Below are 115,343 nucleotides of genomic sequence, written 5' to 3' on the forward strand. Positions count from 1 at the left end.
TTAGTTTAAAAAAAGCATGGTTTACACCATGCTTTTTTATGCTAATTGAATAATACAGGGTTATTTCACTCCTTTGATAGTTTCTAAAGTAGAAGCCACCAATTGCTGTAACCCATCGTAATCTTTATTTTCCAAAATGGTTTTAGAGATGAGTTTAGACCCCATACCTACGCAGGTTACTCCAGCATCAAACCAACCTTTTAGATTGTCTTTATCTGTACTTACCCCGCCTGTTGGCATTACACTTGTCCAAGGTTGTGGGCCTTTAATGGCCTTTACAAATCCAGGACCGTAAGTAGAGCCCGGGAATAGCTTTACCAGCTCGCACCCCAACTCTTCTGCAGCATTAATCTCTGTTAAGCTACCGCAGCCTGGAGACCATAACACTTTTCTTCGGTTACAAACTTTTGCGATATCTTCTCTTAAAGATGGTGTTACTATAAAGTTAGCTCCCATTTGCATAAACAAGCTAGCAGCTGCTGCATCTGTGATGGAACCAACGCCCATGATCATCCCTGGAAGCTCTTTAATTGCATATTTGTTGAGCTCTAAAAATACTTCATAAGCAAAATCACCTCGTGCAGTGAATTCCATCAAACGTGCACCACCATCATAACAGGCTTTTAATACATTTTTACCCAATTCTACATCTGGGTGATAGAATAAAGGCACCATTCCGGTGTCCTTCATTGCTTGTATTACTTCTATTCTTGTATACTGTGCCATGCCATTTTTATCTAGTCACCCTTCCGGATGCATCACCACTCATTAATTTTTCTACTTCATCTACCGTAGCCAAATTAGCATCACCTTTAATAGTGTGCTTTAAGCAAGAAGCAGCAACTGCAAAATTCAAGGCGTTTTGGTCGTCTTCTGGGTATTTTAATAATCCGTAGATTAAACCACCCATGAAAGAGTCGCCCCCACCTACACGGTCTACAATGTGTGTAATCTGGTATTCTGGAGATTTGTACATGGTTGTACCATCATACAATACCCCTGCCCATGTGTTATGGCTTGCAGAAAGGGAACCTCTTAAGGTGGTAATTACTTTCTTAGCCCGTGGAAAACGTTTCATCATTTGCTCACAAACCGATAAAAATGCTTCGGCCTTTACGTGTTCTCCTTGGGTAGTAATATCTAAACCTTCTGGTTTAATACCAAAATGCTTTTCTGCATCTTCTTCATTCCCCAAAACAATATCGCAATAGGATGTAAGCTCCGCCATTATTTCTTCGCGCTTAGCATCATCACAATACTTCCAAAGTTTAGCTCTATAATTTAAATCGGTAGAAATGGTAACACCCATATCACTAGCTGCTTTAACTGCCTCTAAACACGCATCTGCGGCACCTTGGGAAATGGCAGGGGTAATCCCTGTCCAGTGGAACCATTCTACACCTTCAAAAACAGATTTCCAGTCTACCATGCCTTTTTCAATCTCTGCCATAGCAGAATGTGCACGGTCATACACCACTTTACTACCTCTAGAAACCGCACCAGTTTCTAAAAAATAGATGCCTAAACGGTCACCGCCATAAACAATTTTATCTGTACCCACACCACGCTTACGCATTTCCATAAGGGCACATTGGCCAATATCATTTTTAGGTAAACGCGTTACAAAATCTACGGGTACACCATAATTGGCTAAGGATACAGCAACGTTACTCTCGCCACCACCATAGACCACATCAAAACTATTGGCTTGTGAAAATCTTAAAAACCCTTGAGGGGCCAATCGGAGCATAATTTCTCCAAAGGTTACCACTCTTTTCATAAAGTATAATGTTTAGTTATTAGAAATATTAGAGGCGAAAGCTAAGTATTATTATTAGGGTTGATTTAAAAGCTATCTCGACAAAAACTCTACACAAATGATTAGGGTAATGTTAGTGATGTATACGCCAACAATTGTATAACATTTTTATGTACTATAACGTTTTCAATTTGGATTTTGTATGATATGTATTTTTATAGTTTGTCTAGTATGTGTACAGTTAATTGTATAGGTTAAAATATGGTATTAGGGTAAATTTGTTTTGTTGCTATTCTGGTAGGTTCTTATAAAAAGGTAGAGCTTTTGAACCTTTATTAGTAGTATAGAATTACAATTCAGTTTTTAGTTTAGTTTGCCTAATGATTTGAACCTTCAAATCATTAGGCTTTTTTTTAACCCTAAAGTAAAAATAAATCTGGCTTGTTTTGATGCTAATTTTCTAATCTGTCTAGTTATATATATTTTTATTTTATACTCAATCTTGTTGTATATTTAAGGAATTGTTAATTTAATATTTGTTCAGTTTTGTTTTTAGTCGATTTATTAACCAAAAGGAGCTTTAATCTTCTATTGGTGTTATTTTCTTTTATATCTCTTGGACTAGTAGGGCAAGAGGTTGATACGTTACAACAGAATATGAAACGTTTCTTTTCTGATACTGCCGCCATTCAATACGAAAATTCATCAGAAGCAATTTCGGTTTTAGAGGAAACTCATAAAGCTTATTTACAGAAAGGCGATACGTTAAAAGGTATTGGAGCGTTGCTGCAGATGGCAGATGTTTATGGACACCGTGCGGATTATGCCAATTCTTACGATGTTTTTTGGAAATCTCTCTTTTTGGCAGAAAAAGTAAAAAACGATTCTTTAGATGCGGTGATTGCTTTTAGGTTAGGCCGTTTCTACAGTTTTTATAAAAGAGAAAAAGAATCTTTAAAATACTTGTCTGAGTCCTTGAATATAAGAAAAAAGATGGTGGAAGAAGGTAAAAGCGACCCTGCTTATTTGGTATATAATTATTTTGCTTTTGTAAGTACGTATCGTGAATTAGACCGGCCAAAATTGGCGAATACGTATTTGGATAGTTGTTTGTTGTACTATAAGAATGTTCCTAACCAAGTGCCCATGGCACAACTAAAATTTGAGCGTGCTTTTATTTTATCTAAAATGGAGAAGGAGCAGGAGGCTTTAGATATATTCCAGAATTTAGAATCTTGGTTTTTAGAGAAAAGACCTTCTTATATGGTTTTGGTTTATACGTATTGGGGAGATGTTTATGAACAAATGGGTCGCTTACAAGAGAGTGAACAGAAATATTTACAGGCGATTAAAATGTCTGAAAAATATAAAGGACATATAGATTTTACACCGCTAATCTATGAGCGCTTGGCAGACCACTATATTAAACAGGGTAATTATAAAAAGGCATTTGAAAATCAGAAAACAGCTAAGGCGTTAGATGCTTTGTTTTTTGATGGGCGTAGTGCTAAAAATCAGTCGATGTTAGAAATACGTGACGAATTTAGATTAGAAAAGCAACGCCAACAAGATTTGATACAAAAACAACGGTTAGAAAAATTAGAGCAAGATGAGAAAATATCGTTTTTACAACGCACCATTCTGCTAGGAGCTATAGTTACTCTTTTGGTCTTAGCATATTTGTTTTTTAGACATTTACGTAATAAACATAAAATGGAAAAGGCTTTGATAAGACGAAATAAAGAACTAGAGATACAAAAAGCAAACGAGCTTTTGGAGCTCAAAAACAAGGAATTAGCTGCTTCTGTTTTACAATTGGTTGAAAAAGACGAATTTTTAAAAGAACTGAAGGAAAAACTGCGAACCAATAAAGACAATTTAAAACAAACCGAAGTCAATAAACTCTTGCGTTCAATTTCTGTTAGCAACAGTAACAATTGGGAGGAATTTAGGTTGCGTTTTACGGCGGTAAATGAAAAGTTTTATAAAAAACTCACCGAGAAATACCCGAATCTTACACAAAGTGACCATAAGATTTGTGCTTTAATTAAATTAAATTTTAGCAGTAAAGATATGGCTAGGTTATTAGGTATAAGTGTCGAGTCTGTACACACAACCCGTTACAGATTACGAAAAAAGCTAAACTTAGAACGGAAAGAAAACTTAGAAGATTTTATTGCACAGTTATAGCTTTTGTTATATTGTATAAAATAAAAAGGTCGGGAAATAAAACCCGACCTTTTTTTGGTGATAGTGCAAGTGTTTACGGCCTTAACACCGCTTCTGATATAGAAATGCTGTCCATATAGAATCTAGTTACGGTAGAGTTATCTTGATTGTATCCTCTAATAGCTAGCGTTAAATCACCACCAACGCCACCAAAATCCGTCAAGAACGATGTGTAAACCCATTGATTAAGGGCAAAATCACTCGTAAATGCAGGGTTTGGACCTACACCCCAATCGGTATTTGGAAACCAATAAAAACGCAAGTCTGGTGCAAAAAAGTTACCTGTATCGGGCGCTTCTAAAGCTTCTACATAAACCCAAACACCAACTTCATAGGTTTTACCCGCCTCTACAGTGAAAGGTATAGCAGCATTAGTATCATCATGGTGGCCAATAATCATTCCGCCATTAGCGTTGTATTCAATATACGCGCTACTTTCCCCATCTTGAGCCTGGTTTTGAGAAATTTCTAAGGAATAGGCATCCCAAGGGGCACCCCACCATTGGTAAGGCCAATTGGCTGCAGTAGAATTTTCAAAGCTATAATCAAAAGTGCCATTATTAAGAATATTAGCACCCTTAAATACAACAGGTACATCTGTAAAGCTTTCCGCAGGGAAGGCATCTGTGGTGGTTAGTGTGCCTGCTGTATAGCTTACCAGTGCAACATCATCATTATAGACTCTGTCATTTTCTAATTCAATAATGACTAGGTTGCCTTCATTAGGGTCTACAGAAACATTCGCAATGCTTGCGGCTAAATCAGTATCACCGTTGGTAAGGACAACGCTAAATTGAGAAGCATCAATAGTAGACGGTTCCATTTCTCTGCTGTAATTAAGTGCAATATTTCCTTCAGCTGTGGCTTCAACTGCATCTAAGGTAACAGGTTCTGTAGACGGAATTACACTTATTAAATTACCGTACAAAACTTCTGTGCCTCCTTGTGGTCTTTCTCTATTTGCAGCAAAACCAAAACCATAGTCGCCGAGTTTTTTGTATTTTACGTCTATTTCTGAAACCACATCAGAAGAAGTGGCAGGGTCAGCACCTTCAAAAGACCACGCAAAATTTTCTGGCTCACCTACTGTAGTCACTGCATATCTTACCGTACTACCAGCCATAATCTCATTGCGAGCATTATCACCAATGGTAAGCGCACTACCTAAGGTGCCATCATTATTTAAAATATTGGCAGTAACAGTAGCACCTACACTACCTAAAACACGAACAACAATGGTGGTATCTAGCTGTTTTCCTTTTTGAGTTGTGCCTACGTAAGCATCGCTTTGAAAGGTTTGCGAAAGCTTAATTTCATGGTCACCAACTTGTTTAAAAATGGCTTCTACTACCTGGTTATTTGATGTAGCGTTATTGGATTGCCCCTTTAAATCTGCCACTCCATCTGGAAAAGTCCATGTTCTAGAAACCACGCCGGTGGAAATATCTCCAAAGGTAATTTCGCCATTAACTTCTACCTTATTGTCAAAGTCCATTTCTGATGTCATAATCACACGGTGACTAGAATCATTCAATGGCACATCATTGTCTTCTTCGCAGGATAACGCTAAAAAAGATAGCGCTACCGCAGCAAGACTTAATTTTGATATATTTTTAAATTTCATCATTAATTTTTTGAGATTAAAGACCCTCATTGGTTTGTAATTCCTGAGCTGGGATAGGGAAATAATTATGTACTGCCGGATCATAGTTGTCTGAGCACAAGAAAAAATCTGGGCGTACACGTTCTACAATACGTAAAGGAAATTGGTCAAAAATGGCTTCTTTGTTCGCCTCTCTCCAAACTTCATCCGCTCTTAGTTCTGTAAAAACTTCTTGTACCATTCCCCATCGTACCAAATCTTTCCAACGGTGACCTTCAAAACACAGTTCTATAGGTCTTTCTACTCGTTTTAAATGGGTCATTACATTTTCTCTTGTAGGAGCAACCATTGGCTGTGCACCATGTACCTGTATGCTTACATGCAATTGAGGAAAGGTATTGCCGTTATCTGCCAAGTACTGTCTAAGCGTTTTTACGCCGGCTCGGCTACGAATTAAATCTATATAATCAATAGCTTCATCCACTGAACCACCACTATTTAGAATAGCTTCTGCATACATTAAGTACACATCTGCCAAGCGTATGTGTCTAAAGTTAATACCAGAACGGCTTAAACCATCTTCATTAGGTAAGTGGTACCAATTGGTGTGTTTTTTTACATAAGCACTTTGACCAAAAGCCCAACCACCTTTTTCACCGTATTCTAAACCGTAGTACAACCCTTCTCCATTTAACGGAGCAATAGAGGCAAACATACGTTTAGATTGCTGGTTTCCATCATTTATCGGGTTGTCTGGGTCTACTTCATCATTAATAAAAAGCTCGTGCAAATAATACGTTGGTAACAGCGTATTAAAAGCACCAAAATTTAATTGCCCAATTGCTCTTGCCATACCAGAGGCCTCTGCTCCAGTTTCAAATTGATTATCATCTACAGCACCACCAGGAGCTCCAGGATTGACATCTGCATTGTAAGCTACTTCAAAAATAGACTCGGAGTTGAACTCGGTATCATGCCTAATATTGTCCATAGGATCTTCTGTAAGGCTGTAAATACCACTATCTATTACCGTCTTAAATAGGCTTGCCGCTTGGGTCCAATCTTCTTGGTATAAATAAACTTTACCTAATAAACTAGTTGCTGCACCCCATGTTATACGACCAAGGTCTTTGCCGTCCCATACTTGTGGTAGATTAGCCTGTGCGTATTCCAAATCTGGAATTATCATGGTATTTGTTACCTTTTCTATAGAACTAAAAGCACCTTCTAAATCGTCTAAGCCAGTAGGGACATCTGTTCTAATTACAGCTCCGCCATAGGTATGTGCTAATTGGAAATAAAAGAAGGCTCGTAAAAACTTTGCTTGTGCTTCTATACTTTCTTTAGCTCCCTCTTGAAATACTGAAGGGTCTGCATCTGCCAAGTTTTGAATTACTTGATTTGCACGGTAGATACCAACATACAGTTCATTCCATTTGTCTACTACGTAAATAGAAGCATCTGTATACGTTAGATTTCTAAAAGCAAAAGGTCTGTACCATGATTCTGTACCAGCGATATCGCCAAGAATCATTTCATGCTGTAATAACTCACCACTAATAGATTGAAATTGCGTAGCTCCGTAAACGGTAACCAGAGCAGATTCAAATTGTTTTTGTGATTCCCAGAAAGTTTCTGTTGTAATCGTATTAGGGTTTACTTCGTCTAAAAATTCGTTCTCATTACAACTCATGGCTAGCGTTAAGGCTGCCATAGGTAATAATTTGAGCAGTTTGTTTCTGTTTCTTTTCATCTCTTTGCAATTGTTTTAGTTAGAATTTAGCTTGTAGTCCAAGTAAAAATCTTCTTGCTACGGGGTAATTGCCTATATCCACACCTCTGGTACTAAGACCATTACCTCCAACTTCTGGGTCAAATCCAGTATAATCTGTAATTGTGATTGGGTTCATGGCAGATACGTAGAAACGCAATTTTTTCATGCCAATGGTATTTACAGCATCTTCTGGTAATGAATATCCTAAAGTGATATTTCTTAACCTGTAGTATGTACCATCCTCTAAAAAGTAGTCAGAACGTGCTCTTACGTTATTTCCGTAAGCATTTTGTCTGTCTGCCGGTACATCAGAATCAGGATTCTGAGGAGTCCACATGTTGTATTGTTCTAAATGTCTTCCTCTGGTGTATGCATGGTATCTAGAACCATTAAATATTTCACCACCATAAGACAAATAGTTTTGTAAGAACAAATCAAAATTCTTGTAGGTGAAGTTAAAATTTAGACCCGCTTCAAATTCGGGTTGTCCAGAACCGGAATATACACGGTCATCTTCATTAATTTGACCATCACCATTCTCATCTACGTACATCATATCTCCTAATTGCGCACTAGGGTCTAATGCTTTGTAAGCGTCTAACTGTTCTTGATTTTTTATTACACCATCATGCTGCACTAAGAAAAAAGCTCCAGCTTCATAACCGACAGCATTAAAGGTGGTAAAGTCAATACTGTTCCCTAGCGATTGTGCAGGCCTACCACCACCAAAACCACGCTCTATACCGTTAAGGCTAGTAATTTCATTTACATTTTTGGTAAAGGTTGCAGCAACATCCCATTGTAAGGCAGATTCATAGTTACTTTTGTAAGATGCAGCAACTTCTATCCCTTTATTCACCATATCCCCAGCATTAACAAAGATTGGGTTAAAAATGCTTTCAGCTCTAGGTTGCGTAGTACCCAAAGATGCAGGGGTAGCTTGGGGTAAAAGCATATCTAAACGTTCATTCTCGTATAAATCTACAGTTAGATTAAAACGATTTTGGAACATGGCTAAGTCTACCCCAATATTCTTAGAAATCTTAGTTTCCCATTTTAAATCGCTATTAGCAATACGCCTTTGTATAAAACCAGGAGTAACAGTTTCATCTGTGCCAAAAAGATAGTTAACACCAGACTCAATTTGAGAAGATATAGCATACGCAGGAATACTTTGGTTCCCAACTTCTGCCCAACTTAAACGTAGTTTTAAATTGTCTATAGGACTGTTGGTTGCGTTTTTAATAAAACCTTCATCACTAATATTCCAACCTAGAGAAACCCCTGGAAATACACCATAACGATTTTCTTCTGTAAAATTAGATGAACCATCTCTTCTTAAACTTGCAGAAATTAAGTACTTACCATCATAATTGTATTGTACTCTCCCTAAAAGACCACTAATAGTCTGGTTAAAATCAAAACTGGAGGGTTTGGTACCTTCTTGCCCTGCGCCTAAGGTCTGTGTGTCATTACTTTGTAAACCTATAACTCCAGTACTTAATTGCTTAGAATTAAATTCTTCATAAGAAGAAACTGCAGTCAGGTTTAGATTGTGTTTACCAAAACTAGTGCTATAGTTAAGGATGTTTTCTATAGTATTACGTTCTGTAAAGGTAAATTCTTCCTCTAAAATAGCATCTTCTCTAGAAGCTGTTGGGTTAAACGTACCGTCCCTATCTGTTACTAAGTATTGAGGTTGAAAGAACTTTCTTCTGTAATTCCAGTTATTTCTACCTAAACTAACCTTATAGCTTAAACCTTTAGCAATTTCATATTCTAAATTAGCCGCAATATTAGTGCTAGACGTTTTACGCTTGTCACTATTGTCTAATTGGCTCGATAAAAAGCTGTAAAGAATGGCATTTCTTACAGGAATTTGTACGTTGTTTTCACCTACAGATTCTAGCGCATCCAATGGTGGTTGCCAAGGTCTTTGAGCTACTGCATATTCATAAAGGGACCAAGGTTCTTGTGCAGTGTTCTCATACGTAAGACCAATAGAAGCGAATGCTTTAAATCTTCCTTTATTGAATGAGGTTGTTAAACGCGTACTTAAACGATCAAACCCAGAGTTTACTAAAACCCCTTCTTGGTCAAAAAAGTTGGTGCTAAAGTTCAAAGACATATCTTCTGAACCTCCATTAACGTTTAATGCATAATTACGTATTAATGCATTGTTATTTTGAACGTCGCCTACAAAGTCACTGTCATAATCCAAAGCATTTGGATTAAAAAAGAAGATAAGCGGGTCTCTACCCAAAGCTTCTAAGGTAACTTCTTCTGCATACATTTGTTGTAAAGTGTTCATTAATGGAACACCAGACGTAATATTCTGTACAGCAGTATAAGTGGTAAAATCTACATCTAGGCGTCCCTTTTTACCTTGTTTGGTGGTAATTAAGATTACCCCATTAGATGCTCTTGTACCATAGATTGCCGCAGAGGCACCATCTTTTAATACATCTATAGACTCAATCTGTTCTGGCGGAATATTTGGTGTTCCTTGAAAAGGAATGCCGTCTATGATGTAGAGTGGAGTAAGATTCCCTAATAAAGAACCCACACCCCTAATTTGGATGTTTGCATTAGCACCTGGTCTACCACTGGCGGCTTGTACGTTTACCCCAGCAATTTGTCCTTGTATGGATTCACCTAAATCAGATACCGGAGCCTTAGCAATAGTCTCAGATTTTAAGCCTACTACCGCACCGGTAACTTCCTTTTTCTTTTGTGTTCCATAACCTACAATGACTACCTCTTCTAATTGTTGGGTGTCTTCCTCTAGCGTAACATTAATGTTTTGGCTAGCAGCAGTAATGCTTCTTTTAATGTCTTTAAAACCTATGTAGGTAAAGACAAGGGTTTCTCCCTGGGATGCTGCAATGGTATACTTACCATCCATATCCGTGGTTACCCCTCGGCTGGTTCCGTCTACTAGAATGGCCACCCCTGGTAAGGGAATACCATCCACGTCGGTAACCGTTCCCGATACATTGTTTTGGGCTGTTGCAGTACCAAGCCCAAACATGATCAGCAGTAACGTGGTCACTACGCAGTTAATTTTCAGTTTGTGTCCTTTCATAATGATGAATTAGGTTTGTTAAAAAATTCGGTTTGGTTGTTGATTTAATACCTAACCGAGTTAAAAATTGAGTTTTTCAAAATCATGACCAGTCAAATTTATCTAATTGTAAATACGGTTAAGAAAATGTTAACTCAACAAAAACTAGACAGTAAAAGAAATGTCTAGACTCTATTTCACCTGTCTATTTATAATGTTCAGATTGTTGCGTAGTGATTATCGAGTTATAAAAACTAACAATTAAGGCGCATTTTATAAAAATTTCCGTTTTGATCATATGTGGTAGATATTAGGAAGGCTGCAGTATTACCGCATTATTTTATGGCTATACCTTTAGGTTTTAATAACTAGATTAGGTGTAGTGTGCTAAAAGAAATGTCTAGTGTTCAGTTTTTGTTGAGTTAGTGGCTTACAGTTGGTTTTTAGTTATGTGTACCTTGGCTTTTATTGTCAAATTGATAATCGTCTATTTAAAAAATTGTGAATTTCAAATTTTTGTTAAGGGACTTTTAAGGTATTAGAAAAGAATACGCGATACCAATGAAGTAACTTTTTAGGAATAACTTTTACAATCAAAATCATGACCCAAATAGGCGATTTATCAAATTTTTAAATTGGAAAATAATCCATGCAAACTGAGAACATTAAAGAAGAAACTCTTGATAAAGTCACCGATGCTGAGTTGGATAGACTAGGTATAACCCACCGGACTCATTTAAGTGCAGCGAGTAAACGGGCACTTCAATGGCCAAAAATTGGAAACGATTGGTTTATTGAATTTAATGATTTAGAGCCCTTGAAAGGAGATTTAGCTTATGAAGAAGGTGTTTGTAGAAGAGATCCTAGCGCAGTTATAAAAGTAGACGACACTTATTATGTGTGGTATAGCAAAAGTGTGGGGCCTACCCAAGGTTTTGCAGGTAATATAGATGAAGAAAAAGTGTTTCCATGGGACCGCTGCGACGTGTGGTATGCAACCTCTAAAGACGGGTATATTTGGAAGGAACAAGGAATAGCTGTTGCTAGAGGGGAACAAGGTGCATATGATGACCGTTCTGTTTTTACTGCGGAGATAATGGTTTATGAAGGGAAGTATTACTTGTCTTATCAGACGGTGAAATCTCCTTACACGGTGCGTGTAAAAAATCAGGTGGGTTTGGCATGGGCAGAGCGTCCAGAAGGGCCATGGACCAAATTACCTGAGCCTATTTTGTCTCCAGCAGACAATGGTATATGGAAGGGAGAAGAAGATAACCGTTTTGCGGTAGAAAAGAAAGGTGATTTTGATAGTCATAAAGTACATGATCCGTGTATACTTCCTTTTAAAGGTAAATTTTACCTCTACTATAAAGGAGAGCAAATGGGCGAAGAAATTACTTTTGGTGGTAGACAAATACGGCATGGCGTTGCTATAGCCGAACATCCCTTAGGACCGTATGTAAAATCGCCCTACAACCCTATTAGCAATAGTGGTCATGAAATATGCGTGTGGCCTTATAATGGAGGTATAGCATCACTCATTACTACAGATGGACCAGAGAAAAATACGATACAATGGGCTCCAGATGGTATCAATTTTGAAATTGTAGCCAGCATTCAAAACCCGCCGCATGCTATAGGTCTTAATCGCACAGTAGATACGGAGAAAAATCCAACAGAAATATTAAGATGGGGACTTACCCATATATACAATAATGATGACTACCAAAGTATACTTAGGTTTTCATCTTATCATAAAACAGCTCATACAGCAATAGGAGAAAAAGCAATTTAACCAATGTTAGCAACGGAATATACAGGAAATCAAACCTTTTCAGTTTTAGAGAAGGAGATGAAAGCCCCAGCGGCTGGAGAAGTAAGAATAAAAGTAGCCTATGTAGGTGTCTGTGGAACAGATGTACATATTTATCATGGGATGATGGATAAACGTGTACAGATTCCCGTAACTATAGGACACGAGATGTCTGGGACTATAGATGCTATAGGGGAGGGAGTTACAGATTTTGCCGTAGGCGATAAAATAGTAGTAAGACCACTAGATGATAGAAAAGTAAAGCCTAGTGATAAAGGCTTTAACCACATTTGTGAGGAATTGAAGTTCATAGGGATAGACAGTCCGGGTGCCATGCAACAATATTGGAATGTACCCGCTTTTACCTTGCATAAATTAAAACAAGAGACTGATTTAAAACTGGCAGCCTTAGTAGAACCATTGTCTGTTGCAGTGCATGATGTACGCATGGGCGAATTGCAAGAAGGAGAAACAGCAGTGGTATTAGGCGGCGGCCCTATTGGGCTACTGGTAGCCCTTGTAGCTAAAGAAAAAGGAGCACAAGTAATCATTTCTGAAGTAAATGAAACCCGAATTGCTAAAGCAAAGGAATTGGGGTTAGACGCTGTGAATCCTACTAAATTAGACCTTGTAGATTACGTAAAGAGCAAAACAGAAAACAGACGTGCGGATGTTGTTTTTGAGGTGGCTGGTGTACAACCTGCCTTGGATGTAATGACAGAGGTTGCTGGGATTAGAGGTAGAATTGTAATGGTGGCTATACATGGGCAAAAAAAAGAGGTAGACCTTTTTAAATTCTTTTGGAAAGAACTTAAACTCATAGGAGCTCGGGTTTATGAAAGAGAGGATTATGAAAAAGCCATCGAGCTAATTACCGCCAATGAATTGCCCTTTGAGCAGATGATAACAGATGTACAGCCCTTGGCAAACATACAGACTGTATTTGAAAATATTGATAAAAATCCTGACGGATTGAAAGTTTTAATGGACTGCCAATCTTAAATAGAATATAACACAGATGAGTATACTTAATAAATTTAGTTTAGAGGGTAAAACTGCTTTAGTTACCGGATGTAAAAGAGGTATTGGTAAGGCAATGGCCATTGGTTTGGCAGAAGCAGGAGCTGATATTATAGGTGTAAGTGCTACTTTAGAAACAGAGGGTAGCGAGGTAGAAAAAGAAGTGCAATCAGTTGGTAAAAAATTTAAAGGCTATGCCTGTGATTTTAGCGATAGAAAAGCTTTGTATGCTTTTATTGAGCAAGTAAAAGCAGATTTTCCTGTAATAGATATCTTGGTAAATAATGCGGGTACTATTTTAAGAGCTCCCGCCGCAGAACACTCGGATGAATACTGGGACAAGGTGATAGAAGTAAACCAAAACGCACAATTTATTTTAACTAGAGAAATAGGGAAAGAAATGGTTGCCAGAGGTTCTGGTAAAGTTATTTTTACCGCATCTTTATTAACCTTTCAAGGAGGTATTACGGTGCCAGGATATGCGGCCAGTAAAGGAGCTATAGGGCAAATGACCATGGCCTTTGCTAATGAGTGGGCTGGTAGTGGTGTAAATGTAAATGCTATTGCTCCTGGGTATATTAGCACCGATAATACAGAAGCACTACGCAACAATCCAGATAGAGCCAATTCTATATTAGCAAGAATCCCAGCTGGTAGATGGGGTGAGCCAGAAGATTTTGCTGGTCCTGTGGTATTCTTAGCATCAGAAGCAGCGGCATATATGAGTGGAAGTATAACACTAGTCGATGGCGGCTGGATGGGTAGATAATCATCAAAAAACAAGAACAATGGCATCAGTAAAAGAATATCAAATGTTTATAGATGGTAAGTGGGTAACCTCTACCTCTGGAGAAACCATCAATATTATAAATCCATCTACAGAAGAAGTGTTTGCTACCGTCCAAAATGGAACGGTTGCAGAAGCAGAACAAGCTTTAGCTGCAGCAGACAAAGCGCAGAAGGAATGGAAAAAAGTACCCGCTAGAACACGAGCGGAATTGCTTTACAAATTTGCAGCAGAGATTAAGGCTAATGCAGATAACTTAGCGACTTTACTAGTAAAAGAACAAGGTAAGCTTTTAAAAGTAGCTCAAATGGAAGTTGCGGTTACCGCTTCTTTTATAGAATATGCGTGCGAGGGTGCACGTAGAATAGAAGGTGACATTATTCCTTCTGATAATCCTAATGAGCAAATTTGGATACAAAAAATACCAAGAGGGGTAGTGGTTGCCATAACAGCATGGAACTTTCCGCTTGCCTTGGCCGGGAGAAAAATAGGTCCAGCTTTAGTGGCTGGGAATGCAGTGGTTGTTAAACCAACTTCAGAAACGCCTTTAGCAACATTAGAACTTGGACATTTAGCTAAGAAAGTAGGGCTGCCAGATGGCCTGTTAAATATTATTACTGGACCAGGACGTGCCATGGGTACGGCTTTAGTAGAAAGCCCTATTACCAAAATGGTAACCATGACGGGTTCTACGCCAGTTGGGCAACAAATTGCTAAAATGGCAGCACAAAATTTAACCCATGTACAACTAGAATTAGGTGGTAAAGCGCCATTTATTGTTTTTGAAGATGCAGACATTGAAGCTGCTGTGGATGCTGCATTGCATTCTAGATTTGATAATTGCGGACAAGTATGCACCTGCAACGAGCGTATGTACGTTCATGAGGCGGTTTATGATACGTTCATGGAAAAATTCATTGCCAAAACCAAAGCACTGAAAGTGGGCGACCCAATGTTAGAAGATACAGATATGGGGCCTAAAGTAAATAAGAACGAACTTGAGCATATGGAACACTTAGTAAAAGTGAGCATAGAAGAAGGCGCAACTGTGGCTACAGGCGGTAAACGTTTACAAGGAGAAGGTTTTGAAAAAGGATATTGGTTTGAGCCTACCGTGCTTACCAATGTTACTCAAGAAATGACTATTGTACATGAGGAATCTTTTGGTCCAATTTTGCCAGTATTAAAATTTAGTTCTTTTGATGAGGTTATTGGCTATGCTAACGACTGTGAATATGGCCTAGCAGCCATGGTTTTTACCAATGATATGAACAAGATTATGCGTTGTAATGACGAGTTGGAATATGGTGAAATTTATGTGAATAGAGGCCACGGAGAGCAACACCAAGGATTCCATAATGGATATAAACTAAGTGGTTCTGGCGGTGAAGATGGCAAATACGGATTTGAACAATATATGGAGAAGAAAACCTTCTACGTAAGACACAAAGCATAGCATGAGCACTACAATAACCAACATAAACTGCCAACTCTTTAAAGTGCCTTTACCAGAGGTTTTAAATGATGCTAAACACGGAGACCATACTCATTTTGAGTTGGTTACCACAACTATAACCCTTGCAGATGGCTCGGAGGGTACTGGATATACGTATACAGGTGGTAAGGGTGGCCACGCCATTAAAGCCATGGTGGAGCATGATTTTGCTTCGTTTTTAATGGGTAAAGATGGTACACAAATAGAAGAGTTGTATGAAGAAATGGAATGGCATATCCATTATGTGGGTAGAGGAGGTATTGCTTCGTTTGCCATTTCTACCATAGACATTGCGCTTTGGGATATCCGTTGTAAAAAAGAAGGTAAACCCTTATACCAATTAGCAGGTGGTGCGGATAATACTTGTAAAGCCTATTGTGGCGGTATCGATTTGCAGTTTCCTATTCCTAAACTTTTGAAGAATATGGAAACGTATTTGGCTAGCGGATTTAATGCTGTAAAGATTAAAATTGGCCGTAAAAATTTGGAAGAGGATTTAGAGCGAATTAAAGCCGTGCGAGAATTTATAGGTCCAGACATTACTTTTATGGTAGATGCTAATTATTCTATGGATGTAGAGAAAGCTGTTAAGGCTATAGAAGGATTTAAACAGTATGATATTACTTGGTTTGAGGAGCCTATTATACCAGATAATTACCAAGGCTATGCAGCGATTGTAGCCGAAACCAATTTTCCATTAGCCATGGGAGAAAATTTGCATACAATTCATGAGTTCGAGTACGCTTTTGCACAGTCAAAATTAAGTTTTATTCAGCCAGATGCCTCTAACTGCGGGGGTGTAACTGGCTGGCTACGTGTGGCTAGGTTGGCTCATGAGCACAATATTCCTGTTTGTAGTCATGGTATGCAAGAATTGCATGTAAGTTTGGTTTCTTCCCAGCCCAATGCTGGTTGGTTAGAGGTACATAGTTTTCCTATAGACCAATATACTACAAGACCTCTTGTAGTAGAAAATCATAGAGCTGTAGCACCAGAAATAGCAGGCACAGGGGTGGTGTTTAATTGGAGCAAATTAGCACCTTATAAACAATAACAGCATTAAAAAGTACTACCTAAATGCGCTTTTGCAGAGCTAAATAACATTTTAGGCAACCTTTAATAGATTTTAGAATGAATGATAAAGTAAGCAAGCACTACATTATTCGTATTGCGGCTATTGTGGCACTTGGTGGATTTATACTTGGGTTTGATGCCTCGGTAATATCGGGTACCCTAAAATTCGTAGGAACAGAATTCAATTTAAATGATATTCAGCTAGGCTGGCTGGTGAGTTCTATTACCTTAACCGCCGCACTGGGTACCTTTATTGCAGGTCCATTAAGTGATAAAGTAGGGCGTAGAACAGTGTTAAAATATGCGGCAATCCTTTTTGCTATATCTGCATTGTGTTCTGCTTTGGCCCCCACATTTACTATTTTAATTGTTGGTAGACTTATTGGCGGTTTCTCTGTAGGAGCAGCTCTGATTATTGCGCCTATGTACATTGCGGAAGTGAGCCCTGCTGAAAAGCGAGGGCAAATGGTGTCTTTTAATCAACTCAATATTGTTATTGGTATTTCTGCAGCATTTTTTACCAATTATCTCATTTTAAAATTAGGAGAGTCTGGTTTGGATTGGGTGTCTAACCTAAATATAGATAGATGGAACTGGCGATGGATGTTAGGTTTGGAAACCATACCAGCCTTAATGTATTATTTAGGTTTGTTCTTTGTTCCACAAAGCCCTAGATGGTTAACCATGCATGGTTATCCAGAAAAGGCGCTCTCAACATTAGAAAAATTTGCTGGGGTAAGTGAGGCTGGAATTCAAATGCGTGCTATAGAAAAAAGTATTCAGCAAGAACAAGAAAAAGAAAAGGTCCATATAAAAGAAATTTTTAAAAAGAATATGCGTCTGGTTATTGTGGTTGGTATTATTGTCGCAATTTTTCAGCAGTTGGTGGGTATTAATAGCGTGATGTTCTATGCTCCTATGATTTTTGAACAAACCGGTATAGGTACAGATGCTTCTTTTTTACAAGCTATTTTAGTAGGCTTAGTTAATCTTGTATTTACGGTTTTAGCCATGTTTATCATCGATAGGTTAGGTAGAAAACCTATGCTGATATATGGAATGATAGGTATGGGAATATCTATGCTATTACTTACCTACGGATTTAAAACAGCAAGTTATACTCTAGATAACAAGGCTTTAGAACAATTGCCCTCTGCTATACAAAACACTAAATTAGCACCCATTATAGGCCAAACTTTTGATAACGACTTGGATTTTAAAACGGCTTTAGCACAACATTTAGGAACGGAAACAGCCAAGCAGTACGAAACTAATTTGGTTACGGCTGCAGCTTCTATGAATACCTCTTTAATTCTTATAGGTATTTTACTATTCGTTTCTTTTTATGCAGTTTCTATAGGTCCAGTAATGTGGGTTTTGTTTTCAGAATTGTTTCCTAACCGTATACGTGGTTTAGCCATATCCTTTGTAGGCTTAGTAAATCTCACCTTCGCCTTCTTAGTACAATTAGTGTTTCCATGGCAGTTATCTAATTTTGGTAATGCACTTACCTTTCTATTGTATGCTATATTTGCCGTAATAGGGCTTCTATTTATTATCGCTAAAGTACCAGAAACTAAAGGTAAATCTTTAGAAGAGTTAGAGGCAAAGTTGGTAAATTATACTAACGGATAATAGTTTTTCGGTTGGTTTACTCAATTTAATAGTGGAATAGGAGTTAACATTATCAGTAGACAAACAATTACCTTGGTATAAAAACTATCAATTTCAAATTATACTGCTTTTGGTGGTTATTAGTACTATTCTAGTTCTATTCTGGTAAACTAGGGCCAGTTGAAGCAGACTTTTTTTAATTCGTAATAAATGTAGTATATACACTTAAAATATTTTCTATATTTGTTCAAACAGTAGTAATGCTGTGTAAAGTTTAAGAAAATAACCCATGAATACTACAGAAATACATTTAACCTCTCCTGGTAGAATTAATTTGATTGGGGAACATATAGATTATAATGATGGATTTGTACTGCCTGCAGCCATAGATAAAACCATACATTTAAAGTTTACAAAAAATGGTACTCAGCACGATGCTTCTGTGCGGAGTAAAGGGTTTGATGGTGTTTTACGCATCAATTTAGACAACGTGCAAAAAAGTACAACAGGTTGGGAGAATTATTTGTTGGGTGTTTTGCATGAAATTCAGCAGCTAAAAGAAGGCTTGGCGGGTTTTGATTGTGAGATAGAAAGCTTTTTACCTATTGGTTCTGGTGTTAGTTCTTCCGCAGCTTTAGAATGTGGCTTTGCTTATGGTCTTAATGCGCTATTTAAATTGGGACTTTCTAAATGGGATATTGTAAAGTTAGCACAACGGGCAGAACACAATTTTGTAGGAACTAAATGCGGAATCATGGATCAGTTTGCGTCCGTCATGGGCAAAGAAAAACATGCCATGTTACTCGATTGTAATTCTCTGGAATTTGAGTATATCCCCACCAATTTTAAACCTTATAAACTCTTACTTTTAAATACTAATGTAACCCATAACTTAAGCAGTGGAGAATATAACGTTAGAAGACAACAATGCGAGGACGCGTTGGCTGTAGTTCAACAAAAGTTCAAAACGGTCAAAAATTATAGAGATGTTACGCTTGCGATGCTACAAGAAGTAAAGGACGACTTGTCTCCTGTACTATATGACAGAAGCTCTTACGTAGTAGAAGAAACAGAGCGAGTTGTACAAGCTGTAAAAGCTTTGAAACAGGGAGATTTATCACAGTTTGGAGCATATATGTACCAAACGCATCAAGGATTGAGCAAAAAATATGAAGTAAGTTGTCCAGAACTAGACTATCTGGTTGCCCTCACACAAGATGAACCTAGCGTATTAGGAGCTAGGATGATGGGGGGCGGCTTTGGTGGCTGTACCTTAAATATAATTCATGAAGATGCCATTGCCGACTTTGTATCTAAAGCTGCCACTGCTTATAAATCAAAGTTTGGTATAGAACTTTCCCAATTCACTACTTTACCTAGTAATGGTACAACGCTTATAAACTCATAACTATGGCACTAGATTTTAACGAACATCCACATAGAAGATACAATATTTTAACTGGGGAATGGGTTTTGGTATCGCCACATAGAACCAAAAGACCCTGGCAAGGCAAACAAGAAAAGCCGCCTGTAGCGGAAAGACCTACGTACGACCCAAATTGTTATTTGTGTCCTGGAAATACTAGAGCCGGCGGGCAACAAACCCCAAATTACGATAGTGTTTACAGTTTTACTAACGATTTTTCTGCATTGCTTGCAGATACGCCAAATGATGAGGTCGTAGACGGCCTATTGCGTGCCAATGGAGAAACGGGGCTGTGTAAAGTAATTTGCTTTTCTCCTGACCACTCTAAAACCTTACCTGTTATGTCTTTAGAAGAGATAGAAAAGGTCATAGAACTTTGGCAAAAAGAATACCAAGAACTTGGTGCTAAAGAAGGCATCAACCATGTGCAAATATTTGAAAATAAAGGAGATATGATGGGGTGTAGTAATCCGCATCCTCATGGTCAAATTTGGGCACAATATTCTGTTCCGCAAGAGGTAGAAAAGAAAAGTATTAAACAAAAGGAATATTGGCAAGCCAATGCAAAAGGTTTGTTGTTAGCTTACATTGAGCAAGAAATGGAACAACGAGAGCGTATCATTTTTGAGAACGATACTTTTATTGCTTTAGTTCCTTATTGGGCAGTATGGCCATATGAGGTGATGATTGCTCCCAAAAGACAAGTACAGCATATTTTGCAATTAACAGTAGCAGAGAAAAAAGATTATGCAGAAGCCATTAAAGTAGTGACTACAAAATTTGATAATTTATTTGAGGTTTCTTTTCCTTATTCCAGTGGAATACACCAAGCTCCAACTGATGGGGATTTGCATGAAGAATGGCATTTTCATATGAGTTTTTATCCTCCTTTATTACGTTCTGCAACTGTGAAAAAATTTATGGTAGGGTATGAGATGTTTGCAAACCCGCAAAGAGATATTACTGCAGAACAAGCTGCAGATAAATTAAATGCTCTTTCTACCGTACATTATTCTCAGCAATAATCAAGAAATTTATGTAAAAAAGCGTGTCTAGGCTAGCCTAGACAAGCTTTTTGTTTTAATAAAAATATTGTAAATCAATGGTTTATACTTATTTTGGGATAAAAAGCAAAAAAAATATTTAAAAAGTTTGCAGCATTGATTTTTTATCTATGTTTGCCCCGTTAAATGAGTCCAACTAATTAACCGGACGCATTGCCTTTTTATTGAAAACTTTTTTCATGTTCGGGCCTTTGGGGATAAGGAAGTCTACCCAAAAAGCTGTTCTAAGATTAGGACTCCGGATACTAGGGCTGACTTCTAAGGACCGCTTGTTGTCAGGACGTGCAACTATTTTAAACCGCACGTTTAAACCATACACCGTTTTTGAATTTCGTATCTGATATTCTTGTTATTCTCTCGTGTTTTTTAGAAATTTAGAATTAACAGATGCATAAACAAAAATGAAAACGAAATATTTTGATCTAATTGATCAAACCTATGACTTTCCACAAGAGGAATTTCAACTTAAAGACAACAATTTAGAATTTCATGGTATCGATTTAAAAGGATTAATCGCTGAGTATGGCGCACCTTTAAAATTCACGTACCTGCCAAAAATATCAGGCAACATTCATCGTGCCCAAAAGTGGTTTGCCAAATCCATTAAAAAGCATGGGTATAAGGGTAAATACCATTATTGCTATTGTACCAAAAGCTCGCACTTTCAGCATGTGTTGAATGAGGCCTTGAAGAATAACATTCATATCGAAACGTCTTCGGCTTTTGATATTGATATTGTAAATCACCTAAAATCTAAAGGAAAAATAAGCCAAGATACCTTTGTACTTTGCAATGGGTTTAAGCGCGATAAATACATTAACAATATTGCAGACCTTATCAATAATGGACACGAAAATTGTATTCCTATTATTGATAATTATGAGGAGCTCAACTTGTTGCAGTCCAACATTAACGGAACGTTTAATGTGGGTATTCGTATCGCATCAGAAGAAGAACCAAAATTTGAGTTCTATACTTCAAGATTGGGTATTGGCTATAAAAATATAGTTCCTTTTTACAATCAATCTGTTAAAGAAAATGAGCAAGTGAATCTTAAAATGCTTCACTTTTTCATCAACACCGGTATTAGGGATACCGCTTATTATTGGAACGAACTATTAAAATGTTTAAAGGTGTATATTAACCTTAAACGCGTTTGCCCAACTTTGGATAGCCTAAATATAGGAGGTGGTTTTCCTATCAAAAATTCGTTGGCGTTTGAATATGATTATGCTTATATGATAGATGAAATCATCAATCAGATAAACCAGGCATGCCAAGAAGCAAAAGTAGATGTACCCCATATTTTCACTGAATTTGGAAGTTTTACCGTAGGCGAAAGTGGCGGTGCCATTTATGAGGTATTGTACCAAAAACAACAAAATGATAGGGAAAAATGGAATATGATCAACTCATCTTTCATAACAACCTTGCCAGATTCTTGGGCTATAAATAAGCGCTTTATTTTACTGGCTATAAACCGTTGGAATGAGGAGTATGAGCGTGTTCTGCTTGGTGGATTAACATGTGACAGTGATGATTACTACAACTCTGAGCAACACATGAACGCTATTTATTTGCCAAAATACAAAAAGGATAAACCCTTGTACATTGGTTTCTTTAATACAGGAGCATACCAAGAGTCTATAGGGGGTTATGGCGGATTGCAACACTGTTTAATACCAGCACCAAAACACATTCTCATAGATAGAGATGAAAATGGTGAGCTAACTACAAAAGTTTTTGCAGAACAACAAACATCAGCCAAATTTATGGATATCTTAGGGTATACCAAGTAATTGAGCATTTTCGTAAAAAATAAAACAACAAATAATTTATTAGTACCCTTTTAAAATGAAAAAAAATAGGACCTATGCTGGCATTCCAGACCAATATGCCGCTATGGATAAGTCTAAAGTAGTTTTATTGCCCGTAGCTTATGATGGTACAAGCACATGGGGCAAAGGAGCAGACAAGGGACCAGAAGCTTTTTTAGAGGCTTCTGAGAATATGGAACTCTATGATATAGAGACCGATAGTGAAGTGTATAAAGAAGGCATTTACCTAGCAGACACCATGGAAGGATTTAACTCTCCTGAAGCTATGGTTGCCGCGGTTCACGATAAAGTAAAAGAACTGGTTAAGCGTAACAAACTAGTAACCATGTTTGGTGGTGAACATTCGGTTTCTATAGGCGCAATACGTGCTTTTTCTGAATATCACCAAGATTTAACCGTAGTACAGATAGATGCACACGCAGATTTGCGTAAGGAATACGAAGGTACCAAATACAACCATGCATGTGCGTTGTATGAGGCCAATGAGACCACCAATTTAATACAAGTAGGTATCCGTAGTATGGACCATGCAGAAACTTTGGTTATGGATTATAATAAAGTGTTTTTTGCGCATGAGATGATTACGGACGATTTTTGGATGGATAACGCCATAGAATTAATGACAGACAACGTGTACATTACGTTTGATTTGGATGCGTTTGATCCTTCTATTTGTCCATCTACGGGAACACCGGAGCCAGGTGGCTTATTGTGGTATGAAACCTTAGAGTTTTTAAGCAAAATTTTTGAAAGCAAAAACGTGGTAGGTTTTGATATCGTGGAGCTTTGCCCAAATAAGATAGACCGCTCGTCTGACTTTTTAGCTGCAAAACTATATTACAAAATGTTGAGCTATAAATTTAGAAAAGACGAAATTGAAACAGAGGAATTAGATGGAGCTGAACCATTACACAAGAGAAATTTAAACGCAGAAGATTTTTACGATGAGCAATAAAGGACCTATATCTAATTTTATAGAAAAACACTACCTACACTTTAACGCAGCTGCCTTGGTAGATGCCGCAAAAGGGTACGAGGCTCAGCTGAACAATGGCGCTAAAATGTTGGTGTCTTTAGCTGGGGCAATGAGTACCGCAGAATTGGGTAAAAGTTTTGCAGAGATGATTCGCCAAGACAAAGTGCAAATTATTTCTTGTACGGGTGCAAACTTGGAAGAAGATATTATGAACCTTGTAGCACATTCGCACTACAAAAGGGTGCCAAATTATAGAGATTTAACGCCACAAGACGAGTGGGACTTACTAGAAAACGGCCTAAATAGGGTAACAGATACCTGTATTCCAGAAGAGGAAGCGTTTAGAAGGTTGCAAAAACACGTTCATAAGATTTGGAAGGATGCAGATGATAAAGGAGAACGTTACTTTCCGCACGAGTACATGTACAAAATGTTACTTTCTGGCGTTTTAGAAGAATATTATGAGATAGATTTAAAAGATTCTTGGATGTATGCTGCGGCAGAAAAAAACTTGCCTATTGTTGTCCCCGGTTGGGAAGACAGCACCATGGGTAACATCTTTGCTAGCTATGTACTAAAGGGAGAGTTAAAAGCGAGTACCGTAAAATCGGGGATAGAGTATATGACCTTTTTGGCGGGTTGGTATAGAGACAACAGCCAAAACGGAATTGGATTTTTCCAGATAGGTGGTGGTATTGCAGGGGATTTTCCTATCTGCGTAGTACCCATGCTATATCAGGATATGGAAGAAACAGAAACGCCATTCTGGAGCTACTTTTGCCAGATAAGTGATTCTACTACTAGTTATGGGTCGTACTCCGGTGCGGTGCCAAATGAGAAGATTACTTGGGGTAAGCTAGATATAGATACACCTAAGTTTATTGTTGAATCAGATGCTACTATAGTGGCACCCTTGATTTTCGCTTATTTATTAGATTTATAATTCACTATTCTAAGAATGAAATTAACTGCAATTATTTTTGCTTTCTTCATGGTTGCACTACAAGGATTAGACGTGCAAGACCAGACCGTAGCAGCTACGTATGACGGCTACGTTAATGAGATGTATTCTTTTATGGGGGACGATGGTACCTCCTATGATTTCTCTGACGTACCTGCAGAAGTACTAGAAAACTACGACCTTACATCAGAAGAGTGGGTGGGTAAACCATTTAAGGTAACCTTTTCCATAGAAACTGATATTGATGAGGAAGACCAAGAATTTGAGGTGTACATCTTAAAAAAATTGGTGCCCATACAATAAAAAACAATGGGCAAGCTTTATCTTGCTTGCCCATATTAAGCTTATTTGTATGAAAAAGATTTTTAAATCCAGATTGGTTGCGATAAAAGACCAGAAAGTCTTAGTGATGAGAAAGGTGGGAAAACGCAAACAATACACCCTTCCTGGTGGGATTAGAAAAAAAAATGAAACGTACATAGAAGCACTGATGCGTGAGACAGCAGAAGAAATAGCTCTACAATTACAAGAAGATGCATTAGAGCTCTTTTTTACTTTTATAGAGAAATCTAAAGAAGTTACCTACTCTAAAAAATACTATTACAGTAAAATAGAAGAAAAACCAATTGCTGTTATAGAAACGCACAAGTTTACGGAAACTTTGTGGCTAGATTATAAAGAGGCCATAGAATATATGGATAAAACAGACCGTAAGGCCATTAAAACTTACTTTAAAAATAAAGGGGCCAAAGAAGAAACCACTTATGTAGAGACTTACGCACTACAACAATCTTCTCCCATACAACGTACTTCATAGCAGTAAATAAGTAATGGAAAATAAAGCTGTTGCAATGCATATAGCAGGTGCTATAGATATTGCAAAGTGTAGAGACTTGCAGTTAGGTAGTCTCATTTTTGGTGATAGGGACGAACTTTTTTTTAAAGACCAAGATGCCTATATATACCTGTTTAAATACGGAATGATATCTTATTATGGATATACTTCCGAACGTGTGGCTACACTCCTAAATCAATTACAACCCCATACGGACCAATGGCAAGTAGAATGCCTGATGGATGATATTACTTTAAAGTTTGTAGCAGAAACACCGTGGGTTAGAGTGACCAATAATAAGGTAACGCTAAAAAATGATAATGTAGAAGGCATTAGATTAACGTTAATGCATTTGGCACAATCCGTTGCCTTAGATTACTTTTCTAGATTATCAGAGCAAATTATTAAAGAGACCAGAAAGCACACTACTTTTTTAGAGATGCACGGTAAATTAGATATTGGTGGTAAAAAATTAAAGCGGCACATTGGCAAAGTCCTAAATATTAACAATCAAATATCAGAGAATCTTTACATTTTTGATTCGCATGAAGTAACTTGGGAAGATGAAAATTTAGATAAGTTAGATAAGGATTTAAAAAGAATTTTTGATTTAAAGGAACGTTACCGCACTATTAAGGAGCAGGGAAACATTATCAAAGAAAACCTTAGCTTATTTAAAGACATCATGGACCATAAGGAAAGTAGCCGTTTAGAATGGATAATTATTATTCTAATCTTGGTAGAAATCCTTGATATGTTCATATTGCGAATGTTTAAATAAAAGGATAACATGAATAAAGCATTAGTAGCAAGCGAGGAATGGTGTAAACTAGAAGAACTGGGTATTCCTGCCATTAAGGCGCGAGTAGATTCTGGAGCTAAAACCTCTTCTTTGCAAGCCACAAAGGTTAAAATATTTACAAAAGGATTAGAAGAATGGGTGCGGTTTGAGGTGAACCCCATTCAAGATAACAGAAGTATATCTATTCTTTGCCAAGCTAGATTGGTAGGGCTCAGAACTGTAAAAAGCTCTCAAGGGATAGCAGAAGAACGTCCTGTGATTAAAACACAAGTTGGCATTGGTGACCAAACCTTTGACATAGAGGTAACCCTGGCTAATAGAGATACTATGGAGTATCGAATGCTCTTAGGTAGAGAAGCTTTAAACGACCGCTTTTTAGTAGACCCTTCGGAAAGTTTTTTAATGGGCGATATTTCTGATGATGAAATGAATGGGCTCTATAAACCTTATATGCGTAAAAAAGATGGTCTAACCATAGGTTTATTAGCAAGTAATCCTAATTTATATAGTAATAAGCGTATTGTAGAGGCAGGACAAGCAAGAGGGCACGAAGTAGTTTTTCTGAACGTAGAAAGTGCGTACATGAAATTAGATGCCATAGCGCCACAAGTACGGTACAGAGGTGGTAATGTTTTGGATAAAATGGACGCGGTAATACCCCGTATAAAACCATCAGTTACCTTTTATGGTTGTGCTTTACTGAGGCAATTTCATACCCTTGGCGTATACTGTCTTAATTCTGCCGATGCTATTTCTAAATCTAGAGATAAACTGTACGCTTCACAAGTTTTTTCTAAAAACGATATACATATTCCAGTAACCGGTTTTGCTAAATCACCACAAGATACCAAGGACCTTATCCGGATGGTAGATGGGGCACCTTTAATTATAAAATTACTAGAAAGTACACAAGGTAGAGGTGTAGTTTTGGCAGAAACCAATAAGGCTGCAGAAAGTGTTATTAATGCCTTTAAGAGTGTGCAAACCAATATCTTGGTGCAAGAATTTATCAAAGAAGCCAATGGGCAAGATATCCGTTGTTTTGTGGTTAATGGTAAGGTAGTAGCCTCCATGCAAAGGCAAGCACAGAAGGGCGAATTCCGGGCTAACATTCATCAAGGTGGTAAAGCCTCTCTAATAAAGATAACTTCAGAAGAACGCAAACTGGCAGTAAAATCAGCTAAAGCGTTGAATTTAGATGTTGCAGGGGTCGATTTAATTCGCAGTAATCGCGGACCATTATTGTTAGAAGTTAACTCTTCCCCAGGCTTAGAAGGCATAGAAAACGCAACAGGCTTAGATATTGCCAATATTATGATAGAGACTATTGAGCGTAAGTTAAAATATACCTCGCATTAAGGACAATCAATACATTTAATATTTAGGGCGATGGGTTTTTCTCATCGCTTTTTTTTTGCTTCTCATCTAAATATAAAGAAGAAAACAGTGTACATTTTTATAGCGGTAATCTATCCGTATTTTATCCTTTAGCTTTACAGAATTGGCTCGTGTGTAGTCAAAATATGGAAGGCAGTTTATTTGATAGGTTTAAATAGTTCCCCTAAAGCACAGCATATGAGTTTTGTGGTATTGTGTAGCTATCCTAGTAGTACTTTAGCAGTAATTTTTAGAACAATTCTTCTTCGGAATTGATTATCTGTACGTTACATCTAAGTTTTTGCCCTACATTTTAAAGTTGAAGCCTTCTTCTGCTACCTTTTTCTCGTACTTTTCTTTATCAAAAACGTATAGATAAGACCCTTTTTTAGAATCTGTTTTATCTTTTTCATCCAAACGAATGAGCACGTCTAGGGAGTTAATTTTACTGATGAAATTGCGCTTGTCTAACTCTTTATCCAAAATGCATTCATACAAGGTTTGCAATTGCCTCATTGTAAATTTTTCAGGAAGCAGTTCAAACCCAATGGGGCGTGTCATGGCTCTTCTACGCAATCTAGAAATTGCTTTTTCTACCATTTCTGCATGGTCAAAAATAAGTTCTGGTGTTTCCTTAAAATCAAACCATTTGGCAGATTCTAACGGAATATCTTTAACCTCATGCGTGGCTACGTCTATTAGTGCATAATAGGCAACAGAAATGGTACGTTTTCCAGGGTCACGCACTACGTTGCTAAAGGTATAAAGCTGTTCCATGTACACATTATCTAAACCAGTATTCAATTGTAAAACGCGTTCTGTTGTAGTATCTAGATTTTCGTTTTGTTTCATAAAGCCACCAATTAAAGACCATTTGCCTTTTTCTGGCTCCACGTTTCGCTTTACTAATAAAATTTTAAGCTGTTTTTTATCAAACCCAAATATAATACAGTCAACAGCCAATAATACTTGGTCCTCGTTAGCATAGTAATTGGTATTAATCGTATTTTTTTCAGGTAGTTTAGCTTCCATCCAGTAGGTTTCTTTGTGCTTTTAGTATGTTGGTGTATCCCAACAAAAATAAAGGACTTTTTTCTTTTAAGCAGAATTTTACTGTTTACTACTTTTTAGACTACCAGCTACTTTTATTTTTTATTTCAGAATTATGCTTTTATTTAGGACAATTTGTACCAACTTTTTCATACGCAATCGTTATAGTTAGTATCTTCTAAAAGCTTTACCAACTATTGTCTTTAAAGCATCTTATCTTTCAGCATTAATAGGACTACAAAGCACACTCATGAGCCACTTAGCAATTACAAACACTCCTTTTGGCTGTTTACCTAATGGTACATCAATAGAAAAATTTATATTGACCAATACCAATGGGGTAAAGGCCCACATAATTACTTTAGGGGGGCGTTTAACAGAACTATATATACCAGACCAAAAGGGTAAACATGCCAATATTACCATGGGGTTTGATAGTCTAGAAGGATATTTACAAAACGACCCCTATTTTGGAGCTATTGTAGGGCGGTATGGTAACCGTATTGCCAATGCGTCATTTAAACTGGATGGCCAAATCTATAAATTGGCAGCCAATAACGGTCCAAATAATTTACATGGAGGGGAAGAAGGTTTTGAAAGTAAAGTTTGGGATGCTACTACAAGAAAAGACCAAGATGCAGTGTATTTGGAATTAACGTATTTAAGTGCCGATGGAGAAGAAGGATTTCCCGGGAATTTACAGGTGAAGGTGACGTACACCTTAACAGAGACTAATGAGTTGAAGGTAGTGTACCATGCCATTACAGATAAAGCAACTGTAGTCAATCTAACTCATCACGGTTATTTTAATTTAAGTGGTGATTTAAATACAGAGGTGTTAGACCACCATTTGCAATTAAACGCAAAGTCCTACTTACCGGTAGATATACACAGTATCCCTACAGGAGAATTACGCTCTGTTGTAGATACACCTTTTGATTTTACAAGGATGAAGCCAATTGGCGAAGCCATAGATGCAACTAATGACCAACTAGAAATAGGGAATGGCTACGATCATTGTTGGGTTGTAGACGGATTAAAAGGAGATTTACGCCAGGCGGCCACGGTACAGGAACTATCTAGTGGTAGAACAATGGAAGTTTGGACCACAGAGCCCGGGGTACAGCTCTATACAGCCAATTGGTTAGACGGTTCTTTGGAAAATCCTGCAGGGGGTACTTTTAACCGTCGTTGTGCATTTTGTTTAGAAACGCAGCATTTTCCAGATAGTCCTAACAAACCAGATTTTCCTTCGGTACGTTTAAATCCAGGAGAAGTGTACAACAGTACCACTGTATTTAAGTTTGGAATTGTTTAAAGCATGGGGCTGAGCAGCTTTGCTGCTCCTTCTAATAATTTACGTCGTTTACCTCTTTTATGGTAAGCATCAAAATCTGTTAAGCGCACCGCGTTTTTACAATCGTTTAAGAAGTTTTCCTTTACTTCTTTGCAAAGCGCAGCGTCATAAATAATAGCATTGTTCTCATAGTTCTGATGCAGACTGCGATTATCTAAGTTGGCTGTCCCAATACTTGCAATTTCATCATCAGAAATCATGATTTTACTATGGATAAATCCTTCGGGTTGTAAGTGCACTTTAATACCAGCCTTTAAATAACTTTCAAAGTAGGAGCGCACTGCCCAATCTACCACAGTGTAATCCGTAGTACTACTCATCAATAAACGAACATCTACGCCGCTTAAGGCAGCTGTTTGCAGGCTTTGCAGCAAAGCGTGATTAGGAATAATATATGGATTTACAATGTAAACGTATTTTTTAGCTTTATTGATGATAGAAAAGTAAACCTGTTCCATAACTGCAAAATCGTCGTCTGGTCCACTAGGGACTATTTGTAACGGTACATTTCGTTCTATGGGTTTATCAATTTTACGTCCCGGAATAGCCACCTTTTTATTGGTAGCTAAATACCAATCTGTTAAGAAAATGCGGTTCAGAAGGTTGGTTCCATCACCTACAATTTTTAGATGTGTATCGTGCCAAGTACCCAGCATGTTATCTTCTTTCAAGTATTTGTCAGATACATTGATACCTCCGGTAAACCCTATAATATTGTCTATAACCACTATTTTACGATGATTACGATAATTAATGGACGCTAAAAATTTTCCAAACCGATACGGCAAAAATTGACCAACTTCTACACCGATATCCTCTAATCTTTTTTTATAACTACGGTCTAAAGAAAAGCTTCCTACACTATCATACATCAAGCGAACTTTTACACCCGCTTCGCACTTTGTTTTTAAGATATTAAAAAAGCGTTCTGCTAAAGTGCCATCTTCAAAAATATAATACTGAATATGGATGTGTTCTTCTGCTTGTTCTAGGGCATCAAAAATGCAATTAAAAGTATCTTGCCCATCGCGCAGCACCTTTACACTATTATCACAAGTAAGTGGGTAGCCGCAATTGCGATAAATAAGATTAATTAAGCTACGGTGTTTTTTTAAATCTTCCGTAGGCTTAGAACGGGGAGGCTCTGGTAGGTTTTTTGTAAAGTCGTCTTTAAGCGTAAACAGTTTGTTTCTGCGTCTGTTTCTACCCACCATCCAATACAACAACATACCCCCAATAGGGATGGTAAAAATGGCAAGCAACCATGCCAAACTTTTGGAAGGCCGCATCCCGTTAACAAGCAATTTTCCTACAATAAAGAAGGAAATAATAAGGTATACTATTATGATGATGGTCCAAAGCATAAGCTAAAGTATAATTTAGCTTAAGCATTATAGTGCTTAATCCAATATTTTGTTAACTGCCTAAAAGGAAAAGGGTTGCCCTGTACTTTGTAATACAGAAAACCAGAATTCGCTTTCCAAATCTACTTTTTTACGTTTACTGGTCACGGCAGCTATAGGTAGGTGTACAAACTTGTTATTTACTTTACCTACTACAAATTGGGTTTTACCGGCCATGGCACCATGTACTGCTTGGTATGCTAAACTGCTACAAAATATACTATCGCTACTGTTAGCAGGAGCACTACGCACAATATAACTGGGGTCTATATATTTTATGGTTACAGGAAAATGGTCTTTAAAATAAGCTTTAATCTTATCTTTTAAGAACAACCCAATATCTTCATGTTGTATGTTGCCAGAGGCATCTACTACCTCAGTTTCTTTTTCTATGAGATGTTGGCCAGCACCTTCTGCTACTACAATGACAGCATGTTTTTTGGCTTCTAAGCGCGATTTCAATAGTTCTAAAAAGCCTTTTTTACCGTAAAGGTTAAATGCCATTTCTGGAATGAGTACATAATTTACTTCTGGCATTGCTAAAGAGGCAGAAGCGGCTATAAAACCACTATCTCTACCCATAAGCTTTATAATGGCAATACCGTTCATGGCACCTGCCGCTTCATTGTGTGCATCTCTAATAATAGGGCTGGCAATGTCAAAAGACGTCTCGAAACCAAATGACTTATCAATGATGTCTATATCATTATCTATGGTTTTAGGGATGCCTACTACACTTATTTGCGCACCACGCTTGCCTATTTCTTCACCAATAGCATTGGCTCCTTTTAGAGTTCCGTCCCCGCCAATAGTAAAAAGAACGTTGATGTCATTAGCTATTAATGTATCTACCATAGTAGTTACTTCTTGTCCACCTCTAGAAGACCCTAAAATGGTACCACCATAATGGTGTATATTTTTAACCACTTCTGGCGTAAGCGGCATTAGGTCATGACCTACTTCCGGATTCAAACCTTCATACCCGTAGCGTACACCAACAATTTCTTTAACCCCATAAAAATAGTGTAGTGCCATAACAATACCCCTAATTACGTTGTTAAGACCAGGACATAAGCCGCCGCAAGTAACTATAGCCGCTTTGGTGGTTCTGGGGTCAAAAAAGAGGTGTTCTCTAGGCCCAGCCTTTTCTAGGCAAACAGGTGCAGAATTACTGCTTAAACAATTTTGGTAATTTTCTAATGAAAGGTCGTACACCAATTTATCTTCTTCTGTAATAAAGTTGAAGATATTATCCCCCTTGACAGTACTTAACTCCAAGGGGGATTTTATAGTTGGTGTTCCTAATTGTGCTATTTGGAACATATAGGTTTATTTTAAAGATGGTCTGCCAAACTATGGTGCGAATCAATTAGCGGCCCGCCATTCAAGATTTCTTCGGATGCTTCTGATGCAAACTTATCAAAGTTGATATGGAACGAGTGTGCTAACTGAATTGCTTTACTAATATAAGCACCTTTTTGCAACCACGTGTTCATTGGGTCTAACATTTCTGTAGGTACCCCAGGGCAATATTTTGGCATGAATAAACCAAAGATAGGATGTGTCTCAAACTCCACCTGCTCCAATTGCCTTTCTAATATGGCTGTAATCATAGCTCTAGTATATTTTAATTTTATTCTAGATCCCACGCCGTAAGGACCACCGCTCCATCCGGTATTGATTAGCCATACATTTACCCCTGCTTCTGTCATTTTTTTACTCAGCATTTCTGCATAAACGGTAGGGTGTAGTGGCATAAAAGGTTCTCCAAAACAAGCAGAAAAAGAGGGAACAGGTTCTGTAATACCAGCTTCTGTACCAGCTACTTTAGCAGTGTAACCAGAGATAAAATGGTATGCTGCCTGTCCTGGTGTAAGTTTTGATACGGGTGGTAATACCCCAAAAGCATCACAGGTTAAAAAGAAAATGTTTTTAGGATTACCGGCATAAGAAGGTTCTTTACTATTTTCTATGTGGTAAATAGGGTAGCTCACACGGGTATTCTGTGTTATGGAACTATCAAAAAAATCAACTTGTTTAGTACCCTCTTTAAACGTAATATTCTCTAATAAAGCGCCTGGTTTTATCGCTCTAAAAATCTCGGGTTCCTTTTCTTCTGTTAGGTCAATCACTTTTGCATAGCAACCCCCTTCAAAATTAAAAATGGTATTTTCTGGAGTCCATCCATGCTCATCATCCCCAATCAACTTACGGTTAGGGTCTGCAGAAAGCGTGGTTTTACCAGTACCAGACAATCCAAAGAAAATAGCCGTGTCACCAGCTTGGCCAACGTTAGCAGAGCAATGCATCGGTAACACATTTTTTTCTGTAGGTAATATTAAATTTAGGGCAGAGAATATTCCTTTTTTCATTTCACCTGTATAGGCAGAACCACCAACCAGAGCAATTTTTTTGGTAAAGTTAAGGATAGAGAAATTACCTGCTAAAATTCCATATTCTTGTGGATTTTTAGCCACATAACCAGGAGCACAAAGTACCAACCATTCTTCTTCAAAATTCTCTAATTCGCCCTCAGACAAACGCAAGAACATATTTTTAATGAAGAAATTGGACCACGGATATTCCGTTATGGTTCTCACATTCATTTGATATCTTGGATCAGCGCAAACTGCAGCATCTCTTACATAAACTTCTTTACCTGATAGATAGTTGATAATTTCTTCTTGTAATTGGTCAAAGTTCTCTGGAGAAATAGGTTTGTTTATGCGGCCCCACCACACTTTGTCTTTGGTATAATCATCTTTTACTAAAAAACGGTCTTTAGGAGACCTCCCTGTAAACTTACCCGTATTAATGGCTAGCGTGCCATTTTCAGTTTCTACCCCCAAACCCTTTTCTAGGGTATGGCGTTGTAAGGTTTCTCCGTCTAGGTTCCAATAGGCCGTAACATTCTTAAGCCCATACTTGTTTAAATCTCTTTTGTTTTCTACTACTAATTCCATGAGTGTTGTTTTTACAATGCTGTTATTAAAATTTCCATATAAGTGGTACCAGGACTAAGGTTGCTAAGAAAAAGAACAACAATAAAGGACCGCCAACCTTTACATAATCCTTAAATTGATATCCACCCGCAGTCATAACCATGGCGTTGGTTGTGGTGCCCACTGGGGTTAAAAACGCTGTAGATGCACTAATGGCAACGGTAATTAAGTAGGGTTTAGGAGAAACCCCTAAAGAGGTGGCCGCCAGCAAGGCTATGGGCGCCATTAGTACTGCGGTGGCCGAGTTATTTATTGTTTGGCTAAATGCTGTTGTGAGTAAAAATATACCTCCCAATAAGGCGGTAGGACTCCATGAGCCAAGCGTGTCTACTAAATTAGTTGCTGCCAATTGTGCAACACCTGTTTTTTGTAGTGCTACTCCCATAGGTATCATAGCGGCAATCATAATTACACTGGTCCACGAAATACCTTTGTACGCTTTATTAATAGGAACGCAACCCGTAATCATCACTAAACCTGCACAGAGTAATGCTGCTATGGCTCCAGGAACTACTTTAAAAACCAATAAGCCAATCATTAGCAGCAATGCTCCAAGAGCAATATAACTTTTAGGCGTTAATTGCGGAACGTTTTTGGCCATGGACTCTGGACTACCTACAATAACTAGATTTTCATATACGGATTTTAAACCATCTATTTCACTCCATGGGCCACGTATGATAAAAGCGTCACCTGCCTTTATAGTAATAGCTTTAGTTAAAGGTCTATCATCCCTAGAAGCGGCTAAAAGCTGTACACCAGATTTTTGCAGGTAAGAACCTAGATTTATAGTCTTGCCGACAAACACAGATTTTGGTGTAATAAGCATTTCTGCCATACCAATTTCTTGATTAATGAGCTCGTTTTTTAAGGTCTCTTTTTCTGGTGGAGTAGGGATAATCCCTAAACTGAATTTTAAGGTTAAAAAATTAATATGTTCTGCATCGCCCTTAACCGTTATAATATCATGGTAACGCATTTCTGTGTCTGGGTCTGGTAACTCTACAAAGGCGGGTGTTTTTTGCTGTAAAGGACTAGGGTGTCTACGTTTTAAGCGCATTACACATACTTTATATTTATCTTCAAAACCCCAATCGCCAATTTTAGTACCTATTAACGGGGACATGGAACGGATGCGTAAACGGTATAAATTGTCACCAATACTATATCCTTCTATCCATTTATTCATTTCTGCATCTATGTTAACAGGCTTGTTTTTGGTTTTATTACTAGGGAGCAAACGGTAGCCTATGTACCTAAAGTACAGGATGGCAATAAGGAGTAGCGGTAGCCCTATCAAACTAAATTCAAAGAAAGAGAATCCCTCAAACCCAGCTTCTACCATTGCATTACTAGCAATAATATTTGGTGGTGTACCCGTCAGCGTCAATAAACCTCCCGTATTAGAACCAAAAGCTACGGGCATTAATAGCTTAGAAGGAAGGGTGCCAGCATTCCAAGCGGCAGAAACGGTAACGGGCAACAAAGCAGCCACAGTACCGGTGTTACTAACAAAACCAGATAGAACACTTGCACCCAAGGTAACAATAACCAATAGTTTAGGAACACTCTTACCGGCCCAATTAACAAAACATTGACCAGCTAAGGCAGTCCACCCTGTTCTGGATAAGCCTTCTCCTATAATAAACAAAGCGGCAATCATAATCACGGTAGCATTGCTAAAGCCGCTTAATGCCTCTGTCATATCTAATACCCCAAAAAGATATAGTGATAGTAGGGACATTAATGCCACCACATCTGGCGGGTATTTTCCCCACACAAATAAGGCAATGGTTAGTATTAATATGATGATTAAGATGGTCATAATCGTGGTATAGAAGGTTAATCCAACGTAAGTACAGGTACCGTGGCGTGTAGGGTTAATAATTTGGTAAGCCTACCTTCTGATGGTTTTGTTTTCTCGGCATGGTTTCTAGGGATAATAGCTAAAAGGTCTATCTCTTTATCTGCCACATAGTCCATAATACCTTGCTCCACATCCTGATTTTTTTCAAAATCATGCGATGCATAAAAATGCTCCAAATAGTATTCTAAGGAGTCCTCATTAGACTCAACCACTACTTTTTCTTTATAAATACTCTCTTTGTAGATGGTTAGCACGTGTACTTTAGCATTAAAACTCCTTGCGATGTCTAATAAAAAGTTGAGGACGCTCTTGTGTTCAATCTCTTCATTGCCTAAAACCAAAGCAATGTGCTTAGGAGTATCTATAGTAGTTTCTAACGGAATAGACAGTACAGGGCAATCTGCTTCTAACACTACTTTAGACGTATTTGTTAGGTGGGTATCTGCACTACTATCGCCCATAGTGCCCATTAGAATAAGGTCTGCTTCTAAAAAGTTTTGTTCACTTAAGATTACGTTGGTAATTTCTCCTGTGACCATTTTTAGCTTGGGTACGTTCTTGGTTTTTTTATTTAATGAAGCAACCAAGGACACAAACTTAGCTTCAGAAGACACTTCTTCTAAACTGCTTATAGGGCAAGTACTAGCGTATACAGCTGTAATTTTAATATCGTTCTCAAAACCTACGAATGTTAAGGCGTAGTCTAATGCGTTGATGGCCGATTCTGTAAAATCAAATGGGACCAAAATGTGTTTAATGTGATTCATACCTGATGTTTTAGAGGTTAACTAATAACACTGTAAAAGTAGGGTGCCCCTAGCGGGCAAAATATGACAGATATCAGCTTTTGAATACTTTACATTCTCTTAACCTTAAAGTTTGATTACCTGATATTTATCATGAATTCCTAGCCTATTAGAGTAGACCTTTGGTGTATAAAATGGAATACCATGAAACCAGCTTCATATTTCTTCCGCCTTTGTTTTTTAGCACTAAGTTTTTATACGCTAGTGGGGTTTACACAAGAAGCTCCAAAAGACCAAGTAGGTACGTGGACACAACTGGTTGGCACCCATCAAATTGCTAATAATTGGAGCATCCCAACGGTAGGTATTCTAAGACAATACAACTATGCAGAAAGCGTGGAATTTGGATTTTTACGTGTTGGTGCCAATTATAAATTAAATTCCAATACATATATAGGTGCAGGGGTAGCATTCTTAGACCATCATCCTTTTGAGAAGGTAAACTCCTTAGAACAAAAAAGCCAATTCTGGTTGTACCAAGAAATGGGATGGAAGCATAGTAAAAAATTTGCACAGCGCTTTCGCTTGGAACACCGATGGAAACACAGTGGAACTACCCATACATTTGGACCACGCTTAAGACATCGCCTACAATTTACACAAGCTGTAGACGCATCAACCTACATAAAAGTTTCTAATGAGCATTTTTTGGAGTTGAACGAATTTAAAATAATGCAAAACCGTTTTTTCATTGGACTTGGTAAAAAAATAACGCCAAACCTGTGTTTAGAATTAGGCTATTTAAAAAATCACGTAGGCAAAGAAAATTACGACCGCCTTAGATTCAGCCTTTATTTTAAGACCAAACTATATAAGGATAAACAAAATAAGGTTGCTCAACAAGAAGAAAAAGCAACATCTCAATAAAAAAGGTAAGCATGATAATTGTCATGTTTTAAGACACTTAGCTAGATTACTTTTATACTATAAAATCGTAATACCCATGGAACTGAAGAAAAACCCACAAGTAGATTTAAGTAGAGATAGTGGTCTTTATTTTGTAATAGGATTAACTATTGTCTTGTTCGCTGTATGGAGAATGTTAGAACATAAAACCTATTCCACAGCAGAAGAATTTGTAACCATAATGCAAGTTATGGACGATATAGACGAAGAGGTACCAGTAACCCACATGCAAACCAATTTTACACCACCGCCACCACCTGCTGCTCCAGACGTTATTTCTATTGTAGAAGATATGGAAGAGGTAGAAGAGACTTTAATAGAAAGTACAGAAAGTAGCCAAGATATTTACGTGGATGATGCTGTTGTTACTGTAGATGAGGTAGAGGTAGTAGAAGAAGAAGAGGAGATTACCGTTCCCTTTGCTGTGATAGAAGAAGTGCCTATTTTCCCAGGATGCGAAGGATTAGCCGATAATGAGGCACGCAAAGCGTGTTTTAATCAGAAAATTCAGGAGCATATTAAAAACAACTTTAAGTATCCAAGTACGGCATTAGAATTAGGAATACAGGGTAAGGTTTATGTGCAGTTCGAGATTAATTCTAAGGGCAAGGTAGCCCATATAAATAAAAGAGGTCCGGATAAATTGTTAGAGGACGAAGCAGTAAGAATTATAGCAATGTTACCGAATATGACACCTGGTAATCAAAGAGGCAGACCAGCTACAGTACGATATGGTGTCCCAATAAATTTTGTGATGCAATAATGGGGTTTTCGTTTTTTTGTTGATGCCCTGCAGGCTACAAAGGCTGCAGGGCATTTCTTTTATAGCAACCTGATAAATATCATATTTTACAAAAACGCCTAACCTTAGCTTTGGAGTATAATTATTAGGTATGTGCAATTTAGTTCAGAAATACAATGTGGCAGGACCACGGTATACCAGTTACCCAACGGTTCCCTATTGGGATATTACCGAATTCTCTGGTAAAAAATGGAAAGATAGTGTGGTTAAAAGCTTTGAAGAAAGCAAAGAAGAAGGTATAAGTTTATATCTACACCTACCGTTTTGCGAAAGTATGTGTACGTTTTGTGGCTGCCATAAACGCATTACCAAAAGGCACGATGTAGAACTACCTTATGTAAAGGCATTACTGAAAGAGTGGCATTTGTATTTGGAGCTATTGCCAGAACGTCCGTTACTAAAAGAACTACATATTGGCGGAGGTACACCTACCTTCTTTTCTCCGCAAAATTTAGAAATGTTGCTTAGAGGTATTTTTAGGAAAGCTAGAGTAGCGACAGACGCGGAAATGAGCTTTGAAGGGCACCCCAATAATACATCAACAGCCCATTTGCAATTATTGTATGGGCTAGGTTTTAAGCGGGTGAGTTATGGTGTACAAGACTACAACTTAAAAGTGCAACAAGCCATTCATAGAGTACAACCGTTTGAGAATGTTAAGCAAGTAACGGAACAGGCCAGAGCTGTGGGTTACACTAGTGTGGGGCATGATATTATATACGGTTTACCCTTCCAAACACTAGAAGACGTTAAAAATACCATTACAAAAACCAGTGAACTACGCCCAGACCGTATTGCTTTTTACAGTTATGCACATGTACCGTGGTTAAAGGGCAACGGTCAGCGTGGTTTTAAAGATTCTGATTTACCTTCCGCAGCATTAAAACAATCACAATACGCTTTAGGTAAAAAAATGCTTACAGACATGGGGTACGTTGATATTGGTATGGACCATTTTGCCTTGGCTACAGATGCGTTAACCGCTGCTGCAGCAAACGGAAAGTTGCACCGCAATTTTATGGGGTACACACCTTCTAAAACCCAATTGATGATTGGCTTAGGTGCCAGCAGTATTAGTGATAGTTGGTATGGTTTTGCCCAGAATGTAAAAAATATAGAGGAATACCAAGATTTAGTAGCAAATAATGTTATCCCGGTCTTTAGAGGTCACATTCTTAACAATGAAGACATTTTAATAAGAAAACATATTCTTAATTTAATGTGCCGATTTAAAACAGCATGGAATACAGAGGACCACGGCGTTTTACCGCTGCAAGAGATACAAGAAAGATTACAAGAATTGGCCAAAGATGATTTAGTCTTGGTAGACGATAAAGGCATTACGGTGACCGAAAAAGGAAAGCCTTTTATCAGAAACATAAGCATGGCCTTAGATTTAAAATTACAGCGCAAAAAGCCTGATACCCAATTATTCTCAATGACCGTTTAACCTATTTAAAAGCAAAAAAAATGAAAAGTATTGTAGTACCCATCGATTTTTCTCAACAATCGGAAACAGCCTTAAAAGTAGCTGCAGACATAGCTAGAAAACATAATGCCACCTTGTATGTAATGCACATGCTAGAATTATCGCCCTCCGTAACGTCTAATACAGATTTAATTCCAGGAGAGCATATGGTACATCTGCTTAAAATAACAGAAGACCGCTTTGCTAAGTTTTTAGAAAAGCCCTACTTAAAAGGTATAGCTGTAACACCTATAATTAAGCATTACAAAGTGTTCTCAGAAGTAAATGAAGTAGCAGAAAAACATAAAGCAGACCTTATTGTTATGGGTTCTCATGGCGTAGATGGTTTAGAAGAACTATTTATTGGCAGCAATACAGAACGGGTGGTGCGTAGTGCTGAGGTTCCGGTTTTGGTCGTGAAAGGTGATATGACAAAATTTAATGCGGAACGTATAGTGTTTGCATCAGATTTTAAACTAGAAAGTGTAGACGTGGCCAAACGCGTGGTGGCATTTGCAGCGCTTATAGGCGCAGAATTACAAATGGTATACATCAACACTCCTGCAGATAACTTTTTGAGTACTGCAGATACCTACAGCCGTATTTCTAAATTTTTAGACCAAGCAAAACTAGGTAAGGAAGTGGTGATTTATAATGATTATACAGTAGAAAAAGGAATACTTGCTTTTGCAGATAGTAATGCTGCAGATATGATTGCCATTCCTACGCATGGTAGAAAAGGCATTACCCATTTTTTTATGGGCAGTATAGGAGAAGATGTAGCTAACCACAGTGAAATTCCTGTGGTGACTTTTAAAATATGATTTGTTTTACCAGTTCAGTTTGGTATTGTTTACAGTGAGTCCCGCTACGGCGGGACTTTTTTTATGGTGTAATCTGATAATTGTCATGTTTTTAGCACGTTAACCGTACTACCTTTAGGTATGTAAATTAAAAAACTAAACCCATGAAAAAGCGTGTTCCAGTTTCCGAAATAATGACCAGAAATGTCATCACTTTGTCTACACAAGATGATTTGGTTACCGCAGAAGAGTTATTTAAAAAACACCATATTAGACACATTCCTGTAACCGAAGGTGAAAAGGTTATTGGTATGATGAGCTATACAGACCTAATGCGCATCAGTTTTGCAGATGCGATAGATGAAGAAGAACAAGATGTAGATACTATGGTGTACAATATGTTTACTATAGAACAGGTCATGGTTAAAGATGTAATTTCTGTACAGCGTAGCACTACAATAAGAGATGTTGCTTTGTTTTTATCTCAAAAAGAATTTCATGCATTACCTGTTGTAGATGGTGATACCTTGGTGGGCATTGTTACCACTACCGATTTAATTAATTATCTATTAGAACAATATTAAAAAATAGGCTATTGGGGAATAGCCGCATTGTGTGTAGTTTGGAGGAGGTACTTATAGGCGAGGACCTCCTCTTTTTATATAGCTGGACTCATTTTTAAGGCAAAAAATAGTTTAGTGATGTAACAAATTTTAAAGTAATTCATCTTATACCTAGAGCAATCAATAACCTATCAAAAAAATGAAAATTACTACTTTATTTTGTTTATTACTCTTAACGAGTGTTACCTTCCTTAGCGCTCAACCTAAGACAACCTTGCAATCCAAGCCTAAAGAGGTACTTTTGTTGGGTACGTTTCACTACCATAACCCAGGTGCAGATGTAGCCAAAACCAAATCTTTTGACATCCTTAGTCCAAGTGCCCAGAAAGATTTGGATAAGATGACCAAACAACTGGTAAACTATAACCCTACAAAAATCTTTGTAGAATGGCCACATCACGAACAAAAAGAACTAGACTCACTTTACAACCTGTACAAGGCGGGCAACTATTTTAAACAAGAAAACCTATCTAATTTTTACAAAAAAAATGAGATTTTTCAACTAGCGTTTAGGGTAGCCAAGGCCAATAACCAAGAGCGGGTATATGCCATAGATTACACGGATACCAACTTTCCATATACAGAGGTGATGGAAGATATAGAAGCCAACCAACAAACCCAATTACAGCAAGAAATAGAAGAAAAACTAAAGTGGTTTAGTGCAGATTTGGATGCGCAAATAGATCAGGGAGTTTCCTTGATTGCCTTAACCTTGGGGATGAATACCGAAACCATGCGGTACGAGAGTAATAACTTGCACAACAACGTACTTTCCCTTGCCGGTAACACAGAACAATTTAATGGCGCGCTCTTAACTGCAGAATGGTACAAAAGAAACTTGTACATGTGGTCTTTGGTACGCAAGTATACAGAAGAAACCGACGAGCGGGTCATGGTTTTAGCGGGTTCTAGCCATACGGCTATGTTCGAGATTTTTGTTGATTATGATAAGAAATGGCAAATGATAGAAGTGTCTCAAGTTTTAAGAGAATAGAGGTTACTATCTATTTTGTTTTATTAGCAGCAATGTTTTGTGGTAGTGTTGCAGATTAATTAAAATATAGGTGTACACTAAAGTTACCTTAACTATGGTAATTGCCATTGCTATAGTAGGTAATATAACCATCACCGATTTAATAATTATTTACTAGAACACTAGCTTTTGGCGAAGAGCCACAAGGAGTGTAATTTATAGAAAGTTCTTAAAGTTAAGAACCTCCTCTTTTCACAATTTGGGAGTATCTTGCAGTGAATAAGCTCCTATGGAAGAACGCTATGAATTAGATATCATCCAAAGCCTGATAATAATCATGTTTATTTTAGGCTTGGTTTGTCCGCTATTATTGTGGATTGGGTACATTGCTATTAAATCAAAAACATATGTTCAATTAGCAGGCTGTTATGTGTATGCTGTCGCAGCAATGGTCATAATTCGTAAGTTGATAAGAGAACCAGATAAGCGCTTTTTTGTAGCAGCCCAGGCTAAGGAGTTTAAAGCAAAAGCCATTTTTAGGTATGAGCCGCAGGAGTGGCGTTCTGTGATAGAGGAGTGTATAGCGCAACAAAAAGCAAAGCATTTTAAAGCTATGGGGATTACTCTAGCAATTGCATTTACGGCATTAGTATTAGGGTTGTTTTTGGGTAAGGATAACGATGGTGAATTTGCTTTGGTTGTTGGTTTTACCTTAGTGTTGGGCGTAGCCGTTTGGGCCACGGGCTTTTATATATACATGGTAGAACCACTTAAAAAAGTAAAACTAAACCCAAACAGACAATGGCATCAATATCAATATGGTATGGTACACTTAGAGCAAAAATTTACACTTAAAAAGTTCGCTCACATTAAAACCGAAGGTAGAAAGATAAAGAATGCAAAAAATTACTTGTATATAGAAGACGAAACTCGGGGAACCAGTGTGGATGGGTATGATATGAATATCCTCCGTAAGTTTTATTTAAGGCTACCAGAAAATTTTAGTTTAAAACGCTATAAAGAACTATAACGTTAACGTAAAGAATTACAAGTATCGCAAGGTGTAAAATTTTTTAAATTTACAGGTACACCCGTATATTGCATCGCACTAAACTAAAACGTAAGAAAGGAATAATAATTCCTTTCAACTATTCTAATAATTCTAATTTTTAAAAAATGTTTACCAAAGCCGTACTAAGATGCACGCTAGTTACAGCCTTGTTTTTTGTAGCCTGTAAGCAGCAACCCAAAACAACAGAAAAACCACCAGAAACCAAAGCGTTACTCACAGATTGGCCTGTTTTTGAGCCTCAACCCTTAGATTCTACCATAGAGGCGCAAATAGATAGTTTGTTACCCCAACTCACCTTAGAACAAAAGGTAGGGCAAATAATACAAGCAGATAGTGAGTCTGTTACGCCAGAAGAAGTAAAACAATACCGTTTGGGTTCGGTTTTAAGTGGTGGTAATTCTGCTCCCGGAGATAAAGCCTACGCAGATGCTAAAACATGGTTGCAGATGGCAGACCAGTATTACAATGCATCTATGGATACGGATGGGGTAGAAGTAGCTATCCCTATTATTTGGGGTATAGATGCCGTACATGGACATGGCAATTTAGAAGGTGCCATTATTTTACCACATAATATTGGGCTAGGCGCTACCCATAACCCAGAGTTGATACAACAATTAGCATCTATTACAGCACATGAACTTACAGTTTCTGGGCACGATTGGACGTTTGCCCCAACCTTAGCCGTACCGCAAGATGTGCGCTGGGGCCGTAGTTACGAGGGGTTTTCTGAGGAGCCAGACCTTGCAAATAGGTATGCTGATAAAATTGTATTAGGCTTACAAGGCACTAAGGGCGATGCAGACTTTATGGGAGCTGGTCGCGTAATTTCTTGTGCTAAGCATTTTTTAGCAGATGGAGCCACAGAAAATGGTGTAGACCAAGGCGATGCTAAGATTGATGAATCCGAATTGCTCAATGTACACGCAGCAGGCTATTACAGTGCTATCCCTGCCGGAGTACAAACGGTAATGGCATCTTTTTCTAGCTACAATGGCAGAAAATTGCATGGCGATTATGAGTTACTGACAGAAGTTTTAAAAGGGAAACTGGGATTTAATGGCTTTGTTGTAGGGGATTGGAACGGTCATGGCCAAGTACCCGACTGTACTAATGAAGATTGCCCCAATGCTTTTAATGCAGGGGTAGATATGTTTATGGCACCAGACAGCTGGAAAGGGCTTTATGAAAGTACGCTGAAACACGTAAAAGCAGGAACCATAACTATGGAACGCCTAGATGATGCGGTCCGTAGAATTTTACGGGTGAAGCTGGCTTCTGGCATTTTTGATAAGGGAGCACCAAGCACGCGTAAATTTGCTGGAGACGAGCGTCAACTAGCATTACCAGAACATCGTGCATTGGCTCGCCAAGCCGTACGGGAGTCTATGGTTTTACTTAAAAATAACGAGCAGGTATTGCCTATAGATGCGAGTAAAACCATCTTGGTAGTAGGTGATGGTGCAGAACATATTATTAAAGCTGCTGGCGGATGGAGCTTGTCTTGGCAAGGCGAAGGCCATACTAATGCAGAGTTCCCTAATGGCGAATCTATATTAGAAGGTATAAAAGAAGCAGTTGCAGAAAAAGGAGGGAAGCTTATCTTTTCGCCAGAGGCGGATGCAAGCCTTACGGCAGATGTAGTAATAGCCGTTTACGGAGAAGACCCTTATGCTGAGTTCCAAGGAGACCGCAAACATTTAGATTTTGTACCCAATGCCTTTGATACTGCCAAACTTTCGGCTTATAAAGAAAAAGGGATTCCTGTAGTAAGTGTGTTCCTTTCTGGCCGCCCTATGTGGACTAATCCGGAGCTCAACCTTTCTGATGCTTTTGTGGCTGCCTGGCTACCAGGAAGTGAAGGTGGTGGGGTATCGGACTTGTTATTTAAGCGTGATGCAGCATACGATTTTACTGGAAAACTATCTTTTTCATGGCCTGCAACTGCTGTAGCACCACAAACCAAAGATGTGCTTTTTAAGCTAGGTTATGGTTTAAATTACAGCAGCAAAGAAACGGTTGAGGTATTACCAGAAAACTCAGATTTAGAAAATTTAGAGGTAGCCTCTACAGGTGTCTTTTTTGATAAAGGGCAGCCTACCGCGCCATGGCGTTTGCAATTACAGTCGGCCGATTTAGAAAAGCAAGTGGCCAGTTTCCCAACCTCTATTGGTGGGTTATTGGTAGGGAAAACAGACCATATGGCACAAGAAGATGCGTTAAAATTAGAGTGGACTTCTACAGAGCGTATACAAGCACAATTGATTGCGACCACGCCTGCAGATATGGCAAGGGAAAGCAATGGCGCCATGGAACTTGCGTTTTACGCACGTACTTTTGACCAAGAAACAGCAACAGTACAAATTGGAGTTTGCAGTGCCGCTGGGCTATGCAACCAACAACTAGAAGTAGTTATTTCTGGGCAAGCATGGAAAGAATACCGTTTGAGCCTTAGTTGTTTTGAAAAATTGGGGACTGATATGACTGCAGTAAACACTGCTTTTAGCATTAGCGCACCAAAGGGCACTACATTAGGACTGTCTGCCATACAACTGGCTACGGATGCCGATGCCAAACCGGGATGCGACGGTAAGTAAAGACCAACACATTCCAAGAATTGAAAGCGAGGGCACAGGCCCTCGTTTTTTTATGCTGTGATGTACAACGATTTCTAACTACAGAATGAAAATTGTTTTAAATGATTATTTTTACGCGTTAACGTTAAACCAACAAAGAACCACAGGCATGCAAGACCACCGTAATCAGGAAAAACAGACCATCATCATCAACCAACAAAACCAAAGCAATAGCATGGGATTGGCAGGTCTTATTCTGTCTATCTTAGCATGGTTTTCTAGCTGCCTACCTATTGCAGGTTCTATTATTTGGTTGCTAGGGCTTATCTTTTCTATTATAGGCCTATTTAAGCGTCCAAGAGGTACAGCTATAGCGGGCTTGGTTATTTCTTGTATAGGCTTAATTCTGTTGCTATTCTTTTTTGGTGCCTTGGCATTTCTTGGACTTACCGCGGCAGCTTTAGAAAGTTAAATGAAATCGCTATACGCATGTATTGCTTTGCTGCTTTGTACGCTGACTTAAGGGCTAACCGCATGGTTGGCATGGCAACAGACAGCTAACATACGTGTTGCACAGAATAAGACGGCGACATATCTAGATTTAGAAAAACAGCGAATAGCGGCACGTACAGATTTATCGCACTGCGAAAAAGAATTACTGAAAAATAGCTTAATCTTAGAAAATGCTAAGGCGACAGCGGTCTCCCATGTAGCTGTCCAAAATTTGAATATACTATTGGTACTACTCGGTGTATTGCTACTGTTATGGGGACTGCTTTTGTTTATCCTGCTAAAACAGCGCTCGTAGCCGCATTACAATTGCGGTGATTATCCGTTACAGTACTACAAAATTATGCTTCTTTTTAACGAGCTACTGCGATTAGTTCTTATACGTTATAAGTGCTTTTTGCGTATCTAAAGGTCTGTCTGTAGCAAAAACGTCAATACCTAGTTTGGCCCAGTCCCTGTAAAGATGGTCACCTCTTGCAGCTGCACGCTTATCTAAGTTTCCTAAAGTACCTAGCATGCAAATTACTCCTTTATCGTGCAGTTGGTCATATAAAGAAACATCTGATAATCTGGTGCCTGTAAATGCCACCATATTAGCCCATGGTATACCAGAGTCAGCAGCTCTGTTAAACTCTTCCATATTTCTGATACTTACAGAGAGCATAACGTTAGGATTATGTTGATACAATATTTGGGCGGTTTCTATAGCATAGGTTATTAAAATAGTTTGTTCTAAAGCATTGTTCTCTTCTATAAACTGAAGTACTTCTGTAGGGTCCACGCTACGTTTAATATCTACCGTGAGGATGGCATTTTCTTTTTTTGCCCAATCCAATACCTCTTTGAACAGTGGAATTTTAAAGGGTACAATCGAATCAAAATCGTCTTTAAGGGTGAGTTGAGACATGGTTTTCCAACTGTTTTGGTCTACGCTGCCAGAACCAGTTGTGGTGCGTTCTAAGGAATTATCGTGCATCAGCAATAGCACCCCATCTTTACTTTTTGCCACATCAATTTCAAATAATGCATTGGGTATATTTTTTTTGATGTACTGCATGGTTTCCAAACAATTTTCTGGATAGCCAGGGTAACCTTTGCCCCCGCGGTGTGCACTAATTAATACCTCACTATTTTCCGTGTAGGTAAATTTGGTTGGTGTGGTATCCTCTTGCTTGTAGTTTACTTTACACCCAACAAAAAGCAATGAAAGAAGTAAATAGGGCAGTAAAAGTTTTTTCATACTTTTAAATTTCTGGTGCGTTATAGCGATGTTGCCAAAGGTACTTGTTTTAGCAGTGGCTTACCCCCAAATAGGTTATTCATTTTTCTAGGATTAAATGATGAATTATTCTAGTTCGGTTTTATGGTTTTAGTGTTACGCGATATAATTTTTCATAATCTGTGAGGATAACAGTGTCTTTACTTTCATGTAGAATATGTACCCCATCCCCATTATGTGTGTTTTTTGCTTTGAATTTTGTTGTTTGCTTATCTAATGACAGTTCTATATAATTATAGCCATAAGGGGTATACCCCCCTACGTAATGATTCCCAGAGAAGGAATTACCTAGAACAACCTTGTCAAAAGATTTTGGGCTTTTTGTTACATCCCATATAAATTCTAATTCATTACTGCGTGTTTCTTCTAACATCGCTTTAAAATTCTGCGAATGGTCATTTCTTGTATACAAAGCGAGTTCTTTATTCTTAAACTTTAGCACACTCACGGAGTATGCTAGCGGATAAATCGACATTACATTTGGTTTTAATTCTTCTAATTTAGCAGCAATTACATCTTGTTCTTTTTGATAAATAATAGGGATTAAACTATCTATGTGCCTTTTACGTTCAATATTTTCTTTAGCATCCATATCCATGTTGTAAACTAGGTTTAATGAATCCCTGATGGCATAACCCTCTCTAGAATTTATGATTAAGTTTTCTATTTTTTCTTTTTTTAAATTATTTAGAACCGATATTTTGTAAACCTCTGTTAGTTCAGGATTTTCATTAAGTTCTATGGAATAAATATCTCCGTTTTTACTGATGTAAATGTTAGGTGCCTGTATTGTTTTTGTGGTATAAAGTTGTCTATCAATAATAACCAATTCACCATCGCTATTATGTGCAAATAGGTATTTCTCATTGCATTTAATACCATATAAATTAGGGGTTATTTGTTTTATGCATAATTGATCATTGGTATGCATTGGGAAAATTGGAATTTCGGGATGTTTATCCGCTTCAGGGGTTCGATACCCACAAAAAATAAACAGTAACATATAGATTAGAGCAATGGTTTTTAAAAGGTATTTCATTCAGAGTAGGTTTTTCGCATTGCAGGCAACTGTAACGTATAAGAATAGTTACGGATTTTAAAAAACTAAATTTTCCGTTTGGGACAATTTTTATTTTGAAATAAAGCGGTTTAGGTATGCACCCAAACCGCTATTACATTTATACCATGTTGTGGATTTATTTTTTTCTATTCTTTAGATACTTTCTAATATAATTTCCGATAGTATATCTGAAAGCAATTAATATTAAAATTCCTAAAATAAAACTTTTGAAAAATTCCATAACCTAAAATTTATAGTGCGTGACCAATTCCAACACAAATACCAAACTCTGCAACCATTAAAATAGTACCCCATCCTGTTGCGCCAGCAACAAATTTTTTGACAACTTTCTTTGCGGCTTTTTTAAAAGCAACTCCCGTTACTTTTTTGCCAGCTAGTGTATCTTTAAGAGTCCCTAATGAGTCCAAACCAATAGCACTAACAGCACAGCCTCCTATCAATCCCCAATCAATCCCTGGACCAGAATCATAATGAACTTCTTGTGCCATTGCACTGTACATTCCAAAAAGTTCCAAGTTTTTTAGACTATTTTGCTGATTTAAAACATAACCATTTGCTTCTGCTTCTACGTATAGAACGCTTTCTACTAAAGGAAGTAAAGAAGAGTCGTCAGAACCTTCTAATATTTCGTTTATGTCATTGTCATTTAAACCTCTGGAGTAAAGAAAATCGTTTGCAGATTTTATTGTTGGCTGCATATTTTGTTTCATTTGAGTGATACCAGATTAACTATAGCAAAAATTGACGTCTTGGCCATTGATTCAAATTATTACAAGAGTTCCCACCCTCCTTTGTACTCGTCTCCCGTTATTGAATTTAATTTATCACACATTTTATCCCATTTATCAAAAGCTCCTTCTCCACCTTTGATAGAAATGACATTTAATCTGTCAATGTACTCAAAGTCTTCAGCACCACTTTCGACACCATATCCCTTATCTTCAATTGTTAATGCAATGCTTGGGAAATATGATTTTGCCCATTCTGGATTTAGAACAGGTTCGAAAAAATCATTTATTAAAGTTCCTGCCTCGAATGCTGGTTTCCCCCAGAATTCTTTCGGATTTCCGATTATTTGTGCGTCAGTAAGTCCTTTTTCAATTTGTTCGGTCTTAACTTCTTCTACCTCTTCCTTAGGCCAAAATTTTAAAATGTAATCAGACATCGTTTATTTTTTTATTCTTTTATCGCTAACAATAGAATATCCGTCATTGCACAGATAACCATTTTTATACTAAATAAGGTAACACCCACGCCTAAACGCTTGGGTTGGGGGAAGTAACGCTTTTAAAGATAACTTTTATTTTCTTACGCTTGTTGGTTAGTAGCTTAAAGTTAAGAGTACGGCGCAATCAGTCGTAGGTATTAAGCAAAAACTATAAAAAGAGGAAGAAATTACTGCTTATATCCACAGTAGTAGATTGCCGTAAGAACTGGTTACTACGGTTATTTCTTTTTTGTGGTATTCATAAGAATAAACGGACTTTTTAAGAGGTATAAAAAGGACTGTTTTTTAGGGTCTTTAAATTCTACCAAACCATATTTAATTTTATGTACAGGGAGCAGTTTAAACGTACCAAAAATTCTATCCCACAAAATAAAAATATCGGCAAAATTAGAATCGGTGTAAAACTGCTCTTGGTGGTGGTGCACCCTATGGTGGTCTGGCATTACAAAAATTAGGCCTATAGTGGTGTTAAGCCATTTTGGATATTTTAGATTGGAATGTTCTAAAAAGAAGAAGATATAAACCATAAAATAATAGAGCGCCAAGGTAGTAACATCCAAACCAAAAATAGCCGCCGTAATTAAATTCCACGCTTGGTATACCAATGCTAGTTCTAGCGGATGAAACCTAAACGTGGTAGAAGAATCCATGGTGGTATCACTATGGTGTACCCGGTGCAACCGCCAGAGTAGGGGACTTTTATGAGAAGCACGGTGCAACCAATAAGTGGCAAAATCAAAAAGGACCACGCCTAAAAGTACTTGCACTACATACGGTAGAGACAGCAAGTAAAACAATCCAATTTCTTGGTTATTGAACCACTCTATCCCAAAAACCAGCAGTGCTAAAAAGAAGATATTTAAGAGTACAAAAACCACTTGCAATAATAGGTTTTGAAGCAGGTGTGCGCCTCTTTTTTTAAAGACAAACGGATTGTCTAAAATCTGTTCTAGCGTAAAGAAAACGGCTAATAACCCAATGATCCAATAATTGGGGTCAATACTTAGAATAGTCTCTATAAGTTCCATAATGTTTTTTTGTTCTTGGGGGAACAAAACCATGCTTGTACCGTAGCGGCATTAGTACAATTGGGGTGTGTGCAAGGTATTGATTATCAGTAGATATTTGAGGGAATTGGCCAATTTTTGTATGGATGGTAGGTTTTTGGCTGCTGATGGTGAAGGTAGTGATACTAGTGGGTAGAACGCCTACGGTAGTGAGCTACTAATTGGTTGTTTTCTTAGTTTGACGCTGTGGTGCTTTGTTGTAATGTTTTTAGTAATTCCATTCTTTTAAAAGAAAAAGTTTGGGTTACACTATCTACATAATCTAAAAGAGCCAATCCTTTGACTGCTAAGGACTGGTCAAAATCTTTTAATTCTTTTTGTACGATGACCGAAATTAATTCTGCCAGTTTTTCTAAATGCTCATGATTTATTTCTTTAATCCTGTTAAGGAATATAGCATCTTCTAACACCAAAATTTCTTTTAAAGTAAAACCAAATTCTGCTTTTAGGGTAGCTTCTATGGCTTTAGTTTCTTGTTCCGTTTCCGTTATTGGCATTGCTAGGGCCCGTTCTAGTAATTTTGCTATTAGCAAAGTTAACCGCTGTATTTCCCTCTGGATAAAATCTTTTTCTTGCTGCATTATTAGGGTTTTACCTTAGTTTTTTGTGGGCAACAATTTTTAATTATTTATAAATTCAATAGCTCTATCTAGTATCTCATCTTCTCCTTTAATAATTCCTTGGATGGTAGGTTTTACATTGATATCAATTTTTACACCTTTTCTTTGAGTTTCTGTTCCATTTGGGTAAAATATGCCGATACCTGAAATTTGGGTTTCATAACCACCGACCATATTAAATTTCATCACATTACCATTTGAGCCCGATGTTTGACGCCCAATAGTGGTGACATTATCCCCGACTTGAAGGCACATTGCTGTGAACTCCATTTGGCTCTGACAATATTCATCAACTAATAAAACTACTTTTCCTTTATAAACTAATTTGTCATTACCACTTTTACCACCTTCTGACCATAAAAACTTCCCTGGATAATCTAGGTTTGGATATATAGATTTATAAAATGTCTTTTTCTCTGATGTTATATAATTGGTGAAAAAGTAAGGAGTTGAAGATTTTGAATTACGCAAATCAAAAATTATAGCTTTAGTCTTACTCAGTTCATCCATGACCTTAGGTACTTCCTTTGTTTTAATTTTCCCAATATTGATATAGCCAATGGAATCACCGATTAATCTATATTTTTCAAGCTGCCTATTTAGTGTATAATCAAAAGCCTCGAACGGGTACCTTTTAATGGTCTTTAAAAAAGTTCTCTCATTTCTAAATAATTCAATAGTAACTGATTGGGTTGAACCATTTAATAGATAGTAGCCTGAGTTTATTTTCTTTCTAGCGTAATTAGAACCATGTATATATTTTTTATTTTCTTGAAAAATTTCAAATGTATTGCGGCCATCTACTTTAGTAATGATATCTCCAATTCTCAAATCATCCAATTCTGCTAGTTTTTGGTCATAGAACTTTGTAATAATTGCAGAATCATTCACTACTTTAAATTCAAAAGGAACATTGTAACAACCAAAGTTGCAAAACTCAGTGTTGGGATATATTAAAGCATGACTATCCTCCAAACTAACTACTAATGCTATTAGAGTCTTGTGATATTCATATTTTGAATTTGGATTAAGAAATATTGGGATGAATTTTTTCAAGACATCATCCCAGTTTTGGTCAATCTGGTATTTAGCTGGAAAAAAGTATTCAATCATGTTCCAGTATCGGAACAGTGTCAGCAATCGCATATTTTCATTTGACCAGTCAAAGCTAGGATAGCTTAGTTCGTTTTGAAAAAATGCAATTTTTGGTTTGCCTTTATAATATGCTATATAATGTTTATTACCTTGATGCCTATTCTCTTCAATGTATTTAAGTTTTTTTGAAAGTTCGTCATTAAATAGTTTAGAGTCGGTAATCCAATTTAAATTAAAATTTTTATCAAAAGAGTTTATACCTTTCTCTTTATTGCATGTTTTGCAAGGTTTTATTGGACCTAAACGTTCAATCCAATTTAAAAAAGTGAGTGAAAGTTCATCTTTGTTTTTTGAGCTTTTGACTATAGGTAATATTGTAAAAAGTTCACTATCCCAATCAAACTTACCATTGGCAACTTCCGGATGGTAATATTTTAAAAATCCCCAAATTTTTGCTGTGACAGATAACTGGTCAACTACGGAAAGACTGTCCTGTGCATTTGTTGTTTTAGTAATAAAGAGAACTAAAAATAGAAATACAATTATCTTTCTCTTCATGATTTTGATCACGCTCTAGCTATGGTTAGTGTGTGAGTAAAGAGTAGTGAACTTCTGATTAAGCACATAGTATTTTATCATAATATTTTGTTTTAACTATTCAGGTTTAAAGCTTAATCAAAATATTTAGATACACTATAAATACACTAAAATTTGGATTAAATACCGAAACCCGTAAAAATAATAGCCTGTCTTAGACAATATTAATTATTGTTAATTGGATGTCCATCACCATATTTAATAGATTCGGTTTCAATATTTTTACCGGGTGAATTTTCTAAAAACTCAATATAATTTTTCTTTCTTTTATTTTTAATCCAATTAACCAGAATATAATAAAATATTATTACTGTGATATATGGTGTAATTCTAATCCAGTCTATCGTAGATTCACCCCATTTTAAAAATAAACCACTATATATTCTTGAAACAAAATGATAATATAAAAAAACTATAATCACAGCCCACACAAGATAAAGTTGAATTTTTAATGAAGTTTGAACAGAATTTTTGCTTCTATGCTCCCCAAAATAATACTGTATATCTTTTAAATCAGTTTTTTCTAAAAACTGTCTTTCTATATTTGAAATAATAACTAAATTTCTATTATACCAATAATTAGAATCGTAAACGTGTGCCAAAACCCAAAGAGAGACTAATATAATCATCGTTACAGCTAAATCAATTGGGATTATATTTTTTTCAGCCAATGCAATAAAAGCGAAAGAACCTATTAAAACACCTACAACTTGCCAAACAATTTTATGATGTCTATCTATGTCGTTAAACATCTGTTCGTACATTTTGATTAAAAACTGTTCACGTTTAGTCATTATAATCTTCCCAAATTTTATTGATGTTTAAGATACTATCTTTTATACAGTTTTCATAACCACCAATTTTATGTTTTACAAATCTATCACCTATAAAATAATCACCAAATTTAGCATCTAATGTAAACCTATTACAGTCAGAACTTACAACATTCAATTGCCTTGCTAATTTTCTTTGAACATCAGGTCGACCACCTAAAAGATGAACTTTTCGCCCACGAAATTTTTCAACAGGTATTTCTGTTTTTCCATATTTAGATGGTACACTATATCCCAAAATATATTTTTTTGGTAATAAATCTAATTTGTCAATTAACCTTTTATCCTTAGGTACAAGAATAATTGATTTACAATATTTTTCTAATTGTTCAGCTTCTTTTAGAATCATATCCAAATCGTCTAAGTTTTCAATATCACGTGCAACGGTCATTTTAGGTCGAACTTTCTTTACCGCATCCAAGTGTTTTTTAAAATTGTAATTCTTCCAATCAATGTCAATAAAGGCAATGTCTTTAAAAGTTTTAATATCTCTTAAATTTGTATATCTAGCCCCAACTTCCCATCCCAGTTCAGAGGCAATTTCTAAGACTCTTTTACTATGATTAACAATTTTTATCAATATTATTTCCTTTTTTGAAGAAGTCGAACGATTTCATATATGAACAGTTGGGTGGGTTCGCAGTTAATTTTAAAAGTACTCTACAAGCTGGAAATCCGCGAGGATTTTCAGAAGTAGGCGAGAACAAGCAATTACTTATTGCCATTGTTGCCACACGTTTTTTAATCGGGTTTAACTTCTTGAGCGTGAACTCTTATTCTATCTTGATAACTCAACAAACCTTTAGATTCGTAGAATTCTTGTAATTCGTCAAAAGTCAGCCATCTTGAACCTAACATATTTTCCACATATAATTCATCGAAGATTTTGTAACTAACTGCTTTTCCTTTTACATTTTTAGATGTTAAAGATTTCTCTGTTTCTTTAATTTTTAAAACTTCACAAATTGGAACGTGTATTCCTGTGCTGACTAACTTACTGTCAGCAGAAGCTATATATGAAGTTGGACGCAAAAATGCAGAACAAAATGGAAAACGATAACCTCCCGTCGATTTTTTGCCTTCATAATTAGAACAATATCCTGATTTGCATAAATTTCTGTCTAATTTTTCAAATTGAGCGCCAATATTTCCACTCGATAAATTGAGGCTTTTGGTATTCCAAGTTTTGTATTGTAAAACAAGAAATCTTGCTTGATTAGTTTTTAAATTGAATTGTTCATAAATTAAATCAGCTCCAATAATATGTTCTGGTTTATCTGGATGAAGTAGTCTTAATCTTAATACTTTTCCATTCGGAAGTTGGTAGTCTTTAAACTCGTCGTTTTCGTAAAGAGTTTCGGAAATTTTAAAAGAAGGTCGCTCTGCTAAATAAAAATCCGCATTTAGTATTTTATGTTCGCTTACTTTTCTAGGTTGAAAATATTCTAAAGCATTTTTATAGTCGAAAATCCGTTTATTTAAAAACCTTTTAGTTCTGTCCTTTTCTACAATTTCCTCTAGTTCAGCTAGTTCTTCCTCAATTAAACCTATTGGACTAACTTCATTTTCTTCTGTGGATTTAGCAATTGCCTTTTCTTTAAAGTATTTAACCCAATCACTTTCATTTTTTCTTGCGAGTAAAGTACTGACCTCTTCATATAATTCAGGATTTAAGTCATTAATTAAATCCAGTGTTTGCTCATACGTAATAGGTTGATGAGCTCTTTTAGCAAGACTGACAGCTTCTCTAACTGCGTTCACAGCTTGATAAGCATTGTTTCGTCTTTCGTCTTCGTTATATTCTTCGTCACTAAAATAACTCATAGGCGAGGTTTTTTAAATGTGTGGCAACTACGGAATATCCGTCATTGCACAGGTTTTTCTTTTAGTCAAAAATAGGTAACACCCACGCCTAAACGCTTGGGTTGGGGGAAGTAACGGCTTTAAAGATAAGTTTTATTTTCTTACGCTTGTTGGTTAGTAGACAAAAGTTATACGTAGTTAATATTAAGTAAAAAGTAGTAAGTAAAAAGTAGTAAGACAAAGCAATGGTCTCGACTGTGCTTAACCAGAGCTATACGTAGCAGAAAATCCATACTATTTAAGAGATTTCTCGGTCCTAGCTGCGCTAGTCACTTCGAAATGACGTCAAAACTATTAACCTTTTCCTAAAACAAAAAGATGCTGAAACAAGTTCAGCATGACGCTTATATACACATTTGGAGCTAAACATTTTTAATGAGATTTCTCGGTCCTAGCTACGCTATTCCCTTCGAAATGACAAACTGGAAACATATCTGGTTACATTAACTCCTAACTAGAACACAGACCCCTCAGTCCTCTGGACAGCTCCCCTAATTTAGGGGAGCAGCGGTATTCGTCTTCAGCTTCAATTGTATTGGGACTAATTCAGCATGACGCTTATATACATTTGGGGCTAAACATTTTTAAAGCGGTTTCTCGGTTATAGCTACGCTATTCCCTTCGAAATGACGGACTGGAAAACATATCTGGTTACTTTTAACTTCTAACTAGAACACAGACCCCTCAGTCCTCTGGACAGCTCCCCTTACTAAAGGGAGCAGCTGTATTCGTCTTCAGCTTCAATTGTATTGGGACTAATTTAGCATGACGCTTATATACATTTGGTGCTAAACATTTTTAAAGAGATTTCTCGGACATAGCTATGCTAGTTCCTTCGAAATGACGTCAAAACTATTAAAATTTTCCTATAACATAAAGATGCTGAAACAAGTTCAGCATGACGCGTATATACGCAATTGGTAATCAGTATTTTAATACGTAGCTATTTTGCATCGGGTACAACCCAATCAGCATTCCTAATTAAAAAGACAAATTGTGCATAATCGGTGGTGGCGGTACCTTCAATAATGTCAAAGCCTTCCCAAATGGGTAGTAACCTTTTAGTTTTAGTTCCTCTAGCCGTGTACAAATACGGAGAATTTTCTGAGTCTAATTTTATTAAGTTAATGGTGTTAGGCTTAGTGACTTTTTTGTAATCTGCAATTCCCTTAATGTACATAAATAACCTATTATCATAAGAAAATTTAAACCTGGTAAAATCTTTCCCTTTATCTTGTAAAAATTTTGGTAGAGAAGCGCTTTGTACGGTTAGCCTTGAGTCTACATAAAGTGCATTCATACTCACCATTTTGTGGGTGTAAAGTAATGTAGAATCCTTTTTAATTCTACCCGCTAAGGTGTAATCGTAGGCTTGTAAGGTATGGGCAAAACCAAAACCACCGTATATTTTTTTATTTTTCCATTCTTTGTTTAGGTAATACCTTTTAAAATTTTGATACATAAAATGGTCTCTAGATTTTATCTCTGCGTTGGTTTGTATATTAAATTGGAGGTCTTTAAGTAGTGCTATATCTGTATGTTCTACTACTCCAGAATTTATAATTTGGTCTAATTGGTCTGTAGACCACGCAATCCAACCGTTATCCTCTGTAGGTAATTGGGTTAAATATTGTTCTGGTATTTTTTCTTGAACCAGTTTTCTTAATAAAGCATAATCCGCAATTTTGTCTAAACCAACGATTTTAAATTTAGAGCCTTCTGGTAGTTGTGCGTAGTATGCTCTTAATTTAACCCATTTATGTCGGTATTGCTCAGAGATACTTCCTATATAAACGGCCCAATTTTTTAGAATGTCTTTTAAAGCTATCTCGTTAGAGCCCTCAATATATTTTTGTAAATAATAGGCTTGGGCAATATCCATTTCAGCAAGGTAAATTTGCACATTTACCTTATTATTGAGTTGTGTAAACATGGCAAAATCTATTCTTGGAGATGTTTCTACTTCGTGTATCTCTCCAACAAAGAACAAGTCGTTATTATAAAACTCATCATCTAGAGAAGAAAACTGAAGAGAATCTGTCATATCAACACGCTCCGTATTCTGCTTTAAATAGTTTACATATTTACTAGAAGAGCAACTTGTTAGCATTGCTAGCACACTTACTACAATTAAAAAATTATACGTTTTCATTTGTTCGCTTTTTAAAGTTCACAACAAAAAAAAAGCTTACGAACAGATGAAAAAAAAGAGTGTGCCTAACGTGAACTTTTTGGTTTAAAATTGAAGTTCACGGGCTGTAATTGCAGCTATTGGGACGAATTTGAAAGTCTTTTACTGAGCGCTTTGTAGTATACTTGAGAAATAGGTATGGTTTCTTCTGTAGGGGTAATCCTAACAAAACGTTTTCTGGCATTACCTTCTACCGTTTTAATGTAATCTAGATTCACCAAATAAGAACGGTGTACTTGCCACGCTTTAGGGAGTTGTTTAACCATATTAGACAGGGTACTTCTAAAGGTTTTTTGTTGCATACCTGTTGCCGTATTATAATAGATGTCTACATAATTTTGTTGTGCTTTGGCAAAAATAAAGTCCGATTCTAAAAGGGTTAATGTTTCAGCTTTATTTACACCATGAATAGTTATTTTTTTAACCTTTTTAGGATGCTCTGCTTTATACTTTGGTACTTCTATCTCCCCGTATTTGGAACGCAAATAAAGCCACAAAGGAACTATGAGTGGCACAAAGGGAATACCATAAGATTTTATAAATCCCCAAATTAGTTGGTTGCTAAAAGAGGATAGCCCGCTAATTACAAAGAAGTGGTAAAAGAAAGAAAAAATGAATATTATAGATAAGGTGCTTAAGATGTAAACGCATTCGTTTAATACAAACCACCTGTTTGTCTGTATTTTATATACGTAATTCTCTATGGGGTGTATTAAAAGTATAGGTAGTAGTACACATAAGGCATAACCCGAAAGAATTAATTGTTTGTAAGAGAAATTAGTATCGCTATCAAAAGGTTCCAAGGTTATTAACATTAGCGCGATTACAGACCCCAGTAAAAACGCTATAACTAAAGTATGTTTCCAGTTTTTAGTGTAGGATATTGTTTTGTTTAAGGAAATCATTGGCTGCTATAATAATATCTATTGGCAAATATAGCTTTACGTAGGCTATGGAATTTTAATAGTATAATATTACAAATATCTGGCCGTATACGTTTTAAGGACATCAATATCTTGAGCAATTGAAAATAGGCTTACAAGAAAAAAGAATATTATAATGCAGTATTTCATTGCTAATGTTTTGTAGCGTTTAAGCTATGATTAGGTTGGGGGAAGTAGTAATTGTTCGCCAAAAAGTTCCCCAAGCTGAATGGTAGTAATTTCGCCTAAGGGAAAATCGCGAAAACGAAATATTGCATTCATGATTACTCCCATTCCACAGCTAAGTTCTTAAAAATTACCGTATAGCTAGCTCCAAATCTTTGTCCACCATAGATAGACCATACCATTGCTTTCATAATTGGACTTTCATCTATGATTTTATCAAATTCAATTTGAACTTTTACGGGTAGGTTTTTCTGGAATTGCGGTAAATAACTTTCACCTCCAAAAGAAACTTTACTTGATTTGTAAATATTTCCCTGTGGGTCGGTTAATTCTATGGACTTGGATTGAAATTTTCCGACTGCCCCTTTGTTTTCAATCAACCCTTCAATAATAATTTTCCCTAAATCGGTTTTTCCCTTAACAGAATTTATTTTGAAAATTACATTGTTACCTTCACCAGTTATTTTGCTATTTAAAAGGTTTAAAGTCTCCTTGTAATAGTTAATTTCTGATTCCAACTTTTCTATACGTTCTTTTTGAACAGATAGTATTCCATTCTTTTCGGTCAATTCTGAAATCAGTTTTTCGTTTTTTGATTTAAGTTCCGAACAATCTGTTTGTGCTTGAAGGCTAGAAATTAGGAGCGTCATTAAAATGCCTAAAAGTTGAATTTTTTTCATAATCGTGTTTCTAGGGTTATACTATTTGCTGACAATGGAAAATCAATTAGTTTCCAGATACCTTTTTGGTAAAACCACGCTAAAAAGTTGGGGTCGAAGAAGGAAACGGCTCTAAAGATAGTTTTTATTTACTTATGCCAAAACGATAGCATGTGAAATTATGGGTGAGAGGGAGAATGCATGTTGTTAAGTACTCTTTATTAGTGTGTTATTTTAGTTTAAGTTTACGTTAAACACAGCAATTTACGGTGCTCCATTTATAGGTAAGTGTTCCATTTCTATGGCTGTGATAATGGGTTGGTTAAAATCTTCGTAATACAGCAATGTATTTTCATTTAACATAACTATGGTGTATGTGATGTATTGTTTTTTATACATACCAGTAGTTCCAGAACCTATGCTTCTAGAAAGCTGATTAGCCTCATTAAAATTCCAATCCCCAATATAGGTGGTATTTACACTATCTTTTTTACGGTAACTTTTAAAAGTTCCGTTTTCATAAAATTTTTCAAAGCTCCTATTATCACCAGTAAACGTGCTCCTAAAGCTACCGCCAAGTATGCCCTTAAGAAAAGTTCCATAAGTATTGGTTTCTATACTATACTGCATATCTAATCCTTTAAATCCAGAAATACCAAGGGCTAATTGCTCTTTTGCTTGTGCTATACTTGCTTCTGTGGTATCCGTAAGTCTTATGAGTAAAGCCATTTCTTTTTCGGTCCATTCCTTTGAGCACAGATATTTTGTATTGCGTCTTATTTTTTCTTTCTCTTTTTTTAGCTCTACCTGTTGGGCGTATTCATCTTTTGCCTTTAACAGTAATTCTTGGTAGGTATGCTCCTCCAAGTCCTTGTTTTTTAGTTTACTTGTAGCGATATAGTTTTTAAGTAGATTAAAATCAGTTTCAGAAATTAGTTTTGAAACCTCCTTTAGATTCGCCTCATTAGAAGCCTTATCATATTTTTTCTCAAAATAATTTTGTTTGCAAGAGGATAGAATCGTTATTACTATAAGTAAAACTAGTTTTTTCATAATCTTTAGCTGGATACTTAAATTTAGTTGGTGTGCTTTATTTTTTTGGAAGAAATCTACCTGAATTTAAAAGCGTTTAAAATCTATCTAGCTTTATAAAATTTAGGATAAAGCTTTGTTGTACACTTTTAAAATTGATTGCCTTTCCTTTGTGGTTAATGAGTTTTAATTGTAAAGGTTACTCGCCTCGCTCTAAACTAAAGCTTTTGGTTACGCCAGAAGCAAGTATTGTTTATAGGTAATTTGTACTCATCTCTATTGTATTTTATCCGTTTTAAAGTCGGTTATTTGTTTTTCAAAGGTTTTAGAATCTTTAAAAGCGCATAGGTTGCCATCTGGGTCATAAAACTTTGCCACGGTACCCCAAGAGTGTTCTTGATAGTCAACCGCTATACCTTTATCGGTTAGTTTATTTGCCAGCTTTTTAACGTTTTTAATGTTCATTCGTAAACAAGTTTTGTTTCTACCCGATGCTCTTTGGGTGCCATTATACGTATCATCCAATTCTACCATAAGGTACGCACTCCCAAATTCAAAACAAGTCAGATTTTCAGTTGAGAACATTTTGGTTAATTCTAATATTTTCTCATAAAAAGCCACACACTCTTCTTATGCAATGGTGTAAAGTATTATTCCTGTTCTGTCAAATTCCATAGGGGCTTTCCGTTATTATTTTATACGTCAATTTCACTACAAATAATCTTTAGTCTGTAACGGTTTCAAATATAGCTAATACTAACTTCTTCTTGTATATTAGAAATATAGGGTAATACGTATAATGCTGTAAGTAAAAAGTAAACATGGTGGTAGGGGAGCGCTAGAGCTTGCGTGTATCTGGATAATTAAATAGTGCTTATCCTTTTATTTTTTTTTTTATTCTCATTTTTAATTTCATTTTTTGGTTTCTCACCAACTGTAATTGTTCCAAAATTCCCATTTTTTATCATTTCTTTAAATTGGTCAAAAGCACTCCAAAAATTTCGACTTATTTTACCATCTTCAATTTCTTTGTTTATGAGAGGTCTAAAGTAATTCCAAACGTAATTGTCCTCATCGTGATTCCCTCTTTGGTGCCAAAGAATTATCCAAGCTCTTTCTTGCCAACCGTGTTCTTTGGTGATTTCCATAAGTCTTTGAATGTTCAATGAATCTACTTTTCGCATTAATTCGTTTTGAAGTTTCTTGTATTCCTTATTTGGTTTTGGAAAAATTAGATTCATATATTTTTTTATGTTGACCGAATCATTTTCTTTTTGAGCGATTTTTAGCTGTTCCATTGCATTCGAGATATCTTCATCCGTTCTCCCACTTATATAATCGTCAATTTTCCTTACAAATTGGTCTCTCGCTGTCAATTCCTCTATTTCTAGATAAATATCAATGTTATCTATAGTAGAGAAATATTGTTGTCTTAGTGAATTGTAATCTTCAATAATTTTCTGATAAAACTCTTCATTTTGAATTTCACTAAAACCTTTATACTTTCTCAAATATTCCATTTGCGCTCCACCTTCCGCAATTCCTTTTCTAATCCATTTATCAGCTAAGACATTATTATTTAATTTCAACGCGCATTCTGCTAGATTAAAAAATGGTGTGCTGGAGTTAGGTGTTAATATATCAAGAGCGTCTTTGTATTTTAAAATTGCTTGTTCATAAATTGCATCAGTTCTCAATTTGTTTGCTTCTGAAATTAGTTCATCGAAGTTGTCATATTTGGTCTGTCCATAGCTGAAAGACGAAATGATTAGTAAAAGAAATAATGTTTTTCTCATAGTAATGCTATTGGTTGGGTTGTGAGTAATTACAAGGGTTTTGATGCTGCTTAAAACATACACTCCAAACTGGCACTAGCACAGGGCACTGGCGCAAGCCAAATGTTGGAGGCTTTACACAAGTAAACGAGAACAAAAAAATTCTATTTGCCTTTTTTGCAGTATGTTATTTAATTTTATCATTTAGTTTTTCAATCCATTTTTCCCTTTCATTAATGACGAAGTTAAATTCATTTCCATCATGTGTTTTTATTTGAATACCATTGTCAATTACTTTAGCTGTTTTTCTTTTTCTTATTTCAGTAATATTATTGTAATGAATGTTGATTTGCCCTTTTTGTATATTCAATTTATGAGGCTTAAAAACTAACTTTTTATTGGTTAAATACAATTTTCCACCAACAGCTTCAATTCCTCGCCATAAGTTTGTTGTATCCTCAATTTCAATATGCTCGTCTGGAGTTAATTTGGGCGTATTACTCTCGTTAATTCTTGAAGTAAATTTCGCTCCTAATTTTTGTGTTACAAACGGAAATCCTATTCCCATAAAAATCCCAAAAAACGTTCCTTGAAATAAGTAACTATTCAGACTTTGAACTTCTCCATCTAATAAATAATCCATAGAGTACATAATGCCAACAAATAAAATTCCAGTTAATATTGTTGATACAATTCTAAATTTCCAATCAAGCTTTATCATCTTATTATTATAGGTTTTAGCTTTAACGCGATACAACTATTAATTGAATTCTTTTTATTAATTAAATGTTTTGTGATATCCGTGCCTTAATCCCTGGGATTGGGCGTGTAACTGCTTTAAAGATAAGTTTTATTTTCTTATGCTTACTGGTTAGTAATTAAAAGTTATAAGTAGTTAGCATTAAGTAAAATGTAGTAAAAGAAAACAGTGGTCTCGACTGCGCTCAACGGGACCTATAAGAAGCTGAAAACCCATATTACTAAAGAGATTTCTCAGTCTTAGCGGTACTACTCCTTACAAAATGACGAGGTGTAGACTTTGTATATTACATTGTACTAATTACTTTAAAATGAGATGCTGAAATAAGTTCGGCATGACGAGTAATCTTTTACTTTATACTAAGGACGCTTTACTTCTCACTTTTAACTATAAACTGTAATCTAATAGCTAAGGCTTTCTAATTTGTTTTTTAAACAGTAGCTTTAGAAAAAGAATTCTTAAAAACTGGGTCATGAAAAAGTCAATTTTATTATTTATCCTTTTAGTTGGTGTTTTCAAAGCCAATGCTCAAAGTACACTAGGCGCATGGGAAGGCATTTACGGAGAGCCCGGTAAAAAGTCGATAAAAATTAGTGTTCTTGTGGCTGATGGTTGCTTGGTAACTACCGTGTACGATACCAATACTGGGGCATTCATAGGAACTAGTGGTGGTTCTTGGGAACGTGATGGGAATTTAGTTACGGAATATGTAGAATTTGATTCTAATAACCCAGAACGTGTAGGAACAAAAAATACATACGAGTTGGAGTTTACAGCCAATACTATACGCATGTCTAATTCCGATATTGTTTTTGCCCGTGTGGATAATGGAACTCCAGGAGTACTGGCAGGGGCATGGTTAATGTCTGGAAGAATAAGAGATGGTGAACTACAAACTAGAGATACTGGCAAACCCCGAAAAACAATGAAAATATTATCTGGTTCTCGTTTTCAATGGATAGCGTATAATACGGAAACCAAGGCCTTCATGGGAACAGGTGGGGGAACATACACCACAGAGAATGGTACCTACCAAGAAACAATACAATTCTTTTCTAAGGACCCTTCTAAAGTAGGGATGAGCCTTAGTTTTGATTATGAATTAAAGGAGGGTGACTGGCACCATAGTGGTACTTCTAGTAAGGGCGACCCCATCCATGAGATTTGGAGCATTAGAGAGTAGGGGATAAGTAGGGGTTAAATAGTACTTTGTACTTAATACCTATTACTTTTTACTTTTGGGTGAAATAATGAATCAAGTTCAGTATGACAATAAAACTTTGCACTAAAAACTTAATAGGCTGTATTTAAAAATAGATTTCTCAGTCGTAGTTACGCTACTCCTATCGAAATGACATGGTGTAGGTGTTAAATAGTACTTTGTACTTAATACCTCGTACTTTTTACTTTAGGGTGAGTTACTGAACTACATCCAGTATAAAAATAAAAACTTTGCACTAAAAACTTAATGGCATTCCATTTGGCTAGATACCATTTCGGTTTGTGGTGCAGGGGCTTTAGGAGATACATATGGAATACCCAAGCCCATACCGCGTAGCACAAAGAGCACTCCAATGAGTACCACAAAAGCAGGTATCCATTTTTGTATGCGTTGTTTGGTATTTCCTTGGAGTAGTGAACTAAAAAATACGGCAGAGGTCATTAACGGAATAGTACCTACTCCAAAAAGCATCATATAAAGTGCTCCTTGCATGGGCGTGGCCAGAGCAATAGCCCCTAATAGTGCCATATAAACCAACCCACAGGGTAAAAATCCGTTTAAAAAACCAATAGTTAAAAAGGTGTCTGCGGTTCGTTTTTTTAAGGCGCTACCTAATACTGTTTTTACCTGACCTATGATTTTATAAATGGGCGCTGTAAGTTTTAACGTATTTAAGTATTTGGCAGGGATTACTGTAATGGCAATCATGAGAATGCCTATGACAATACTCAATTTTTGTTGTATACCAAAGAGGTATAGGCCTTTGCCAACAATCCCAAAAACCAAACCTAGAATACCATATGCCAATACTCTTCCTAGATGATATAAAAAAAGCTGCATTAGTTTTTTTCCTTTATGTTCCCTATCTAAGGGTAACATAAAGGCGATGGGTCCGCACATGCCCAAACAATGCAAACTACCCAAAATACCTAAAACCAATGCAGCCGTTAACATTCTTAGTAAATTAGTTTTTGTTTGTGTAAAAAGTCTTTTCCGTTAATGGTCCAATTTATGGTAATGTCCCATCGACCGTCTAGCAGGCGATTGTCAGGTATGAGCAAATGTGAGTTGGACAAACTTATAGGTAAGCTAAAATCCAAATGCCTGTTCGACGGTCTGTATAGGAACATTGTACCACTAATGGTGTTGTAATTATAATTTTCTGGAAAACGAATAAGCAATCCGTCCGGAATTTTTTCTATAGTAAGCTCTGCATCTAGGGCAGCGGCATATTCTTGAGCATCTATTTCTTTTTGATAGGCTAATTCTTGCTTGTAGTAGCCCTCTGTTACTAAATCGTGATTTGCCCTATTGTCCGTGCTCATCCGTATCACAAAATAGAGTATAAAGCTTATAAAGCCTATAAATGCTATTACGATGCCTGTTCCCCAGTTGAGTTTCATATATTTTTACTTTTAATTGTAACTTCTCGGTGCTAAAAATTGTGCTTTGGTGGTTTCTATTAGTTCTCCATTACTATACACACCAATTTTTAGTACGTCTTTATCGCCAGTTAAGGCACTATTATTTATTTCTATAAAAAGAGTTCCTTCTGCTATGTCTTGTGCTGGTACGGTAAAAACAGCGGTAGATACCATTTTTATGGTTCCGTTATGCGATAACAGTTTAAACGCTACCTGCTCTACATCTGCTACCGTTTTATTAACCAATTTATAGGTAAATACATTACTGATAATGTTATTTTCTTTACGCTCATACAGTTGTCCAGGTAATCGCAAAATATTGGCTTCCAAATCGTTACGTAAAAAAAGCATGCCTACTAACACACCTACCAAAATGGTAAGGATGGCCGTATAGCCTTTGAGTCTTGGGGTGAATTTAAACTTTTTACCTTCCGTAATTTCAGATTCACTGGCATAGCGGATAAGTCCTTTAGGTTTGTTGATTTTATCCATGATGGTATCGCACTCATCTATACAAGCGGTGCAATTAACGCATTCTAATTGCGTTCCATTTCTGATGTCAATTCCCGTGGGGCAGACATTTACACATTGGAAACAATCAATACAATCTCCAAAACCTAAAGCCGCTCTGTCTTCATTCTTACGGAATTTTTTTCTGCCATTTTCTGCTTCGCCCCGTTTGTGGTCATAGGCAACAACTACAGACTTATCGTCTAACAATACCCCTTGGAGCCTTCCGTAAGGGCAAGCTATGATACATACCTGTTCTCTAAACCAAGCAAAGATAAAATAGAATACAGCCGTGAAAATTAGCAGTGGTATTAACGTGCTAAGATGGGCAGCCGGCCCTTCAATTACGTATCGCAATAATTCATCACTCCCGATAATATAAGCCAAAAATACATTGGCGATAAGAAAGGATATCAATGCGAAAATGCTCCATTTTATAACTCTTTTTCTAATTTTTTCTGCATTCCAAGGTGCTTTATCCAAACGCATTTGCGCTCCGCGGTCGCCATCTATCCAAAATTCTATACGGCGGAAAACCATTTCTAAAAAGATGGTTTGTGGACACATCCACCCGCAAAAAATACGACCGTAAGCCACAGTAAATAGCGCAATAAATACCACACCAATAATCATACTTATCACTACAAGATGAAAATCTTGTGGCCAAAAAGGAAAACCAAAAATATTAAAGCGCCTGTCTAATACATTAAAAAGTAAAAACTGGTTGCCATTAATTTTGATGAAAGGAGCCAAGACAAGGAAAAGCAGTAGGGCATAACTCACGTACTTTCTATAGTCATAAAATTGACCACTAGGCTTTTTAGGAAATATCCATGCGCGCTTACCTTCTTTGGTTACCGTTGCTATGGAATCCCTAAAGTTCTCTTGTCCTGTTCCTTCTGTACTCATTAGCGTTTGCTATTCTGTTGTTAAACTATCTAAAGGCTGTGTGTTTGCGGGTACTACTATTTTTGCGGGTGCGTTTGGGTCTACCCAAACTTCTCCTTCTGGATCTTTTGGGTTGGCAGGTGTAGTGCCTTCAAATTGCAACACATAACTTGCTACTTGTGCAATTTCGTTAGGTTTTAAACTAGCTTTCCAAGCTACCATACCTTTACCGTCTCTACCCCCTTCTGATATGGTGTTGAAAACATTAGAAATACCACCACCCAATATCCAGTGGTTATCTGTTAGGTTGGGTCCAATACCACCGCCACCGTCTGCCATATGGCAGACCACGCAATTGGTTTGGAAGATAGTTTCCCCAGCTTTAAGGTCAGACGCTTCTGTTAATTTAACTACGGTGCTTGCATCTACTAAATCTTTTGCTGTCTTTTTATAAGCCTCTATAGCAATGCGTGCTTCTGCCACTTCTTGCTCATATTCCGTATCTTGATTATAATCATTAACCACGTGGAAGCGTACTAAATATACTAAGCCAAATACAATGGTGGCATAAAACATATACACCCACCACGGTGGTAAAACATTATCTAGTTCTTTAATACCATCATAATTATGGTCTAAGATAATTTCGCCCTCTTTTTCTATTTCCTTACTAGCCGTTAATTTTTGGTACATGTTTTTGGCCCACGTCCATTCCCATTTTTTGTTTTTGGCTTCAAAATAACGGGTTTGTGCTTCTGGCTTCATCGTGGTGAGCATGATGTTTTCTATGGCCCCTAAAATCAATTCGATAGCTATTAAAATCAACAAAACCAAAACCATGAAAAGCTGTGTAGCAGGGTACGCTATGATGGCCAATTGGTCACCAGCATCTATAAAGTACTCCATCAACCCAAAAATGAAGAAGAATACTATCGGAATACGTATCCACCAAGGAGTTTTAGTCATCATAATTATAAATTTTGTTGGTTATCTTTATCTAATGGAAGTTCTCCCATTTCTCTTATATGCGCCTTACTTGCAGTGATTACCCACCAGAATAACAAGGTGAAAAACACAAAGAAAATGAGTAAGGATATCATAGGGTAAGTGGCTACCCCATCTATGGTTTGCATGTGTTCTTTTACGAATTTTAGCATGATGTTTTTCTTTTATTGATTCTGAGATAAAAGCTCGTCCGTTTCTTTTATTTTAATATCTGTTCCTAAGCGTTGCAGATAGGCAATTAGAGCTACAATCTCCCGGTCTTTCATTGCTATAAAAGGAAGGTTGTTGTCTTGTGCATATTTTTTATCTGCCTCATAGGTTTTAGCGAATTCTGGGTCTGCATACAAATTCTTTTCTATCTGTGCCGCTTGTAGGTCCATCTGCTCTGGAGCCTTTTTAATATCCTCTTCTGTATAGGGAACGCCCAGTTTTACCATCGCTTTCATTTTTGCTTGTGCCTGGCTGCGGTCGTGCTCATTAGTAACTAACCATTGGTAGGCAGGCATTATGGAACCAGAAGAGGTACTTTGTGGATCATACATGTGATTTAAGTGCCAGTTGTCTGAGTATTTACCACCTACACGTAATAAATCTGGCCCTGTTCTTTTACTACCCCACAAGAAAGGATGGTCGTAAACAAACTCCCCCGCTTTGGCATATTCGCCATAACGTTCTACTTCGCTACGGAAAGGTCTAATCATTTGAGAATGGCAGCCTACACAACCTTCACGGATGTATAAATCGCGCCCCTCTAACTCCAATGGGGTATATGGTTTAACACTGGTTATGGTTGGGATGTTAGATTTTACTAGTATAGTTGGTATAATTTGTATAATACCCCCAATAAGAATAGCAATTGTTGCTAACACCGTTAATTGTACAGGCTTACGTTCTAACCATGTATGGAAGGTCTCTCCTGCCAATCTTCTTTTGGATACCTTTTCTAGAGCAGGAGCCTCTGCAAGTTCGTCTTCTACTTTGCTACCACTTTTAATGGTTTTAACTACGTTATAAAGCATAACAAGTGCGCCAACGATGTATAAGGTACCCCCAATAGCACGCATCCAATACATAGGAATGATTTGCGTAACTGTTTCTAAAAAGTTACCATATACTAAGGTTCCATCAGGATTAAACTCTTTCCACATTAAGGCCTGTGTAAAGCCGGCTACATACATAGGCAAAGCGTAGAGTACAATACCTAAGGTGCCAATCCAAAAGTGGAAATTAGCCAAACCTTTACTGTATAGATTGGTCTTAAACATTTTAGGCACCAACCAGTAAATCATACCAAAAGTCATAAAACCATTCCATGCTAAGGCACCTACGTGTACGTGAGCAATTATCCAATCACTAAAGTGCGCAATGGCATTTACATTCTTAAGGGAAAGCATAGGCCCTTCAAAAGTGGCCATACCGTAGCCTGTAATGGCTACAACCATAAATTTAAGAGTAGCATCCGTACGTACTTTGTCCCATACTCCACGTAGGGTTAGCAAACCATTAATCATACCACCCCAAGAAGGTGCAATAAGCATAACAGAGAACACCACCCCTAAATTCTGTGCCCAGTCTGGCAAAGAAGAGTATAACAAGTGGTGCGGACCTGCCCATATGTAAATAAAGATTAAAGACCAAAAGTGAACAATAGATAAGCGATAGGAATATACCGGTCTATTAGCAGCTTTAGGCACAAAATAGTACATTAAGCCTAAGAATGGTGTAGTTAAAAAGAAGGCCACAGCATTGTGTCCATACCACCATTGTACTAAGGCATCTTGTACGCCAGCATATACCGAGTAACTTTTTAAGCCAGAAACGGGGAGTTCTAAACTATTAAATATATGTAATACGGCTACGGTTACAAAAGTGGCCAGATAAAACCATACGGCCACATAAAGGTGACGCTGTCTTCTTTTAAAGATAGTCCCAATCATATTCCAACCAAAGACCACCCATACTATAGCAATAGCTAAATCTATTGGCCATTCTAATTCTGCATATTCTTTAGAAGTGGTGTAGCCTAGAGGAAGTGTTATGGCGGCAGCAACAATAATTAACTGCCAGCCCCAAAAGTTAACGTTGCTCAAAACATCGCTAAACATACGGGCTTTTAATAGGCGTTGTAGGGAATAATAAACACCGGCAAAAATAGCATTACCTACAAAGGCAAAGATTACTGCGTTGGTGTGTAAGGGTCTTAAACGACCAAAACTTAACCAAGAGATACCATCGGTTAAGTTAGGGAACAAGAACATAAAGGCGAGTAATAGCCCTACAACCATCCCAATGATACCCCAAAACATGGTGGCATAAAGGAACTTCTGTACAATCTTGTTGTCATACTGAAATTGTTGTACTTCCATAATTAATTAATCTAAATTTTCTTTGGTTGATATTTTTTTATCAGATTTTACCAATTCGTCCTCAAAAAGCATACGTATAGATGGGGTATAGGCATCATCAAACTGTCCGTTCTTAACCGATAGGATAAAGACGAGGAAGAATATAACAGCCATAGTTATGCTGATACATAGTAAAATGTAAATAACACTCATACCTTTTAATTTGATGTAAAACTAGGGTGATGCACCCCCCTAAAAAATGACATTTATCAGCTTTCTGTTTTTATTTTTCTACTGATAAAGTTGGTAGCTACTGTAGTAAATATGACAATGCTAATGGAGCTTAGAGGCATTAATATTGCTGCTATTACAGGTTGTAATTGCCCCGTAACAGCAAAATATAGGCCTACCAAATTATAGCATAAAGACAGTATAAAACTTGCTTTAATAATGCGAATGCCTTTCTGGGAAAGTGTTAAATACTGATGTAGTGATGGCAGTTGCTGGGCTTCCAAAATTGCGTCACAAGCAGGTGAAAAAATATTCACGTTTTCCGATACCGCTATACCAACATCACTCTGAGCCAATGCGCCAGCATCATTTAATCCATCGCCAATCATCAAAACTTTAGAACCTTGTTGGCATTGTGCTATATACTTTAATTTATCTTCTGGTTTTTGGTTAAAATACATAGGCATAGCAAACGGAAAGCGTTCGGCTAGATTAGCACGTTCCCCATCATTATCGCCAGATAAAATAACTAAACTAAATTGTTGCTGTAGTTTTGCAAAAAGTGCTTCTATACCTTTTCTGTAGGTATTTTTAAATACAAAGCGTCCTTTATGGTCATCATTAACCGCTACATGTACCGCCGTTTCCGCATTAATATTGGTACCTCCTGTATAGCTTGCAGATCCTGCTTTGATGGTATCTTTTAAATATGAACCTTGAATACCTTTACCTGGTTCTTCTGTAAATGTATCTAAGGTAGCAATATCTTGTTCTTGTAAAATTTGGTACAAGGAACGACTTAGGGGATGGTTAGAAGACCGTAGCGTGGTTTTTAATAATCGTTCTTCCTCTTTATTTAAAGCAACTCCTTGGTAATGGATACTATTTTCTTTGTTGGTCGTTAGCGTGCCGGTCTTATCAAAAACAATGGTTTTAATTTGTGCTAGCCGTTCTATGGTATTGGTGTCTTTTAAATAAAATCCTTTTTTACCAAAAATGCGGATAAGATTCCCTAAGGTAAAAGGTGCCGCTAGGGCTATAGCACACGGGCATGCAATTATTAAAACAGCGGTAAATACATTGAGCACCTTACTGGGGTCTTGCCATAGCCAAAAAAGAGCGGCTAGTGCGGCAATACTGAGTACAACTATGGTAAAACGTTGCCCAATGGCATCAGTTAGGGTTTGGAAGCTGCTACTTTTATTCTTATTAAACACAGCATTACTCCACAACTGGGTAAGGTAACTTTGCGATACTGTTTTTAGAGCTTCAATCTCTATAATTCCGCCTAACTGCTTGCCCCCAGCAAATACTTGGTCGCCAGAATTTTTAGTAATAGCTTCTGATTCTCCTGTAACAAAACTGTAATCAATTTTTGCGGTAGCGGAGAGTAGTACGGCATCTACCGGCAGAATTTCCTGATTTCTTATGAGTAGACGGTCACCTTTTTGAATTTCATGAATTTCAATATTATGTTCTGTACCATCTTTTTCTTTTTTAGTAATAGCAATAGGGAAGTACGATTTATAATCGCGCTCAAAAGACAAAAAAGCGTAGGTTTTTTGCTGAAAATATCGCCCTAAAAGCAAAAAGAAAACTAAACCAGTTAGGCTATCAAAGAAACCAGAACCAAGGTCTAAAGCAATATCATAGGTACTTCTTAAAAATAAAACTAAAATACCTAAAGCTATGGGTACGTCTATATTAAGAAGTTTAGAGGTTAGCCCTTTGTAGGCCGATTTAAAATAGTCTTGGGCGGCATAAACAACTACGGGAACAGAAAAGGCGAACATGAGCCACCTAAACGTATGTTTGTATTGGTCTAGCCAAAACTCGTTCACCTCAAAATACTCTGGAAAAGATAGGAGCATAACATTGCCAAAAGCAAAGCCTGCTAATCCTAAACGGTACAATAAACTACGGTCGGTTTTCTTTTTGGTCTTACTGTAATCCTCTAAAGAAATACTAGGTTCGTACCCAATTTTGGCCAATAGCAGTACTAAGTCTTTTAAAGAAAATTGTTGACTAGTATAGGTAATGCGTACTTTTTTCTTTGGAAAATCTACCTGTGCTGTTTTTACGTTAGGATGTAGTTTTTGTAAATTTTCTAAAACCCAAATGCAAGAGCTACAATGGATACTTGGGATAAAGAGTTGTACAACTTGCAGATTATCCTCATTGAATTCTAGCAATTTTCTACAAACATCTTCGTTGTCCAAAAAATCAAAAGCATTACCGCTATTAGTTGGGCTAATACCTGCGCTTTCCTCTAAATCATAATAATAGGTTAGGTTGTTGCTACTAAAAATTTCATAAACGGTTTTACAACCATTACAGCAAAATTGTTTGTCATCAAATTTTATATTTTGTGTGGTGCATAAATCGCCACAATGATAGCAAGTTGATTTGTCCATAACCTAGATTTAACGCATACCTTGTGCAAAATTCAAGGATGGACGCTTCTTAAAACATGATAATTGTCATAAATTAGGGCAACCTAACTTTTTACCTTTACCTCGTCAGGTAAAAACAACTTTAGTAGTATGGAAAGCAGATGCGAAAATTGTATTATAAGGCAATTTAATTCCCTCAGGGCCATGAGCAAAGAGGAGTTAAAGCAAGTTTCCGATTCTAAGATTACAAAGAAAGTGAAGAAAGGCGAACCACTTTTTAATGAAGGGGATAAGCTGAACGGAGTGTATTGTGTTAGAAACGGGGTGTCTAAACTGTCTAAATTAAGTGAAAACGGGAAAGACCAAATTGTTAAATTGGCTTCTAAGGGCGAAGTTATTGGTCAACGTTCCGTGATTGCAGAGGAGCATACCAACCTATCTGCTGTAGCCGTGAGTGATATGGAGTTGTGCTTTATTCCTAAAAATAGCATTACAGATACCCTGCATAAAAATCCAAACTTTACCTTGGAGGTGCTTAGACATATGGCGCACGATTTAAAAGAGGCCGATGATGTGATTGTAAACATGTCTCAAAAAACCGTGAAACAACGTATTGCAGAAGCCTTTTTGTATTTGAAAAACAATTTTGGCGAAGACAAAGATGGTTATTTGGCTTTAACGTTGAGTAGGGAAGATATTTCTAATGTAGTCGGTACCGCCACGGAATCTGCCATCCGTATTATTTCTGAGTTTAAAAAGAAAGGTTTAATTAAAAGTTCTGGTAAACGTATTGCTATTGCTGATGAGCAAGGACTACTAGATTTGGTAGAAGGTTTTTAAATTTAGATTACCAAACCTGACAATTGTCATAGAATAGGCTTCCATTAGACTTTAATTTTATACCAACTAAAATGAAGTTGGAATGAAAAGTGTCTTAATACCCACAGATTTTTCGGATAATGCATGGAATGCTATTGCATATGGTATGCAACTATTTGCAAAAGAGCGCGTAACTTTCTATTTGCTGAATACCTACACCCCAGCTATCACTAGTAGTCGGTTTATGGCGCCCATGGTAGATGGTGTAAGGGTAGAAGATGCGGTAAAAGCCTATTCAGAAAAAGGCTTACAAAAAACAGTTGCTAAGATTAAAACTGTTTTTGACAATCCACTACACGATTTTGAAACCATTTCTAGCTTTAATTTATTGATAGATGAGGTTAAGGATGTTGTTGAAACCTTTAAGATTGATTTGATTTTAACAGGAACCAAAGGAGCATCCGGGATAGATGAGGTGTTTATGGGTAGTAATACAGTACGTATTATAAAGAATACCAAAAAATGCCCCATATTGGTTATTCCACAACACTTTGAGTTTGTAAGACCACAAGAGATTGCTTTTGCTACAGATTTTACACGTTTTTATGCTGCCTCAGAGTTGATGCCTTTACTACAGCTGGCGAAGAGTTTTAAAGCTACCATACGTATTGTACATGTTCAATATGAGATAAAACCCCTAACGGAATTGCAACAGTTTAATTTAACCATGCTTAGAAGATACATGGGGAATGTTGAACATTATATACATACGGTATCTGAGTTAAATTCGGTATCTAAAACTTTAGAAGTTTTTTCTGAGGAGATGCAAATTCACCTTTTAGCCATGCTGCATTATCAACATTCTTATATGGAAAAAATGACAAGAGAACCTGTGGTTAAACGTACTGCGTTCCACGCGCAAGTTCCCTTATTAGTAATTCCAGAATTGGGTATGACAACCAATAATAATTTTACTGGTGTATCTAAATTAGAAGATACACTTAAAGTATCTTAGTCATTGTTTTTTAAAGGTTGGTCTGCATATCTATCTTTAAAAGTATAAGTGGTGGTATGTTTATCCGTTAAAACTTTATAAACCATTGCAATTACAGCGGCTTGCCCAGCAACAGTTAGGTAAAAAATAATTGAAAAAGATACATTAAAACTGGCTAATAGCGTTAAGGTTACCAATAATAGGGTAGTAAAGAGTACCCAGAGCATACTTTTATTTTTCATAGCTTTTTAATTAAAAATAACAAAATTGCAAGAAGATACTTAGGATTCACTGGTGTAATTAACTAAGATTTATACTTTTTTTATTAGGATAAGCACTTGAATATGAATTGATAATAAGAAAGGTGAAAATAGTTTTGTAAATTATTCTTGTAAAAACGTATATAAATAGTAAATTTGCACCGCTCTAACACAGAGTAAATAGGTCGCGTAGCTCAGCTGGATAGAGCATCTGCCTTCTAAGCAGACGGTCGAAGGTTCGAATCCTTCCGCGATCACTTTACAAATTAAGCCTTCACAGACGTGAGGGCTTTTTTTATTCCATTTGCCTGCAACATACCTGCAACATTTTTCGTTTTTTTGAATTATGAATAGGGATGATAATAATCTTTATCTTTTTCCATTTAGGAAATTAAGTGTTTTTCTGCATCAACAACTCGATGTAGAGCTTAAGGTTTATTATGATGGTTATTTAAATGAACAGCTTGGTCATCGAATAAACAATTTAGATAGACATAACCATCAAATTTCTATTTTGAAGGATGAGTACTCTAGTGGTGAGGATGAATACTTCATAATTACCTTTGAAAAAAAGATTCGCCCTCAAATACTTGAAATCATAAGGGATTCTATTCTGACCATTGAGAATGGTATTGATTATTGTCATGTCTCAAATCAGTCATTAGCTGCATATTTGAACAGGATAAGGAAGGAATATTCAAAGCTGTATGATAATGCGCCCCATGGTAGATATCCTTTTCTTCAATCTTATTTGGAAATATTGATTAATGAAATTGATTCATTCGATTCAAAAAACGACGAGACTTCAATATTTAGTATTTCCAATAATTCTATTTTTGAAGTCAAGGAAGGAGTTAAAATATCGATTTTTAAAGACCTTTATAGTGTTGCCATGGCGCATCAAATATTTGTTGATGACTGCACTGAAAATAATTTTATAGAAGTCCTTACTCAAGATACTACAAATACACTACAGTTCAATTGTGACAGCTCCCTAGCAATAACATTCCTCGAGGGAATTAAGGTCTTATATGAAAATTTCACTTCGGTATCGATTGAAAAATCGAGAAGTTTTTTGACAAAGACAGGAGAAATCTTATCGGCAACTAACTATTCAACTTCAAAAAATAGATTGAAGGTCAATTCAAAAACAATAGATTTGTCGGAAGAAATTTCTACTCTCCTATCTCAAATTGATTGACCTCACACAGTCACACTCTCACTCACACTCTCACACTTTTACATTTTTTTCCATCTAATCTTGCATCATTAATCCGATGTCCAAATTGAATGCTGGCAGGACATCATAAAATTAAGGTAATGCAAAAACAAAATACAAATTCAAATCATGAACGGTTACATATCGTAACCCAGAAGGAGATTCTCAGTTTTAGAGAGGCACTCTTATATATGGACGTATCACAGTCCTTCCTTTACAAGTTAACTTCAAAAAAGGCAATTGAATTTACCAAGCCTAATGGCGGTAAAATATACTTCAGGAAGTCTGACTTAGATAAATGGATGTTACAAAACGAGTCTACTAGTGCCAGAGTTTTACAAGATAAAGTGTTAAACCATTTAAAAAGTAAAAACAATGGATAAGTCAAGAATAACTTGGACAGACAGCACATGGAATCCGTGGATGGGTTGTCAGAAGGTGAGTGGAGCTTGTAAATACTGTTACATGCACAAAATTTTGGACAAAGACGGTAATGACCCCAGTATAGTTAACAGAACTAAAAGTTCTTTTTATAAACCGCTTAATTGGAAAGTTGGAAGGTTAATATTCACTTGCAGTATGAGCGACTTCTTTATTAAAGAAGCTGATGAATGGAGAAAGGAAGCTTGGGACATTATAAAAAGAACGCCACAGCATACTTATCTTATACTGACCAAACGTCCGGAGCGTATACAAGAGTGTTTGCCAGAGGACTGGAGTCCAGAGCTCTATTCTCACGTATGGTTAGGTACAACTGTCGAGAGTCAAAACGAAGTACATAGAATTCATGAGCTTGCAAAAATTAAATGTCAGCTTAGATGGGTTTCCTTTGAACCATTGCTTGGTCCAATTTATTTAAATAAAGAAGAGTTAGATACCGTAGAATGGGCAGTAATCGGCGGTGAATCTGGAAATCTAGAAGGTAAGTACAGGTTTAGAAAGTCTGAGTTAGCATGGTACCTTTCCCTAATGTATCAATTCAGGGATGCAGGGACTCCTGTTTTCTTCAAGCAATTGGGGTCTTATTATCACCACTATGACTTAAAAGTTAGTGATAGTAAGGGTGAAAGATGGTGTTCTAAATTCCCTGATGTTTTTAAAATCAGACAATATCCATCAATAGAGAAAGGAGGGTATCATGGAATATAATGGTATCAAAAATGAATTAATTCAACAGGAGGTTTACGACAGTTTACCTCCTGTCTTAAAAACTATTACGGAGCCATTTGACGGAAGAGAGCGCGATATTGTTTTATTATCATCCCTAGGTGTATTAAGTGCTAGTTTACCAAATATCTATGGTTTCTATGATGGTGATTCGGTAAGCCCTAATGTGTACGCACTAATTATTGCACCGCCAGCATCAGGAAAGGGTGTGATGAATTATTCAAGAATATTAATTGAACCAATTCATCAGATGATTTTAAATAGGAGTAGGGCTGAAATTGCAGCAATTGAAGCCGCCAATAAGAATGCAGGTAAAAGCGGAAATGGAGAAGTAAAGGAAGTTCCATCTCTGGAAGTCAAAATTGTTCCTGCCAACATAAGCACAGCTGAACTTTATTCTTTCTTGGCCGCATCCCAACATGGTATAGTAATTATTGAAAGTGAAGCCGATACTATGAGCAATATGCTTAAGAATGACTGGAGTAACTATTCAGACGTACTTAGAAAAGCGTTCCATCACGAGCCTATATCATTAAGTCGTAAAATTGACCGAACATATATTGACGTAAGAGAGCCAAAGCTATCATTGGTTATGAGTGGTACTCCAGACCAATTAAAACCCGTGGTCCAATCTAAAGGAAACGGATTGTTCTCTAGGTTTTTATTGTACACCTTTGATGAAATTCAAGAGTTTAAAAACGTTTTTGCAAGCAGCTCAAGAAACTACAAGCAAGCGTTTAATGAAGCTTCTCAAAACATCTTGTATAAATACGACCAGTTATTCAGTCTTGAGAACCCCATAGAGGTGGTGTTAACCACCCTACAGCAAGAACGAATGTTAGAGAAATTCTCTTTCATACATAAAGATGTGGTGGAAAATCATTCAGCTTCTTTCTTACCCAATCTTAACAGGCATGGAGTAATTCTATTTAGGTTGTGTATGATTTTAACTGCCTTACGGGAACAAGACTTCAGCCAAACAAGCTGGACTTGTACTGATGAAGATTTTGACTGTGGGCTCAACATATCGTTGAAAGTTCTTAAACATGCACTTATTGTACACAATACCATCGATGATGGTGGATTGTCCAAAGCTGATGATGATTTTTTATTTGGATTAGGAGTTCAGTTTACTAGACAAAGAGCAGTAGAGTACGGCAAGCAGTTGGGAATTCCTCAAAGAACTGTTGATGACAAATTAGTCCAATGGCGTAAAAAGAAGGCGGTAAAGAGGATAAAACAGGGTGTTTATAAACGCACTGTCAACTAATATGTAAAGATGTAATTACTGCAGTTTCTGCAGTTTCAATTCAAGCTGCCCTATACTTCTTTGGGGCAGTTTTTAAAAAATTTCATTATGATAAAAGCAACTATAAAAATTGTTCTCGACAATAAGGCAAGGTCGGATGGTAGTTATGCAGTTTGTCTCAGAGTTCTTAAAAACCGAAAACGCAAGATGATTAGCCTTGGGCTAAAATGTAATAGAGCCAATTTTAATAATGGAATGTTTACAAAGAACCATCCAAACTATCAAGTTGAAAACGAGGTTTTACTAAACATGCAGGCCAGAGCACTAAGGGTAATACGTGAATTTCAAGCAGCAGGAGAAGACTTTACCCTTAGAGAGTTTGAACAGCAATTTAGGCCTCAAGAGGAGACATCTAGCGTTACGATTTATTCCTTTTGGGAAGAGAAAGTTAAAGACCTTGAGATAGCCGGTAAAGCAGGTAATGCTAGAGCATATAGGGATGTCAAAAATTCGTTTTTCAAGTTCAATAATGACAAGGGCATCGGTTTCAAGGAATTAGATACCAAAATGTTGGATAAGTATGAAACCTATCTACGTTCTAAGAATAACACTAATGGCGGTATCTCCTTGAAAATGCGGACCATCAGGGCTCTGTTTAATAGTGCAATAAATAAAGAAGTAGTTTCTATTGAACATTATCCGTTTAAGACCTATAAGATTTCCAAACTAAAGAGTGCTCCAGAGAAGAGAGCTTTGAGCTTGGACGAACTTTCTTTATTCAAAGAACTGAATACGGAAGAGAACCCGCATCTAATCGATGCCAAAAACTATTTTCTTTTTAGCTTCTACACTAGGGGTATGAACTTCATGGATATGCTAAAGTTAAGATGGACAGATGTACGCAATGACCGAATAGTCTACACTAGGTCGAAAACAGGAAAACGTTTTGTTATTAAAATTCTTGAACCGGTCCAAACTATTCTTGACTATTATCGGTCTTTGCCTTCCAATACAAACTATGTGTTTCCTTTACTTTTGAAGGAAAACATGACAGCTATGCAGATAGAGTACAGGAAGGACAAAACGTTGAAGAAGTTCAACAGGGACTTAAAAGAAATAGCTAAAATTCAAGGTATACAAACAAGTATTACCAGTTACGTAGCTAGGCATTCCTATGCAACATTTCTGAAAGAAAAAAATGTGTCGACAGACAAGATTTCTGAATCTATGGGGCACGCAAACCTGCAAGTAACTATGAATTATTTAAAGAGTTTTAGTAACGACGATATTGATAATGCGAACGATAAATTATTAGAATTATGAAAAAAATAACTTTTGGAAGTGGAATAACAGACGAGGTAAAACTGCCAAAACTGTATAACATAGAACAAATAGGTAAAAAGGTTAATGAAAACCGAGAAACAATGTGGGGATTCTTAACTCACTTTGGTATAATTAACGTTAATGGCTATGCTAATAGTTCATGGTTAAAGGGTGGCTTTTGTAAGTCCTACAAGAATAGTAACGGAAGCTACAAAACCTACTTCTATGAAAAAGGTGTTGAGCGTATTTTAGAAAGGTGGAGAGCAAACGCTGGGCAGAACTATCTTCATTAAATTAGAAAAACTGTAATAATAACAAAGGCTAGCCTTAAAACGGGTTGGCCTTTTTTTATATCCGAAAATGAAAAATCAAGTATTAACTAAAATGAAATATTATGCAATTAAGACAAAGTAAAAGAGAGAACGTAAAGTTACGTTTGGGAATTTCTGGACCCAGTGGGTTTGGCAAAACATTTAGTGCCTTACAGCTCGCTTATGGGCTTACGGGAGATTGGTCTAAAATAGGAGTGGTGGATACTGAAAACTCGTCCGTTTCATTGTACTCACACCTTGGTGGATTCAACGTGCTGGACCTTTCCCATCCTTATAGTCCCGAACGATACATTGAAGCCATAGGCGTTTGTGAAAATGCTGGTATGGAAGTCGTTATCATCGATTCCATAACACATGAGTGGAATGGCACAGGTGGTTGTTTACAAATTCATGAGCAGTTAGGAGGTAGGTTCCAAGATTGGGCTAAGGTTACCCCTAGGCATCAAGCATTCATAGACAAAATACTTGCTTCAAAATGCCATGTTATCACAACTACAAGAAGAAAGATAGACTACTCGTTGGATGTTGGGAGCAACGGCAGGGCAAAAGTGGTGAAGCACGGAACAAAAGAAATCACACGTGAGGGTTTTGAGTATGAGTTGACCGTCAACTTTGAGTTGATAAATGACCAACACCTTGCAAAGGTATCAAAAGACCGTACTGGGCTGTTCAATGGGAAACCCGAATTTGTCATTAATTCGGCAACGGGTAAAAAGCTATTGCAATGGTGTCGGGTGGTACCTTTACCCGAAATAACCATAGATAAGCGCATTAATGAATGCCTGTCCGTGTCGGAGTTGATGGACTTGTATAAAAAGCACCCCAACTTTCAGCAGTCGCACCATGCGCAATTCCAGCGGAAGAAAGCCCAATTAGAAGAATTGATTAACCCTAAAAACTTTAGCAGCAATGGAACTAGTGTCAACAACCAATAGACGTACCACTCAACCAACCCTAAAACATTCGCCACAAGTGGTGGGGTTAGAACGGGCAAAGGTACCTACCGACGAGTTACAATTTGAACAAAAGCCTTTTATAGAAGCCAACACGCAGGAAATAGAATTGTTGGAGCTGGGCACGGATTGTATTATACCTGTCTTCTCCAAGGACAATGAGAAAACCATAGCGCACCAAGAGTTTATTGAAGCGGCGCAGGAAAGCGTAGCATCGATGTATTCACAGCATACGATTCTAGAACCTGAAATTAGGGTAAGCCATCAAATAAAAGGGAGAACCCCAGATGCCATACATAAGCCTGCCAAGGAGCTACTGGACCACGAACGTACACAGTATTTTGAGCGGATGGCGTTCATCATCCGTATTCCGTCCGTGGTAGAGACGGTTAACGGGAATAGTCTCTCCTTGATAGTTGGTGGCGTTAGGGCGTACAACCATGAAAATTTGTACACCAAGAAGAGCTTTGAACGTTTTAAGTTCTTTGTGGGGTTTCAAAATATGGTGTGTTGTAATCTTTGCGTTTCAACGGATGGGTTTATGTCGGATATGCGGGTAGGTAGTTTGAATGAACTTCAGAAAAGCATGGTAGAATTGCTTAACTCATACCGAATGGAGCAACACCTTGTCGCGATGCAAGAGCTCCCCAAATACGGTCTCTCAGAGTCCGATTTCGCACAACTGATAGGGAAGTGTAGGTTGTATGGTTATTTGCCTAAGGGTACTCGGCAGGGGCTTCCTGAGTTGTTGTTGAACGATGGACAAATAAGCTCTATTGCCAAGGATTACTATATGGATAAATCTTTTTGCAGGGACCAAGAAGGCAATGTCAATCTTTGGAATGTCTTCAATTTGTTTACCTCAGCAAACAAGTCATCTTACATAGATACGTTCTTGGATAGAAACAGCAATGCTTTCAGCTTTGCATGTGGACTTAAAGATGCCATAAGTGGTGATTCTAACTACTCTTGGTTTTTGAGTTGAGGGAAGCCCCTTCTTTAAAGGGGCTTTTTAATTTATCTAAATCAGCTACCAAGTATAAATATGTATTTCCTTTCTTTTGGAATGTAAGTTTTCCTGAAACTCTATGATGCATTAAATCACATCCTTTAATTTTAAAATGCCTCTGCGCTTCTTTGCTAGATACCCAATTTGAATTATTATCATGACTCATACTTGGGCGTTAGTCTAAAAAAATCACAATAGCTTACACCTTGAGAGGTCTTACCTCTATTGTTAAAATTTATTGAATAACAATTGTCTAACTTAATTGTTTTGAGTCCTAGAACTCTTTAACTTGGACAAGTTATAACTACTACTATGAAGATTAAGAATAAGAAAATAGAATCCATTGTTAATGAGCTTATTGACCAATATGCATATGCAGATAAATCAGAAAGACCGTGGATAATTGGATTTAGTGGTGGAAAAGATTCAACTGTGTTGCTCACTTTAGTGTGGGAAGCTTTAACTAGGATAAAGGAAGAAATGCCTTATCCATACCAGTTAAGAAGACCTGTGTATGTGGTTTGTAATGACACGATGGTTGAAAACCCTATAATTAGTAGTTATGTAGAAGATGTGTTGTTAAAAATAGAAACTGCTGCTAGAGATCAAGGGTTGCCAATTATTGTAAAGAAAACTGTTCCAAATTTAGAAGAATCATTTTGGATTAATGTACTTGGTAAAGGGTATCCTGTTCCAAATAATACATTTAGATGGTGTACGGATAAATTAAAGATTAGACCAACTTCTAACTTTCTCTTGGAGCAAATAGATGAAAAAGGAGAAGCAATTGTTTTACTTGGAACCAGATACGAAGAAAGCGCTACAAGAGAAAGGTCAATGCGGAAGCATGAAGTAAAGGGCAATAGGCTATCAAAACATAATACCACTGCTAATACATATGTTTATGCCCCAATTAAGGAATTAATGCTTGAAGAAGTTTGGTATATCATCAATGCAGTTTCATCACCTTGGGGATTTGACAACTCCATACTTTTTCAAATTTATGCAGATGCAAGTGCAGATGATTATGAATGTCCTACGGTAGTAACGAACAAGGAGCACTCTTCTTGTGGACAAAGTAGATTTGGTTGTTGGACTTGTACTGTAGTTAAGAAGGACAAGTCTATGTCTGCGTTAATAGACAATGGACAACATTGGATGAAACCTTTGTTGGACTTTAGAGATAATCTGGTGGAAGATAGAAATGTTAGTGAAAACAGAATGGCTACCAGAAGAAATGGACAAAGGGCTGTTACGGAAGATGGACATAATCAAGGTAATTATACCCCAGAGTATAGGCATAGGCTACTAAAAGAACTTCTTCAAATTCAAAGGGACGTACAAGAAGAAAGACCTCATGTTACGCTTATTACTAACCAAGAGCTTATAGCAATACAAGTGGTTTGGAATAGAGATATGATATTTGACTACAATGTAGGTAATGCTTACAGAGAAGTATACAACAAAGAAATTAGCACAAATAATATTAAGTCTCTAGATGATACAGAGAAAAGAATATTGAGAGAAATATGCGTTGAGGATATGTCTTACTATCATCTTATAGATAACTTAATTACGCTACAAGAAACCAAAACACTTATGCTATCTAAATATGGTTTACACAATGATGTAGAGAATAGAATAGAAAGCTTTGTGAAAGAAATTGAACAATGAGAATTGATAGAATAACGTTAGAAAACTTTAGAATATATAAGGGACTTAATGAAATAGATTTAAGCCCTAAAAAAGACAAGAATATTAGTCTTATTGCTGGTAAGAATGGTTTTGGGAAAACTACATTTTTAACTTCTTTAATATGGTGTTTCTATGGTAAATTGATGTCTCAAGTAGAAGACAAGTACAAACAAGATATTAGAAATTCTGGTGGTTATGAGGCATATGTCAATTCACTACTGAATAGGGATCTTTTGAAAGAGGAAACGGATGACAAAAAGATATCTGTAGAAATTGAGCTTGAAGATTTACTTATACCATCTATACCATGTAAAACAGTTATTATAAAACGGAAATATGATTTTTCTACTTCAGAGGAAATAGTAACTATTCTGATTGATGGAGATGAAAATGAACTTACAAAATCTGTAGGTTACGAGGTATTTATAAATGACTTTATTTTACCTAGAGAAATAGCTAAATTTTTCTTCTTTGATGCAGAAAAAATAGTATCACTTGCAGAGGCTAAATCTAAAAGTGAATTGCGTAGTTTAAGTAAAGCTTATTCTGAAGTTTTAGGTATTAAGAAGTATGAAGAGCTAAAGAAAAACCTTGAATCTTTGTTAGTTAAATTAAAGAGAAGAGGAGTTTCTGAATTACAACAAGAAAAGCTCACCCAACTACTAGATGAAGAAAGTGAATTAGAGAAGACTATAAGCCATAATCAAGATAAACAGCTTGATATTGATAAACAAGTTACTATACTTAAATCAAAAAGTGATAGCCTTCAAGAAAAATTAATTAGAGAAGGAAACTCAATTACTTTAGATGAATTAAAGGAGTTAAAATTTCGTAGAGATGATTTAAAACAAGAGTCTATTCAAATTAAAAATAGCTTAAAGAAGCTTTTGGATTTGACACCTTTAGTTATTGCTGGTAAACACTTGAATAAGCTTAAAGAGCAGTTAGATTCAGAAAGTAATGTTTTATATGGTGCTTTAAATGACAAGCTATTATCAAAGGAATTAGAAGCATTTTCTAATAGCATATTAAAAAGTTTAAAGGCTTTAGATTTAGAAAAAGCAATTGATTCTAAAGTAAAAAAGACTATTGAAAATTCTCTGGAAGAGAAGTTAAACTCTAGTAAAAGTGATGTATCTGGTAAGGTGTTATTAGAATTTTCAGAAGAAAGATACAGAGAGTTTGAGGCTATTTTGAATAACATCAAAAGTACTTTCTTAAGTCAATTTAATGCTATAGTTAAAGAGGAACGCACTAATAGAGCTTTGTTAAGTAGAACTATAAATAAGATAAAACAAGCTGAGGCGCGTAAAGACAATCATTTAGCTAGACAATTCAGAGATGAAAAAACTGAAACTGATACTTCAATTAATAAGTTTCTTAAAGAAAAGGATGAACTAAATGAAGAGCTAGGTGCTTTGAAATTAAAACTTACATCTCACAAGAAAGTACGAGTTGAATATGAGAAAAACTTCAATCTTGTTGAGACTGATAAAAAGAAGTATGAGGTCACTAAAGTTTTACTAGACAAAATAAATAGTCTAATTGTTAAGATTAAAGAGGAGAAGAAATACTCTCTTCAAAAATCTGTATCACTTGGGTTAAGTAAGCTTATGCATAAGAAGGACTTTATTACCAATGTAAAAGTAAATATTGTAGATGATGTAATGGATATAGATTTACTGGACAAGGATAATAATATCATTGATAAAGATTCCCTATCTAAAGGAGAGCAACAGCTATATGCTACAGCATTACTTAAGGCATTGGTTGATGAATCAGGTATTAGGTTTCCAGTATTTATAGATAGCCCATTGCAGAAGTTTGATAAGTTTCACTCTAAAAATATCATACAAGAGTTTTACCCATCTATTTCTGAACAAGTGGTGCTTTTCCCATTATTAGAAAAAGAGCTGTCTGAAAAAGAGTATGAACTGCTTAAGCCAAACTTAAGCAAGACCTTTTTAATACAGAATAAGTTAGGAGCTTCAACATTAAAAGCTTTACCTGTAAATAGTTTGTTTAAAGAGTTTAAAAAAGAAAAAGATGTTTACACATATTAGAACAAGTAAAGAGAATAGAGATGTAGTTGCTCAACTAACACGTAAGCTTAATTTGGGTACAGAAAATATAATTTCCAGAATAGCATTAACCTATTCTTTATCACAAGATAAAAAGTTGAATATTAAAGATATTCAAAATTCAAGTGGTAAGGAATATAGTAGGTCAGTGCTATTTGGGGATTATTTAGACTACTATCTAGGTATGGTAGCTTTACATTATAACATTCATATTTCTGATAAAGATTTAGGAAAATATGTAAAGCTCCATATTGATGATGGATTGCAGCTTTTAAATGATGAGATTAACTCCAATAGTAATATAGATGGGTTTGATTTTTTAGCTAGAAAAATTGAAACTAGCCTTAATAAAATAATATAAAAACGAATATGAGTTATAATATACAGAGAACCACTTTTAAGGTAAGTGATTTTGTAGGTTGGTTTAAGACAGATTCATTAATTCTTAATCCTAATTTTCAAAGAAGGTCAGTTTGGAATTCCAAATCTAAATCATACCTAATAGATACTATAATTAAAGGATTACCAATTCCTGTTATAATATTAAGGGATGTTAAGACTAATTTAAAAAGTTATATACCTCAAAAAGAAGTTGTAGATGGACAGCAAAGATTGAGAACTGTTATCTCATATGTTTTAAATGAGTTTGATAAAAATGAAGAATTCAAATTAAGTAAAACTCATAATAAAAAATATGGAGGTAAAGATTTTAATAGTCTTCCAGATGAAGCAAAACAAACCATACTTGACTATGAGTTTTTTGTACATGTTCTTCCATCTACTGTAACAAACAGAGAAATTTTAGAAATTTTTTCTCGTATGAATAGTACAGGTGTCAAATTAAATGACCAAGAGTTAAGAAATGCTAGTTACTATGGAGAGTTTAAAAGTTTAGCTTTTAGTTTAGGTAACGAATTTTATGACTATTGGATAAAATGGGGTGTTTTTACTGATAAAAAAATATCTCGTATGGATGAAGTTGAATTTGTAAATGATTTACTTATTCTAGCAATAAATGGGATTGAAAAAAGAACGCCAGTTTCAATAAGTAAATATTATGAAGATTATGATGAAGAGGATTCAATACCAAATAAAGAAGTCATTGTAAAAAGAATAAAGAACATTATGTCCTTTTTAGATGATTCAGTAGGTTCTTTATTTAATAAATCTGAATTTAAGAAAACACCTCTTTTATACTCTCTTTTTGCCAATATATATAAGACAGAATTTGATAAGAATATTAAAGACACTAAGGTGTCCCTTAATAAGAAAAACTTCAAGCAGAAATTTGAAGTCACTTCAAATTTAATTGAAAGTTCAAGAAATGAATGGAAAAATGACAAGGTGGTAACTTCAGTTCCTGAAAAAGTTTACGATGCATTTGCTAGAGGGACAAATGCTAAAGAGAATAGAGAGACTGTATATAGTTTTTTGAATAAACAACTTTTTTAATGGATGCAGTTAGTCTATCAAATAGATTGGAAAGTAACTTCAATAAATTTCTAATAACAGCTACTAGAGTTAAAAAAGTTAGAGAGTCTGATGTTTATTTAGCTAAACGTGACGTAGATACTTTTTATGAAGGCATTTTTTTAAAAACAGTTACTTCTTTTGAATCTTTCGTAGAAGAACTTTTCATTGGTTTATTGTATGAAAAATACGATTTGCCTACGAGAAAAAAAATTCAAAAAATAGCTTTTGAAGACAGAAAAACTGTATTAAATTTTCTTTTATTAAATGGTCAAAAGAAATACTTGGATTTACTACCATTTGATAAGTTAAAGAAAAACTATAAAGTATTCTACAAAGATGAAAATCCCTTTGCAGTTTTAAGTAGTTCTCAAAAAGATATTTTGAATCAAGTTTTTATATTGAGGAATGCTATTGCTCATAACAGTATTACTGCTAATAAAAAATTCAAAAAATTTCTTGAAGATAATCATCCAGCATTGATATCTATCAAAACACCATCTCAATTTCTACAAACATTGAACAACCCAAATCAAACTATGTTTGAAGTATACTTAATTGAGCTTAATTCAATAGCAAATTCTTTTTGTAATTTCAGATGATTTAGCCTCTTAGGGGATTTCATTTTTATCTATTTCTTTTAAATGTAATCTGGGTAATATGAAATCAACCTGAAATAAATCATCTCCATAATCATCAATATCCACATTTGTAAATAATTCACTTAAATAAGAATAAACAGTATTGTTTCTGTTAGATAAGAAAATTAAGCTTTGAATGTGACAAATAACAACTCTGGAGCTATAGTTTATAAGCTTGATTAAATTAGTAGGGTAAATCAAATTACCGTTGTATTCCATATCTTCAGGGAATTCAAGGTCACCATGTGCAAATTTATTTCTTATGTTATAAATTATTCTTATTTCCTCTTTTGGAATGTCTTTTTTGTATTCAATTAATTTCTTCTCTAAAGAACTTTTAAATAAGGCAAAAAACTGTTTTTTTAGTACCTCATATTTTAAAACAGGAAACTTTTTCAAATCTTCAAACTTTTCAACACAAAGATTCACTTTTCCTTTCTTTTTGATTTGACTTTTAGAATACATCTTTGAGAGTAAGCTTTCAAACCCACCCCATATATAATTGAATACAGTTAATTCATTTAAGTAGAGTTGAGTGATTTTGCTTTTAGCAACATCATATTCATAAGCAGGTCTACACCAACCTGCTCCAGTTTTATCAAATCTATTCCAGTTAAAGTCTACACTTTTAATTCCAGATGCTATCATTAGCCAATTATGGACATCCTCATATCCCAATTGATTTATAATTAAAGCTAAATCAGCACTATGCTCTTGAACACATTTGAACTTATCGTATTCAAGCATTCTTATATAAATCAATAAACATATAATGGGAATTGTCAAGATTGCCATTTTCCCATAATTCTTCAAGGTATGCCAAACCACCATTAGCATATTCTTCAATTAAATTAACTACTCTAGAAATTACTTTATTTAGGTCTTCTTGCTCCATATCCTCAAGCTCATTCCAGTCAATCTGTAGGTCATCTGTTTGAGTGAAAATTACCATTAATAGAAAATCTATAAGAGAAGAATCCCTTTTCCATTTACCCATTTCTATAAAATCTTTAGTAAGGTCTCTAGGAGGTAATGGTAATCTTTGATTTTTCTTTATACCCAGCATCATAGCATAAATATAAATTTCATAATAAGGTCCAAATCTGCTATAATCAGCACTTTTGCTTCCTTTTTCAGAAAAGGCATCTAACACAGGTATTCTACTAACTGCGTATCTAGGTCTTTTAAGAAGTAAGTTGTTTCTAAACTCTTGACTATTCATTATTTTCTTCTTTCAATTTTAGTAGTTCTTTCTATCTGTGGTAATTCCTCATCTACTTCATTTAGATATAAGGTTTTAATGGTACTACTTTCAAGTAGCTTTTGCCCTAAATCTGTTAGTTTGCCATCTAGGTCTTTATCATATAAATCTTTAACAAGAATTATACTCTGTGGGAATACATCTGGTATAGCCTCAAAGAAACCTTTATTAAAGGCTTTTCCAAATGCAGATAATGGTGCATCTGCTAATAGAGGATAATTATATTGAGAAGTATTGGCAGAAATAATAGCCATAACTACTGCAAACTTTTTCATTCTCTGGAAGCCTTCAGAAGCTCCAGATACATCATTCCCTAACTCATCTATATAATCTAATGAAATACCACCAGAAGGTGTTTTTTCAAAGCTTAAAACACCACCTTTTATATCATTATACTTGATAAGACTTTCAAAGTGTTCATTAGCGTGACTTTCTAATAGACTTACCATTTTATCAAATACTCTATCTTGAGCCTTATTAGTTGCTTCAACTAAATCTTGACTAATTTCATAGCTTATAGTGAAACCTTCAGGAATATCTTTAGGTCTTAAACTCTCAATTTCTTTACCTGTATTTTTAATTTTAGTTTCAAGTTCTGTTATTGAATTTTTTAACCTCGTGATTCTATTTGAGGCTTGTTCCATTCTTCTTATAGAACCTTTATATTGATTAATAATGACTGAAGCATTATCAGCACCTTCAGATTCTGTCCCAGCAATTAGAATATCCTTTCTACGCGCTTTTAGAGTCTTTAACTCTGAATTGAGTTTATCTAATTTCTTCTTTAATTCTAGTTCTTTTTCTCGTGTTCTTAAAACACTTTGAGGTATAGCTTCAAATTTGTTTAGAAACGGTGACGCATTAATTTGTAGGTTTCCAAAAAAATCTTCTAAATCATTCTTAACAAAATCCTTTTTTGAGTCAGCTTCATTAGGTCTATTCTTTAATTTTAAAAGATAATTATGTGCATCAGAACCTTTTTCAGCAGGTCTATTGCAAACATGACAATGTTCACTTTCTATCATTTGTTGCAATGTCACTGCATCTGGTGAATCTGATGGAAGAATAGTGAAGTAATCATTTGGATTTTCTGTAGCATTCAACAATGCCCTTTTCTCATACCTTTTTTGCCTAAAGTCTTTTATCTTATCTTTAAAGTCAACCACAGATTGCTCAAATCCTAAAGAAATCCAAGAAAACCCACCATCAAAAAACCTACTATTAATTCCCTCTAGAAATTTATCATAATCTTCTTTTACATTTCTTAATACTCTACTTTTTTGAGAAATTTTATCATCTAATTCTTTTCTCTTTTCAGCATTTGCAAAGTTTTGCTCTAGGTCATTTTTCTCTTGTTCAGCATTCTCATAAAGTTCTTTTTGAATATTCAGTTTCTCAACCTCTTGCTCTAATTGGCTTTCAAGGGATTTTTTTAATTCAATAGCGCTATCTAGTCTATCATTATGGTCACTAGTAGATTTGGTCTGCTTGTTTAAGTCATTATAGGCTTTAGTTGAAATGTCCTGTACAATTTTTGCAATATCTTCGTATTTACTAATATTGGTGAGAGTTCTTACCGCATCTTCTATACTAGACTTCTTTGTAAAATCTATCATTTTATCAACTTCTTCTCCTTGGAAGAAAGAATATTGCCTTAAAGTAGGAAGTATAAGTTGGTTTATTACTCTATGTTTTTCTTCAGCATCATAGATAGGCTTATATTTTGGTAATACATGGTCTGTTTTATCAACTTCAACATCGTTTAGGGTGATTTGCCAACTATCAAAATCAGATAATTTTTCTCCAATCCTAGTAGCTACAAATGATTTAACAATCTGAAATTTATATCTACCAGTAGAGTACTCTATTTTAATACCAGTTTCGACAGAATCACCAATTGATGTCTCATTTTTAGCCCTGTCTGATATTATCTTAACAGCAAAGTCTTTTACAGGGTATGTTCTTTTATCATCTGAATTAAGTACAGTATCATAAAATAGCCATAAGAAGGCATTAAAAAATTTTGATTTACCTGCACCATTGTCTGCTACTACAATATTAACTCCTTCCTCAAATTCATACCTTGTAGTGTCATAATCACCATAGTAGTTAAAGAAGTTTTTGAATGAAATACTATTTATTATTGACGCCATTATTATCCTATGTTATGTACTTTTTTAATCTTTTTGTAAATCATTGAGCTGTTCAAATGATTATCGTTTTCATTTATAATAACAGATAGAACTTCAATAATTTTCTTAGAGTATGGCGCGTTCGTACTTAACCCCTCAAGGTCGTTTGCCTTGATATCATATTTTTCCATCAAACCAGGGTCTGATAGAATTTCCTTTAGTATGTCATTTCTTTCCATATTATAAATCGTTAATTATGGTATCTAAATCTAGGTTGTATTTTCTACAAACATTAAGTAGTGTCACTTTAGAATCATAAAAATTCATTGACAAGCTTGAAAAGTAAGCAACTCTATTTAATTCATTACGCACCAAGCTTTTTTCGATACTGAAGAGTTCATCTGTATGAGATTCTAGTTTAGGAATTACCACCATATCATAGATTGTAGAATAGACTTTGTCTTTATGCTTTCTTAAAAGTCTCCCTCTTCTTTGTATGAATTGTCTTGGGTTGCCAGTGCTACTTGCAAAAATGCCCACTTCTGCTCTAGGAATATCAACCCCTTCATCTAACATTTTCATTGCAAATAATATTTCTATCTTTCCATCTTCAAAACCTTTCAGTATATCATTTAAATCTTGGTCTTCAGAAGTATAGGAGTTCATTTTTATTTCAGGGAAATCTTTATGTACACTTTTTAAATATTCATTTAATATTTTAGTTGATTCCCCTTGTTCATTATTTGTGTAACCTTCTGGAATGTAAGCGAAGACAAATTTATCCTTATTAGTCTTCTTTAATTCTTCAACTATAGAACTAAATAAGTTAATTTTATTATGAGCCTTATGTATAATATTCTTTCTTTTCAACAATAGAATTTCCACCATAGGGTCATCTTTAAAAACCCCGTTCTTAAAGTCAAAATATTTTAATAAGCGTTTGGAAATAGCAGAATACTCTTCAAATTCTTCTTCTGTTAATTCGACAATTAATGGGTAATATTTATAACCGGTTAAAAAGCCAAATTCCATAGCTTTTTCCATACTAAAATTATAAGTATATGGAGGGGCATCATTAAAAAACTGGTCTATTGCCATGGTTCCTTCTGGGTCATAAATTCTTTTAGGTGTTGCTGATAAACCAATTTTTCTAGTAACATTAAGATTGGATAGTTTACTCTTAATATTATTAGCTCCCATATTGTGTGCTTCATCGGCAATTAGAAGAAATTCCGATTGGATTTTTCTGTAAAGATTTTGAAACCTGTCTAATGTGAAGCTCCCATATGTGGAAATTATTACTAAATTATCTTTTAGTCCCCAAGAGTAATTACTACAGTAATTTGCAAAGTCTTTTTCCCATTTATTTCCTCCACCAACTTTTAAAATATTACGAAAATTGAAGGATTTCACTTCCTCTTCCCATTGATTTAATAGAGCTATAGAAGGTACTAGAATTATAGCTCTATAGTTTCCCTCATCAGAAAATATATTTAATAAACAATTTAACGACGTAATTGTTTTGCCTGTTCCAGTGGCCATGGCAAAAACACCGGAGTAATTATTTTTTTTCCAAGCAATGTATGCATCCTTTTGATAGTCCCTAGGTCCTTGAACAAATGGAAATTTAGGTGTATAATTTAATTCATTTACTTTATCTCTAAAACGTCTTTTCTTTTCGTCTAAAATGTTTTTTACCTTGGAACTGTAAAGATTAGGCACAAGTTTCAGAGAATCATCAAGTAAATCACCTATATCTTTGTCTCTACCTATTGCGTTAATAACTCTTTCAATTTCATCTTTTTTTATATAGTTGTAACTTGGATGTTTTTTATTAATAATGGAATCAAACTCATCTTTATCTTCTTCAATGATTGCTTTCGCAACTTCACCTGTCCACGGTGCATTTACCTGAAAACTTTCTGAATTTTTTACTAAGGCTGCTAATGTAAAGTTGATACTTCCTTCGGTACTGATGTATGTCTCACCATCAAACAATAACATCTTTTTTCTATGTGCTAAATAGCTGCCGTTAAATTTGACAGGTACAATTACTAGTCTATTGTTACTAAGTAAATATTTCAAACAGTCAAAAAAGTGTTTTCCTTCTGGGCTTAAGTTACTCTCTAATTGGGCTAAGTCACCAAAAATATCTAGGACTTTATCCTCGTTACTTATGGCAATGTTATTAATTAAGTTTTGAAAATCTAACTCATTGTATATGTGATTTGTAACTAACCGCATTACACCACCATTATAGATGAATTCAGCAAAACTATGTGATAAGACTTTTATAGCATTTGAACTGAAGTATCCCAATAGTAAATCTATTGTTTGTGCGATAGGAAATGCTTCTTCATAAAATTTAAGCGGAATGTGTTCAGAATCAGAACTATACTTGTATGTGCGAGGAAATTGCACAGTATTCCTGAAAGTTTTGGTCATTAATATGTGTTTAGTATTGGTCTGAAGGGGGAGAGTAAATATAAAATTTTTTATGGAAAATTTTTTGATGCCCTTTGTTTTTTCGTGAAGTACCCCCTCGAAATACCCCCACCCCATGTTCGCTGGGGAAACACCCCGCCCATAGTTAGATACATAGCTTTTTTGCCGACAGGTATTAAAAACACAAGGTGATAGCTGTTGTTTTTGCCTATATGAGAAGGCTGCTCTAACATGGGAACATTCAACTTCAAAAATCAAAAGAAATGGTAAGAATTGTCGGTTACAGAGAAATCGAAAACGAGGAAGGAACTCCGTTCTTTCTTCTAGAGCTACAGGGTGGCATAGAGATGGTATTAAGCCAAACCACCAACAGGTATTACGCTACGGCTAAGCGAGCGTTTATTTCATCAACGTTTAACGAGTCCACCTGCCTTGCCCTTATTGGTACAGAAATGGAAGGCAAAATCGTTAAAGAGGAGTGTGAGCCATATCAGTACGTAATTAAGGAAACAGGGGAGGAAATTACACTAGCCCATAGATGGGTGTACCTGCCAGAAGGAGCACCGGAACCACAGAAGCAGACCAAAACACCTGCAGAAGTGCTGCAAGCCGATGTAAGTACCTTTAGTTCCAATGGAGTACATGAACTAGCATAAACCAACAGGGGCATTGCCATTGAGCAGTGCCTTTGTTCTAAAACTTAATCACCATGCAGTTAGCAGAAATAAGGGTTTCTTATAAACCCAACAAAGGAAGCTTAGTCAACTTGAACAACAGTGAGCACATCTATAAAGTTGTGTTGGGGAATTGGGATAAAGGTACCTTAGAGCTTCAGGAAGAGATGAAAGTTGTACTTCTCAATAGGTCTAATCAATTACTAGGTATTTACACTTTATCCAAAGGAGGTATTTCCGGTACGATGGTGGATGTGAAACTATTGTTGAGTGTTGCGCTGAAATGTGTGGCTTCTCATATAGCGGTAGTGCATAACCATCCAAGCGGAAACTTAACACCTAGTAAAGCAGACGTAGATATAACTACCAAGATTAAGAGAGCAACAGAACAGGTAGATATTTTGTTGCTAGACCACCTTATCATTACTAAAGATGGGTACTACAGTTTTGCCGACCATGGCAAGCTTTAATTTATTTTCATTTTTAACTTAAACGTGGGTGTACCGTAAATTCTTGAATTAAGGGTTACAGGGAAAACTTAATAATCGTTCAGATTAGTATTAATAGCGGAAATCGATAGTTGTTCGGAAAGAGTATGGGTTCTACCTATGGCTTTTTGTAGTTCCAACATTTACAATAAAACTTTTACTGCAACGTTTTCTACGCTCTTCCCCCACAGAACAAATTCATTTAAACCAAACCTTTTAAACAACATTATGAAACAGACTTTTTTAGTATTAATAGCGGTATTCGCTTTTGTGGGATGTTCTAAGGACGATAACGGTGAAAGTAACGAAACAGGACTTTCTGAAATAGAAATGGAGTTGGTAGGCGATTGGTATCCTACAACAGACCTTGAAGAAATATGGTATACGTACAACGCAGACGGAACATCAATCTACTACAACAGCTTATTTACCGCAGAAGGAGTATGGGAGATTGTAGAGGATAATGTATTAATTGAATTCTACCCTGATTCTGATGAAACCTTGGAAAATTGGCAGGATAACCCCGACCTTAAACATAGAGTTGAATTTCTTGATGGTGGATATACGTTGAAGATGATTAATTATAGTAACGTTAATGAGGTCACCATGAAGTATAGAGGAGGGTTGAAAGAAGACCAGAAAGTTTCCGAGCAAACCTACGTTTTAGAATTCGTAACAGGTGAGTTAGAGGACTGGGTTAGTGTGTTTGCAGAAACTACCATTTACAATGCAGATGGAACAAAGACAGAAGTTAACACTGAAGTTGACAGAGAGGCTAAAACCCTCGAAGTAGAGATTCCAGAAGATGTATATCGTTTTGATATCATGTTCTATATTGAAGACGCTTCACAGGTAGAAATAAAATTCTATGGAGTGGACGATGGTGAAGTATTACATCAGGAAACCATTAATCAACAGTCGTATGAATTCAGTTATGTATTTTAGAGTAAGAAAGGGGTTGGGGGCAATACTTATTATCACGGTTAGTACAGTTTTTATTTTTGGTTGTACTAATGGTAGGGCACCCAACGGTTATTTTCAGAGTCCTTTGAACAATAAGTTCTATGGTGATTTGAATAGATATGATTGGAATAATACTTATTACAGGATAAATAATGATACCATTGCAACATATCGTGTAATACAAAGGGAGATAGATTCGACTGTTTATGTATGGGATGGAAAAGGTTATTTGAATCTTGGTGATGAGTATATCGAAGTAAATAATAAATTGAAAAAGCACTATGGAGAGTTTGGTAGCGGAAAGTATGTGGCCCTTGGAGAAAATAAAATAGTGTTTAACAACGAAGAATATCTGAAGAAGTATCGTACCTATAAGGATACAACCAGCATTGAAGCACAATTTGCAAAAGCAAAAATTCGAAGGGATACTCTCGAACGTATTTCAAAAAAGTATTTCTATCAATTCTTGCAGGAGGATAAGAAAAAAGATTCAATGTTATATCATGCTCCATATATAACAGAGTTAGGAATTCAAAGTAGTGTGAATACCTTTTTAAAGGAAAGGATAAACGGTAATTTGTATGGTAAAGTGATAGATGGAACATTGAAAATCCGGCGAGAATCAAATGATAAATTTGTAGTTCAATTTGATACAACAACAGGTTACTATACCAAAAGTCACACATACAAGTTCGATGGAGACATGGAAGGTAGGTGGACTATAGAAAGAATACGATGAGAGTAAATACTATAGAGAACATACGTACTTGGTTGGTACTTAATGAAAGTAAATTACTTGAACGTATTCAAGATACAAGCTGTTATAAATGGAGTAGGTGGTATATTGATAAAAGCATTCACGTATTTCCATGTGTTTGTGAGACCAGAAACTCGGCATGTACGTTTGCAGAAACCTATCATGCTATTTGGCAGGTTAACAATGCACTTACCAAAGAAGGTGAATTTATCGAAGCTCTTATAGAATACTCTTCAGTTATTGATGCTAAAGGTTCTTTAAAACAGTGGCTTAAAAGCTATGAGGAGTTATTTCAAGAAGTTTTACTAATCGATGACACCATAAAGGTGAGTCTGGGTAAAAATTCCCTTGAGAGCGATATCATCAAATTTTCGGGTGAAAAGCTAAAACATCTATTGAAGTTCAAGGAATTGTATCTACATGCTCGATAATTAAAACTGCGGAAACTGCAGGAATTACATGCTTACATATTTTATTGCTCTATTTAAAAGTGACTGCAACATGGCTGCAACATTTCTGCAACAAATCATCAAAGTATTGATAATCGATGAAAATCAAAGAAAACGTCATAAGTGGTAAATAGTTCAAAATCAAAGTAATGAAAAAGAATGTAAAGTATTATAAATCAATTAGTAGGGCCTTCTAAGCAGACGGTCGAAGGTTCGAATCCTTCCGCGATCACTTTAAAAAAACCACGCTATTTGCGTGGTTTTTTGTTTTGTATACTATCCAATTGAAACTTGAGAAACTAATAAAGCCCAGAATTCACTGGGCTTTTATTTTTATTATGTTGAAAAAGTACTAATTCTTAATAAGACCTTGCCCTTCTATCCAAGGTGCGCCAGCGGCTTTCAATTCCTTTTCCATCGTAGGAATCGTTGTCTCCACTATTGGGGTTAATTTGCGCTTTACCTTTTTTAGCTGACTCTCCACTCTACTTAGCAACGCTTTATGTTCACCGGTTGGGCCATAAGTGTTACCAAAAGCACGCCATCCTAGACTGTTGCCATCACTAGCATTAGGGGCGGAGCGTTCTCCTATTTCGTCTTTTATGCTATCTCCATTCAATTCTTTGTCAATATCTAATAGCTGATTCTTGGTCGTTTTTAGCTGTTGATACAAAGTAGGTGAAAAAGTATTGGATTTATTCATAGCACGCTCCATGGCAGCTACCGTTTTTAAGCTGTTTTCTAAAGCCATACTGGTGGCCATTAAATCTTGCTGAAAAGCAAAAACATCTTCTCTAAAAGAATTTATTTCGTCATAGCTTTTTCTAGGTAAAGAACTTTCTAGCAGCGGTTCTACTTTAAAGCTTACCGGTTCCTGGAGCTGTATTTGTTCACCATTATGTCTTTTTACCAAGGTTACACTATAGGTGCCTGGTGTTGCCATAATACCACTCCCTCTAAAATTGCCACCCCGACTACTGTCGGTAGTTAAACGTTCTCCGCGCTTACTAGGATAGGTTAAGTCCCAGCTTACACGGTTAAACCCTTTTTTATTGGTACCCTTAACGGTAGCAATTAACTTGTTGTTACTATCCTTAATTAATAGAAAAATAGCAGGTCCGTCTTCTCTGCTTTCTGCCTCTAAATTCTCCCAACCTGGGAATTTACCGCTATTGTTTTTCTCGCTATTTTTTCTCAGGTCTTTTTTTGACTTGTAGTTATCTGCCAAATAATAGGTGAAGTTTGCTCCAAACTCTGGGTTTTTAGCAATCCATTCGGCATCTCCTTGGCTACCCACACGGCTAGCCTGTCTATACCATTTCGCTGTTTTTACAGGGAACAAACGCGCTTCCTTTGTTTTAGTTTGGGTAGCAAAATTTCTAAAAGGGGTTATATCATCTAATATAAATATTCCTCTACCAAAAGAGCCTGCTACCAAATCGTTTTCACGACGCTGAATGGTAATATCTCTAATGGGTATGGTGGGCATTCCGTCTTTCAATGCAATCCAATTTGCACCGCCGTTAGTAGTAACATACACACCAAATTCGGTAGCTGCAAAAAGCAAATCTTTCTCTACGTGATCTTGAACCAATCGCCAGATTAATAATTTATTTGGTAAATCACCATTAATGATTTTCCAACTTTTTCCTTTATCGGTACTTTTTATAATGTAGGGTTTATAATCACCATATTTATGATTGTCCAAGGCTGCATAAACCGTATTGGCGTCAAATAAATCTGCTCTTACATCATTTACAAATGGGGTAGAAGGCAACCCTTTAATGGTATTTAACGTTGTTTTACGCCAGGTAGCGCCACCGTCCTCGGTTACTTGTATAAGACCATCGTCTGTACCCGCGTAAATGAGTCCGTCTTGTTTAGGGGATTCAGCTAAAGAAGTGATGGTGTTATAGTTAGACATAGCTTTGACATCCCACGCGTTATCCCAACTTTGAGAAGTACCGTAATAAGGAAACGTCATTCGGTTTTCATTCAAGGTTAAGTCGCTAGAAATAGGCTCCCAGCTATCCCCTCGGTTTTCTGATTTCCATACGCGTTGCGAAGCAAAATATAAGCGTTTAGGGTTGTGACTACTCACAACAATGGGTGCATCCCAATTAAAACGTTCATGTGGGTCACCCTCCCTAGCTTGTGGTTGTATAAAAACAGTTTCTCTTGTTTTACTATCTATACGCCATAATGCACCTTGTTGAAATTCACCATAGGTAATATCCGGATTACCGGGTTCTGTGGCGGTTTGTGCACCATCTGCACCCAGAGTCTTCCACCAGTCGGCACTCGCAATTCCATCAGAATAAATGGTTTGTGAAGGCCCTCCGTGAGAACCGTTATCTTGTGTACCACCATAAACATTATAAAACGGAGTAGCATCATCCACCGCTATTTTAAAGTATTGGGTAATAGGTAAATTGCGTACGTACTTCCAACTACCGGTATCGTCAAAACTTTCATACAATCCACCATCCGTACCTATTAATAGATAATTTGGGTCCGATTTTTTAAACACCAAGGCATGACTATCACTATGCTGATTAGACCTTTTCATTCTAGAAAAAGTTTTTCCATGGTCCATAGATTCTAAGGCATAATTATTCATTAAAAATAATCTACCTTCTTGGTGCGGGGATGCAATCAATTCTTGGTAATAGTGCGGACCTGTACCGCCAGATACCGTATTAGATTGTTTGGACCAGCTAGTACCACCATTAGTAGTCATGAAGATTCCACCTTGAGTATGGTCTAATTCAATCGCCGCATAAATAGTATCAGGATTAAAAGGAGACATTGCTAAACCAATTTTACCTAGATTAGATTTAGGAATACCATTGGTAAGGGCTGTCCAAGTGGTACCACCATCTGTACTTTTGTGCAGGCCAGACCCAGGTCCACCACCTAAATATCCGGCAACGGTTCTATGTCTCTGCCATGTTGCAGCATATAAAATATTGGGGTTCTCTGGGTTTATTACCAAATCCGTAGCACCTACCCATTCCGCATCACCCAAAGTGCGTTCCCAATTTTTGCCGCCATCTGTGGTTTTGTATACACCACGGTCTCCGCCTTTACTCCAAAGTGGTCCTTGAGAGGCAACCCAAATAGTATTGCTATCTTCTGGATGTACAATAATTTTAGAAATGTGTTCGGAGTTAGGTAATCCCATATTCTTCCATGACTTACCATCATCATGACTCACATATACTCCATCACCAAAACCAGCATGTCTTCCGCCTACATTTTCACCTGTTCCTACCCAGATAGTACTAGGGTTAGTTGGGTCTATGGTTACGCATCCGATAGAATAGACCGGCTCTTTTTCAAAAATTGAGTCCCAAGTAGTGCCCGCATTGCTGGTTTTCCAGACTCCGCCGGAACCTACAGCTACGTACCACACATTTTCATTTTCTGGATGTATGGCTATATCTGCTATTCTACCAGAAGTCATTGCGGGGCCAATGTTTCTAAAAGCCAAACCATTAAAGGGATTGTTGTTTTTTTCTTGAGCTTGTAAATGTCCTAAAGTACAGACGGCACAGAGCCACAAGAGTACAAGTCTTTGTACGTTTTTCATTTGAAGTTGGTTTAAGTTAGTTGAATTCTTAAAACTTAAATCTAACAAAAAATGAAGTAGATAAGGGCTTGATATAGCTTTATAGAACTTAGATTAACTAGATATTAACAGTATTCCGCAAATAAGTGGAGACGTGTATTTTAAGTGTTCGATGGCCTTTTAATATACTTGCTTATAAATAACGATAAATCACTCCAAGTAACCAGCAATGGATATTCTAATTTACTTTTACAACTTGCTCAAAGTAAAAATGGTTAAATTACCTTATGAGAAAGATATTAGTGCTTTTTGCACACCCTAAATTAGAACAATCTAAAGCAAACACCACGCTTATACAAGAGGTAATGGATTTGGATGGGGTAACCTTACACGATTTATATCAGGAATATCCAGATTTTAATATTCATATAGAACGAGAAAAAGAGCTGCTATCAGCGCATGATGTCGTAGTTTGGCATCACCCTTTTTACTGGTACAGTTGTCCTCCTTTATTAAAACAATGGATAGATATGGTACTAGAATATAATTGGGCGTACGGACCTAAAGGTAAAGCCTTGTGGAACAAAATTTGTTTTAATACCATTACTACCGGCGGTACCAGAGAATTGTATTGTGCTACGGGTAATAATCATTTTACAATACGGGAGTTTCTGAGACCGTTTGAGCAGACAGCCACCTTATGTGGCATGGAATATCTGCCGCCTTTTGCATTGATGGGTACACACCAATTAGACCTTTCTGACTATGCGGATTACGCTATCAAATACAAAAAGTTGCTGCAATTAATAAGGGATGGAGAACCATCTGAAGAATTAGCAGAAAGTAGTTTTTTAAACGAACATCCAAAAGTAATTTAAAATGGGGGCAGGGATACTTTTACAGGCGATAATCTTTCTACTAGGAGCCATCATTTTTGTGCCACTTGCCAAAAGGCTGGGTTTAAGCTCTGTTCTGGGCTACTTAATCGCTGGGGTGGTGATAGGTCCATTTTTGTTCGGTTTTGTGGGTGAAGAAGGACAAGATATTTTGCATTTTGCAGAGTTTGGTGTGGTAATGATGCTCTTCTTAATTGGGTTAGAGATTGAACCTAAATCTTTTTGGAAAATGAGGAAGCTCATAACCGGTATGGGCGGATTACAAGTAGGGGTAACCCTTGCTGCGTCTTTTGTATTGTTTTATTATATCGGCTTTTCTACAGAGGTAGCCCTAACTATAGCTATGGCCGTAGCGCTTTCCTCTACCGCCATTACGCTACAAACCTTAAAAGAGAAGAACTTAATGGATACCACCTACGGTACTTCTTCTTTTTCCATTTTGCTTTTTCAGGATATAATCGTTATTCCTATGTTGGCTATTTTGCCTTTACTATCTTCCGTGGAGGGTGTAAAAGCTAATGAGGATGCGCATACAAATGAATCCTTGACCATGTTAGATGGGCTATCTTTAGGTTGGCAGACCTTGGCCATTTTAGGGTCTATCATAGCTATAATTGTGGCTGGGCGTTATTTAATAGTACCCATGCTTAGAGTGGTAGCAAAAACGAGAACGCAAGAATTACTTGCTGCTGCCGCACTTTTTATTGTTTTAGGTATTTCTTTTTTAATGGAGTTTGTAGGGCTTAGTCCTGCTTTAGGTGCCTTTTTGGGTGGTGTGGTTTTGGCTACGAGCGAGTTTAAGCACGAGTTGGAGAGCAATCTAGAACCTTTTAAAGGGCTATTATTAGGCTTATTTTTTATTACGGTTGGGGTGAGTATCAACTTTACGGTTATTGCAAACAATCCTGTTTTTATTATTGCCGTAGTATTGGCAGTAATAGCATTAAAAGCGTTGGTTATTTTTATGGTTGGTAGAATATTTAAGCTGAAACTAGACCAAAATTTATTGCTGATGCTTGGTTTAGCACAGGTGGGCGAATTTGCTTTTGTATTGTTCTCCTTTGCTTTTCAGCTGGAAATAATAGACCAGTTTACCTTAGACACCATGTTGGTTGTTACGGCTTTATCCATGGCTTTATCCCCTATACTCTCCTTATTAAATGAGCGATTAGTATTACCAAAAGTTGGGACTAAAAAAGAGACTAAAAGAACCATGGATCATATTGCTAAAGCACATAAAGTTATTTTAGTTGGTTTTGGACATTTCGGTAGTACTGTGGGCCGTTTTCTACGCTCCTTTGGCGTAGAAGCTACGGTTTTAGACCATGATTCTAATCGGGTAGATTTTCTTAGAAAAATGGGGTTCGAAGTGTATTATGGCGATGCTACTCGGATGGAGCTTCTAGAATCTGCGGGTATTGCAGACGCCAAATTATTGATTTGCGCTACGGGGCTGCCAGAGACCAATTATAAGTTAGTGCAGATGGTGAAGCATAAATACACAAACTTAAAAATCATGACAAGAGCAGAAAACAGATATGATGCTTATGAACTTTTAGAATTGGGAATAGATGATATTTACAGAGAAAGTTTGGATACTTCTGTAAAATTGGCAAGTGATGTTTTAAGTTTTTTAGGGCACAGAAATTACACGGTATATAGGCAAGCCCAAAATTTTATTCGGTATGATGAAATTGGTTTACGCAAGTTAGCACAAGAACCAAAAGATGCTAATGAATATGTGTTCAAGGCACGTAAAGAAATAGAATTGCAAGAAAAATTGTTAGAAGAAGATTGGAAACGTGGACTGGTAAGTTATGATATGCATTGGAATACCGACCAAATGAGAGCTTCTGCCGTGGCAAAAAGAAAAGCAAAGAATCAGCCCGAAAATAACCGGACTGACTCTTAATGGATTTAGCAACAACCACCATTTGGGTCGCAGCTGCCTTGTGCTTGTAAGGTGCTTAATCTTATACGTGGTTTTTCTTCTGGGATGCCGCACTTATCTTTAGCTAAGCAATCGGTTTCTGTGGTAGTTAACGTAAAATGCTTGCCATTATAACCCAAACCATAGGTTTCAATGGTGTTACCTTGGTATTCCACTTCAATCTCTAAATCGGATAGTTCTAATGTTTTTTCAGACAATTCAATAATGTGCACCAACTTTTCTGGATGCAATCTATGGTCATAATCATCTGCATTCCAAAGCTGAAAGTTTATTTTCTCTTCCTTTCTAACTGTTCCTCCGCAGTCTATAAAATGTTTACTAACCTTACCCACTTCGGTAACATGGAAGTGGCTAGGAACTAATTCGCCATTAGGTAATTCAAAAGCAATGGCAGATTCGTTTTTTAAAATTTCTTTTATTTCTGATAGTTTCATCTAAATATTTTTTAAAATGCAATACTCCTTCAACAGCAGTTGTTCGCAGTATTATCTTGGTTCAAGAATAAGGATAATTCGGTTTTCATTTTTTTCCAGTTATCGGTATCTATACAATAGCAAATACTGGTGCCTTCTATGGTGCCTTTAATCAACCCAATTTGCTTCAACTCTCGTAAATGTTGAGATATCGTCGCTTGCGCTAGACCAATTTCCTCCACCAAATCGCCGCAAATACAACTATCAATCTTAAAAAGATGATTTAATATCGCAACCCGGGCAGGATGTCCTAGTACTTTGGCATAAGTTGCTATACTGTTCTGATTTTGGGTGAATTTTTCTGTTTTTGTAAGCCCCATAGTTAATTTATTAATTGCAATATTACGATGAATATAAGAAAAGAGACAATAATTTGTAAATTTTAACGCAATACCCTACAAACATTAAACAGAAGTTAAGCTTTGCGAATAGATTGCGAACACAGGTGATTTAGTGTAATTTGTAGGTCTAATTAATATTTTATAGGATGCGAATTTTTATAGATATGGATGAGGTTATTGCAGATACCTATCAAGCACATATAGACCTCCATAATAGTAAATACGGAACTAATTTTACTAAAGATGATTGTTATGGAAAAGAATTTTGGATGTGTGTAGAAAAAGAGCGCCAACAAGAAGTGCGTGACCATGCCTACCAAATTGGTTTTTTTAAAGATTTAAAAGTGATAGGCAATGCTGTAGAGGTCATTAAGAGCTTAAGTAAAAAGCATGAAGTATATATTGCTAGTGCCGCTATGCAGTTTCCTAATTCTCTCATAGAAAAGTCAGATTGGTTAGATGAACATCTGCCCTTTATACCTTGGCAAAACCGTATTTTACTTGGGCATAAACATGTGCTTAAAGGTGATGTTTTAATAGACGACCGTAGTTTTAATTTGGAAACGTTCGAGGGCAGAGCTATACAATTCACCTCTCCACATAATGTACATACTACGGCATTTGAGCGCGCAGATGATTGGAATATTGTAGCTTCCTTACTTTTGTAAAATGTTACGTATTCTCTTGTTGGGTTTATTTGTTTTTGCGGGCTGTTCCAAAGGGGCTAAAAAACCCATTCAAAAAGGTGAATTTACCACAACTGCATCAGAAACTTTAGAATACTACCTATATTACCCAAGTAACGTAAAAGAAGAACATCCTGGGTTATTGCTGTTTTTGCATGGTGGGGGAGAAGCAGGGGCAGAATTAAAGCATTTAAAAATAAGTGGGCCACCGAGTTTAATGGAAGAAAAGTACCCCTTTCCTTTTTTAGTTTTAGCGCCACAAAATCCACACGCCCAAAAATGGTGGAATGTGGCTGCGGTACATCAGTTGTTAGAGAAGGTAGTAGAAGAGCATAATATAGACCCTTTTAGAATTTATCTTACAGGTTTAAGTAGAGGTGGCTATGCTGCTTGGGAAATGGCGATGAATTATCCAGACACTTTTGCAGCTACCGCCATTGTTTCGGCTATGGCACCTACACCCTATGCCCATTGGTTAGACCGTTCTACGCCAATATGGGTATTTCATGGTGAAGAAGATGCTATCATGCCAGTAAAAGAAGCAGACGAAATGGTCGCTAAGTTGCAACAATTAAATTTTAATGTACGTTATACTCGGTATCCAAGAACCGGGCATAATGCTTGGGATAAGGCCTATACAACAGATTCCCTGTATATTTGGATGGCCCAACAAAAACGCCTTTAATATGAAATACTTATCCTTAACACTGCTCTCATTTTTAATATTTAGTTGTAGACAAGAGGTTAAAACCAAGGAGGAAGCAACAGATATGCCTTTAATTAATGCTACAGAAGCACTTCAAGATACTAGTAAAAAAGAAAAGACTGAACAGAAATTGGAGTACAAATCTTTAGAAGGATTGTCAGATACCACTTTTGTGCGTTTAAAAGAGTATTCTGGGGACTTTGCTTATGATTTACGCTATGCGACTACCAATAATTTTTTAAAAGCTAAAGTATATGATTGTGCTGAGTGCTATACGCGTGTTAAAACAGCTAAAGCGCTGTTGAAAGCCAATACCGAATTACTAAAGAAAGGCTACAAAATAAAATTTTTTGATTGCTATAGGCCCAATTCTGTTCAATATAAAATGTGGGAAATAGTCCCTAATCCTCAGTATGTAGCCAATCCGGTTAAAGGTAGTATACACAACAAAGGCGGAGCGGTAGACATCACCTTAGTTACAGTAGACGGAGAAGAGTTAGATATGGGGACGGACTTTGATTATTTTGGTAAGCGGGCCTACCATGATAATCTTAACCTTCCAGATACCATTTTAGCGAATAGAAAGTTGTTAAAAAAAACCATGGAAAAATATGGTTTTTGGTCTATAAGAACAGAATGGTGGCATTACAACTTGTCAGCAGGTTCAAGAGCTAAAATAGCCAACTTTAAATGGCCATGTGAAGATTAAAGCTTTTCACAAATTAGAACTATTCGCTCATTTTTAAAATTGGTGGTGAAGAATACATAAAGATTGCCACCGTCTTTAATTTTATGCTTTTTTCTTAGTTGCGCCACGGTTTCGGGAAAGTTACGTGTGGTTACGTTGGCTTTGGTTAAACCCAATTGTTTTACGCTTTTTTTGTTGTAGGGAGCGTGTTGGATTATTTTAAAGCTTCTCCCGGGAAAATCGGATAGCAAACAATTACTAGTATATAGGTGACTATGTTCGTGTAGTTTTATAAGTTTAAAACGATGGCCAATGGTTTTAAAGGCACCTGCTTTTAAAAGGGCTGCATTGGGTTCGTAAAGGTAGTTAAAAGGGGCTCCAATTTCGGCTTGATGTTGTTGTTCCTCTTCTTGTAAAAACGAAAAAGTTTCTACAGTTTTATCTTCCAAAATATTGGCGCAAATAAGGGTAGGGATTCCGTTAAAATCGCGCTCTAAAACCCATAACAGTTCCTTCACCTCATTCTTTACCGCAACTATGTGTATGGCTTTAACAAATTGCAATTCTCGCAATCCGTTGGTTATATCTAAAAGGGGAGAGGTCTTTACTAATACAGCGACTGTTTTCTCTAAAATAACGTTTAAATGTTCCGGTACATTGGGTAGACAGTCTTGTAATAAAAACACTTTACCTTTAACATTGTCTCGTCTAGAAGGGTCTATATACACCCAATCCATAGCTGTACTTTGTTGCTTTAAAAATTGCAATCCATCAATGACAGTTGAGTGTATGTTGTTTGCACCTAAAACGTTAAAATTATGCTTTGCTAATGCAGCAAGTTCTGGGTTTAATTCGGTGTGAAAAACGTGTGGTACATGTTGTGCAAAAAAGTAACTATCTATGCCAAAACCACCAGTAACATCTAGCAATCTATTTCCATCCACTAGCTTGCTTTTATACTTAGCGGTATATTCAGAGCTTGTTTGTTCTAAATTGAGTTTGGGAGGATATAAAATATCTGGTTCTTTGAACCATGTAGGGAGTTTGCTTTTTGCCTTTTGTTTACCTAATAATTGTTGCCCTAGTTCTTTTTGTGTGATGCCTTTAAATTGTGGTGATTTTAATAAAACTGACACGATGTCAGTATTTAAATTTTCATTTATAAAGTTTTGAACACCAGTATGTAATAAATTTTTATTCAAACTAAAACTTAAACGTTTTTTGTAAACTTTTTAACGAACTTATTATCGTTTAAAAACTCCTTTAAAATAACTTTTATTGCGGTATATCCTGGTACAGCAACCACCATGCCTACTACGCCAAATAGTAAGCCTGCTATTATAATAACAAGAAAGATTTCTAAGGGATGACTTTTTACGCTTGTTGAAAAAATAAACGGTTGTGAAAAGAAATTATCGATAAGTTGTCCTATAACAATTCCTATTAAAACATAAGTTGCTTTTGGTAAGATTACACTACTAAAATCCATTCCTAAGTGACTCGTCATAGTAAGGATAATCATGACCGCACCACCAACTAACGGCCCAACATATGGTATTATGTTAAAAAGTGCACATAAAAATGCAATAACAATGGCGTTTTCTACACCCACTATAAGTAGGGTGATGGTATAGATGACAAACAGAATAGACAACTGTAAAAGAATGCCAATAAAATACCTAGAAAGTAAGCTGTTTATTTTCTCTATGGAAGTAACCAAATTCAGTTCTCTTTCTTTAGGAATAAAGATTAGAATACCGTTTTGCATCAAATTAGAATCCTTTAAAAAGAAGAATGAAATAAAAAGCACTGAGAATAATCCAATGCTAAATTCGCTCAAAATATTAAAGAAGGAATTCAAAAAGTCAGGTATAAAATTTAGGTCTAATCCCTCTACTACACTTTTCTCAATTTCCGTTTCTTTAATCAACTCATCAACATCTGCTTTAGTAGTACCAAAATAGTCCATAACTTCAAAATACAACACATCTAAATCGGACTTTAATTGGTCAATATCTAGTAGGGATAAGCTTTTACTTTGTTCACTAATTAATGGAATAAATAAGGCGATTAATCCTGCCAGTAAACCAATAAAAATAAACATGGTAGCGATTACGGCTAAGGTTTCTGGAAATTTAAGACGTTTTTGTAAAAAACGTTTTATAGGTCTCCCTAATAACGCTAGAACTGCTGCAATAGCTAAGTAGGCTAAAACGGATCCTATGAGATAAAAGAAATAGAGGAGGAGTACAATACCGGTAATAATACCTACGGCTTTTAATATACCGTTTGCAATGTTGTTGGCTTGTTGGTTCATGAGCTAAATACGTAGGCTATAATATTACTACCCATTTGTAGGGCTTTTGTTCTTATTGCTTCTGGGTCGTTATGTACTGCGGGGTCCTCCCAACCATCACCTAAATCGCACTCTAAGGTGTACAGAAGTAATAGTCGGCCATCTTCAAAAATACCAAGTGCTTGTGGTCTTTTTCCATCATGCTCATGTATTTTAGGTAGTCCTTCTGTAAAAGTGTATTTCTGATTAAAAACAGGATGGTCTGCTCCTAGTTCTACAAGCTCTTTATTAGGGAATAACTTTTTTAGTTCTCGTCGTAAGTATTTTTCCATGCCATAGTTGTCATCAATATGTAAGAAACCACCAGAAAGTAGATAAGTTCGTAGGTTTTCTACATCTTCTTCATTGAAAAATACGTTGCCATGCCCGGTCATATGTAAAAAAGGATATTGAAAAATCTCCGAACTACTTGGTGTAACCGTTTTTGGTTTTTCTGCTAGAGTTGTTCCAATGTTGGCATTGCAAAAGCGAATTAAGTTAGGTAGTGCGGTAGGATTGCTATACCAATCACCTCCACCATTATATTTTAAAATGGCTAATTCTTGCCCAAACGAATGAAGCATACCAAATAAAGAAAGGCATAATACAAAGTGTTTCATCTATAACCTCTTGTAAGTGCTAAAGGTAGAAATAAATTCTGGCTAATTATTAAGTAATGCCATGGTTGCTGCCGTAAAAATTGCAGCAGTTTCTGTGCGTAAACGATTTTTGCCAAGTGCCACTGCTTTGTAACCATTTTTTAAGGATTGTTCTATTTCTTCAGGAGAAAAATCGCCCTCTGGTCCAATAAGAATTGTGCTAGAACAATTAGGTTTAGCTAGGTCTTTTAGTTCTTTTTTATCCCACTCCTCACAATGGGCTATAAACTTTTGAGTGGATTCATGCGTAGCAATAAAATCAGTAAGTGGTGTTAGTGGATTTAATTTTGGTAAATAGGTCTGTAAAGACTGTTTCATTGCGGACTGCAATACTTTTTCAAAACGTTCTGGTTTTATTACTTTTCGTTCCGAGTGGTGGCAGAGAATAGGGGTTATCTCTGTGACGCCAATCTCCGTTGCCTTTTCTAGGAACCATTCAAAACGTTCGTTCATTTTAGTGGGGGCAACTGCTAAATGTAAATGATATTTACGTGCTGCGTGCTGTTCTACCTTTGTTATCGCTACCTCGCAACGTTTTTGGTCTGCAAGCGTTATAGTTGCTGTAAACAACGCACCTTTACCGTTGGTAATGTGTAAAAGGTCGCCCTCCTTTTTCCGAAGTACACGTGCAATATGTTTGCTTTCGTCTTTGTCAAACGTAAAAGTATCTCTATTAGCGTCAATTTCTGAATTGTAAAACAACTGCATGACTATAATTAGATTTTATAGCGGGCCTGAGCAGCAACATTTTGTTCTGCAAATTCCCCTTTTAAAAATTTTAAATAGCCTACTATGCCAATCATCCCTGCATTATCTGTGCAATACGCAAATTTTGGGATGTAAGTTTGCCATCCTTTGGTTTCTTCCGCCTCTTTAAGTTTTGCTCGTATCCCAGAATTGGCAGCTACACCGCCACCTATGGCTACGTGTTTTACTCCGGTTTCTTTCACAGCCCTATTCAATTTTTGCATTAAAATAGCAATAATAGTATGCTGTATTGAGGCGCAGATATCAGCTAAATTTTCTTTTATAAAATTGGGGTTCTTTTGGGTGTTTCGTTGTATAAAATAAAGAATACTCGTTTTTAAGCCACTGAAGCTAAAATTTAGCCCTTCTACCTTAGGTTTTGGAAACTCAAATCGTAACGGATTACCCTCTTTAGCATATTTATCTATCAAAGGACCTCCAGGGTATGGCAATCCTAAAAGCTTCGCACTTTTGTCAAAAGCTTCGCCAACAGCATCATCTAGTGTTTCACCTAAAACCTCCATTGTAAAATGGTCTTTGACCAAAACAATTTGGGTATGCCCACCGCTAATTGTCATGGCAAGAAAAGGAAAAGGAGGTTCTTTTTGAGCATCGTCTTTAATAAAATGAGCTAAAATATGGGCTTGCATGTGGTTAACCTCTATTAACGGAATGTCTAAACCAAGGGCTAAAGACTTGGCAAAAGAGGTGCCAACCAATAAAGATCCTAAAAGTCCTGGACCTTTAGTAAAAGCTATGGCAGATAGCTGTTTTTTATCGATATTTGCTTTAACCAAAGCTTGGTGTACCACAGGTACAATATTTTGTTGGTGCGCCCTTGAGGCCAACTCAGGTACAACACCACCATATTGCTCATGTATCTCTTGGTTGGCTATGACATTGCTCAGCACCGTATTGTTGCACAAAACGGCTGCAGATGTGTCATCACAAGAAGATTCTATGGCTAGTATGTATTTTTTAGAATTGTCCACTGGCTTTGGAATAAAATTTGTTCATACAAAGATAAACGCTTAGGACCTATCAAAAAACTTAGAAAAATACTTATCCGACTTTTATTGGTCATCTTATTGGTGGGGGTACTAACTACCGTAGTGTTTTCTTTGCCGATAGTACAAACCAAATTAGCACAATATGCTACTGAGCAAATTAATAAAGAGTTTGGAACCAATATTAACATAGATAAACTTAAGTTTTCTCCCTTTACTCTAAACGCAGCACTCAAAGGTGTGTATGTAGAAGATTATAAAAAAGACACCTTAATACATGTAAAAGAACTTTCTACATCTGTGCTTAGCGCCCGTAATCTATTTAAAAGCAGATTAGAGTTTGGAACTATAGATGTAGATGGGCTTTATTTTAAAATGCATACTTATGAGGGAGAATCTAAAACCAATCTAGAGGTATTTGTAGAAAAGCTAGATGATGGTAAACCAAGACCTCCTGGCACACCACCCTTTTATATGTCTGCAGAAGCTATCAATTTGCAAAATAGTAGGTATAAGTTGGTAGATGATAATTTAGAACAAAAAGGCATTTTAAATTTTTTTAATCTAAACCTGGCGGCTACAGCATTTCAAATTCTAGGGCCAGAGGTAGATGTTGCCATTGGCGATTTGAATTTTGATACGGAGAAAGGGATTCGCATGCAACAAATGCAAACCAATTTTAGGTATACTAAAGAACGGATGCAATTTGATTCACTATTGATTAAAACTCCGGAGTCTGATTTACATGGAGAATTGGCTTTTATTTATAAAAGAGAAGATTTTCAGGATTTTATAAACAAAGTACAGTTAGCGGCATCTTTTAAAGAATCTACCGTTGCTTTTAACGAGCTTAATAGGTATTTTAATGAATTTGGGCAAAATAAGACAGCCACCTTCACGGCAAATTTTGATGGCGTATTAAATGAGCTTGGTGTAAAAGATTTATTATTGTTTTCTGATAATACAGGCATTAGAGGAGATTTTGTCTTTAAAAATATGTTTAACGACATGGAGCCCTTTAAGATGACCGCTAAGATGGATGATGTAAGCTCTAGTTATTATCAATTACGGGCTTTACTGCCAAAAATTCTGGGCGAGACTATACCTTCTTCATTTCAAAAATTTGGTCAATTTACCGTACGTGGTAATGCAGAGGTAACAGAAACTTCTGTAGATGCACAAATAAACCTGACCACAGCTATTGGTAGTAGTTATTCAGATTTACAGATGACCAATATAGACCAGATAGATGATGCTAGTTATCGTGGGTTTATTTCTTTAATAGATTTTGATTTGGGTTCTTTTTTAGAAAATCCATCACTAGGTAAAACTTCCTTAGATGTAAACGTAGAAGGTCGTGGCTTTACTGCAGATTATTTAAATACAGAGGCTATAGGAGAAATATATAGTATCGTCTTTAACAATTACGAGTACAACAACATTAAAATGTCTGGTATTTTTAAAGAAGAACTTTTTGATGGTAGTTTGGTGGGTAAAGATGAGAACCTGCAGTTTAGCTTTAAAGGGTTGGCAGATTTAAGTGAGGAGCAAAACAATTTTAATTTTATTGCCGCTGTTGACTACGCGGATTTTAAAAAACTGAACTTTATTAAGGATAGCGTATCTATTTTTAAGGGAGAAGTAAACATGGATATTACGGGGAACGACTTAGATAATTTGATAGGCGATATTAAATTTAGAAGTACCAGCTATCAAAATGCTAATGACACCTATTATTTTGATGATTTTGCTATCTCGTCATCCAAAGATTCTGAAGGCATCCGAAACATAGAGATAGAATCGCCAGATATTATCACAGGTTATATGCGGGGCGATTTTAAAATTAAAGAGTTAGGTAAGCTGGTACAGAATTCTGTTGGTAGCATCTACACTAATTACAAACCGTTTGAGATTTCTGAAGGTCAAAAAATAGATTTTAACTTTAGAATTTATAATAAAATTGTTGATGTTTTTTTTCCAGAAGTGGCGTTTGGTCCGGATACTTATATCAGAGGAAAAATCGTTGCCGATGAAGGCGATTTTAAACTAACATTTAAATCTCCATTTATAGAGGCTTATAAAAACGAGTTGACCAATGTGGAACTTAAGATTGATAATAAAAATCCACTGTACAATACATTCTTAGCGGTAGATGATTTGGCTACCAATTATTATGACATTAAAGATTTTAGTTTAATCAACACAACTTTAAAAGATACGTTATTTTTTAGAACAGAGTTTAAAGGTGGAAGTGAATATGACGACAGTTATAACCTGAACTTTTATCACACCTTTAATAAAGAAAATAAGTCTGTAATAGGTCTAAAAACGTCAGATGTTAGCTTTAAGGGTAATAAATGGATTCTAAATAAAGAGGGGAATCAAAAAAATAAAGTCATTGTAAATAATTCTTTGGATAGTATCCAGATTCAAGAGATTGTAATGAATAATAACAATGATGAACAAATTAGATTGCGTGGAGAACTTGCGGATTCTACCTACAAAGATTTAGAGTTGCAGTTTAAAATAGTGTCTCTAAATAAAATTACGCCCAATATTGATAGTTTGCGTTTAGATGGCAAAGTCAATGGCTTTCTAAATATTCTACAGAAGAACAACAAGTATTTACCATCTTCGAGTATGGAAATTCAAGATTTTGCCGTAAATAATTATGTGCTAGGAGATGTGGATTTGGTTATTTTTGGGAATAATAATCTAACAGAATTTGGGGTTAATTCTTGGATAAACAAGGATGGACAAGAGGTTTTAGGGATTAATGGAAAATTGTTCAATTCTAAAAAAGAAACCACGCTAGAACTTTTAGCTTCCCTCAACAATTTTGATTTAAAGCCTTTTGCTCCTTTGGGCGAAGATGTTATCAGTAATATTAGAGGAGAAGTCAGTGGAGATGCTCGCATAACAGGGAATATTAACAACCCAGATATTAATGGTTTATTAACCCTAAC

Annotated in this window: 104 protein-coding genes and 1 tRNA gene (1 of these 105 only partly in view); 54 read left to right on the plus strand and 51 right to left on the minus strand. The window is 36.2% G+C overall.

Annotation, left to right across the window (positions count from 1 at the left end; translation table 11 throughout):
• Window positions 1-60: 60 nt before the first annotated feature.
• Together HCO57_RS01435 and HCO57_RS01440 are read right to left on the minus strand one after the other, a co-directional pair.
• A complete protein-coding gene (locus HCO57_RS01435) occupies window positions 61-726 on the minus strand; it encodes a bifunctional 4-hydroxy-2-oxoglutarate aldolase/2-dehydro-3-deoxy-phosphogluconate aldolase (RefSeq protein WP_167987516.1) in 666 nt (221 codons plus the stop codon).
• Window positions 727-733: 7 nt separating this feature from the next.
• Entirely contained in the window at window positions 734-1,780 is a 1,047-nt protein-coding gene (locus tag HCO57_RS01440) for a sugar kinase (protein WP_167987517.1), read from the minus strand.
• Between the two features lie 573 nt (window positions 1,781-2,353).
• Here HCO57_RS01440 and HCO57_RS01445 point away from each other — a divergent pair.
• Entirely contained in the window at window positions 2,354-3,949 is a 1,596-nt protein-coding gene (locus tag HCO57_RS01445) for a hypothetical protein (protein ID WP_167987518.1), read from the plus strand.
• Window positions 3,950-4,022: 73 nt separating this feature from the next.
• On the opposite strand, the gene HCO57_RS01450 is transcribed toward HCO57_RS01445, so the two are convergent.
• Genes HCO57_RS01450 through HCO57_RS01460 form a run of 3 tightly spaced genes read right to left on the minus strand, consistent with a single transcriptional unit; the run spans window position 4,023 to window position 10,450 of the window.
• Window positions 4,023-5,612 (minus strand): hypothetical protein, encoded by a 1,590-nt coding sequence (locus HCO57_RS01450; protein ID WP_167987519.1) that lies wholly within the window; start codon window positions 5,610-5,612, stop codon window positions 4,023-4,025.
• Between the two features lie 16 nt (window positions 5,613-5,628).
• Window positions 5,629-7,344 (minus strand): RagB/SusD family nutrient uptake outer membrane protein, encoded by a 1,716-nt coding sequence (locus HCO57_RS01455; RefSeq protein WP_167987520.1) that lies wholly within the window; start codon window positions 7,342-7,344, stop codon window positions 5,629-5,631.
• 19 nt (window positions 7,345-7,363) lie between these two features.
• On the minus strand, window positions 7,364-10,450 hold the full coding sequence (locus HCO57_RS01460) for a SusC/RagA family TonB-linked outer membrane protein (protein ID WP_167987521.1): 3,087 nt from the start codon (window positions 10,448-10,450) through the stop codon (window positions 7,364-7,366).
• A gap of 628 nt (window positions 10,451-11,078) precedes the next feature.
• Between HCO57_RS01460 and HCO57_RS01465 the strand changes: the two genes are divergently transcribed.
• The 15 genes from HCO57_RS01465 to rimK all read left to right on the plus strand — a co-directional run bounded on the left by HCO57_RS01465 (window position 11,079) and on the right by rimK (window position 27,493).
• Complete coding sequence (locus HCO57_RS01465) at window positions 11,079-12,224, plus strand: glycoside hydrolase family 117 protein (RefSeq protein ID WP_167987522.1); 1,146 nt, start codon at window positions 11,079-11,081, stop codon at window positions 12,222-12,224.
• Between the two features lie 3 nt (window positions 12,225-12,227).
• Window positions 12,228-13,244, plus strand: coding sequence for a zinc-dependent alcohol dehydrogenase (locus HCO57_RS01470; RefSeq protein ID WP_167987523.1), 1,017 nt, complete (start codon window positions 12,228-12,230; stop codon window positions 13,242-13,244).
• A 22-nt stretch (window positions 13,245-13,266) separates the two neighbouring features.
• Complete coding sequence (locus HCO57_RS01475) at window positions 13,267-14,031, plus strand: SDR family NAD(P)-dependent oxidoreductase (RefSeq protein WP_317171110.1); 765 nt, start codon at window positions 13,267-13,269, stop codon at window positions 14,029-14,031.
• A 19-nt stretch (window positions 14,032-14,050) separates the two neighbouring features.
• Window positions 14,051-15,505 (plus strand): aldehyde dehydrogenase, encoded by a 1,455-nt coding sequence (aldA, locus tag HCO57_RS01480; RefSeq protein ID WP_167987525.1) that lies wholly within the window; start codon window positions 14,051-14,053, stop codon window positions 15,503-15,505.
• Between the two features lies 1 nt (window position 15,506).
• Window positions 15,507-16,598, plus strand: a complete 1,092-nt coding sequence (locus HCO57_RS01485) for a mandelate racemase/muconate lactonizing enzyme family protein (protein ID WP_167987526.1) — start codon at window positions 15,507-15,509, stop codon at window positions 16,596-16,598.
• A gap of 77 nt (window positions 16,599-16,675) precedes the next feature.
• Window positions 16,676-18,253, plus strand: a complete 1,578-nt coding sequence (locus tag HCO57_RS01490) for a sugar porter family MFS transporter (protein WP_167987527.1) — start codon at window positions 16,676-16,678, stop codon at window positions 18,251-18,253.
• A 268-nt stretch (window positions 18,254-18,521) separates the two neighbouring features.
• The gene (galK, locus tag HCO57_RS01495) at window positions 18,522-19,640 is read left to right on the plus strand and encodes a galactokinase (RefSeq protein ID WP_167987528.1); all 1,119 of its coding nucleotides are present in this window, start codon (window positions 18,522-18,524) and stop codon (window positions 19,638-19,640) included.
• 2 nt (window positions 19,641-19,642) lie between these two features.
• The gene (locus HCO57_RS01500; RefSeq protein ID WP_167987529.1) at window positions 19,643-20,683 is read left to right on the plus strand and encodes a UDP-glucose--hexose-1-phosphate uridylyltransferase; all 1,041 of its coding nucleotides are present in this window, start codon (window positions 19,643-19,645) and stop codon (window positions 20,681-20,683) included.
• A gap of 440 nt (window positions 20,684-21,123) precedes the next feature.
• On the plus strand, window positions 21,124-22,521 hold the full coding sequence (locus HCO57_RS01505; RefSeq protein WP_167987530.1) for an arginine decarboxylase: 1,398 nt from the start codon (window positions 21,124-21,126) through the stop codon (window positions 22,519-22,521).
• Window positions 22,522-22,576: 55 nt separating this feature from the next.
• Window positions 22,577-23,515 (plus strand): agmatinase, encoded by a 939-nt coding sequence (gene speB / locus HCO57_RS01510; RefSeq protein ID WP_167987531.1) that lies wholly within the window; start codon window positions 22,577-22,579, stop codon window positions 23,513-23,515.
• Window positions 23,505-24,479, plus strand: a complete 975-nt coding sequence (locus HCO57_RS01515) for a deoxyhypusine synthase family protein (protein WP_010519635.1) — start codon at window positions 23,505-23,507, stop codon at window positions 24,477-24,479. Before speB ends, HCO57_RS01515 begins: the two co-directional genes overlap by 11 nt.
• Window positions 24,480-24,494: 15 nt before the next feature.
• Entirely contained in the window at window positions 24,495-24,800 is a 306-nt protein-coding gene (locus HCO57_RS01520; protein ID WP_136950680.1) for a hypothetical protein, read from the plus strand.
• Between the two features lie 49 nt (window positions 24,801-24,849).
• The gene (locus tag HCO57_RS01525) at window positions 24,850-25,314 is read left to right on the plus strand and encodes an NUDIX domain-containing protein (protein WP_136950679.1); all 465 of its coding nucleotides are present in this window, start codon (window positions 24,850-24,852) and stop codon (window positions 25,312-25,314) included.
• A gap of 13 nt (window positions 25,315-25,327) precedes the next feature.
• Entirely contained in the window at window positions 25,328-26,113 is a 786-nt protein-coding gene (locus HCO57_RS01530) for an RMD1 family protein (protein WP_167987532.1), read from the plus strand.
• 9 nt (window positions 26,114-26,122) lie between these two features.
• Window positions 26,123-27,493, plus strand: coding sequence for a 30S ribosomal protein S6--L-glutamate ligase (gene rimK, locus HCO57_RS01535; RefSeq protein WP_167987533.1), 1,371 nt, complete (start codon window positions 26,123-26,125; stop codon window positions 27,491-27,493).
• 324 nt (window positions 27,494-27,817) lie between these two features.
• Here rimK and HCO57_RS01540 read toward each other — a convergent pair whose 3' ends face one another.
• The gene (locus tag HCO57_RS01540; protein WP_167987534.1) at window positions 27,818-28,543 is read right to left on the minus strand and encodes an NUDIX hydrolase; all 726 of its coding nucleotides are present in this window, start codon (window positions 28,541-28,543) and stop codon (window positions 27,818-27,820) included.
• A 268-nt stretch (window positions 28,544-28,811) separates the two neighbouring features.
• Here HCO57_RS01540 and HCO57_RS01545 point away from each other — a divergent pair, with 268 nt between their 5' ends.
• Window positions 28,812-29,879 carry an aldose epimerase family protein gene (locus HCO57_RS01545; protein WP_209065937.1) on the plus strand — a complete coding sequence of 356 codons (1,068 nt, stop codon included), beginning with the start codon at window positions 28,812-28,814 and terminating at the stop codon, window positions 29,877-29,879.
• Here HCO57_RS01545 and cls read toward each other — a convergent pair.
• Genes cls through HCO57_RS01570 form a run of 5 tightly spaced genes read right to left on the minus strand, consistent with a single transcriptional unit; the run spans window position 29,876 to window position 36,957 of the window.
• Complete coding sequence (gene cls, locus HCO57_RS01550) at window positions 29,876-31,282, minus strand: cardiolipin synthase (protein ID WP_167987535.1); 1,407 nt, start codon at window positions 31,280-31,282, stop codon at window positions 29,876-29,878. The genes HCO57_RS01545 and cls overlap by 4 nt on opposite strands.
• Window positions 31,283-31,342: 60 nt before the next feature.
• Window positions 31,343-32,644 (minus strand): ATP-dependent 6-phosphofructokinase, encoded by a 1,302-nt coding sequence (locus HCO57_RS01555; protein ID WP_167987536.1) that lies wholly within the window; start codon window positions 32,642-32,644, stop codon window positions 31,343-31,345.
• Window positions 32,645-32,655: 11 nt separating this feature from the next.
• Window positions 32,656-34,284 (minus strand): phosphoenolpyruvate carboxykinase (ATP), encoded by a 1,629-nt coding sequence (gene pckA, locus HCO57_RS01560; RefSeq protein WP_167987537.1) that lies wholly within the window; start codon window positions 34,282-34,284, stop codon window positions 32,656-32,658.
• Between the two features lie 25 nt (window positions 34,285-34,309).
• Complete coding sequence (locus HCO57_RS01565) at window positions 34,310-36,148, minus strand: SLC13 family permease (RefSeq protein ID WP_167987538.1); 1,839 nt, start codon at window positions 36,146-36,148, stop codon at window positions 34,310-34,312.
• 17 nt (window positions 36,149-36,165) lie between these two features.
• The gene (locus tag HCO57_RS01570) at window positions 36,166-36,957 is read right to left on the minus strand and encodes a universal stress protein (protein WP_167987539.1); all 792 of its coding nucleotides are present in this window, start codon (window positions 36,955-36,957) and stop codon (window positions 36,166-36,168) included.
• 183 nt (window positions 36,958-37,140) lie between these two features.
• On the opposite strand from HCO57_RS01570, the gene HCO57_RS01575 reads away from it, so the two are divergent.
• From HCO57_RS01575 to HCO57_RS01615, 9 genes are all read left to right on the plus strand, one after another.
• Complete coding sequence (locus tag HCO57_RS01575; protein WP_167987540.1) at window positions 37,141-37,863, plus strand: DUF2490 domain-containing protein; 723 nt, start codon at window positions 37,141-37,143, stop codon at window positions 37,861-37,863.
• 76 nt (window positions 37,864-37,939) lie between these two features.
• Complete coding sequence (locus tag HCO57_RS01580) at window positions 37,940-38,665, plus strand: energy transducer TonB (protein WP_167987541.1); 726 nt, start codon at window positions 37,940-37,942, stop codon at window positions 38,663-38,665.
• A gap of 130 nt (window positions 38,666-38,795) precedes the next feature.
• Window positions 38,796-40,154 (plus strand): oxygen-independent coproporphyrinogen III oxidase, encoded by a 1,359-nt coding sequence (gene hemN / locus HCO57_RS01585; protein WP_167987542.1) that lies wholly within the window; start codon window positions 38,796-38,798, stop codon window positions 40,152-40,154.
• Between the two features lie 20 nt (window positions 40,155-40,174).
• Entirely contained in the window at window positions 40,175-40,996 is an 822-nt protein-coding gene (locus HCO57_RS01590; protein ID WP_167987543.1) for a universal stress protein, read from the plus strand.
• A 143-nt stretch (window positions 40,997-41,139) separates the two neighbouring features.
• A complete protein-coding gene (locus HCO57_RS01595; protein WP_136950665.1) occupies window positions 41,140-41,559 on the plus strand; it encodes a CBS domain-containing protein in 420 nt (139 codons plus the stop codon).
• Window positions 41,560-41,737: 178 nt separating this feature from the next.
• A complete protein-coding gene (locus HCO57_RS01600; protein WP_167987544.1) occupies window positions 41,738-42,592 on the plus strand; it encodes a DUF5694 domain-containing protein in 855 nt (284 codons plus the stop codon).
• Between the two features lie 268 nt (window positions 42,593-42,860).
• Window positions 42,861-43,601 (plus strand): hypothetical protein, encoded by a 741-nt coding sequence (locus tag HCO57_RS01605; RefSeq protein WP_167987545.1) that lies wholly within the window; start codon window positions 42,861-42,863, stop codon window positions 43,599-43,601.
• Window positions 43,602-43,747: 146 nt separating this feature from the next.
• Complete coding sequence (locus HCO57_RS01610; protein ID WP_167987546.1) at window positions 43,748-46,240, plus strand: glycoside hydrolase family 3 protein; 2,493 nt, start codon at window positions 43,748-43,750, stop codon at window positions 46,238-46,240.
• A gap of 85 nt (window positions 46,241-46,325) precedes the next feature.
• Window positions 46,326-46,691 carry a hypothetical protein gene (locus HCO57_RS01615; RefSeq protein ID WP_245167521.1) on the plus strand — a complete coding sequence of 122 codons (366 nt, stop codon included), beginning with the start codon at window positions 46,326-46,328 and terminating at the stop codon, window positions 46,689-46,691.
• 408 nt (window positions 46,692-47,099) lie between these two features.
• On the opposite strand, the gene HCO57_RS01620 is transcribed toward HCO57_RS01615, so the two are convergent.
• The 17 genes from HCO57_RS01620 to HCO57_RS01700 all read right to left on the minus strand — a co-directional run bounded on the left by HCO57_RS01620 (window position 47,100) and on the right by HCO57_RS01700 (window position 63,879).
• Window positions 47,100-47,969, minus strand: a complete 870-nt coding sequence (locus tag HCO57_RS01620; protein ID WP_167987547.1) for a glycerophosphodiester phosphodiesterase family protein — start codon at window positions 47,967-47,969, stop codon at window positions 47,100-47,102.
• Between the two features lie 121 nt (window positions 47,970-48,090).
• On the minus strand, window positions 48,091-49,047 hold the full coding sequence (locus HCO57_RS01625) for a hypothetical protein (RefSeq protein ID WP_167987548.1): 957 nt from the start codon (window positions 49,045-49,047) through the stop codon (window positions 48,091-48,093).
• Between the two features lie 272 nt (window positions 49,048-49,319).
• Window positions 49,320-49,787, minus strand: a complete 468-nt coding sequence (locus HCO57_RS01630; protein ID WP_167987549.1) for a hypothetical protein — start codon at window positions 49,785-49,787, stop codon at window positions 49,320-49,322.
• A 71-nt stretch (window positions 49,788-49,858) separates the two neighbouring features.
• On the minus strand, window positions 49,859-50,254 hold the full coding sequence (locus HCO57_RS01635) for a hypothetical protein (protein ID WP_167987550.1): 396 nt from the start codon (window positions 50,252-50,254) through the stop codon (window positions 49,859-49,861).
• A gap of 281 nt (window positions 50,255-50,535) precedes the next feature.
• Window positions 50,536-51,345, minus strand: a complete 810-nt coding sequence (locus HCO57_RS01640) for a sterol desaturase family protein (RefSeq protein ID WP_167987551.1) — start codon at window positions 51,343-51,345, stop codon at window positions 50,536-50,538.
• Window positions 51,346-51,557: 212 nt separating this feature from the next.
• A complete protein-coding gene (locus HCO57_RS01645) occupies window positions 51,558-51,965 on the minus strand; it encodes a hypothetical protein (RefSeq protein ID WP_167987552.1) in 408 nt (135 codons plus the stop codon).
• A gap of 39 nt (window positions 51,966-52,004) precedes the next feature.
• Window positions 52,005-53,657: a S41 family peptidase gene (locus HCO57_RS01650; RefSeq protein WP_167987553.1), complete on the minus strand. Its 1,653-nt coding sequence runs from the start codon at window positions 53,655-53,657 to the stop codon at window positions 52,005-52,007.
• 203 nt (window positions 53,658-53,860) lie between these two features.
• Window positions 53,861-54,490, minus strand: coding sequence for a hypothetical protein (locus tag HCO57_RS01655; protein ID WP_167987554.1), 630 nt, complete (start codon window positions 54,488-54,490; stop codon window positions 53,861-53,863).
• Entirely contained in the window at window positions 54,483-55,109 is a 627-nt protein-coding gene (locus tag HCO57_RS01660; protein ID WP_167987555.1) for a DUF6610 family protein, read from the minus strand. The genes HCO57_RS01655 and HCO57_RS01660 overlap by 8 nt, the downstream gene beginning before the upstream one ends.
• 161 nt (window positions 55,110-55,270) lie before the next feature.
• A complete protein-coding gene (locus HCO57_RS01665) occupies window positions 55,271-56,353 on the minus strand; it encodes a hypothetical protein (protein WP_167987556.1) in 1,083 nt (360 codons plus the stop codon).
• Between the two features lie 982 nt (window positions 56,354-57,335).
• Window positions 57,336-58,544: a hypothetical protein gene (locus HCO57_RS01670; protein WP_167987557.1), complete on the minus strand. Its 1,209-nt coding sequence runs from the start codon at window positions 58,542-58,544 to the stop codon at window positions 57,336-57,338.
• Between the two features lie 116 nt (window positions 58,545-58,660).
• Window positions 58,661-59,398: a LytR/AlgR family response regulator transcription factor gene (locus HCO57_RS01675; protein ID WP_167987558.1), complete on the minus strand. Its 738-nt coding sequence runs from the start codon at window positions 59,396-59,398 to the stop codon at window positions 58,661-58,663.
• Between the two features lie 392 nt (window positions 59,399-59,790).
• On the minus strand, window positions 59,791-60,372 hold the full coding sequence (locus HCO57_RS01680) for a hypothetical protein (RefSeq protein WP_167987559.1): 582 nt from the start codon (window positions 60,370-60,372) through the stop codon (window positions 59,791-59,793).
• A 243-nt stretch (window positions 60,373-60,615) separates the two neighbouring features.
• Entirely contained in the window at window positions 60,616-61,404 is a 789-nt protein-coding gene (locus HCO57_RS01685) for a hypothetical protein (protein ID WP_167987560.1), read from the minus strand.
• A gap of 255 nt (window positions 61,405-61,659) precedes the next feature.
• Window positions 61,660-62,004: a glyoxalase/bleomycin resistance/dioxygenase family protein gene (locus tag HCO57_RS01690; RefSeq protein ID WP_410492664.1), complete on the minus strand. Its 345-nt coding sequence runs from the start codon at window positions 62,002-62,004 to the stop codon at window positions 61,660-61,662.
• A 242-nt stretch (window positions 62,005-62,246) separates the two neighbouring features.
• Window positions 62,247-63,179, minus strand: a complete 933-nt coding sequence (locus tag HCO57_RS01695; protein WP_167987561.1) for a hypothetical protein — start codon at window positions 63,177-63,179, stop codon at window positions 62,247-62,249.
• A gap of 166 nt (window positions 63,180-63,345) precedes the next feature.
• A complete protein-coding gene (locus tag HCO57_RS01700; protein WP_209065939.1) occupies window positions 63,346-63,879 on the minus strand; it encodes a GRAM domain-containing protein in 534 nt (177 codons plus the stop codon).
• Between the two features lie 511 nt (window positions 63,880-64,390).
• On the opposite strand from HCO57_RS01700, the gene HCO57_RS01705 reads away from it, so the two are divergent.
• Complete coding sequence (locus HCO57_RS01705) at window positions 64,391-65,101, plus strand: membrane or secreted protein (RefSeq protein WP_167987562.1); 711 nt, start codon at window positions 64,391-64,393, stop codon at window positions 65,099-65,101.
• 282 nt (window positions 65,102-65,383) lie between these two features.
• Here the strand turns inward: HCO57_RS01705 and HCO57_RS01710 are convergent, their stop codons facing one another.
• The 8 genes from HCO57_RS01710 to HCO57_RS01745 are packed head-to-tail and all read right to left on the minus strand — an operon-like array spanning window position 65,384 to window position 73,957.
• A complete protein-coding gene (locus HCO57_RS01710; protein WP_167987563.1) occupies window positions 65,384-66,094 on the minus strand; it encodes a sulfite exporter TauE/SafE family protein in 711 nt (236 codons plus the stop codon).
• 2 nt (window positions 66,095-66,096) lie between these two features.
• On the minus strand, window positions 66,097-66,543 hold the full coding sequence (locus HCO57_RS01715) for a FixH family protein (RefSeq protein WP_167987564.1): 447 nt from the start codon (window positions 66,541-66,543) through the stop codon (window positions 66,097-66,099).
• Between the two features lie 12 nt (window positions 66,544-66,555).
• On the minus strand, window positions 66,556-67,983 hold the full coding sequence (ccoG, locus tag HCO57_RS01720) for a cytochrome c oxidase accessory protein CcoG (RefSeq protein WP_136951831.1): 1,428 nt from the start codon (window positions 67,981-67,983) through the stop codon (window positions 66,556-66,558).
• 9 nt (window positions 67,984-67,992) lie between these two features.
• Window positions 67,993-68,931, minus strand: a complete 939-nt coding sequence (locus HCO57_RS01725) for a cbb3-type cytochrome c oxidase N-terminal domain-containing protein (protein ID WP_167987565.1) — start codon at window positions 68,929-68,931, stop codon at window positions 67,993-67,995.
• Between the two features lie 2 nt (window positions 68,932-68,933).
• Entirely contained in the window at window positions 68,934-69,119 is a 186-nt protein-coding gene (locus HCO57_RS01730; protein ID WP_167987566.1) for a CcoQ/FixQ family Cbb3-type cytochrome c oxidase assembly chaperone, read from the minus strand.
• Window positions 69,120-69,131: 12 nt separating this feature from the next.
• Window positions 69,132-71,333 (minus strand): cytochrome-c oxidase, cbb3-type subunit I, encoded by a 2,202-nt coding sequence (ccoN, locus tag HCO57_RS01735; protein ID WP_167987567.1) that lies wholly within the window; start codon window positions 71,331-71,333, stop codon window positions 69,132-69,134.
• A gap of 6 nt (window positions 71,334-71,339) precedes the next feature.
• Window positions 71,340-71,525 carry a cbb3-type cytochrome oxidase assembly protein CcoS gene (gene ccoS, locus HCO57_RS01740; protein WP_167987568.1) on the minus strand — a complete coding sequence of 62 codons (186 nt, stop codon included), beginning with the start codon at window positions 71,523-71,525 and terminating at the stop codon, window positions 71,340-71,342.
• A gap of 56 nt (window positions 71,526-71,581) precedes the next feature.
• Window positions 71,582-73,957: a heavy metal translocating P-type ATPase gene (locus HCO57_RS01745; RefSeq protein WP_167987569.1), complete on the minus strand. Its 2,376-nt coding sequence runs from the start codon at window positions 73,955-73,957 to the stop codon at window positions 71,582-71,584.
• A gap of 129 nt (window positions 73,958-74,086) precedes the next feature.
• Here HCO57_RS01745 and HCO57_RS01750 point away from each other — a divergent pair, with 129 nt between their 5' ends.
• Together HCO57_RS01750 and HCO57_RS01755 are read left to right on the plus strand one after the other, a co-directional pair.
• Entirely contained in the window at window positions 74,087-74,776 is a 690-nt protein-coding gene (locus HCO57_RS01750) for a Crp/Fnr family transcriptional regulator (protein WP_136951825.1), read from the plus strand.
• Window positions 74,777-74,858: 82 nt separating this feature from the next.
• A complete protein-coding gene (locus HCO57_RS01755) occupies window positions 74,859-75,770 on the plus strand; it encodes a universal stress protein (protein WP_167987570.1) in 912 nt (303 codons plus the stop codon).
• Here the strand turns inward: HCO57_RS01755 and HCO57_RS01760 are convergent.
• Window positions 75,767-75,991, minus strand: coding sequence for a hypothetical protein (locus tag HCO57_RS01760; RefSeq protein ID WP_167987571.1), 225 nt, complete (start codon window positions 75,989-75,991; stop codon window positions 75,767-75,769). The two genes, HCO57_RS01755 and HCO57_RS01760, sit on opposite strands and share 4 nt — an antisense overlap.
• A gap of 201 nt (window positions 75,992-76,192) precedes the next feature.
• On the opposite strand from HCO57_RS01760, the gene HCO57_RS01765 reads away from it, so the two are divergent.
• From HCO57_RS01765 to HCO57_RS01805, 9 genes are all read left to right on the plus strand, one after another.
• A tRNA-Arg gene (locus HCO57_RS01765) sits at window positions 76,193-76,266 on the plus strand.
• An 89-nt stretch (window positions 76,267-76,355) separates the two neighbouring features.
• Window positions 76,356-77,210: a hypothetical protein gene (locus HCO57_RS01770; protein ID WP_167987572.1), complete on the plus strand. Its 855-nt coding sequence runs from the start codon at window positions 76,356-76,358 to the stop codon at window positions 77,208-77,210.
• A gap of 119 nt (window positions 77,211-77,329) precedes the next feature.
• The gene (locus tag HCO57_RS01775) at window positions 77,330-77,611 is read left to right on the plus strand and encodes a helix-turn-helix domain-containing protein (protein WP_167987573.1); all 282 of its coding nucleotides are present in this window, start codon (window positions 77,330-77,332) and stop codon (window positions 77,609-77,611) included.
• Complete coding sequence (locus HCO57_RS01780) at window positions 77,604-78,377, plus strand: DUF5131 family protein (protein WP_167987574.1); 774 nt, start codon at window positions 77,604-77,606, stop codon at window positions 78,375-78,377. Before HCO57_RS01775 ends, HCO57_RS01780 begins: the two co-directional genes overlap by 8 nt.
• Entirely contained in the window at window positions 78,367-79,665 is a 1,299-nt protein-coding gene (locus HCO57_RS01785; protein WP_167987575.1) for a DUF3987 domain-containing protein, read from the plus strand. The genes HCO57_RS01780 and HCO57_RS01785 overlap by 11 nt, the downstream gene beginning before the upstream one ends.
• 87 nt (window positions 79,666-79,752) lie before the next feature.
• Window positions 79,753-80,967 carry a site-specific integrase gene (locus HCO57_RS01790; RefSeq protein WP_167987576.1) on the plus strand — a complete coding sequence of 405 codons (1,215 nt, stop codon included), beginning with the start codon at window positions 79,753-79,755 and terminating at the stop codon, window positions 80,965-80,967.
• Window positions 80,964-81,260 (plus strand): hypothetical protein, encoded by a 297-nt coding sequence (locus HCO57_RS01795; RefSeq protein WP_167987577.1) that lies wholly within the window; start codon window positions 80,964-80,966, stop codon window positions 81,258-81,260. Before HCO57_RS01790 ends, HCO57_RS01795 begins: the two co-directional genes overlap by 4 nt.
• Window positions 81,261-81,361: 101 nt before the next feature.
• Window positions 81,362-82,234, plus strand: coding sequence for an AAA family ATPase (locus HCO57_RS01800; protein ID WP_167987578.1), 873 nt, complete (start codon window positions 81,362-81,364; stop codon window positions 82,232-82,234).
• Entirely contained in the window at window positions 82,209-83,237 is a 1,029-nt protein-coding gene (locus HCO57_RS01805) for a DUF3871 family protein (RefSeq protein WP_167987579.1), read from the plus strand. The genes HCO57_RS01800 and HCO57_RS01805 overlap by 26 nt, the downstream gene beginning before the upstream one ends.
• On the opposite strand, the gene HCO57_RS01810 is transcribed toward HCO57_RS01805, so the two are convergent.
• Window positions 83,212-83,427 (minus strand): hypothetical protein, encoded by a 216-nt coding sequence (locus tag HCO57_RS01810; protein WP_167987580.1) that lies wholly within the window; start codon window positions 83,425-83,427, stop codon window positions 83,212-83,214. The genes HCO57_RS01805 and HCO57_RS01810 overlap by 26 nt on opposite strands.
• Window positions 83,428-83,573: 146 nt before the next feature.
• On the opposite strand from HCO57_RS01810, the gene dndC reads away from it, so the two are divergent.
• Genes dndC through HCO57_RS01835 form a run of 5 tightly spaced genes read left to right on the plus strand, consistent with a single transcriptional unit; the run spans window position 83,574 to window position 89,109 of the window.
• On the plus strand, window positions 83,574-84,935 hold the full coding sequence (dndC, locus tag HCO57_RS01815; protein ID WP_209065952.1) for a DNA phosphorothioation system sulfurtransferase DndC: 1,362 nt from the start codon (window positions 83,574-83,576) through the stop codon (window positions 84,933-84,935).
• Complete coding sequence (gene dndD, locus HCO57_RS01820) at window positions 84,932-87,019, plus strand: DNA sulfur modification protein DndD (protein WP_167987581.1); 2,088 nt, start codon at window positions 84,932-84,934, stop codon at window positions 87,017-87,019. The genes dndC and dndD overlap by 4 nt, the downstream gene beginning before the upstream one ends.
• The gene (locus HCO57_RS01825) at window positions 87,003-87,398 is read left to right on the plus strand and encodes a DndE family protein (protein WP_167987582.1); all 396 of its coding nucleotides are present in this window, start codon (window positions 87,003-87,005) and stop codon (window positions 87,396-87,398) included. Before dndD ends, HCO57_RS01825 begins: the two co-directional genes overlap by 17 nt.
• An 8-nt stretch (window positions 87,399-87,406) precedes the next feature.
• Window positions 87,407-88,489 (plus strand): DUF262 domain-containing protein, encoded by a 1,083-nt coding sequence (locus tag HCO57_RS01830; protein WP_167987583.1) that lies wholly within the window; start codon window positions 87,407-87,409, stop codon window positions 88,487-88,489.
• Window positions 88,489-89,109 carry a hypothetical protein gene (locus HCO57_RS01835; protein ID WP_167987584.1) on the plus strand — a complete coding sequence of 207 codons (621 nt, stop codon included), beginning with the start codon at window positions 88,489-88,491 and terminating at the stop codon, window positions 89,107-89,109. The genes HCO57_RS01830 and HCO57_RS01835 overlap by 1 nt, the downstream gene beginning before the upstream one ends.
• 9 nt (window positions 89,110-89,118) lie before the next feature.
• On the opposite strand, the gene HCO57_RS01840 is transcribed toward HCO57_RS01835, so the two are convergent.
• From HCO57_RS01840 to HCO57_RS01860, 5 genes are read right to left on the minus strand one after another with little or no spacing between them, the layout of a single operon-like run.
• Window positions 89,119-89,895, minus strand: coding sequence for a hypothetical protein (locus tag HCO57_RS01840; RefSeq protein ID WP_167987585.1), 777 nt, complete (start codon window positions 89,893-89,895; stop codon window positions 89,119-89,121).
• Window positions 89,888-90,370, minus strand: coding sequence for a hypothetical protein (locus HCO57_RS01845; RefSeq protein ID WP_167987586.1), 483 nt, complete (start codon window positions 90,368-90,370; stop codon window positions 89,888-89,890). Before HCO57_RS01845 ends, HCO57_RS01840 begins: the two co-directional genes overlap by 8 nt.
• Window positions 90,370-92,562: an ATP-binding protein gene (locus HCO57_RS01850; protein WP_167987587.1), complete on the minus strand. Its 2,193-nt coding sequence runs from the start codon at window positions 92,560-92,562 to the stop codon at window positions 90,370-90,372. The genes HCO57_RS01845 and HCO57_RS01850 overlap by 1 nt, the downstream gene beginning before the upstream one ends.
• Before the next feature lie 2 nt (window positions 92,563-92,564).
• Complete coding sequence (locus HCO57_RS01855) at window positions 92,565-92,780, minus strand: hypothetical protein (protein ID WP_167987588.1); 216 nt, start codon at window positions 92,778-92,780, stop codon at window positions 92,565-92,567.
• Window position 92,781: 1 nt separating this feature from the next.
• On the minus strand, window positions 92,782-94,986 hold the full coding sequence (locus HCO57_RS01860) for a DEAD/DEAH box helicase family protein (RefSeq protein ID WP_167987589.1): 2,205 nt from the start codon (window positions 94,984-94,986) through the stop codon (window positions 92,782-92,784).
• A gap of 263 nt (window positions 94,987-95,249) precedes the next feature.
• On the opposite strand from HCO57_RS01860, the gene HCO57_RS01865 reads away from it, so the two are divergent.
• The 5 genes from HCO57_RS01865 (at window position 95,250) to HCO57_RS01885 (ending at window position 98,299) form a co-directional block, all read left to right on the plus strand.
• Complete coding sequence (locus HCO57_RS01865) at window positions 95,250-95,642, plus strand: hypothetical protein (protein WP_167987590.1); 393 nt, start codon at window positions 95,250-95,252, stop codon at window positions 95,640-95,642.
• Window positions 95,643-95,695: 53 nt separating this feature from the next.
• Window positions 95,696-96,130: a JAB domain-containing protein gene (locus HCO57_RS01870; protein ID WP_167987591.1), complete on the plus strand. Its 435-nt coding sequence runs from the start codon at window positions 95,696-95,698 to the stop codon at window positions 96,128-96,130.
• A gap of 246 nt (window positions 96,131-96,376) precedes the next feature.
• The gene (locus HCO57_RS01875; protein WP_167987592.1) at window positions 96,377-97,093 is read left to right on the plus strand and encodes a hypothetical protein; all 717 of its coding nucleotides are present in this window, start codon (window positions 96,377-96,379) and stop codon (window positions 97,091-97,093) included.
• Complete coding sequence (locus tag HCO57_RS01880; protein ID WP_167987593.1) at window positions 97,071-97,850, plus strand: hypothetical protein; 780 nt, start codon at window positions 97,071-97,073, stop codon at window positions 97,848-97,850. The genes HCO57_RS01875 and HCO57_RS01880 overlap by 23 nt, the downstream gene beginning before the upstream one ends.
• The gene (locus HCO57_RS01885) at window positions 97,847-98,299 is read left to right on the plus strand and encodes a hypothetical protein (RefSeq protein WP_167987594.1); all 453 of its coding nucleotides are present in this window, start codon (window positions 97,847-97,849) and stop codon (window positions 98,297-98,299) included. Before HCO57_RS01880 ends, HCO57_RS01885 begins: the two co-directional genes overlap by 4 nt.
• Before the next feature lie 370 nt (window positions 98,300-98,669).
• On the opposite strand, the gene HCO57_RS01890 is transcribed toward HCO57_RS01885, so the two are convergent.
• Window positions 98,670-101,909 carry a WD40/YVTN/BNR-like repeat-containing protein gene (locus HCO57_RS01890; RefSeq protein WP_167987595.1) on the minus strand — a complete coding sequence of 1,080 codons (3,240 nt, stop codon included), beginning with the start codon at window positions 101,907-101,909 and terminating at the stop codon, window positions 98,670-98,672.
• Between the two features lie 266 nt (window positions 101,910-102,175).
• On the opposite strand from HCO57_RS01890, the gene HCO57_RS01895 reads away from it, so the two are divergent.
• Window positions 102,176-102,766, plus strand: coding sequence for an NAD(P)H-dependent oxidoreductase (locus tag HCO57_RS01895; RefSeq protein ID WP_167987596.1), 591 nt, complete (start codon window positions 102,176-102,178; stop codon window positions 102,764-102,766).
• 1 nt (window position 102,767) lies between these two features.
• Window positions 102,768-104,696, plus strand: coding sequence for a monovalent cation:proton antiporter-2 (CPA2) family protein (locus HCO57_RS01900; protein ID WP_167987597.1), 1,929 nt, complete (start codon window positions 102,768-102,770; stop codon window positions 104,694-104,696).
• A gap of 5 nt (window positions 104,697-104,701) precedes the next feature.
• Here the strand turns inward: HCO57_RS01900 and HCO57_RS01905 are convergent, their stop codons facing one another.
• Window positions 104,702-105,169 (minus strand): DUF6428 family protein, encoded by a 468-nt coding sequence (locus HCO57_RS01905; RefSeq protein ID WP_167987598.1) that lies wholly within the window; start codon window positions 105,167-105,169, stop codon window positions 104,702-104,704.
• 29 nt (window positions 105,170-105,198) lie between these two features.
• Window positions 105,199-105,528: an ArsR/SmtB family transcription factor gene (locus HCO57_RS01910; protein ID WP_136951818.1), complete on the minus strand. Its 330-nt coding sequence runs from the start codon at window positions 105,526-105,528 to the stop codon at window positions 105,199-105,201.
• A 167-nt stretch (window positions 105,529-105,695) separates the two neighbouring features.
• Here HCO57_RS01910 and HCO57_RS01915 point away from each other — a divergent pair, with 167 nt between their 5' ends.
• The 3 genes from HCO57_RS01915 to HCO57_RS01925 are packed head-to-tail and all read left to right on the plus strand — an operon-like array spanning window position 105,696 to window position 107,650.
• A complete protein-coding gene (locus HCO57_RS01915) occupies window positions 105,696-106,217 on the plus strand; it encodes a 5' nucleotidase, NT5C type (protein ID WP_167987599.1) in 522 nt (173 codons plus the stop codon).
• Between the two features lies 1 nt (window position 106,218).
• On the plus strand, window positions 106,219-106,920 hold the full coding sequence (locus tag HCO57_RS01920; protein WP_167987600.1) for a prolyl oligopeptidase family serine peptidase: 702 nt from the start codon (window positions 106,219-106,221) through the stop codon (window positions 106,918-106,920).
• Between the two features lies 1 nt (window position 106,921).
• A complete protein-coding gene (locus HCO57_RS01925) occupies window positions 106,922-107,650 on the plus strand; it encodes a M15 family metallopeptidase (protein ID WP_167987601.1) in 729 nt (242 codons plus the stop codon).
• Here HCO57_RS01925 and HCO57_RS01930 read toward each other — a convergent pair.
• The 5 genes from HCO57_RS01930 to tsaD all read right to left on the minus strand — a co-directional run bounded on the left by HCO57_RS01930 (window position 107,647) and on the right by tsaD (window position 112,362).
• The gene (locus HCO57_RS01930) at window positions 107,647-108,765 is read right to left on the minus strand and encodes a class I SAM-dependent methyltransferase (RefSeq protein ID WP_317171097.1); all 1,119 of its coding nucleotides are present in this window, start codon (window positions 108,763-108,765) and stop codon (window positions 107,647-107,649) included. The two genes, HCO57_RS01925 and HCO57_RS01930, sit on opposite strands and share 4 nt — an antisense overlap.
• 74 nt (window positions 108,766-108,839) lie before the next feature.
• Window positions 108,840-109,946: an AI-2E family transporter gene (locus tag HCO57_RS01935; RefSeq protein WP_167987603.1), complete on the minus strand. Its 1,107-nt coding sequence runs from the start codon at window positions 109,944-109,946 to the stop codon at window positions 108,840-108,842.
• Window positions 109,943-110,584: a DUF4159 domain-containing protein gene (locus HCO57_RS01940; RefSeq protein WP_167987604.1), complete on the minus strand. Its 642-nt coding sequence runs from the start codon at window positions 110,582-110,584 to the stop codon at window positions 109,943-109,945. The genes HCO57_RS01935 and HCO57_RS01940 overlap by 4 nt, the downstream gene beginning before the upstream one ends.
• Before the next feature lie 42 nt (window positions 110,585-110,626).
• A complete protein-coding gene (locus tag HCO57_RS01945; RefSeq protein WP_167987605.1) occupies window positions 110,627-111,331 on the minus strand; it encodes a 16S rRNA (uracil(1498)-N(3))-methyltransferase in 705 nt (234 codons plus the stop codon).
• Between the two features lie 8 nt (window positions 111,332-111,339).
• Entirely contained in the window at window positions 111,340-112,362 is a 1,023-nt protein-coding gene (tsaD, locus tag HCO57_RS01950; RefSeq protein ID WP_167987606.1) for a tRNA (adenosine(37)-N6)-threonylcarbamoyltransferase complex transferase subunit TsaD, read from the minus strand.
• Between the two features lie 84 nt (window positions 112,363-112,446).
• Between tsaD and HCO57_RS01955 the strand changes: the two genes are divergently transcribed.
• A protein-coding gene (locus tag HCO57_RS01955; protein WP_167987607.1) for a translocation/assembly module TamB domain-containing protein crosses the window boundary here: on the plus strand, window positions 112,447-115,343 show its 5' portion. It continues 1,534 nt past the right edge of the window; 2,897 of the gene's 4,431 nt are visible here — the first part of the coding sequence; it begins with the start codon at window positions 112,447-112,449; the stop codon falls past the right edge of the window.

Origin of the sequence: Croceivirga sp. JEA036, from assembly GCF_011882165.1 — a bacterium.
In the GTDB taxonomy this organism is placed as follows: domain Bacteria; phylum Bacteroidota; class Bacteroidia; order Flavobacteriales; family Flavobacteriaceae; genus Croceivirga.

Bases quoted from the DNA above. Each gene is read 5' to 3' on its own strand.
- HCO57_RS01575 (WP_167987540.1), top strand. From the start codon at position 37,141: ATGAAACCAGCTTCATATTTCTTCCGCCTTTGTTTTTTAGCACTAAGT.
- HCO57_RS01505 (WP_167987530.1), top strand. From the start codon at position 21,124: ATGAAAACGAAATATTTTGATCTAATTGATCAAACCTATGACTTTCCA.
- pckA (WP_167987537.1), bottom strand. From the start codon at position 34,284: ATGGAATTAGTAGTAGAAAACAAAAGAGATTTAAACAAGTATGGGCTT.
- HCO57_RS01880 (WP_167987593.1), top strand. From the start codon at position 97,071: ATGAATTCAGTTATGTATTTTAGAGTAAGAAAGGGGTTGGGGGCAATA.
- HCO57_RS01910 (WP_136951818.1), bottom strand. From the start codon at position 105,528: ATGGGGCTTACAAAAACAGAAAAATTCACCCAAAATCAGAACAGTATA.
- HCO57_RS01590 (WP_167987543.1), top strand. From the start codon at position 40,175: ATGAAAAGTATTGTAGTACCCATCGATTTTTCTCAACAATCGGAAACA.
- ccoG (WP_136951831.1), bottom strand. From the start codon at position 67,983: ATGAGTACAGAAGGAACAGGACAAGAGAACTTTAGGGATTCCATAGCA.
- HCO57_RS01945 (WP_167987605.1), bottom strand. From the start codon at position 111,331: ATGCAGTTGTTTTACAATTCAGAAATTGACGCTAATAGAGATACTTTT.
- speB (WP_167987531.1), top strand. From the start codon at position 22,577: ATGAAAAAAAATAGGACCTATGCTGGCATTCCAGACCAATATGCCGCT.
- HCO57_RS01440 (WP_167987517.1), bottom strand. From the start codon at position 1,780: ATGAAAAGAGTGGTAACCTTTGGAGAAATTATGCTCCGATTGGCCCCT.
- HCO57_RS01790 (WP_167987576.1), top strand. From the start codon at position 79,753: ATGATAAAAGCAACTATAAAAATTGTTCTCGACAATAAGGCAAGGTCG.
- HCO57_RS01700 (WP_209065939.1), bottom strand. From the start codon at position 63,879: ATGATAAAGCTTGATTGGAAATTTAGAATTGTATCAACAATATTAACT.
- HCO57_RS01915 (WP_167987599.1), top strand. From the start codon at position 105,696: ATGCGAATTTTTATAGATATGGATGAGGTTATTGCAGATACCTATCAA.
- dndD (WP_167987581.1), top strand. From the start codon at position 84,932: ATGAGAATTGATAGAATAACGTTAGAAAACTTTAGAATATATAAGGGA.
- HCO57_RS01725 (WP_167987565.1), bottom strand. From the start codon at position 68,931: ATGATGACTAAAACTCCTTGGTGGATACGTATTCCGATAGTATTCTTC.
- HCO57_RS01805 (WP_167987579.1), top strand. From the start codon at position 82,209: ATGGAACTAGTGTCAACAACCAATAGACGTACCACTCAACCAACCCTA.
- HCO57_RS01940 (WP_167987604.1), bottom strand. From the start codon at position 110,584: ATGAAACACTTTGTATTATGCCTTTCTTTATTTGGTATGCTTCATTCG.
- HCO57_RS01750 (WP_136951825.1), top strand. From the start codon at position 74,087: ATGGAAAGCAGATGCGAAAATTGTATTATAAGGCAATTTAATTCCCTC.
- HCO57_RS01640 (WP_167987551.1), bottom strand. From the start codon at position 51,345: ATGGAACTTATAGAGACTATTCTAAGTATTGACCCCAATTATTGGATC.
- HCO57_RS01730 (WP_167987566.1), bottom strand. From the start codon at position 69,119: ATGCTAAAATTCGTAAAAGAACACATGCAAACCATAGATGGGGTAGCC.
- HCO57_RS01610 (WP_167987546.1), top strand. From the start codon at position 43,748: ATGTTTACCAAAGCCGTACTAAGATGCACGCTAGTTACAGCCTTGTTT.
- ccoN (WP_167987567.1), bottom strand. From the start codon at position 71,333: ATGGAAGTACAACAATTTCAGTATGACAACAAGATTGTACAGAAGTTC.
- HCO57_RS01605 (WP_167987545.1), top strand. From the start codon at position 42,861: ATGGAAGAACGCTATGAATTAGATATCATCCAAAGCCTGATAATAATC.
- HCO57_RS01435 (WP_167987516.1), bottom strand. From the start codon at position 726: ATGGCACAGTATACAAGAATAGAAGTAATACAAGCAATGAAGGACACC.
- HCO57_RS01770 (WP_167987572.1), top strand. From the start codon at position 76,356: ATGAATAGGGATGATAATAATCTTTATCTTTTTCCATTTAGGAAATTA.
- HCO57_RS01580 (WP_167987541.1), top strand. From the start codon at position 37,940: ATGGAACTGAAGAAAAACCCACAAGTAGATTTAAGTAGAGATAGTGGT.
- HCO57_RS01920 (WP_167987600.1), top strand. From the start codon at position 106,219: ATGTTACGTATTCTCTTGTTGGGTTTATTTGTTTTTGCGGGCTGTTCC.
- dndC (WP_209065952.1), top strand. From the start codon at position 83,574: ATGAAGATTAAGAATAAGAAAATAGAATCCATTGTTAATGAGCTTATT.
- HCO57_RS01490 (WP_167987527.1), top strand. From the start codon at position 16,676: ATGAATGATAAAGTAAGCAAGCACTACATTATTCGTATTGCGGCTATT.
- HCO57_RS01630 (WP_167987549.1), bottom strand. From the start codon at position 49,787: ATGCAGCCAACAATAAAATCTGCAAACGATTTTCTTTACTCCAGAGGT.
- HCO57_RS01830 (WP_167987583.1), top strand. From the start codon at position 87,407: ATGAGTTATAATATACAGAGAACCACTTTTAAGGTAAGTGATTTTGTA.
- HCO57_RS01875 (WP_167987592.1), top strand. From the start codon at position 96,377: ATGAAACAGACTTTTTTAGTATTAATAGCGGTATTCGCTTTTGTGGGA.
- HCO57_RS01565 (WP_167987538.1), bottom strand. From the start codon at position 36,148: ATGACCATCTTAATCATCATATTAATACTAACCATTGCCTTATTTGTG.
- HCO57_RS01870 (WP_167987591.1), top strand. From the start codon at position 95,696: ATGCAGTTAGCAGAAATAAGGGTTTCTTATAAACCCAACAAAGGAAGC.
- HCO57_RS01800 (WP_167987578.1), top strand. From the start codon at position 81,362: ATGCAATTAAGACAAAGTAAAAGAGAGAACGTAAAGTTACGTTTGGGA.
- HCO57_RS01885 (WP_167987594.1), top strand. From the start codon at position 97,847: ATGAGAGTAAATACTATAGAGAACATACGTACTTGGTTGGTACTTAAT.
- HCO57_RS01860 (WP_167987589.1), bottom strand. From the start codon at position 94,986: ATGACCAAAACTTTCAGGAATACTGTGCAATTTCCTCGCACATACAAG.
- HCO57_RS01645 (WP_167987552.1), bottom strand. From the start codon at position 51,965: ATGCAGCAAGAAAAAGATTTTATCCAGAGGGAAATACAGCGGTTAACT.
- HCO57_RS01900 (WP_167987597.1), top strand. From the start codon at position 102,768: ATGGGGGCAGGGATACTTTTACAGGCGATAATCTTTCTACTAGGAGCC.
- HCO57_RS01695 (WP_167987561.1), bottom strand. From the start codon at position 63,179: ATGAGAAAAACATTATTTCTTTTACTAATCATTTCGTCTTTCAGCTAT.
- HCO57_RS01485 (WP_167987526.1), top strand. From the start codon at position 15,507: ATGAGCACTACAATAACCAACATAAACTGCCAACTCTTTAAAGTGCCT.
- HCO57_RS01780 (WP_167987574.1), top strand. From the start codon at position 77,604: ATGGATAAGTCAAGAATAACTTGGACAGACAGCACATGGAATCCGTGG.
- HCO57_RS01450 (WP_167987519.1), bottom strand. From the start codon at position 5,612: ATGAAATTTAAAAATATATCAAAATTAAGTCTTGCTGCGGTAGCGCTA.
- hemN (WP_167987542.1), top strand. From the start codon at position 38,796: ATGTGCAATTTAGTTCAGAAATACAATGTGGCAGGACCACGGTATACC.
- HCO57_RS01670 (WP_167987557.1), bottom strand. From the start codon at position 58,544: ATGAAAACGTATAATTTTTTAATTGTAGTAAGTGTGCTAGCAATGCTA.
- HCO57_RS01680 (WP_167987559.1), bottom strand. From the start codon at position 60,372: ATGAAAAAAATTCAACTTTTAGGCATTTTAATGACGCTCCTAATTTCT.
- HCO57_RS01715 (WP_167987564.1), bottom strand. From the start codon at position 66,543: ATGAAACTCAACTGGGGAACAGGCATCGTAATAGCATTTATAGGCTTT.
- HCO57_RS01460 (WP_167987521.1), bottom strand. From the start codon at position 10,450: ATGAAAGGACACAAACTGAAAATTAACTGCGTAGTGACCACGTTACTG.
- HCO57_RS01515 (WP_010519635.1), top strand. From the start codon at position 23,505: ATGAGCAATAAAGGACCTATATCTAATTTTATAGAAAAACACTACCTA.
- HCO57_RS01850 (WP_167987587.1), bottom strand. From the start codon at position 92,562: ATGGCGTCAATAATAAATAGTATTTCATTCAAAAACTTCTTTAACTAC.
- cls (WP_167987535.1), bottom strand. From the start codon at position 31,282: ATGCTTTGGACCATCATCATAATAGTATACCTTATTATTTCCTTCTTT.
- HCO57_RS01855 (WP_167987588.1), bottom strand. From the start codon at position 92,780: ATGGAAAGAAATGACATACTAAAGGAAATTCTATCAGACCCTGGTTTG.
- HCO57_RS01810 (WP_167987580.1), bottom strand. From the start codon at position 83,427: ATGAGTCATGATAATAATTCAAATTGGGTATCTAGCAAAGAAGCGCAG.
- HCO57_RS01905 (WP_167987598.1), bottom strand. From the start codon at position 105,169: ATGAAACTATCAGAAATAAAAGAAATTTTAAAAAACGAATCTGCCATT.
- HCO57_RS01465 (WP_167987522.1), top strand. From the start codon at position 11,079: ATGCAAACTGAGAACATTAAAGAAGAAACTCTTGATAAAGTCACCGAT.
- HCO57_RS01665 (WP_167987556.1), bottom strand. From the start codon at position 56,353: ATGAGTTATTTTAGTGACGAAGAATATAACGAAGACGAAAGACGAAAC.
- HCO57_RS01925 (WP_167987601.1), top strand. From the start codon at position 106,922: ATGAAATACTTATCCTTAACACTGCTCTCATTTTTAATATTTAGTTGT.
- HCO57_RS01600 (WP_167987544.1), top strand. From the start codon at position 41,738: ATGAAAATTACTACTTTATTTTGTTTATTACTCTTAACGAGTGTTACC.
- HCO57_RS01895 (WP_167987596.1), top strand. From the start codon at position 102,176: ATGAGAAAGATATTAGTGCTTTTTGCACACCCTAAATTAGAACAATCT.
- rimK (WP_167987533.1), top strand. From the start codon at position 26,123: ATGAATAAAGCATTAGTAGCAAGCGAGGAATGGTGTAAACTAGAAGAA.
- HCO57_RS01545 (WP_209065937.1), top strand. From the start codon at position 28,812: ATGAGCCACTTAGCAATTACAAACACTCCTTTTGGCTGTTTACCTAAT.
- HCO57_RS01520 (WP_136950680.1), top strand. From the start codon at position 24,495: ATGAAATTAACTGCAATTATTTTTGCTTTCTTCATGGTTGCACTACAA.
- HCO57_RS01655 (WP_167987554.1), bottom strand. From the start codon at position 54,490: ATGACTAAACGTGAACAGTTTTTAATCAAAATGTACGAACAGATGTTT.
- aldA (WP_167987525.1), top strand. From the start codon at position 14,051: ATGGCATCAGTAAAAGAATATCAAATGTTTATAGATGGTAAGTGGGTA.
- HCO57_RS01625 (WP_167987548.1), bottom strand. From the start codon at position 49,047: ATGAAATACCTTTTAAAAACCATTGCTCTAATCTATATGTTACTGTTT.
- HCO57_RS01760 (WP_167987571.1), bottom strand. From the start codon at position 75,991: ATGAAAAATAAAAGTATGCTCTGGGTACTCTTTACTACCCTATTATTG.
- HCO57_RS01530 (WP_167987532.1), top strand. From the start codon at position 25,328: ATGGAAAATAAAGCTGTTGCAATGCATATAGCAGGTGCTATAGATATT.
- HCO57_RS01500 (WP_167987529.1), top strand. From the start codon at position 19,643: ATGGCACTAGATTTTAACGAACATCCACATAGAAGATACAATATTTTA.
- HCO57_RS01795 (WP_167987577.1), top strand. From the start codon at position 80,964: ATGAAAAAAATAACTTTTGGAAGTGGAATAACAGACGAGGTAAAACTG.
- HCO57_RS01845 (WP_167987586.1), bottom strand. From the start codon at position 90,370: ATGAATAGTCAAGAGTTTAGAAACAACTTACTTCTTAAAAGACCTAGA.
- HCO57_RS01685 (WP_167987560.1), bottom strand. From the start codon at position 61,404: ATGAAAAAACTAGTTTTACTTATAGTAATAACGATTCTATCCTCTTGC.
- HCO57_RS01745 (WP_167987569.1), bottom strand. From the start codon at position 73,957: ATGGACAAATCAACTTGCTATCATTGTGGCGATTTATGCACCACACAA.
- HCO57_RS01890 (WP_167987595.1), bottom strand. From the start codon at position 101,909: ATGAAAAACGTACAAAGACTTGTACTCTTGTGGCTCTGTGCCGTCTGT.
- HCO57_RS01840 (WP_167987585.1), bottom strand. From the start codon at position 89,895: ATGCTTGAATACGATAAGTTCAAATGTGTTCAAGAGCATAGTGCTGAT.
- HCO57_RS01595 (WP_136950665.1), top strand. From the start codon at position 41,140: ATGAAAAAGCGTGTTCCAGTTTCCGAAATAATGACCAGAAATGTCATC.
- HCO57_RS01705 (WP_167987562.1), top strand. From the start codon at position 64,391: ATGAAAAAGTCAATTTTATTATTTATCCTTTTAGTTGGTGTTTTCAAA.
- galK (WP_167987528.1), top strand. From the start codon at position 18,522: ATGAATACTACAGAAATACATTTAACCTCTCCTGGTAGAATTAATTTG.
- HCO57_RS01650 (WP_167987553.1), bottom strand. From the start codon at position 53,657: ATGAAGAGAAAGATAATTGTATTTCTATTTTTAGTTCTCTTTATTACT.
- HCO57_RS01635 (WP_167987550.1), bottom strand. From the start codon at position 50,254: ATGTCTGATTACATTTTAAAATTTTGGCCTAAGGAAGAGGTAGAAGAA.
- HCO57_RS01570 (WP_167987539.1), bottom strand. From the start codon at position 36,957: ATGAATCACATTAAACACATTTTGGTCCCATTTGATTTTACAGAATCG.
- ccoS (WP_167987568.1), bottom strand. From the start codon at position 71,525: ATGAGTGTTATTTACATTTTACTATGTATCAGCATAACTATGGCTGTT.
- HCO57_RS01675 (WP_167987558.1), bottom strand. From the start codon at position 59,398: ATGTTAATAACCTTGGAACCTTTTGATAGCGATACTAATTTCTCTTAC.
- HCO57_RS01865 (WP_167987590.1), top strand. From the start codon at position 95,250: ATGGTAAGAATTGTCGGTTACAGAGAAATCGAAAACGAGGAAGGAACT.
- HCO57_RS01755 (WP_167987570.1), top strand. From the start codon at position 74,859: ATGAAAAGTGTCTTAATACCCACAGATTTTTCGGATAATGCATGGAAT.
- HCO57_RS01455 (WP_167987520.1), bottom strand. From the start codon at position 7,344: ATGAAAAGAAACAGAAACAAACTGCTCAAATTATTACCTATGGCAGCC.
- HCO57_RS01470 (WP_167987523.1), top strand. From the start codon at position 12,228: ATGTTAGCAACGGAATATACAGGAAATCAAACCTTTTCAGTTTTAGAG.
- HCO57_RS01540 (WP_167987534.1), bottom strand. From the start codon at position 28,543: ATGGAAGCTAAACTACCTGAAAAAAATACGATTAATACCAATTACTAT.
- HCO57_RS01525 (WP_136950679.1), top strand. From the start codon at position 24,850: ATGAAAAAGATTTTTAAATCCAGATTGGTTGCGATAAAAGACCAGAAA.
- HCO57_RS01935 (WP_167987603.1), bottom strand. From the start codon at position 109,946: ATGAACCAACAAGCCAACAACATTGCAAACGGTATATTAAAAGCCGTA.
- HCO57_RS01620 (WP_167987547.1), bottom strand. From the start codon at position 47,969: ATGAAAAAACTTTTACTGCCCTATTTACTTCTTTCATTGCTTTTTGTT.
- HCO57_RS01785 (WP_167987575.1), top strand. From the start codon at position 78,367: ATGGAATATAATGGTATCAAAAATGAATTAATTCAACAGGAGGTTTAC.
- HCO57_RS01775 (WP_167987573.1), top strand. From the start codon at position 77,330: ATGCAAAAACAAAATACAAATTCAAATCATGAACGGTTACATATCGTA.
- HCO57_RS01825 (WP_167987582.1), top strand. From the start codon at position 87,003: ATGTTTACACATATTAGAACAAGTAAAGAGAATAGAGATGTAGTTGCT.
- HCO57_RS01615 (WP_245167521.1), top strand. From the start codon at position 46,326: ATGAAAATTGTTTTAAATGATTATTTTTACGCGTTAACGTTAAACCAA.
- HCO57_RS01555 (WP_167987536.1), bottom strand. From the start codon at position 32,644: ATGTTCCAAATAGCACAATTAGGAACACCAACTATAAAATCCCCCTTG.
- HCO57_RS01835 (WP_167987584.1), top strand. From the start codon at position 88,489: ATGGATGCAGTTAGTCTATCAAATAGATTGGAAAGTAACTTCAATAAA.
- HCO57_RS01710 (WP_167987563.1), bottom strand. From the start codon at position 66,094: ATGTTAACGGCTGCATTGGTTTTAGGTATTTTGGGTAGTTTGCATTGT.